This window comes from Bacillus sp. FSL E2-8900 (assembly GCF_037966225.1).
GTDB classification, from domain to species: Bacteria; Bacillota; Bacilli; order Bacillales; family Bacillaceae_G; genus Bacillus_A; species Bacillus_A cereus.
In genome coordinates this window covers 1,186,371-1,301,713 of record NZ_CP150193.1, presented here as the reverse complement: position 1 = coordinate 1,301,713, position 115,343 = coordinate 1,186,371, and the positions used below count along the sequence as shown (strand labels likewise).

The window sequence follows — 115,343 nt, the reverse complement described above, 5'->3', positions numbered from 1 at the left end:
TTGTAAAATAAGCTTGTCCAATTCTTGACTAACTTGAATTGTCTCCCTACTATTTAGCCCACTTGTTAATCCTAGTTGAATCATTTCTTCACGTTTCATATGAATATCACGTGAAAGCTTTTCTAATGTGTACTTCCTTTTTACAGTAAACATCCATATCCCCCTTATTATACTTCCATGCTCTTAACTTCACTTCTCCATTGACTTTTTTAACTACTTAATCATATGCAAATTTGAAGAATCAGAAATTTTAACATTTTCTCCCTGTAATTTACAAATCTTTACCCTCACTTTGAGAATTATTACAAATTATTCTATCTTTGTAAATACATTCGCAATAATAGACATTTTTTTCATCTTGTTTTTTTATAAATGCTACGTAAACCGGTGATTCTTAATTTTCCACCTACTTTTCTTCGACATTTTTTGTTTAATTTATATAAAAAAGCAAAACATAATGATGATTGATAAAGTGAAACTTTAATCAGTGTTTTTTGTTCAGCCCCCACTGATTATTAGTATTCACCAATCGGGTAGGCAGTGAATCTCCCACCTATCCAGCCCAATGTTGAGGTGGGAGTCTTACTCCCCACAAATAGCGGGATAACAATAGAAAGGAAATATTTATATGCGAAAATATACGATTGCATTACTCATCATTGTTTTGTTTTTACCGTCCTTCTTATTTCCTATTCAAGCAAATGCTCATACGAATAAAGTTGCTATTGTCATTGATGATTTCGGAAATAATATGAAGGGGACTAATCAAATGTTATCACTTCCCATTCCACTCACTGTTGCTGTTATGCCTTTTCTTCCTTCCACAAAAGAAGATGCAATAGCTGCCCATAAGAAAGGCCATGAAGTTATTATACATATGCCAATGGAACCTATAAAAGGTAAAAAAGAATGGCTTGGGCCGAAAGCAATTACAACTGATTTAAGCGATGAAGAAATAAACAACCGACTTGAACAAGCGATTCAAGAAGTACCGCATGCAATTGGAATGAACAATCATATGGGGTCAAAAGTAACAGCGGATGAAAGAATTGTTCGCCTTATACTTGCTGCTTGTAAAAAACACGGTTTATTTTACTTAGATAGTAAAACGAATCCTAATAGTGTCGTCCCAAAAATCGGAAAAGAATTAGGAGTTCCTATTATTGAAAACCAACTATTTTTTGATGATGTGTATACAGCAGGACATATTTCAAAACAAGCCCAATTACTCATCAAAAAAATTCAAGAAAAACCTATTATGGTAGCTATCGGGCATGTGGGCCCTCCAGGTGAAATTACATCACGCGTTATTGAAACTTCTATCCCTAAAATTCGTGAGCATGCAGACTTTATTTTCTTATCTGATCTAGCATTATCCCCGCCTCCTGTTTCAAAATAAAGTTCATTACTCACATATAATCAGCCCTAACCAATTGGGCTTTTATGGGCAATCCGTCCCCCCACTTAACTTCTTTACTTGCGCTGAATTTTGAGGCTCGGATTTTACTGCCCACAAATGGCGGGACAAAAAAGTACCTATCTATATATAACAGATAGGTACTTTTTTTAACTTAAATATAATCTACATGACTCACTCTGAATCCTTTTTTCTCTATTTTTCCGATTAATTGCTTTAATCTTGTTTCATCTAACTCATCTGATATATTTACAATAACGCGGCGGATATATTGATCACCGTTATCTAACGTAAATAGGCCACCGATATTATATGCTTTTAACAATGTCCCAAGCTCTTTAATCGTTCCCTTACAATCTTGTGTTGCAATTGTTAATATATAACCACCTGTTCGCATACCAAATGAATCTTCAATAACATCAAATATATTCGAATGCGTTAACATACCGACAAATTCATTATAATCATTTAGCACGGCTAAAAACGGAAGCCGACGAATTACATAAAAAGCTCTGAAGAATGAATCCTTTTCAAAAATAAATGCATTGGAATCATCAAGCATATCCCCTGCACTTACATGCTCTAATCCGCTATTGCATTTTTTTTCTAATAAATCTACTTTATAAATAATCCCCGTGAATTTCTTCTCATCTTCTGCTAATACCGGGATGGCTCGAAATCCCGTTTCGTTCATCATTTGCAGTGCCTCTTCACCAGAATCATTTATCTTGCAAAATGTTACTTGCTGCTTTGGCAGAAAATGATATTTAACTCGCAAAATATGTTCCTCCTTACATGTCAACATGTAATCTATATATAATAAGGAGACCTATATTTTATGAGTGAAATTATTTTTAAAACGCTTTCATTTGTTTATTAACTTGTATCCATATCACATCCATTTTTATATAACAGAGCTCCTTGCACCCTTAATCATTAATAACTTTACATGATAGTTCATTAAATATTCTATACCCTCTAGCCATTTTTTCGCTTCTTCTGGCGTTTTTCCCCACACAATCATGCCGTAATTATGAACAAGAACTACTCCTCCACCTTCAATGAAATTCGGAACATTGCTTTCTAATAAATCAGCGAATTTTTTTTCATCTTCTACAATTGGAATTGTCATTTCTGTTATACCTTCTTTTCCGAAAACACGCTCCACACTGCGTTTATCGAACGTTACTTCTCCTTCTTCCCCATATAACTCTGATATTAAATGACTATCTACAGTCTGCACTTGTAAAATACATCCTGCACTACTTTTTTTATAAATATCCGCATGCATAAATGACTCTGCAGCTGGTTTTTCTTCATTTTCAAATACTGACTCGCACATGCAATTTACGACAATAAAATCTTCTTCCGAAAATAGCCCTTTATCTCTTCCCTCAACATTTACTAAAAATGTTAACGGCTCTTTTGACGTACATAGCGATAAGCTAATTTTGGTACCATAAAACCAATCACGAAGTGCCAATTCAGATTTCACATCTTTTAATTCATTCCATTTCTTCAGAAAAAATAACATTTCGTCACCCCCGGCATAATATTCATATAAGGTTCGAATCCTTTCTATGTAAAAGGAATATTTTTTGATTATTCTAAAAATTTAATTGAATTATCACATGAGAACGCTTTTTTGTCAATATAGTTTCGTGGTTCTTCTTTAAAATAGGCTATTCATATGTCTATACTCCTATCTATTTCCTATTTCATTTTGCACATAAAAAATACGCTATTCTTTAATTAAAGAATAGCGTATTTTCCTCATTTTTTATCCCGCATTAACGGGCAGCCCGATTGGTGAGGGCTACTAATCAGTGGGGAATGAACAAAACCCCCACTGAATAAAGTTTCACTTTATTTCTTTATTGCATTATACAAAAACTGTGCGTATTGTTCACGTGTTACGAAATTATCTCCTAAAAAATTCCCTTCCCCGTCGCCTTTTGATATTTTATTATCCACTAAAGCTTTCACATATCCTTTCGCCCAATGGCCATTTGGTACATCTTTAAAATTCTCTGCACTATTTTCATTTTCTTTTAACTGAAATACTCTTTGTAGTACTACTGACATTTCATATCGAGTTAATACTCCATCCGGACGGAACATACCATTTCCATAGCCTGTCATAATTCCAGCTTGAACCACTGCATCAATAGCCGTTTCATACATATTTCCTTTCGTATCTGTAAATGCCGTTTTTTGTTCTAGATTATTTTCTAATTTTAAATACCTTTGTATTAGAAGTGCTACTTGTCCACGAGTAATGTTATCACCAAATCCAAATTCACCATTTCCATAGCCTATAAATAATTTTTCTTTCGCTAAGTAATTAATTGCTTCTTCTGACCAATGTCCCTTTGGTACATCTTTAAATTCTACCACTTCTGTTTTCTCATCTTCTTTAGATGTATTACCGTCTTTACTTTCTACTACATTTTGAATAACAGATCCTGTAAAGAAGATTCCTGTATCCGCGAATGGATCTTTCACACCAAATTCATATACTTTCTCACCTGGTGTACTCCATTTCACTACACCATTACTATACGTACCATTATCGCTCTTCAGACGGATTTTCGTAGAAATCTCACCATCTTTTTCATATATAGGTACTTTTACTTCTTTATTTACTTCTGTTTCCTCTAAAAATACTTTTTGATTTTGGACATTAATATAAGCCGTCTTACTTAGTTCTATAACTGGTCGGACATCACGGATTTCATTTGCAACAAAACTTAGAAATACTAATTTTTTCAAATTACTAACTGGTGATAAGTCTGAAATATAATTCGCTTCTAAATCAAGCTTTTGTAAGTTTACTAAACTTGATAATGAAGTAATATCTTTTAACTCGTTGTTGGGTAAGTTTAAAATTTTCAACTGTGTCATCTTACTTAGAGGAGTAACATCTGTTATTTCATTTTTCCCTATCCATAGCTCTTGTAATTGATTCAATTGATCAATGCCTGATAAATCTTTCACTTTATTACGTGTTAATACTAAATCTTTTAACGGTAACGTATAAAGCGGTTTAATATCTTCAATTTGATTACCTGCTAAAGTTAAGTATGTTACATTTTTCAAATTGCTTAATGGAGCAACGTTCGTAATTTTATTATTTGCTAAATTCAAGTAATCTAGTTGTTCCATTTTCGCTAATGCTGTTACATCTTCTATTTGGTTGCCTGATAGAAATAAACTTTTTACATTTTTCATTTCAGTTAGTGGTGCAACGTTTGTAATTTTATTATTACTTAAATCAAGGGATTCTAAATTATCCATCTTAACAAGTGGCGTTACATCTGCAAATTCATTACCACGCAAAGCTAAATGATTTAATTGCTTTAAGTTCGCAAAGAACGACGGATCCTTTATCTTCGCATTCGCAACTGTTAAAGATTTTAAATTTGGCATATATTTTAATGCACTATAATCAAGTATCTCATTTGTATTTAAAAACAAATCCTTTACTTGTAATAAATCTTCTTTCGTAATTGGTGTATTTAAATCTTTTCTATTAAATACTTTTTTATTAACAAGCTCTCTTAATTTGTTATCTGTTATCATATTTTGATTATCAACTGGATTATCCGTTTCCGTATTTCCTGAATTAGAGTTATCATCTGGTTTCTCTGTTTCTTTGTTACCTACAGTTGGATCTTTAATTTCAAATTGAACTTGATATTTGTGATCATATCCAATAGCTGGAATAAGTATATGCATTTGCATATTGTGCTTCTTCTCAAACTCGCCAATTTCAAATTGAACTACCTTCGTTCCATTCTTCCTCTTATCTTCTGACAAAACCTTCACATCATGAAATACACCAGGCTGGTTTTTATCTTCTATTCTAAGATATTGAAAATAATCGCTATCTTGCATTGTTACAGTGACAATTTTTTTGCCAGCTGCAATCGTTACTTTAGGATTTTTTATATATTGAGAAACCATAGATGGCTCATCTTTTTGGTCCTTATATATTTTAATCTCAGTATCATACGTGCGATTACTCGCTGCTGCTACCGATTGATTTGCTTCAACTTTTAATGCCGCTAATGCTGGAGTAGAGTACGTAGCAAATGGAATCGCTAATGTTGTCGCTACTACTAGTGCCTTCATATAATTTTTTTTCAAAATAATATCCCCAATCATATATAATTTTCACAATTGATAACATTTATCAATTAATCACAAATAAATGATAATGAATATCATTATCATTGTCAATGAGAATATTACATTAAATTTATATTTTTAAAGATAAAAAAACAAAAAAGCCCTTTATTCAAAGGGCTTTTTTACCTATCGTATGAAGAATTTCACTTTTTTCCTTCTCATTGATGACACCTATTTTTTGCAAAATATTCGCGTACAATACAAGTTTATTATATATTCGTTCTGACATGTTCTCCCTTCTTTCCTTCGACCAACTTTTTTTGTATTGGTAAATTATATGAAAGAGGTGAGAAAATGTGTCCACTTTTTGCATAACTGCAAATCTTTTATTTTACGATTTACAGATAATAAAACTCCCTCCTAAAAATTAGGTGGGAGTTTATGTGCTTTCACTGTATTTAACAAACTGTCCACTGAATATTATGCTTCATAAGTTCTTCTTCAAAGCTATATGGCATTTTTTTATCACAAATTACGTGTTGAATACGCGAAATTGCTGCTATACGATAATTCCCTTTCACGCCTACCTTCGTATGATCACATAAAATATATGTTTTCTCAGCTAATTTCATCATCGCCTCTGACAATTTCGCTTTCTCTAATTCAAAGCTGGAAACTCCAAAACTAGGTAATAACCCATCAATCGAAACAAACGCTTTATGAAAATGGAATTGCTGTATGACTTGCTGAGAAATAGACCCTGATACACGCGAATGCTTTGGAGATACTTTTCCACCTATAAATAAAACTTCACCATGAAACATCTTTTTATTAATAGAAGAAATTAATTGTGTTGCGACTGGAAATGAACTTGTTACAATTGTTAAGTTCTTACGATGAACAAGGTATGGAACCATCTGAAGCGGTGTACTTCCATCATCAATTGCAATGACATCACCATCTTCTACAAATGTCGCTGCTTTATAACCAATTCTTTTCTTCTCTTCTATATGTAGCATTTCTCTTTCTAACATTGGTGCCTCTACTCCAGCGCCTGGAAGTTGAACAGCTCCACCATACACTTTTTTCAGCTTCTTTTCACGATCTAATTCTTCTAAATATCGACGAATCGTTTCTGTTGATACAGCAAATTCTCTCGCTAATTCTGAGACCTTTACTTTCCCTTTAAATTCTACCTTTTCAAGAATGGTTCGCTTTCTTTCTTCTCCTACTACAGACATAGCTTCACCTCATTTATATCTCCCTTATAAACTTCCTTACTTATACAAAGTTATAATTTTCTTTATAAGTAGAAACTTCTTCATGAATATGAATACCGCGCTTTGCTAGCTCATCAAAAATCAATTGTGGATTTTCAAAGGCTTCTTCAGGCGTAACAACACCCACCCTATTTACATTTCCATTTGCAATTAACTCTGTAGCAACCCCAAATGGAATACCGACGTTTCTCGTATACGCTCTTAATTTTTCCCATCCTACAACAGAACCATCAGATAACGGATGTGTATGATATAACACATGTCTTTGCTTCTCATTATTTTTCATACCTATTACTTCTACATGAAGTGCATAACCATAAAGCTCTGTTTCTTGACCTTCTTTCGATTGCAATAAATACTGCGAAATACAATCCATAATTCCTATTTCTTTCCCGTTTATTTCAATCTGATCATTACGCAATATGCCGTAATCATATAAAGCACGTACAAGTTGCATATTTTGCTTTGGCCAAGTTCCTCTCGTCTCTATCAGTTTGACACCTTTATTTTCTAGTGCCTTTGCTAACGTAATCGTTTCAGAATGCGGAATGATATACTGTGTTGCCTTACCATAAGGCGCTGGCAATTCTATTTCTCTCGGACGCGCAAACGGAAGTACTTGCTTAAATTCACCATCTTCATACACTATACGCGATGATAAATGTGGATCATATTCATATGTCGTTGTCTCTGTAATTGAAGCAGAAAAAGCAATCGGACGATACGAACCGTGACTTACACGGACGGACTCTACAGTATCCAGTTGATTTGCTGCATGCATTGCCATCATTTGCGTTACACCTGGCGTCATGCCAAATCCAGGTAAACATGTTTTTTCATTTTGAACAAATATAGCATGCGATTCATTTTCTTCACCAAATCCATTTAAGTTCACACCGTGACAGCCTGCTTCTGCAATACAGCGAGTCGACAATCCGTTTAGCTTTATCGTCGTACCGTCCATTACAATGTCATAACCTTTCATTTTTGCAACCGTATCCTCGTGATTCGTTACATCTACTTTTACAAAATCAACACGAGGATCGTTGAGCCATTCTACTACTTTACGGCCCTCTTCCTCGTTAAAATCGGCTACAGTAATCGTCTCAAAAGATGAAAATTGAACTAAATCCAAAATAGCTTCACGACAAATTTTACCTGCTCCACCTAAGCAAAATACTTTCACCCAATAACAGCTCCTTTAGCCATACAATCAACTAAGCGATTAATATCTTCTTCATGTACATCACCGATATTTCCAATGCGGAACGTATCTACTTTCGAAATTTTCCCAGGGTAAATAACAAATCCATAACGCTTTAATTCGTTATATAACTGTTGAAACTCAAACCCCTCTTTTGGATAAATGAAAGATGTAATAATAGGAGATTGATATTTCTTATCTACTAGTGGCTTAAATCCGATTTCTCCCATTCTATTCACTAGTAGTTTTTGATTGTTGTAATATCGATTGTAACGCGCTCTTACTCCACCTTCTTTTTCTAGCTCAAGTAGCGCTTGATAAAAAGCATGTACAACATGTGTAGGCGAAGTAAAACGCCATTTCCCATTTTGTTTTTCCATCGTTTCCCACTGATCATATAAATCAAGAGATAAAGAGCGTCCTTGCCCTTTACACTTCAATAATTCATCACGTTTTGCGATTACAAATCCGAATCCAGGAACCCCTTGAATACACTTATTTGCACTACTAATTAAAAAATCAATTTGTAAATCAGCAATGTCTATTTCAATCCCGCCGAAACTACTCATCGCATCAACAATTGTAACCTTTCCATACTGTTGTCCTAATTTACATACATCTACAATTGGATTTATAATTCCTGTCGTTGTTTCACAATGAACAACTGCAATATGCGTAATCTCTTTATCTTCTTGCAATAACTTTTCTACTTCTACAATATTAGTAGGTTCCCACTCTTCTGTTTGACTGATCACTACATCAATCTGTAACATCTCTGCCATTTGCACAATTCGCTTACCGTACGCACCATTTGTACAAACGAGAAGCTTCCCATTTGCCGGAATAACAGAACCAATTACTGCTTCAACTGAAAACGTACCGCTTCCTTGCATTAACACTGTTGTATATTTCTCTTCTTCCTTCGTCGCTAACGATACAAGTTTAGCTCTTACTTCTTGCACCATCGTATTATATTCATCATCCCACGTACACCAATCGTATAGCATAACTTCTTTTACTGATTTTGTTGTCGTTAATGGTCCTGGTGTTAATAATAAGTAGTGATTTTCATTCATGATCCCGTGCCCCTTTTATGAAATAATAAGTTCTTGTTTCTCGATATGTTCCATTACGTTTTCGAGCTCCTGCATCGTTTCAATCGTAAAATGAGCCCCATTTTCAACAAACCGATTACGAACTATTTCTATTTTTTCACGAAGCTCTACCGAATCCATACTCTCCACTTCCTCTTCCGTTAAACCAAGCTCACTACTTCCAAGAATTACACCAACTGTCCACATTCCAGCATTTCTACCTTCTTTCATATCTGATACTGTGTCCCCTACTTTTATCATATGGTTCATCGGATACACACCAAGTTCCATTGCATTTTTATAGCACATCCATGGATATGGACGGCCTGCTGGAACATCATCTGGCGTAACAAGAAAATCAGGTTTATATCCTTGTAACACTGCTTCCTTTGCTACAATTTCCATCATTTCTCTCGTATAGCCCGTTGTTGAACCGATTTTAATGCCTCTCTCACGTAAAGAAGCGATTACTTCTTTTACCCCATCAATCGGCGTAGCATAACTTGGTAAAATAGAAAAGAGAATTTCTTCAAACTCTTCATACATCTCATGAATGTCTGCTTCTGTTGGTAATTGACCGAAGACACGCTTCCACTCATCCGCAATACGAGGCATTTCTGTTAGTGCCCTTACATGATCTATTTTTAATAATCCCATTGGCTTACGTGCTTCTTCTGCTGTAATTTCAACGCCGCGTTTATGAAAAATCTTCATGAATACTTCTAGCGGTGCAAAGCATCCGTAATCAACCGTCGTACCTGCCCAATCAAAAATAACTGCTTCAATTTTCATTCTGTCCATCACCCTTCTTACTTATCTTTTTTGCCATTGTGAAGTTCGGTTACGAAGTGCTTTCGTTCCCCATTCATATACAACTCTCACTACAATATTTGTAACAACAATAAGTACACTCATTGCAGCTGCTGGCGCTACATTTCCTGCATCATCCATATTTACGATTGATACGGCAGCTAGTTTAAAATCAGCTGCATATAGGAACACAACTGCCGATACAGTTACCATTGAATTTACGAAGTAGTACATTACCATTTCTAAAATTGCTGGTAAACACATTGGTACTGTTACTCGGAAGAATGTTTTATAAAACGGAATACCCATCGACTGCGAAACAAGCTCAAACTCTCGGTCTAATTTCTTTAAGGCAGTCGTTGCCGTGACAAATGTTACAGAATAAAAATGAATGATATTTACTAGTACTAATACAGCGATTGTTCCGTATAAAGAATGAAACGGATTCGTTACTGATAGTCCAAGAATTTGAATCGTTGGTTGACTAAAGAAAAAGACATATCCTAATCCGAGTACTAAACCTGGTATCGCTAACGGCACTATAGAGAAAAAGTAACCTGTTTTTCTAAAAAATTGTAGCTGGTCTATTTTCTCAATTGCATATGCGAATACAAATGTTAAGATCGCCCCAATAACTGCTGTAACTGCTGAAACAATTACGCTATTTTTAAATGCTTCAAGTCCATCTCCTGTTAAACTTGAAAAATTAAAATGCTCAAATGTAAAACTCATATTATATGGCCATACTTTCACACTTGCAGCAATACCAACTGCAACAAATAATAGAATGATCATAAGGGTAATCACACTACAATATATGAATGAGATTACATCTCTTTTCTTATTAGCTATTATTCTGTATGGTACTGCTTTTGAAGATAAGAAATTCGCCTGCTTTCTTTGCGTAATACGATCAACTACAAATGCGAATATAGCTGGGATTAATAAAATCATTCCGACAGTTGCACCCATCGGCATATTTTGCTGTCCAATTACTTGTTTGTATACGTCAGTAGCAAGCACATTATATTGCCCACCAACAATTTTTGGTGCCCCAAAATCAGTAAAACTAAGTGTAAACACAACAAACATTGCACTAATTAATCCGTACTTTACACTAGGTAAAGTAACCGTGAAAAATTGCTTTGTTTTACTGGCTCCTAACATATTAGAAGCTTCATATAAACGATAATCAGATCCTTGAAAGGCAATTAGCAATATGAGAAAGGCTTGCGGAAATGTATACATAACTTCAGCTATTACAATTCCTACTGGTCCATATAAAGGGATTTGTATACCTTCAAATAAACCAAACATTCCTTTCGTTACTAGCCCTTGATTACCAAATAAATATGTAAGTGCTATACCGTGCATCATCGTTGGTGCAAACAATGGTAATAACGCTACATACTGAAATACACGCTTTCCAAAAACATTCGTACGGGCAATTGCATATGCGTAAACGAATGCGATTGCAACTGAAATAATTGTTGTTGCGCCCGAAATCCATACTGTATTTTGTAAAGACTGAACTAAAGTTGGTGTTGTGAAATATTTACTGAAATTCGATAAACCAACGAAAACTCCATCTTTATTATAAAAAGCTTGTGTAAATAGTTGTAATAGCGGTAATACAAGTATGATAAGGAAAGAAAAAATCATACCGATAATTACGAGCCTTTGGATCCATTCCTCTTTCCCTATACTTCTCTTAATCTTTTTTTTCGTACTTTCTACCTTATAGTTTTCTAACATCTCCATCTATACAATGACCTTCTTTCCATATGACAACATATGATTTTCTGAGAAAGAGATTTGAATCGGCTTTCCTTTTCTAATAGCCGTTGCTTCTACTTCTGATGCTAATATATCCACTACAATTTTCTCATTATAAAGGTGTGTGTTTTCTTCTAAGACTCGCACTTCCGTCCGATATACAGATCCGCGAAATTCCATACTTTCCACAACTGATTTAATACCGTCCTTTTGTACAATTGTTACATGTTCAGGACGAATTGCATGTTCTTCGTTATTTTTCGAAAAGAAATTAATAGAACCAATAAAATCTGCCACAAACGGATTGGCTGGTCTTTGATAAATCTCCTCTGGTGTTCCAATCTGCATAATTTCCGCATGATTCATTACAACAATTTTATCAGCCATCGTTAATGCCTCTTCTTGATCATGCGTTACCATAATCGTCGTTACTCCTATTTTCTCTTGCAAATCACGCATTTCCCTACGTAATTTTTCACGCACTTTTGCATCTAAAGCTGATAACGGCTCATCGAGTAACAAAATATCTGGAGACAGAGCGAGCGCACGTGCAAGTGCTACTCGCTGCTGTTGTCCACCAGACATTTGAGCAGGATATTTATCTTTTACATTCAGCAAATCTACAAGTTTTAACGCATCTAGCGCTTTCTCTTTCACTTCTGCTTTCCCATATTTTTTTGTCTTTAAGCCGTATTCAATATTTTCAAGTGCTGTTAAATTCGGAAATAAAGCATACGATTGGAAAACCATTCCGAAGTTTCTCTTTCCAGGAGGCAATGCTGTAATATCTTTTCCATTCACAGCTATACTGCCAGTCGTTGGTTCCTCTAGTCCCGCTAAAATGCGAAGCAACGTCGTTTTCCCACAGCCACTTGGGCCTAATAAACAAACAAACTCATTTTTTTTCACAGTAAAAGAAATATCTTTTAACGCTGTAAATGCATCAAACTGTTTTTGAATGTGTTGAATTGATAAATATTCGCTCATTTTTCTCTCTCCCACTCACTTACTTTTTCGGTTCTGCTTTTTGGCCAAACTCTTTTTCCCATTTTTCTAAAATTTTGTCACGATTTTCTGCTGCCCATTTAAAGTCATTCTTTTTATATAATTTTTCCGTAACATCTTTCGGGAATCCCTCTGGAAGTTTATAGTCATTTTTAATTGTCGCAAATCCATTTTTCTCAAAGTATAACTTCATTACATCATCAGTAATTGCCCAATCTAAAAATGCTTGCGCTAATTTATCATTTTTCGCATTATCTTTCTTAATAAGTGCGTTCGCTTCTACTTCCCATCCTAATCCTTCTTTCGGCAGTACAACTTCAACTGGTGCACCTTTTTGTTTCTCTTTTAAAGCACTATAAACCATTGATACACCGACTGGATATTCACCTGCTCCTGCTAATTTCGCTGGTTTTGAACCTGAATGCGTATAACTTGCCATATTATCATGAAGTTTCTTCATGTAATCCCAGCCTTTATCTTCACCCATAATTTGTAGCCATGCAGAAACTGTTAAAAATCCTGTTCCAGATGATGCTGGATGTGGCATAACAAGTGTTCCTTTATACTCTGGTTTCGTTAAATCTTCATATGATTCTGGCATCGGTAAATTTTTCTTCTTTAACTCTTCTTTATTTACAGCAATCCCCGTCATAAATGCAGTATTTCCTACCCATTTTTCAGGTTGCTTATCATCTTTAAATTGTGGAAGAACACGATCTGCTCCTTTTGGAGAGTATCCTTTTAACATATCTTTTTTATCTAAAGCTAATAGACTTGATGCCGCAGTTCCCCATACAACATCTGCTTGTGTATTTTTCCCTTCAGCTAGTAATTTCGCAGTAATAACTCCTGTTGAATCACGTACAATGTTCAATTTCACATCAGGATATTTCTTTTTAAAGGAATCAAGATAAATTGGTACAAGCTCTTCTTCAATGGCTGTGTAAACAGTTAATGATCCAGATAATTTGTCATCTTTCACTTTCGCTCCAGCACTTTCTTCTTTCTTTGCACCACACCCCATTAATAACGAAAATACCATTCCAGTCGCTACAGCTTTAAAGATTGTTTTTTTCACTGTTTCTCTCTCCTTTTACAAATCTTATGTACAACTCAAATATAAACAACTAGTGTAAAAGCAGTATTAAACCAACATTAATCTTTTGTTTGTTGTTTGTTTTTGTGTAATACGTTGCTACTTCTATGTTTTTTCGCATTTTTCTGCTAATAGAAAACACTAAATTTACAAATAATTAAAAAAACCTTTATAATCCCACAAAAAAATGAGGCGTTTGTAAAAAACGCCTCATTTTTGTTTCCCTTTTTTTGAATTACGATTAGCATACTTTGCGCTATTTTCTCCTTCATACTCTAATGCAAATTCTGCATCTGGTAAGCTTTCTTTCGGAGTTTTATTATTATTGATTGCCGCATTTTGTTTCACTTTTCTTTTTACCAATACATTCACCTGCTCTCAAGAAATCACTTTCTACTCTATTTTGAAACAACTTAAAATAATTATTACTGGCAAGTGTTAACAAGTACATAAGAGGCGTTCGATGGAAATACTACATATGAAGAAACCATTATAAAAAGGAGCGATGATTTTGAAGAAAAAAGAAAAGATTCAATCACCGATTTTAGACGAAACGCTCCCGCATCAAATGAATTTTCCATCTTTTAAAGGAACAGGAAAAACGATGCAACAACCTTTTGTGAATCAATATGATGTTGTAATTGGAGACAGTAAATATAATTCCGAGAACAGTCCGCTTAACAATTGGAGCGATGAAGTAGATCCTGCCATTATGGCTGGCGATGAGTGGATCCATCCTACAAATGATATTGGCTGGATTTCAGAAGAAAATCAAGAATTGCTAAAAAACGAAGCGGATAATAAAAATGAAGCTTTTATGCATCCACAATTTGGCATTAACGACTAAAAAACCATTCTACCTAACGTAGGTAGAATGGTTTCATACTATCCAATAATAATCCGCTCTTTCGGGTATTTATAGCGAGGTGGTTGTTCCCTTCCACCACTAGCTAAAATAAATGTTAAAATGCCAACGCGTCCGATAAACATAAGCACAATAAGTACAAGTTTCCCAACAGTTGTTAAATCAGGCGTAACACCTGTTGATAGTCCCGTCGTTCCGAAAGCCGAACAAACTTCAACAATTAAGCTCATAAGCGGTACATTTTCCGTAATAGATAAAATGAATAGCGCAGTAGCACATAACAAAATCCCCATCGTCATAACGACAGATGCTTTCAGTACATCCTCTTCATGTAGCTGACGTTTGAAGACTCTAACTGTTCTACCGCCCCTTGCAAAGGTGTATAGTGACAATATACTAACAGCAAATGTTGTTGTACGTATTCCGCCCCCAACCGAACTTGGAGATGCCCCTATAAACATTAATATACTCATAAATAAAAGCGTCGGTTGTGACAATTCACGTATATCCATCGTAGCAAGTCCACCACTTCGCGTCGTCACAGATTGGAATAATGTATAAAAGACAGTTTCATGCCATGACTTTCCTACTAAAAAATGATTTCTCTCCAGTAAAAAAATCATAATTGTACCAACAACAACGAGTGCAAAAAATGTTGTTGTCGTCAATTTTGTAAATAATGAAAAACGGAATAATTGTTGTCTCCTTTTACTAAGGAATTGTTTCACTTCCATTAGCACAGGGAAACCAATCGCTCCCAAAATAATTAGTAACATATGAATCATTTGAACAATATAATCTTTTTTATACGGAATTAATGATTGTCCTGTTAAATCAAATCCGCCGTTCGTAGTCGCACTAACAGCTGCAAAGAAACCGTGAAAATAAGCTTCTTGCCAAGTCGGAAAGTAAAGTAAAAATCTTGTACCTAATAGGATTGCTCCAATAAGTTCTATTGAAATAATTACAATCAAAATAGAACGCATCAATTCTACAAGACCCGATAAATTCCCTTGATTATGGTCTGCCATAATCAGTCTTCTTCTCTGCAAACCAATCTTTTTTCCTGTTATAATCCAAACGAATGTACCTAACGCCATAATTCCTAAGCCGCCCAATTGTAAAATAAGGGCTAAAATAATAATTCCTGCCGTAGTAAATGTATCTGAAATCGTAACAACAGACAGTCCCGTAACACTTACCGCACTAACAGATGTAAAAAGCGCATCTATAAATGTCCATTTCACACCAGGCTTCGTAACAAACGGTAAACTAAGCAATATCACCGATACAACTACCGCTAATAAATAAAACAAAACGATGAGTTGTACAGGACGTAATTTTTGTAAAAACTTTTTTATATCTCTCATTCCATCACTTCGCTACCTTTTTTCTATCGATTAAATAAAGAAAAATCTTTACTTTCTTTATTTGTAAATAACTGCTCAAATAATTTAGCAAAGACCATTCCATATACAGTTCCATTACCTCCATACGGCAATGCGTAAAACAAATTATGTATCTTTTCGTCTTCTTTTAAAATGGGGAGACCATCATGAGTACCACCAAATGCGGCTGCCCAATAGTAGTCTGCCTGTATATTTTTATACTGCGGGAACATCTCTTTTACAATATTAATAAGGATATCACGCTTATGCAATAATTTCGTATCACCAATTGTTTGAATTTGCAGCGCTTCATCTAATCCGCCTACAATAATGCGGTTTCGATACGTTCGAAAATATAAGTAGGGCCGTGCCGTTTCCCAAATTAACGATCGCTCATGCCAGCCTTCAAACTGATCTATTTCATTTGTTACAATTGCATAAGAGGTGTCTACTGTTGTATTTTTTCTTTCTTTCTTTCCAAAAAGCGCTTCATAACCTGTCGCCATAATAATATTCTTTGCTACAATTTGATTTCCTGTTTTCGTGTAACAAATTAAATCATTTTTGCGTTTTTTTATATGTATTTCCTCTGTATGTTCATATATATTAGCTCCCATTTGATTTGCTTTATGCAAAAGACTGTGCGCTAATAAATACGGATTCACCTCGGCATCACCGTGTGTATATAATGCCGCTTGTTTTATGAAAGGATAACGTTTCTTAATATCAGCTTCTGTAAAATATTCAACTGGAAATCCATAATTCTGTAACGTATTATATTCCTCTTGTAAAAATGAGACATCCTCACTTTTACTTGCATAATATAAACTATTTCGCGGAATAAAATGGGGATTAATATCAAGAGTCGGTATAACCTCTTCCATTGTTCTTAGCGCTTCATAACAAAGCTTATATGCTCGTACCCCTTTTTCTTTACCCAATGTATGGATAAGAGAGGTTAACGATTTATCATGAAGAAATTGTAGTAAACCTGTATTAGCAGCTGTGCTACCACATGCAATTACTCTTTTTTCAATAAGTGTAACAATCATGCCAATTTTCGCTAACGAATGCGCTATATGAGCACCGGCTTCGCCACTTCCGACTACGAGCACATCACATATCATATCATTTTCTAACAGTGGATAACAAGGTACAGAAACTGCTGTATTCCAAAACAACTTACCCATCATAAGTTTCATAATTATACTCCTAAAATATAAATTTCTCCTTTCTATGTTTTGTTATTTTTCATAAAAAAATCCAACTAACATAGGCTAGTTGGATTTTTTATTTTTAATTAGAACGCTCTTCAAGCCAATTTCCAATCGTCGGATATGTTTGTTTTACAGCTGTTCCACCGTAAACGATAGACATATGCCCTGTCGGTAAACATACATATTGTTTATCTGTGCTAGAAATATGGTCTAGTAATGCTTCTACTTGACATGGCAAAGCGATATGATCACGTTTCCCGGAAATATTTAAGACATTCGCCTTAATATTTGCAAGATCTACCTTTTGTCCGCGAATAACGAGTTCACCCTTAACCAATTTATTATTTTGATAAAAATCACGAATCCACTGTCTGTATGATTCACCTGGGAACGGAATACCATCACCAACCCACTTTTGAACCAATCTCCAGCTTTCGACGAAGCGTTCATTCTCTGAACGATCTACTAGAGCAACATATGGACCAACAAAGTTCGTAATTGGCTTTAACATTTTGTTTCCGAAATCAATCATTTCTGGCGGAATATTTCCAAATGTATCAACCGCTTTATCTAAATTGAAGTATTTCTCATCTAATAAAGGACCATACAATCCTGTTTCAGAGAAATCAAAAGGACTTGTCATGAAAATTAAATTACGAATTGGCATGTGCGGATGAAGCGCTGCATAAATAGAAGTTAGCGTTCCACCCATGCAATAACCAAGTAAAGAAATCTCGTCCGATTTTGCAGTTCGCATTACTTTTTTTACTGCTTTTGCAATATAATCAAACACGAAATCATCAAATTTCAAATGACTATCTTCTAAACCAAATGTGCCCCAATCAAGCATATATACATCAAAACCACGATCCACTAGATATTCCACTAAACTATTTCCAGGAGTTAAATCCATAATATATGGTTTATTAATAAGAGCATATATTAACAGAATTGGAACTCTTTGTGTTTTTTCTTGTTTTGGAATGTAGCGATAAAGCTTCGTCTTATTCTTCGTCCAAATAACCTCTTTCGGCGTTAATCCGACTTGCGGCTCTGGTTCACGTAATAAAATTTCACTCGCCCTTTTCACTCGCCGGTATGCTTTTCGGTACTCTTCTGGGTATAGCTCTAATTGCTTTTCCCATTCTGTTGCGAATGTAGTCATTTTTCTATCTCCTTTTTGGTCGATTTCCTTCTTAAAAAAAAGAAGTGCATTCCTGCTATGGATATGCACTTTTTTCTTACTTCATTACATATATAATCCGCCGTTAATGTTTAATTGTTGACCTGTGATATACGCACCGTCACGGCATAGGTATACTACACCTTTTGCAATTTCATCAGCTTGACCAAAACGTTTTTTCGGGATTTTTGCAACGATTTTTTGACGTACTTCTTCTGGTACTTCTGCTACCATTTCAGTATCAATAAATCCTGGGCAAATAGCATTTACAGTGACATTTGTTTTTGCAAGTTCTAACGCTAATGATTTTGTAAATCCTAACATCCCCGCTTTTGCTGCTGAGTAGTTTGTTTGGCCAAATCCACCTGCTTGACCAATAATAGAAGAAATGCTAATAATTCTTCCTTCTTCTGCTTCCGTTATGTATGGAAGAACCGCACTTGTCGTATTAAATACGCTGCTTAAATTCACGTCAATTACGCGCTCCCAATCTTCACGATTTAACTTTTTGAATGTACGGTCTCTTGTAATACCAGCATTATTAACAAGAATATCAACTTTACCAAAATGATTCACAGCTTCTTCTACAAGTCGGTTTGCATCTTCTACTTTAGAAACATCCGCTTGCACTGCATAAACGTCATGTCCGTCTTTTCCTAATTCATTTACTAAATTTTCAGCTGCTTCTTTACTGCTATTATAGTTAATAACTACTTTCGCTCCCTCTTGTGCTAATGCTACTGTAATTGCTTTTCCAATTCCTTTTGCTCCACCTGTTACGATTGCTACTTTTCCATTTAATTGAACCATTTCTTTTCCCCCTTAAATGAATTTGTGAACGATTGTTATGAATCATTTTGGTACTCATACTATAGAGTCCATATATAATTATGTTTCGCTGTTTATACGTGAAAAGAGATTCTCCCTCTCTCTTTTATCTGTTATAAACAAGCGCTTTTATCATTTTTTATTTTCTGGTTTATTCGCAGGCTTTACCTCTTCTTTTACAGGTACTTGTAGTTTAGCTAGTACTGCATTTTGCTTTTCTAGCAATTCTAAAATTTGATCTACTTTTGTTTCAAGCGTACGAATATCTTGTTTTACTTTCGTTACATCACGCTTTAATGTAGGAGCTTGCCCTAAAGAATCTACTTTCTCCTCTAGAAACTCCTCAATGTTATCTACTTTATTTTCTAAGTTAATAACAAGCGTAGCCACTCTTGCGATATCCTCTTTCGTCGGCACATTTACTTGTTCTAAATAGTTTTTTGTCGTATCATTTAATGCTTTTTGATAAAACAAATTCAAATCTAGAACGCTGCCCATCCAAGCAGAATATTCTTCTGTTTTAATTGTTTCATTGAGCGCTTTTCCCCAAAATGTTTCGGTTTGTTCATAAGCATTTTTCCATGCTTGTAGTGGATCGAATTTTTGATCAATCACTTTACCTACACTCCCTTTTTCGTTTTTGAAACAATTCAACCTATTCACTATTTTCTAATATTCTGAATAAAACTTCAAGTCTATATTTTATTTTTTTCTATTTTCTAACAAATGTGTTGACTTTAAAAACAGATAGGTGTAAATTGCACTTATAAGCAAAAAATTCCATCTAACTGATTCATGAGGTGATGCACAATCATGCTACAAAATGAACCAGAACAACGCGAAAGTTTGGAGAGCAACCAAGCGAAACAACCAAACTCCATGCCAAAAAACTTCTTAGTTCCCTTCTTACTTCTCTGTCTAAAAGACTGGAGTCTTCATGGTTACAAACTTATTCAAATGCTAATGGATATCGGCTTTTCTTCTGTTGACCAAGGTAATGTTTATAGAACACTACGCAAATTAGAAAAAGAAAACCTTATTTCTTCTACTTGGGATACAAGCGATGGAGGGCCGGCAAAAAGAATTTATTCTTTAACTGAATATGGAGAGCAATATTTAACAACATGTGCGACTTCTTTTGAACATTATCAAAATATGTTGCGAACGTTTTTCACGTTATACACCAATGCATTCTTTCCATTTTCTACTTCTCCAGAAAAGGATGAAACGGATTCTTCATCTTCACCTGGTGGTACAGCAGAGTAATCTGCGTTCACAATATGCAAAAAAACATTTGGGGGTCAAACAATGGAAACTAAACCATACGAATTAGTCGATGCATTTTGGAAAAACTGGTCTCAATCACTGTCCCTTTTCTCTTCAGCTGGGAAGCAATTAGAGCAACTTACTTTAGAAACATTAAAACAACAACAAGACGCTTTGCATAAATTAACATCAGGAGTAGATGAACTAGAAAAAGAACTACAACAACTCACTGCTCAGTTCAATAACCAATATACAGATTACGTGAAACAATTAACTGGAAACTCCTTAAATGATCAAATTAACGAGTGGCAGGACAAATGGAAGGAACTTTCTGCTCATATGCATCAGCTTACTGTTTCTCCTACAAAAACATCATTGTCAATTCTTACCCAAACAAGCGGCCAATTTGAAGAAACAACAAAACAATTTATTGAGCAACAACAATTACAACGTGAAGAGGCTCAAAAACAGTTAGAGGGTTTTTTGGAAGAGTTCAAGTCAAAACAGTTGGAACTCGCAAAAAAGTTCGAGGAAAACTCAAAAAATCTATTTACTTCCATCAAGTAAGAAAAATGTGGGAGCTAACCGCAGCACAAACAAAACTCTTTCTTCCTCCTACTACATCAAGATGGCTAACATTTTTCGATATGGAAAAGAAGGAGGACAAAATGAATCCATTTCAAGAAGCACAAACTGTTCCGGAGCTTCGTTATGATGAGATTCAAGTCGGTGATCAAGCATCCCTTACAAAAACAATTACAGATGAAGATGTTATCAATTTTGCAAAATTGACTGGGGATGTGAATCCTATTCACATTTTAGATTCTTTTGCAAAAACGACAATGTTTAAAGAACGTATTGCTCACGGTATGCTCGTTTCGAGTTTTATTTCTACCATCCTTGGAACGAAACTCCCAGGCAAAAATACGATTTATTTATCCCAAAATGTTTCATTCCGTGCCCCTGTCAAAATCGGTGATACACTTCGCGTTGTGGCAGAGGTTATTAAGAAGCGTGATGATAAAAAAATCATTACGCTGCAAACAAACATATATAATCAATCAGATGATATTGTCGTGGAAGGAACAGCGACAATACTAAAAAAAGAGTAGCAAATTTGCTACTCTTTTTTCTATCCAAGAACTTCTAATCGCACCGATTACTTCCGCGTATGAGTACGTCGTTTCCACATAAAATAACGTTACCAGTTTAGATAAGAACTTAGCTGAACTGGACTACTCATAAGGATGTGTATCAACATGGTAAAAACAAACAAATTATTAGTTCCAGGTGCAGAACAAGCACTTGAACAATTTAAATATGAAATTGCACAAGAATTTGGTGTAAGTTTAGGATCTAATACAGCATCTCGTTCTAACGGTTCAGTTGGCGGTGAAGTAACAAAACGTCTTGTTGCTTTAGCTCAACAACAATTACGTGGATAATAATATAACATATGGCTTAGAGGCAGATATTCTCTGCCTCTTTCTATTTTCAACATACATAATGGTGCTTTTTCACATACTAATCAAAGCAAAACGAAAGGAGCGATATGTGAAATGAAACGGATTAATATTAGCATGAGCCCTCCCCGCGTTCTTACTTTGTCTTTTCTTGTATTATCAGTTGTCGGCACATGTTTATTAAAACTACCCATTGCTACGACAACGTCCATTTCATGGCTCGATGCCTTATTTACAACCGTTTCCGCTTGTACTGTTACTGGGCTTGGTGTTGTAGATACTGGAAAAGTATTTACTTTGTTTGGACAATGTGTCATTTTAACGCTTATACAAGTTGGCGGGCTTGGCATTATGAGCTTTGCTGTCTTAATTGCGATTATGCTCGGAAGAAAAATCGGTCTTCAAAATCGGATTTTACTGCAACAAGCATTAAATCAAACGAATATCGGCGGCATCATCCGTCTTGCCAAAGCATTATTTTTATTCTCTTTTACAGTCGAATGTATCGCTACTATAATTCTTTCTTTTGAATGGGTACCAAAATATGGGGTTATGAAAGGGATCTATTATAGTTTTTTCCATTCAATCTCAGCCTTTAACAATGCTGGCTTTTCTGTGTGGAGCGATAATTTAATGTCCCATTCTCATAGCATTCTTGTCAATCTCGTCATTTCCTCTCTCATCATTTTAGGTGGAATTGGTTTTACAGTAATCGTAGACATAAAAAGAAAGAAAAACTTTAAAAACCTTACACTACATTCAAAACTTATGCTCTCTTCTACTCTAATCGTCAACATTATTGCTACCCTTTTTATTTTTATATTCGAGTTCCATAACTCCCTTTCTATGAGAGGTTTTACCCCATTTGAAGAAGGATTAGCCTCTTATTTCCAAGCAATTTCAACGCGAACTGCCGGGTTTAATACAGTTGATATTTCTACATTGTCAAAACCTTCTCTTCTATTAATGATGCTCCTTATGTTTATTGGTGCTGGTAGCGCTTCAACTGGTGGTGGGATTAAGTTAACAACATTTTTAATCATATTTTTTGGCGTATTTAAATTTTTACAACAACAAGAGGATATTGTCGTATTTAAAAAATCCATTAAAGATACTCTCATTGTCAAATCATTAACCATTACTATTATTTCAATTTCATTTATCTTTTTTGCTATTTTAATTTTGAGTATTACTGAGCGAGTTCCTCTATTGATGAGTGCTTTCGAAGTATTTTCAGCATTTGGGACTGTTGGCCTCAGTATGAATTTAACACCCCACTTAACTATAATCGGAAAAGCTATTATTATCTTTATGATGTTTTTCGGGAAAATGGGTCCTTTAACATTGGCTTTTTCATTTGCTCGTAAAAAGAACCTGAAAATAAAATATCCGAATGAAGATATTTTAACAGGTTGACAACCGTATAAATTATCCATATAATGAGAATACAATAACATATCTCCAAAGGGGAGTAGCGTCCAAGAATATTTCTTGGAAACAAAGTCGTCATTACGTAGAACTTAGTTCTTCCGGCTTTGTTGGCATTTTTTATTACATATGTCTAGCAAGACCTTTGCCTATTAACGGCAGAGGTCTTTTTTGCATTCACTTCCAGATTCTTCCAAAGTTAATAGGCAGGAGTATGGGGAAACTAAATAGTGGGGAAATTCTTCACTTATTTAGAACTTATAGAAATGAGAGGAGAATGTACATGGATGTATCATTATTATTGGAGTATGGTTGGGTATTACTCATCCTAATTGCACTTGAAGGGATTTTAGCGGCTGATAACGCTCTTGTTCTTGCAATTATGGTAAAACATTTACCAGAAGAAAAAAGAAAGAAAGCACTATTTTATGGATTAGCGGGGGCATTTGTTTTCCGATTTGGATCGTTATTTATGATTTCGTTCTTAGTCGATGTATGGCAAGTGCAAGCAATCGGTGCCATCTACCTTATGTTTATCGCTGGTAATCACTTATTTAAAACATATGTTAAAAAGAACACAGATGAAGAAACAGAAGAAAAAGAAGCAAAGAAAAAACAAGAGAACTTTTGGTGGACTGTATTTAAAGTTGAGGTTGCTGATATCGCCTTCGCAGTTGATTCAATTTTAGCTGCTGTTGCACTAGCAATGACTTTACCAAAAACAGGATTAGGTACAATTGGTAGTCTTGATACTGGGCAATTCGTTGTTATCTTTGTAGGTGGACTTATCGGATTAATCATTATGCGATTTGCAGCAACTGCTTTCGTACAAATCTTAAAACGTAAACCAGGACTTGAAACCGCAGCATTCTTAATTGTAGGTTGGGTTGGTGTGAAGCTAGCAGTTTATACATTAGCACACCCTGCATTAAATGTAATTCCACATTCATTCCCAGAATCCACTCCGTGGAAGCTTACATTCTGGATTGTATTAGTCGGAATCGCAGTTGGTGGTTGGTTCTTCTCAAAAGAAGTAGAAGTAAAAGTAGAAAAGAATTTAGACGAAAAAGCGCTGTAATTACAGCGCTTTTTCTTTTTCTTTCTTCCTCCCAATGTCCAGAAAAAATTCCATTATACTACCTTTTGTAAACGTTTTCTTAATGTATGTATGTCCTTTTTGTGAAACATTGCACAAACTTATTGAAAGTGAGAACAATTCCATGTACTTTATTCATATAAGGAGTATTTATAGAAGATTTACTAAAGGAGCGTATTACTCATGCTAGAACAAGGACTAGATTATGTTGTCAAACTGGCTAAAAGCAAAAAGAAAATACTAGATACAAACCCAATGCAATATTTCATTCGTGCTGCACTTGCGGGTATTTATATCGGTTTTATTATTGTACTATGTTTTAAATTAGGTAACTTTTTTCACATTGCAGATTCACCAGCAACTTATTTAGCTGCTTCTATGTTTTTCGGGATTGCTCTCGTACTTATTATATATGGCGGTGCTGAATTGTTTACTGGGAACACAATGTACTTTACTGTAGCAACTTTAAGAAAAGAAACAACGATTTCTGATACACTACGTAACTGGGTTGCTTGTTATGCAGGTAACTTAGCCGGCGCGTTATTCTTTGCCTTACTATTTTACGCAACTGGAATTTTTGAAGCAATTGATCACGGTCACTTAATGAGTAAAGTCGTTGAAGGAAAGATGAACACACCTACAATGCAGTTATTCTTTAAAGCCATTTTATGTAACTGGCTCGTATGTCTTGCTTGTTTCTTACCTTCTCAGGTTAAAGGTGACACAGCAAAAATAATAGTCATGATGCTACTTGTTTTCACATTCTTCTTATCTGGTTACGAACATAGTATTGCAAACTTATCACTCTTTGCTTTATCTTTAGTTTCACCGCATCCTGAGACAATTTCTTTTTCAGGTGCTATTCATAACTTAATTCCTGTTACAATCGGTAACATTATTGGCGGATCAGTATTTGTCGGTATGGTATACCACTACTTAACAAAGAAAACACCTGAAGTTCAACAGGAAGAAACTGAAATCGCAGCAGCTCAACAAGAAGAGATTATTCCTTTACAAGCACATATGAAACATTAAAAACTCCAAAGTTTTACTTTGGAGTTTTTAGCTTCCCACGTATTTAACAACAAGGTGAGGATTAATTTCTCCTTCTTCTTTTCCCTTATCCATTCTCTGTTTCATCTTGTGCATACCGATGACATCATTCGTATGAAGGTGAATTTCATTCACATATAATCCCTCTGTACAAAAAGCTTCTACAAAATCTAGTCCATTTTTTGCTCTCCACCCCATATTAAAATCAAAGGAAAGAATATTCACATCATAATTCCGAACCATTTGCAAGGCACATTCTACCGTAGTTGCGGACACATACCCGAACGGGCAACTTCTTTGATCATCCATATATACGTTCATTTTTGACTCCCTCTCTAATTTGAATATGCGGCCAATACATAACACATTGCCCCAAGACTAATAAAAGGACCAAATGGAATTGGCTTTCCTACTTCTATACGTTTTAATACGATACCAATCCCGAAAAAACAAAGACTAAAACAAGATGCTAAAAATAAAACGATAAAAACTCCCTTCACTCCTACTATAAAACCAAGTAACGAAAGTAGTTTTATATCTCCTCCGCCAAGCCCTTCTGGATATATCTTTTGCATGCAATATAACAAAAGGAATATAACACCACTACCAACTATACTATCTGTCCAAGTAACTAATTGTACAAAAATACTTTCGAGAATGAGTAAAACGGCAAACGAAATTAAAATACAATCAGGAATTAACATATATAAGTAATCTGTAACTGAAATAATAAGAAGTAGCGAAAAAAGGGATAAAATGATAATAAGTTCTCGTTCTATTCCAATCATATACACGGTAAGAAGAAATATACTTCCTGTTATACATTCAAATGCTACATATATAATTGGAATTTTCCTCTTACAATTCGTACAACAGCCTCTTTGTATATAAAATGAAATGATGGGGATTAGTTCTTTTGGCCTTAGCACATATTTGCAATAATAACAATGTGAACGCGGGGTAATAATAGACGCACCTAATGGAACCCTCACCGCAACTAACATAAAAAAAGAACCAAACACCATCCCTGCTAACAGTGCATATAAATAAGTGAACATCCCTTCCTCTCCTTTCCAAAAAAACATAGCAAAAAAAGGAGAGAACTTCTACTTCATATTATCCTTTATTCTACTAAAAAAGCAGGCCATTTTCCGGCCTGCTTTCCCCTCTTTTATACGATGAAATATACTGCTTTTAATGGTCCATGTACTCCGACAACAAGATTCATCTCAATGTCAGCCGAGTTACTTGGCCCTGTAATAAAGTTAATACAAGATGCCGCTGTCTCCCCATTTTCTACGCGTGAGTTCATATCCTGAACTGCTTGTGTAATACGAGGCACAAGTGTTTCACGTGGAATAATAGCAAAATATACAGTCGGTAAAAAGTGTAAAGAACGTCCCTGCCCTTTATGACTTTGTACAACAATTGTACCAGATTCGGCTAATGTATAATCACTAAATGCAATACCAATATTCGCTTTTTCAGCTAAACGCATATTTTCGTCTTTTCTCTCTGGATCCCATACGTTTACTTCAACGTCTCGCTTTGGAAGTTCTTCTTTAAATAAAGATGTTAAACCATATGCATCAAAACGATCATCTGCTGATAATAAAATAGGTCCCCCGCCGTTTTCCATGATTACTTTTTGAAGGTCTTCACCTAAACGGTCATTTGTCGTTTCTACTACAGTTGTATGAATGTTTGTACATTGCTTTTTAAACACTTCTAGTAATTCTTCTTGTGAATAATCTTTTAACGTTTCTATATTCACATTACTTTTCCATACTGGACGCTCTACACCTTCTGTTTTACGTGCGCGCCCAAGTTCTTTTGCAATGTTATCTAGAAAGGCATCACGGTTTTGAATTAATCCTGTCATTATTTATCCCCGCCTTTCTTATGATCTTTATACCAATCACGGAATCGTTCTTTACTTGGAGCTGGGAATTCACGAATATCCGTCCAGTTTTTAAGTGGTCCAACACCTTTTGATACACGATTACCAGATGTAAATGGACTCATTGCCGCTGGTGCCATTTTTGAACCCATTTTATATAAAGCAGCTGAAGAAGCACCCATACTAAACATTTTCATCGCTAGTTTTTCTGCAAGTGGTGCACGACCTTCTTGCTCAACGATGACTTGACGATGTTTTAATAATAAATCATGCAATGGAATTTTTACTGGACAAGCTTCTGTACATGCTCCGCATAAACTAGATGCATAAGGAAGCTCTTTGTAATCATCATATCCACCTAGAAGCGGTGTTAATACCGCACCGATTGGTCCTGAGTAAATCGATCCATATGAATGTCCACCAACGTGACGATATACAGGACATACGTTAACACAAGCAGCGCAACGAATACATTGTAATACGGAACGGAATTCAGATCCAAGAATTTGAGAGCGACCATTATCAACAACCACTAAATGGAATTCTTCAGGTCCATCAACTTCCTCTTCTTGAATTGGTCCTGCTACTGTTACATAACTTGTTAATTTTTGACCTACTGCACTACGACATAGTAAACCAACTAAAACATCTAATTCTTCCATTGTCGGAACCATACGTTCCATACCCATTACCGCAATTTGTGTTTTAGGAATTGACATAACAAGATCTGCATTACCTTCATTCGTTACTAAACAAAGAGATCCAGTATTTGCAACAGCAAAGTTACAACCAGTTACACCAATTTCTGCATCCATAAATTTCTCACGAAGTTGTTTACGAACAAACTTTGTCATTTCATATGGGTCATCAGAATTTTCATAGCCTAGCTTTTCTTTAAATACATCGCGAATTTGCGTTCTATTTTTATGAAGTGCAGGTGCAATAATATGTGAAGGTGGATCGTTATCTACTTGCAAGATATACTCTCCTAAGTCACTCTCTAACACTTCACAGCCAATCTCTTCAAGCGCATGGTTCATACTAATTTCTTCTGTTACCATCGACTTTGATTTTACTACTTTTTTCGCTTGTTTCTTTTTGGCAACGTCTTGAATATACTTTGCAGCTTCCTCTTTCGTCTTCGCAAAGTACACGTGTCCGCCTCTTTTTGATACATTTTCACTTAACTGCATTAAGTAATAATCCAGATTTTCTAACGTATGTTGACGAATTTGTTCACCTAGTTCACGCCACTCTTCCCAGTTTCCTAATTCATCTGCAGCTTTTAAGCGATTCGTATATAAACGCGTTTGTGCAGAAGATACTGCTCCGCGCATAAACGAATCTTGAATTCCATCACCAACGCGATCATTAAATTTTTTCTCACTGATTTTCATAGACATAGCTTATGTTCCCCCTTCATGAGCGACTATTCAGTACCTCAGCAATATGCATTACTTTTACTTCTTTTCCTAAACGCTCAATACGTCCGCCAATGTTTAACAAACACCCACAATCTGCACCGATTAAATAATCTGCACCTGTTTCCATGACACTATCTACTTTTTCGTCTACCATTTGCTCAGAAATTGGAGTCATCTTAACTGAAAACGTTCCCCCAAACCCGCAACAATTTTGCACGTTTGGCAAATCTCTCACAGTTAATCCTTTTACATTTGATAATAAAATTCCTGGTGCTTCTTTTACTCCAAGCATACGCGTCATATGACATGATTTATGAATAGTAGCTATCCCTGGTAAACTTGCACCAACATCTGTAACTTTTAAAACATCTACAATAAACTGTGTAAATTCATAAGTTTTATCAGCAACTTTTTGTGCACGTTTAGCCCACTTTGGATCATCTTTGAAAACATGCGGATACTCATGAAACATTGTCGCACAAGAACCAGATGGCGTAACAATATATTCTGCATCTTCGAAAGTTTCAATCATATGTTTCATCGCTTCTTTTGCTGCTTCTACATGGCCGCTATTATAAGCAGGCTGACCACAACAAACTTGTGCTTCTGGAAATTCAATTTCACAACCTAAACGCTCCAACACTTCAACTGTTGCTTTGCCGACATTTGTTTCAAACATATCGACTAAACAAGTAACAAATAAAGTAACTTTCATAACTATTACTCCCCCTTTTTACAACTTCACCAACAAACATATGGTCATCAGATGACTTAGTAGAGAAGAAATAGGCTCAACCGTGGCCTATCCTCTCCCTCTTCTAAAGAAAACGCTTACTTAATCTTTCTCTATTTTATCAGAAAATTAAATTTTTAAAAGATTAAATTACGAATTTATATCGTTTTTACCTGTGACAATATGTTCTACATTTGTTAAATGATCTAGCATTGCTTGCTGCGCTAATTCTACATCTTGTTTTAACACCGCATCATATATAACTTGATGCTCTTCTATAAGTCGTTCTGATGTCGTTTGTTCACCATATAAAATAATGCGTCTTGATTCACCAATTGTTTCAGCAATCATCTCTGAAACATGATTCATGAGTTCAAGCAAAATGTTATTATGCGAAGACTCTGCAATTCCCATATGAAATTGAAAATCGGCTTTTTCGCCAGCCTTTTCATCTCCAATGCTCTTTGCCATTTCATCTAACCAATGTTTCATATTTTGTAAATTATCTTCCGTACGTTTTGCCGCCGCTACTCGAACTGCCCCCACTTCAAGCACCTTTCGTACTTCTAATAAATTCAAAATAGCTTCTTTCTTCATTAATAATCTATTGTTTAATGATTTCGTTAATGAAGAAGAATCGAAGTTCTTCACATATGTACCTTCTCCTTGTTTCATCTCAATTAAGCCCATCGCTCTTAGCGCACTTAGCGCTTCACGAACAGCAGATCTGCCAACTTGAAACTGCTCAGCTAATTGATGCACAGGGAGTAGTTTGTCACCAGGTTTTAACGTACCATTTTTAATCATTGTTAAAATAGCTTCAGATACTTCTTCGTAAATTTTTTTCGGTTTAATAGATTTGTACTCCAGTTAAATCACCTCAGTATCTTCCAAACAACAATTGAAACGATTTATAAGAACTTTGCATCATAACTATTTTAGACCGAATTGATAAGAAGTACAAATGTTTTGTTCATAAAATAGTCAAATTTTCGATATTTATTACATATTAATTTATATTTTTACGTATAAAGTGAAACTTTAATCAGTGGGGGTTTTGTTCATCGCCCACTGATTATTAGCCCTCACGAATCGGACTTTTACGGGCAGCAGGGCCTCCACCTAACTTCTTTGCTTCCGTTGAATTTTGAGGTGAGGGTCTTACTGCCCGGCGAATATCGGGATAAATATTTTCTTCAATATAAAGAACATGTCCTAAAAATTAGAACATGCTCCCCTCATCCTGTACATTCAGTTTAATAATAACCGTTGTTCCCTTATCTTTTTCACTTTCAATTTTCCACTGTCCACCATGTATATGAACAATTTGTTTCACAATAGCAAGGCCTAAACCTGTTCCACCATGTTGACGACTTCTCGCTTTATCAACTCGGTAAAAGCGTTCTCCAAGATTCTCCAAATGTTCTATATCAATACCAATTCCTGTATCTTTTATTTTTAATTCACAGTAATCATCGATTTGCTCTAAAGTTATAACGATATTTCCTTTTTGATTTGTATACCGTATCGCATTATCTAACACATTATGAAGCACTTGTTGCATACGATCTTCATCAATCATGACAATGACCTCTGGATTTAAATTAGTTGAAATATGAATTTCCTTTTCTATAAACTTAATCTCATACGTATCTAATACGTCTTCAATCAGCTGTGAAAAAACGATAGGTTGCTTCTTTAACGGAAAGTGCTCACCTTCTAATTGTGCTAAGTCTAACAAGTCATGAACGAGACGCTGCATACGACCTGCTTCTTTATGAATTAGCTGCGTTACTTTTTCCTGTTGCGGTCCCTTTGCAACACCATCTAAAATAGCCTCGCTATACCCTTTTATATAACTAAGTGGTGTTCTAAGTTCATGCGAAACATTTGCTAAAAATTCCTTACGCTTTACATCTTCTGTTTCTAATGAATTTGCCATTTTATTAAATGCTTTTCCTAATCGTCCAATTTCATCCTCTGAAGAAACTGTAATCCGCTCCGAAAAATCTCCCGTAGCCAAATGATTTGCAACCCGCTCCATTTGCGAAAGTGGCTTCGTAATTGCAATTATAATTTTCCTTCCAACCCATATCGTAATTAAAATCATAGCAATTGCTAACGGTGCTAAAATAAGACCCATATCATAGATTAAATCTTTTATACTTTTTAAAGGAATATACGAATAGACAATTCCGACTAATTTTTTATTTTCCAATACAGGGATGACAACCCCCATAATATTACGGTCAAAATGTTCTTCATATCCTATTTTTGTCACAGTTTTCCCGTCTAATAGCGTTTGCCTATCTCCTTCACTTATAAGAGAATGATGATGCACATCAAAAGGCAAACATGCGCTTAAATCACGCGGATTAGACACGAAAATAACGTCTGAACTAGATATTTGATCAAACGATCTTACTTTCTCTTCAAAAGTTGATATTCCTTCACTCTTATCATATTGAGCAGCAAGACTTTTTCCTTCCATTACTAACGAAGCTTTTAAATTATCAACGTATAATTTTTCATACGAGTATAAAGATACGAAATAAAGAAAGGACACTGTTACACATACTGCACATACTACTGTAAGCCAAAGTTTTTGTACCATCGTAAACATACGTTACACCTCAAATTTATAGCCTACACCCCAAACAGTTTGAATGTAGTTTCCACTTTCTCCAAGCTTCAAGCGCATCGTTTTCACATGCGTATCTACCGTTCTTGTACTTCCGGCATAATCATATCCCCATACCTTTTCAAGTAATTGCTCCCGGCTAAATACTTGTCCTGTATGTTGGCAAAGAAAATATAATAAATCAAACTCTTTTACAGTAAGAGAAATCGACTCACCATCCGCCTCTATTCGTCTACTTTTTTCATTGATAAGAATTGGTCCAAATTGAATCTCTTCTTGCTGTTCTTGCTTTGTATATCTTCTTAGCACAGCTTCCATACGGGCAACCAATTCACCAGGACTAAACGGTTTTACAATATAGTCATCTGCTCCCATACGTAAGCCGTTCACCCTATTCCACTCTTCACCTTTTGCCGTTAAAAATATAATCGGCACATCTGACGTTTTTCTAATTTCTTTACAAACTGAAAGTCCATCCATTTCTGGCATCATTATATCTAATACAACGAAATCATAATGATCCGTTTCTAGTTTTTTAAGAGCCTCTTTTCCATTCTCAGCTTCTCCCCACTCATATCCAAAGTTATCCAAATACATTCCAACAAGCTGTCTCATATCACTTTCATCATCTACAACTAGCACTCTATATTTATTCATTGTCCTTCCCTTCCCTCTCTATGAGTTGAAACGGTCCTTTTCCGACTTTAATTGTTTGTTTTATTTTCAAATTCTTCATATCTATAACGCACACTTCATCACTATCATAACTGGCTACATACCCTTCTGCTCCGCTCTCAAAAAATGCAAATGGATTCGACCCTACTTCTACAGAAGCTATTTCTTTATATGTTCTAATATCAAACTTTCTAAGTGTATTCGACCCATGACTGAGTGCATATACGTACTTACTATCCCTCGTTATATTCACAGGCATAAATGGAGCGTGTAAAGAACGCACCATTTCTCCACTCTGTAAAGAATACACTAACACTTTCTCATTTACTTGATTTCCATCACCATGTCCGCCAATCCATATTTCTTTCCCATCAGGACTAATCGTCGCTCCTGTTGATGCTGGCGGAATCATAAAGGATTGAATAACTTCTTTTTTCTTCGTATCAATTGTCGTTAGTTTCGTATCATAAAAGTTTAGTACAGATAACCGATTCTGATACTCTACCATCGTTATAGGCCCTTTTCCTGTTGAAACATTTCCTGTCTCTTTCCCATTTATCGTAAAGAACCTTACCTTTTGAACATTTTGATCAGCAGCAAATAATTGTTTTTTATCTGCTGATACGACCACATTTACAATGCCCTTTCCAGTTTTATATTTTCCCACTTGCCTTCCTTCCGCTAGTGAATATACATACATATATTCTAATTGCTTACCGTATACAAGTATTTCATCGCCATTTGGAAGCAGTGTGATTCCGGCCATTGGCTCATTTAGTTCCCATGTCGTAATTAACTTTTTATCTTTTTTATCAATAAAACTAATGCTGCCTTCTTTTATATTCGTAGTTATAATAACATTTTTATCTTTAGCAATTGGTGTATATGAACTTCCTTGACACCCTACTAGTAGAAATAAAAAACAGAGAAGAAAAACATACTTTCTCAAAAGATTCCCTCCATCTTCGGATGATTTCGTTATAATTGTAAAATAACAAATAAATGTGTGGAAAGTGTGAAATTTCCCTTTCTTACTCAATTTACATATATAATGTACAACAAATAGAATTTGAGGTGTGTCAATTATGCTATTTCCTGATTTAGCGAATAAAATTGTACGAGAAGTACGCAGACTAATTACAGAAAATATTATTATCATTAATATAGAAGGCGTTATTATCGCAAGTACAGATACAGAAAGAATTGGTCAATTTCATGAAGGTGCACTCCGCTGTGCCAAACAAAAGAAAACCGTCATCATTACAAAAGAAGATGAAAGGCGATTGCAAGGTGTAAAGGCTGGGATGAATCTTCCTTTATTATTTCATGATGAAGTAATTGGTGTCATTGGAATTACAGGAGAACCTGAAAATATTTCACGCTACGGAGAAATATTGCGTAAGATGACCGAATTATTAATTCATGAAAACTACTTTTTAGAGCAACTAGAACTTGAGCACCGTTCTTATGAAGCTTTTGTCTTTGATTGGCTTCAAAATACAGAGTGGTCTCCAAGTTTTCTTGATCGCGCCAAAACACTTGGCATTGATTTATATAAGAAAAAACAACTTATTTTGTTTTCTATTGGCAAAAATGACACGATGCTCCAGCGTAAAATATGGCAACACATACGTAATATTTTAACAAAAGAGCATCTATTTGTTCGCTGGGGAAATGATCGTTTTATTTTATTTACAGCGATGAGCTCCAAAGAACAAACTTATCAATTTTTAAAACGGTTAAAACAAGACTGCGAAACTTTATTTTCTATTCCTTTATATATAGGGATTGGACAAACAGTTACCCCAAACAATATGAGCATATGTTACGAACAAGCATTACGCGCTCTTTCTGTATCATTGGAGACGAAAAAAATTGTATTTAATGAAGATTTACGTTTAGAAATGTGTTTACAAGATATTTCTGTCGAAACGCGTGAACAATTTCTAGAGCGTACCATCGAAAACTTATTATCATTTCCTGAGCTTATGCAAACTTTACGCTTATTTATCGATTATAACCAATCTTATAAACAGACGGCTAAACAATTACATATACACATTAACACATTACATTACAGGCTAAAAAAGATTGAAGAACATACAGGACTTGATCCAAAACAATTCAAAGACTTAAACGTTTTGTACTTCGCACTTCTCCTATTAGATAATTATACAAAAAAGAATGATAAAACAGATTAATCTTTAGATGATTATACATAGAAAGAATCCCTCGACTTTTTTATCATTATAATGAAAGCACTGTTACCACGTTGTTTATTATAACTAAACACGTTAACAGTTTGAGGGGGATTTCCAATGTTAGACAAACAAATTATTCATTCATTCGTATCTATTGTTGGCGAAGATAATGTAGATACATCCAATATGGGGCGTTTAACTTATAGTTATGATGCCACTCCAAACTTCCAAGCAATGCCTGATGCAGTCATTGCTCCTCGTAATACAAATGAAGTAGCTGAAGTGTTAAAAGTATGTAACACTCACAAAATCCCTGTGTATGTGCGCGGGTCTGGAACAAACCTTTGCGCAGGAACATGTCCACTTGAAGGCGGTATCGTCCTTATTTTCCGCCATATGAACAATATTTTAGAAATTGATGAAGAAAACTTAACAATTACTGTACAAGCTGGTGTCATTACACTTGATATTATTAAAGCGGTAGAAGAAAAAGGTTTATTTTATCCACCAGATCCAAGCTCGATGAAAATTTCTACAATCGGCGGTAATATTAATGAAAACTCAGGTGGATTACGCGGTTTGAAATATGGCGTAACACGTGATTATGTAATGGGGCTTGAACTTGTCTTACCAAATGGCGATATTATTCGCACTGGTGGTAAATTAGCAAAAGATGTAGCTGGTTACGATTTAACTCGTTTATTTATCGGTTCTGAAGGAACACTTGGCGTGGTAACAGAAGCTATATTAAAACTTGTTCCTATGCCTGAAACAAAGAAAACAATGCTTGCACTATATGAAGATATTAATGAAGCTGCACGTGCTGTTTCTTCTATTATTGCAAATAAAATCATTCCAGCAACACTGGAGTTTTTAGACCAACCGACAATTGAAGTAGTAGAAGCGTTTGCACAAATCGGTTTACCTACAGATGTAAAAGCAATTTTATTAATCGAACAAGACGGTCCGCCCGAAGTAGTCAATCGAGATATTGAAAAAATGGCTAACGTTTGTCACTCTATGAATGCGGTTGATGTTCGCGTTGCAAAAGGTGAAACAGAAGCAGATGCGCTTCGTACCGCTCGCCGTAGTGCTCTATCAGCGCTCGCACGATTAAAACCTACTACAATATTAGAAGATGCGACTGTACCACGTTCACAAATCGCTCCGATGGTTGAAGCTATTAATGCCATTGCAAAAAAATATAATATTCCTATTTGTACGTTTGGACATGCTGGTGATGGTAATTTACATCCAACTTGTATGACAGACGCTCGTAATGCAGAAGAGATGCACCGAGCTGAGCAAGCTTTTGCTGAAATATTTGCGAAAGCAATTGAACTTGGTGGCACAATTACTGGTGAACATGGTGTTGGTGCAATGAAAGCTCCATATTTAGAAATGAAATTAGGTAAAGAAGGTATTGCAGCTATGCAAGGAATAAAGCAAGCTTTCGATCCAAATAACATTATGAATCCTGGAAAAATGTTCGCGAAAGACACTCGAAAAAGAGTGGTGGTTGAGCGATGACCACATTAAATAAAGAAAATATTCAAAAAGAATTTAAAGAACGATTAAGTGAAGATGAATTACTAAACTGTATGCGATGCGGTTTTTGTTTACCTACTTGTCCTACCTACATTCAATCCGGATATAAAGAGTCACATTCACCGCGCGGACGTATTGCATTAATGAAAGCAGTCGTTGATGGTTTAATCGAACCAGATGAAGATGTTGAAAATACATTAAACGTTTGTCTTGGTTGCCGTGCTTGTGAGCCTGTTTGTCCATCTGGTGTAAATTATGGACATTTATTAGAAGAAACTCGTGATATTATTAATCAAAATAAAAAATTCTCAGTGCCAGTGAAAGCTGTTCGAAAAGTCGTTTTTGAAGGATTATTCCCCCATCAAAATCGAATGAGAACATTAACTGGACTAATCGGATTTTATCAACGTTCTGGTTTACAAACGCTAACACATAAAACAGGGATTATGAAGTTATTCCCTGAAACCCTTGCAACGATGGATCTCGTTTTACCAAAAGTCCCTAAAATGAAAGCGATGAAAGATCGTCCTTCATTTTTACCTGCAGAAAGTACAAAGAAAAAACAAGTTGCATTCTTTACAGGCTGCTTAATGGATACGATGTTTTTAGAAACAAATAATGCAACGATGAAACTTCTTCAATTAGCTGGTTGTGATATCGTTATTCCGAAAACACAAAGTTGCTGCGGTGCATTGCATGGACATGCTGGTGAAAAGAGTGGAGCAAAAGAATTAGCAAAGCGAAATATAAAAGCATTCGAAAATTTAAACATCGACTATATTATTACGAATGCAGGTGGTTGCGGGGCTTATCTTGTAGACTATGATTATCTTTTAAAGGATGATCCGGATTGGGCTGAACGTGCTAAGCAGTTTGTTTCTAAAATTAAAGATATTACTGCTATACTAGTAGAACTAGACTTCCATAAGCGAACTGACTTACGACTCACGCCGCAGGTTATTACGTATCAAGACTCTTGTCATTTACGCAATGTTATGCGCACATCTTCTGAACCTCGTATGTTACTAGAGGCTATCCAAGGTGCAACATATCGAGAAATGAAAGATGCCGACCGCTGCTGTGGCTCTGCTGGTATTTACAATATTGTTCATTCAGAGTTATCAATGGAATTTCTAGATTACAAAATGGACCGTGTGCATGAAACAGAAGCAGCAACCATTGTTACTGCAAATCCAGGTTGTTTATTACAAATGAAATTGGGCATTGAGCGAGAAGGGCTTTCTCATAAAATGAGAGGAATTCACATTGTGGATTTATTATTAGAAGCAATTGAAACTAACTCGTAATAACTCGTAACATACGTAATAATAGGAAAACGGCTATCTCCTTCGTCTATGTAAAGAGATAGCCGCTTTTTTGTCTGCTACAACATTAAAAATATGTTACTTTATTATAAAAAAGAACAACAGAAACATTACAGTTTTGTAAAAATCAATCCATTATATTCCTCGAAAAATCGTTCAAACCATTGATACAATAGGATTCTTCATTTTCTATTTAGGTAACTTTATCCAAAAATCCCCTCTTAAAACCAAGTATAAAAACACTATAAATTCCTTTTATACTCTATATTTCTCTTATTTTTACCCCCTTCTTCTCTTAGGATAAATTAGGTAATTTTAAAGTCTATGAATTTTTTTCCATCTTTTTTCTCGCAAATTGTATGCTACGATGAATTTGTCAGTCAGACAGGCTGTCAAAAACAAATCGTGTGAAAACAAATTAAAACTTTATATAGGGGGACACACATCATGAAAAAGCGTGTTTTATTATCTGTAGCTGCTGCAACAGCTCTTACTTTAGGAGTATCTTCTCTAGATGCACAAGCTGCAACAGTACAACCATCTAACGTAAAGGTTCAAAATATTCAGCATTCAAAAGTAATGATGAAACAAATGAGCCAACAAGAATTACAAGCATTCTTACAATCTATGGGAGTTGAATCATTAGCACAATGGCAACAAGGAAACTTCCAACCAAACTGCTTCATTCCTGGTCAACAACCTACTGAAAATGTTGTAACTGAGCAACCAACAGCTAAGCCAGAAACTCAAAAGCCAGTTGAGCAAAAACCTGCCGAGCAAAAGCCTGCTGAAGAAGTTCAAAAACCAGAAGCTCAAAAGCCTGCTGAAAACAACAATACTCAAAAACCAGCTGAGCAAAAACCAGCTGAGCAAAAGCCTGCTGAAGAAGCAAAATCTTTAAGCGAGTTTGAACAACGTGTTGTTGAATTAACAAACGCTGAGCGTGCAAAACAAGGCTTACCAGCACTAAAAATCGATACTGAATTAAGCAAAGTAGCACGTATTAAGTCTGAAGATATGCAAAAAAACAACTACTTTGATCATAACAGCCCTACATACGGGTCTCCGTTTGACATGATGAAGAAATTTGGTATTTCTTATACATCTGCAGGTGAAAACATCGCTCAAGGTCAACGTACACCTGAAGAAGTAGTACAAGCTTGGATGAACAGCGCTGGACACCGTGCAAACATCTTAAATAACGGCTTCACTCACATCGGTGTTGGTTATGTAGAAAGCGGCAACTACTGGACACAACAATTTATTACGAAGTAAATAGATTAAAAGAGTCTTCTCATAATGAGAAGACTCTTTTTTAAGTTTCATAGCTTTCTATTATGTATGAATAGAAAATATATAACATAAACAACATAGATCCACAGCTTACTACACTAAGCAATACATAAAATCCCCACTCTAAGTTCAAAAACAATGAAAACAATATGCCACATGCCATCACTTGAAAAATCCGTCTACTCACTAAACAAATTTTTTGTAATTTAATTGGATCTTTTTCTTTTTCTTTGCCTTTTATTTTCTTAAATTCTTTACTCAGCATAAAAAGAAACATACTAATCCCAATCGTTAATCCTGTTTGAAAGGATATCAAATCCCCAAAATTAATAAAGAGGATAAGCGTATGAATAAACAACATAAATAACGTAATTTTCTTTATAAATCCGCCTATAATACCATGCTCTCTTTCATTAAACTTAAATATATTATGTGAAATAATATACAAAAATCCATATGAAAAAATAATAAAACAGGGAATAAATGCTACAACGACTTGTTTACTCATAAACTCGTTTGGCTGACCATTTACATTCCAATGTACTGCCATACGATTTGGTAAATAGGGATAGAGAAATAGAGTAAGTAAAAGACAAGCGAAAAATATTCCCAGTACATACTTATATTTAATCAAGTGATTCTCACCTCTCTTTTCTCTTAACGGCTTCGCTTCTTTTAGAGAAATCCCTGCAAAAATCTACTTTTTTCAAGTTAAAACTTATACTTTACGCATTTTCTTTTTGAAATTCTTTTATTTTATTATTTAACTTTGTAGGAAACGGCACATCAACTTCAATCGCTTCTTTCGTAATTGGATGCAAGAAATTTATCTTCATCGCATGCAATGCTTGACTGGACATATATTTTGTTTGTCCACCATATAATACATCCCCAACTAATGGATTACCATTATGACTCATATGAACACGAATTTGATGTGTTCTACCCGTTTCTAATTGTAACGTTACGAAAGTCGTGTTTTGCTTCTTAAAATACTTTTCTACTTTATAATATGTGATAGCTTGGTCACCTTTTGGAGAAATACGACGCCTTGTAGCATGATGGCGATCCCTTCCGATAGCAGCATCAATCTTTCCTTTTTTCTTCTTTACTTTCCCTTCAACGAGCGCTGCGTACGTTCTTTTAATTTTTCTTTCCATTAATAAGCGATCCATAATTGAACCAGCAATTCTATGCTTAGCAAACACGACACCACCTGTCGTATCTTTATCTAAACGATGAATATGACGCACCTTCGTCTCTAAACCTTGCATTTGAAAATGAAAAGCAACAAGATTTGCAAGCGTCCCGGTTCCACCTTTTTCAGCAGGGTGCGTGTCCATTTGCTCTGGTTTATTTACGATAAGTACGTGATCATCTTCGTATACTACATGTAATTCACCATATTCTGGATCTACACCGTACTCTTCCTCAGCAAACATATGGACTTGTAACTTATCGTTCTCTTTTAAAAGCTCATTCCATCTTCTTTGTTCCCCGTTAACCGTAACACCTTTTTCCATACGAAGCTGATGTAATAGCTTTTTCGGTATTTCCCATTCTACTTTTAATACCGATTCAATACTTATACCATTCCATTTAGCTGGAACGGTAATTTCACACCATTCACCCTTTTTGTTTGTTTCCATACTGTTTATCACCTTATTTCTATTGATTCTCTCATTGTAACGGAAAACACACTTTGATGCACCGTCAAAAATAGAGGACAGTCTTATAATAGACTGCCCCTCAAGCTCTAAGTCTTTTCATTTCTAACAATACTTCTTCAGCTTTTTGTTCATACGATAAATCTTTAAAGAAATCCGCCAACCTTTTATAATCATTGTAAGCATCTAATAAATCGTCCATCTTTTCTATTTTCATCACTTGTTGTTTTTGTTTCATTTTTACTGGATAGCGATAACCTGATACTTCTTGTATTTTGTAATACTCATCCTCTACTTGAACGACCTTTACAAGTTCTTCCTCTTCTGCATCCATCGTATACCCGTCAAATTCTCTAAGTAGTTCATAAATGATATGAGTCCATTCATCTTTTGGATAAAACCCTTTTTCTAACCGATAACCGACAATGCGATACATATGCCCATCGTTCTCGGCAAACTGTACTGTATCATTTAACTTAAACTTAAAATAACGAAACATTGCCTTCACCTACTTATTATGTAATGTTCTTATCACATACTATTTGCAAAATGTAGGCTTTGCTATTCATAAAAAATGCTCATCATATTGATGAGCATTTTTTATGATGCTTTTTCTCTTTTTTTTCGAAATGGTAACCACCAGTTCCAGTCTCCAAATAACTTCATTAAGCTTGGTACGAGCATAAGACGAATAATTGTTGCATCAAGAAATATTGCTAATGCAACGCCAAGACCCATCTGCTTTACTGGTAAAATATCAGTAAATGCGAATGCACCAGTTACAACAATCATTATTAAAGCAGCTGATGTAATAATTCTACTTGTTGAAACGAGCCCTTCTAACGTTGCTTGATCGTTATCTCCTGTTTCTTCATAGAGCTCATGAATACGTGAAATAAGAAATACTTCATAATCCATACTAAGCCCAAATACGAGGCCAAAAATGAAGATTGGTAAGACAAACAGAACCGGACTTGCTTCTAAACCGAAATGACCACCTTCAAATAACCAAACAACAATTCCAATGGTTGCACTTAAACTAAGTATATTCATAACAATTGCCTTAATTGGAATGAGTATAGATCGGAATGCAAATAATAATATAACAAAGGTCGATCCAAATATAACAGACATACCAATTACAACTTTATCTTTAATTTCATCTTCTAATTCTTGTTGAAACGTCGTCATTCCGCCTAGATAATACGTAACATCCGTTTCTTTATAGTTCTTTTTAAAGTCACGTACCCACTGTTTTGCAGTCTCTGTACGTGGTTTTGTTTTCAAAAAGATTTCTATCGTCGTCTTATTCCCTTGCGTGTATGCTTCAAATACAGGAGTTAGTTTCGCTGATTCTGGCGACTGCAACATTCCAACAACTTGATCTGCTTTCATTCCAGTTAACCCGTCGTATAAACTTCTTACTTCATGTACTTTCTTATCATCTTTTAACTTTTGAACGACTTCTTCTATCTTTTGTAGACTTTCTTTTTCTTTCATATCTTTTTTCGTCTCTACAACTAATGTAACATCAGCGTGTGTTTTGACAGTTTCATTAAATGCTTCTTCATACTTTTCATATGCAATCCTTGTATCACTCTTTTCAGGTAAAGCTTCAACACCAGGGAACTGCAAATTAGCTGTACGTAACGGTAATAAGCAAATAACAATAAATGTTGTAACAACAATAATCATTGCAATTGGATGTTTCATCACAAATTGTGCAAATTTACGCCATGCTTTTGCCGGCGTATGTGCTACTTGATTCTTTTTTAATATTCTTTTACCGATTAACGATAATAGTGCTGGAAGAAGTGTGAGTGAGAATAAAATACTCATAATGACAACAATCATTCCGCTAATCGCGACAGATTGAATATAATCTATCTTAAAGAAAAACAAACCGGATAACCCAACAAATACGCATAATCCTGAAAATACAATCGCACGTCCTGCCGTTTGATATGTAATTGCTATCGCTTCTTTTACCGTTCGTTTAGCAACTTCCTCTCGAAAACGGTTCACAAATAATAGCGCAAAATCAATAGATAATGCAAGTCCAATCATCGGTGCAACATTTAACACGAAAATAGATAGTTCTTTATCAACACCGATGAAATACAATATACCCATCGTACTAATAACACTAAGCGCCCCATTCAAAATCGGTAAAATTGATGCCAAAAGACTACCAAACGAAAATAGTAATACAAGAAACGCAATTGGTAATCCAATCATCTCTGCTACTTTTAAATCATTTTGCGTTCTTTCATTAATCTCTTTATTAATTTTCGGAAACCCTGTAGGTGTTACTTTTAATGCTATATTACTTTCTTTCTCAATCTCATCAGCAAATTGTAATGTCTTTTCCATTCGTTCCTTATTTGTTTTCCCGGAAAATAAAATTGTCGCATAGCCGATGTCATCTTGTAGCATTTCTTTATTTTGGATTGGGTGATGGAAAGATTCATAGTTCTCTTTCTCTTGAACATTCTTTACAATTTCATTTATTCGCTTTTTAAATTCCTCATGCGAAGCATCTTTATTTTTCTCAAAAACGAGCAGCAGCGTATCTTGAGACTTCTTAAAATCTTTATCTAAAATTTCTTTCGTTTTTTGATAGTCGCCTTCCGTTTGGAAACCGTCACCACCTAATACTCCCGGTAGCTTTGGAGCAAAAATCCCAAGTGCGATTGCGAGCAACAGTAACGCTACAATTACTGTATAACGAAACTGATACAAAAAGGCTCCTAACTTCCCCCACTTATCAACTTTATGTACATTTGTCTTCACACATTTTCACCTACTTTACATAATTCAATTGTCACTTATACTGTATCACATCTTGATATAAACAAAAAACGTCTGGAAAAACTATAATAATAGTTTTTCCAGACGTTTTTCTATCTCTCTTTATTAAGCCCTAATCTCTCAGTAAGTAAACGATGGTAGTAAATCGCGATAATTAACAAAATACCACCTACGCAGTAACCAGCTAAAATATCAGTTGGGTAATGTACATTTAAAATGACTCTACTTAATCCAATCGATAGAATTACTATACCCATCAAAATCGTTGTGACACATTTCCCAGCTACGCTTTTCAAATTAGCAGCAATGATATAAGTAAGAAATCCAAATGTCATAATCGATAACATTGCATGTCCACTAGGAAAACTATACCCAAGTGCATCTAGCGCTTCATTTAATGACGGACGTTCTCTCTTTACAATCTCTTTTATCCCTTTATTCACAAGATGTGTTATTAAAATTCCCATTGGATATACAATCATCGCAGCATAATAACGCTTCTTCCAAAAAACAAGCAAACTTATAACGAGCGTAGCGACTATCCCAATTGCTGATCCCAATTTTGTAAAGTACGAGAAAAATGTAAGAGAACTTTCCGTTTGTAGCCCTCTTACTAATCCACGGACATATGTATCCATCACTGTAACGCCACCTGCATGTACGCGCCAAGCAACAATACCAAATACAGCAAATAACAAACCGATACACATTACCTCATACTGATGTAACTTCTTCTTCAAACGATTTCCTCCTACTATGAAAAAATGCGATTTCTACTTTAGAAACCGCATTTCCTTGCTTATTTACCTTTTGTTTTTAGCTCTGTCCAGTAACGATCATAGTCTTTTAACTTATCGTCTACATCAACAAGCCATTCTGTACGATCTAACTCTTCTTTCGTTAAGAAAATCATGTGATTATCACGGTATTCTTTACTATGAAGAGGATGAGCTTTTTCATTTGGATTACTGTAACCAATTGACTCGTAGTTTTTCACACTTACTTTTTCATCTAGTAAGTAGTTCATAAATTTCTCAGCAAGCTCTTTATGTTTTGCACCTTTTGGAATTGCTAACGTATCAGCCCAAATTGTGCCGCCTTCTTTTGGTACAACATATTCTACATCTTTATTATCTTTTGCGATAAATGCTGCATCTCCAGACCAAACTGTTCCGATCCAAGCATCTTCTGTAATGAATTTTTGTTTAATGTTATCTGTATCAAATGCTAATAAGTTTGGAAGCAGCTTCTTTAAATCATCTGCTGCTGTCTTTAATTGTGCATCGTCTTTCGTACTGTTTGAGAACCCGTGCTTCTTAAGACCCACTCCTAATACTTCACGAGAATCGTTCAGTAACGTTACATGTCCTTTATATTTCTCATTCCATAAGTCCGCCCAGCTTGTAGGTGCTTCTTTCACATACTTTTTATTGTATGCAATCCCTGTTACACCCCAAGTGTACACTAAAGAATATTTATTCTCTGGATCAAACGCAGGTGTTTTAAAATTAGAAACCATATTTTCGATATTCGGGATATTCTTTTTATCTAACGGCGCTAATAAGTCCATTTTCGCCATTGTTTTAACCATGTAATCCGACGGCTGAATTAAGTCATACTTTGCGCCACCAGCTTGTAATTTCGCAAGCATTTCTTCATTACTTGCGTACTTGTCATAGTTAATTTTCACATTATACTTCTTTTCAAAATCTTTTAGCACTTGCTCATCAAAATTGTCAGCCCAACTATAAATATTTAATTCTTCTTTCTTTTCACCACAACCAGCAAGCACACCAGCAACAAGGCTAAAGCTAATTGCTGCGCCAGCTATTCTTTTCATTAATTTCATCGGTTTATTACCCCCTTGTACTTTCTATATCGTTCGTATTATAAAGGAAGGTGTCCTCCAGAGTTTTCTTCACCATCTGCACCTTTGTTCCGGAAGATTTCAGATAGAACCATTAATCCTACGATAGCAACAATTAAAATTGTAGAAAGAGCATTAATTTCTGGTGATACTCCGCGCTTAACCATACTGTAAATGTATAGTGGCAATGTTGTTGATCCTGGTCCTGATACGAAGAAACTAATTACAAAATCATCAATTGATAATGTGAATGTTAATAATGCTGCCGAAATAACTCCCGGTGCAATTGCTGGGAACGTTACATAACGAAACGTTTGCCAAGGTGTTGCTCCTAGATCATTTGCAGCTTCTTCTAAGTCACGTCCCATACTTGAAAGACGCGCAGCTAAAATAACAACAACAAACGAAATACTAAATGTAATATGTGCAATAATAATCGTTGTTTGTCCAAGTTCCATTCCTAACTGACTGAAAAGAATTAGTAAAGATAATCCCATTAAAATATCAGGAATTAAAATTGGTAAATATACAAGGCCATTAATAGCCCCTTCGAAACGATATTTATAACGATGTAAAGCAATTGCAAAGAATACACCAAGTACCGTTGTCACAATCGTTGTTATAACTGCAATCGTAATACTATTTACAAATGCATCAATAACATCTTGTTTTTGAAATAAATCTGTATACCAATGGAATGTAAAACCTTCCCACTCCGCATTAATGCGAGAGTCGTTGAAAGAATAGACCATTAAAACCATCATTGGAAAATACAAGAATAACAAAATTAACCAAGAATAAGAAACTAAAAACTTCTTCATCTTTGCCTATTCCCCTCCGTTCTCATTATATTTATATACTTTCGTTGCACGATAATATAAGTAAATTAACAGAACAGAGAATAGAACAACGATAATCGATAACGCAGATCCAAACGGCCAGTCACGTGCACCTAAGAATTGATTTTGAATAACGTTTCCGATTAATGCTACTTTCGATCCGCCCATCACGTCTGATACAACAAACATTCCGATAGAAGAAACGAATACTAAAATAGAACCAGTCGCAATTCCTGACATCGTCATCGGCACTGTTATATTCCAAAATGCCTTTATTGGTGTTGCTCCTAAATCATAAGCCGCTTCTAGCTTACGCTTATCCAGCTGCTCAATTGCTGCATACACTGGTAAAATCATAAATGGTAATAAAGAATAGACCATTCCGAGTATTACAGAAGGAGTATTATATAATAAATTTAACGGTTCACTAATAATGCCAAGCTTTAATAACAACGTATTCACAAGACCTTGTGAACGTAAAATAACAATCCATGCGTATGAACGAACAAGAAAGTTAATCCAAAACGGGATCGTTGCCAATAATAAAAGAATAGAGCGGTATTTGCGGTCAACAATTGTAATTGTATACGCAAACGGATAACCAATTAATAAACATATTACTGTTGTAATAACTGCGATCTTAACAGTTTCCCATAACGTTCCTAAGTACAATGGATCAAATACACGGGATATATTCTCCAGCGTAAATTGCATTTCTACTGTCCCGTAAGCTCCGCGCTGCATGAAGGCGAATCCTAATACGAATACGAGCGGGATTAGGAAGAAAATTAACAGCCACGCGACTGTAGGTAGTGCGAGTAATTTCCCTTTTTTCAATTTAAGGTCACCTCGTCCTCTTGCTCCCAGCCTACATATACATTATCTCCAATGCTCCACTGCGCTGCCTCTTCAGCAGTTTGATATGCCATTAGTAATTCTGATGTTTTCTCATCACGTACATAAAGCTTCTCCATATTTCCGACAAACTCAATATCTTCAATATGTCCAAGATGGTATTCTTTTAAAATTGGTTCTTCAACCGAACGTACTTTTACATTTTCAGGGCGAATTGCTACATAGCCTTCCCCGTTCTTCACAATATTATTTTCACCGATGAATGTCGCAACGAATAATGTTTTCGGCTTATTATAAATTTCTTTCGGCGTTCCGATTTGTTCGATATGTCCTTTATTCATAACGACAATACGATCGCTCATGCTCATTGCTTCTTCTTGATCGTGCGTTACGTATATGAACGTAATTCCTAAATTACGTTGTAAGTTTTTCAATTCACGTTGCAAGTCTTTTCGTAACTTAAAGTCAAGCGCTCCAAGTGGCTCATCTAATAGTAATACACGCGGATTATTTACAATCGCTCTTGCAATTGCAACACGCTGCTGTTGTCCACCAGAAAGCTTCGCAGGTTTACGATTACGGAACTCAAGTAACTGCGTTAAACGCATTGCCTCTTCAGCACGCTCTTTCTGCTCTGCTGCTGATACTTTCTGCATTTTCATACCAAAACAAATATTCTTCTCTACTGTCATATGTGGGAATAGTGCGTAATGTTGGAACACTAGGTTCATATGACGCTTATATGGTGGCAAATCGTTAATTCTTTCATCATCTAATAAAAGATTCCCTTTAGTTGGAGTTTCAAATCCTGCGATCATACGAAGTAAAGTCGTTTTCCCGCAGCCACTCGGCCCTAAAATTGTTAAAAACTCTCCCTCTTTAATATCTAAAGAAAGAGGTGGGATAATCACTTGATTTCCAAAATGTTTTTCAACTGCTTCAACTTTAATAATCTTTTTCATTTTCCCGTCCTATCTACCTTAAATTTTAAATTTTTATATTCATGAATAAATATTTATGTTCTATAGACTATTTTTTGTTTCGATCCAAACAAAAATGGTTATTTAACAAGCGTTCGTTTCTATTCTTTATGTAGTATGTTTGATTCATTTTCGCATGATACATAACGTCGAACAGAAAAACCCCTTCCATTGCGAAGGGGCTATTATCATACGGCTACGCCTACTGATAAACACCATCATCATTTTAACAACTTTCGTATGAATTTTAAAGCACTTTTTGTAGAAGAGTAACGAATTTTCATGTCGAATGCTGTAGATTGGGCTAAAATGCTTTTATAATGTGAAAAAGTCCGAAAACTTTCTTTCCCATGATAACCCCCTAATCCACTACTTCCAACACCCCCAAAAGGTAAATATGGCGTGGCAAGATGATAGACAACATCATTAATACAGCCTCCACCATATGAAATATTACTCGTCACTTTCTTTTGTACTTCTTTATCTTCAGAAAATACATATAACGCTAACGACTTCGGATGTTGCTGGATTGTGCCAATTACATCTTCTATGTTGTCGTACTCTATGATTGGTAAAATCGGACCAAAAATTTCATCTTCCATAACAGTATCTTTCCATGTAATATCCGCTAGTACTGTCGGTTCAATATGTAATGTATCTTTCTTATAGTTTCCACCAATTACGACTTGACCATCTTGTAAAAATCCACATAATCGTTCGAAATGGCGCTCACTTACAATACGCACATAATTTTCATTTTGCAAAGGTTCTTTACTATACTGCTCTATAATTTCATGTCGCAGTGCCTCAATTAGCTTTTCTTTCACGGAAGAATGCACATACATATAATCAGGCGCTACACACGTCTGCCCCGCATTTAAAAACTTACCCCAAACAATTCTTCTTGCTGTCATCTCTATCTTTGCATCTTTATGTACAATACAAGGACTTTTCCCGCCAAGTTCTAAAGTGAGCGGCGTCAACTGCTTCGCTGCTGCTTCCATTACAACTTTTCCAACGCCAACACTACCAGTAAAGAAAATATAATCAAACGGTTCCCTCAGCAAAGATGTACTCTCTTCAACGCCACCTTCTACTACCGCTACAAGCTCTTCTGGGAATAATTCATCTAACATTCTCTTAAGCACTTTTGAAACGCTTGGTGTTAACTCTGACGGCTTTAAAACGATTGTATTTCCAGCTGCCAGTGCTCCTACAAGTGGTGCAATTGCTAATTGAAAAGGATAGTTCCACGGTGCAATAATAAGCGTCACACCATACGGTTCTGGCACTACTTTTCCTTTTGATCCAAAATGAGTAAGTGCTGTTCGAACTCGTTTCGGTTTACTCCACGATGAAATATGTTTCAATTGAAAGGAAATTTCTTTTAATACATATCCAACTTCCGTTGTAAACGACTCGTGAACTGACTTATTTAAATCTAATTTCAATGCCTGAAATATTTCTTCTTCAAAATGCTGAATGCCTTCATAAAGCTTCTTCAAATTATTCTTTCGCATTTCGATGCTTCTCGTATGCCCTTTTAAAAAATATTCCTTTTGCCTACTTACAATAGAGGAAATACTCATTCACTCACCTTCTCCCACTATTTTTATCCAATTCTTTCATTATTTATATAGACTTCATATATAACAAATTTCTATTCTTAAGGTTACATTATATATGACTTTTTCAGCTATATAAAATTCATTGCTCACAAAAAAACTACCGAAAGAAAATCTCTCGGTAGTTTTACAGTATTAACGATATAAACGAACAGCACCTGCAGAATTATCATCAGCTTGTCCTACTACTTCAAACTTCAGACCAAGCTTCGGTAAAATACGTCCTGCATCTGGAATCTGTTGATTAATATACGTTTTAGAATCATCAAACTTCGGTACACCTGCTAAACCATCATACGTATACGTTCCACGCGTTGGAGATACGACTTTCCAAGCTGGCGTTTTATCAAATGAGAACGCCGCATCTGCGATTTGGAATCGTGTACTACTTTCCACTGTCGGTTTACCATTTAAAGTTCCTACAATTGCTTCTGGATGAGAATCAACTACACCTAGGAAACCGTGCCCTGGATGTACACCAACCCAGTTATCTGTATAAGCTGAATCTGCATACCATACGACCATACCAGCGTTATATACTGGACCACGTGCAAATTTTAACGCGTTATCTGAACCAGCATAGTTTCTCCACTCAACATAGTAGTTATGGCTTTTCTTCTCTGTTCCGTTAGAAACAGCAAAACCATCTAATTTGAATTGTGGCGTACCTTCTGCGTCATCAGAGAATACTACTTTATCATCTACTGTTAATGAAGCATTATCAAGTAAGAAACCATTTAATGCTAAACCACCATCAGTAATGTAATCAAATGTTAATTTTACTTTCTTACCTTTGAACTGGCTTAAATCATATGATTTGTCAATCCATTTTCCATTTGTCGAATCTGCATTTCCACTATTTGCTTTCTCACCAAGTCTTTCAATTAACGTTTGTTGACCATCTTCCGTTACAGCGTGTACTTCAAGGAAATCATACTCTGCTTCAATTTCATATAATGATTTGAAGTCAAATTTTGCAGTCGTTGCATTTGTTAAATCGAACAGTGGTGTTTCCATCTTCGTATGAAGATCATCACCTTTTGTGCTGTAGTAATACTGTTTTCCGAATGCCGGTTCAATTGTTTTTATATCTTTGTCTGGTAAGTTAACACGAATCATACCTGGACGGTTAGATTTCGTAACACTTTGGTCTAAATATGTTGCTAGGCCGATACCTTTATTTAATTTCTCGTAATCTACTTCTACGATATTTGCCCAGTTACCACCGATTGTTTTTTGGAAAAACTCTTTATTTTGTGGTGATAAGCTCGTTGGTGTTGTACCTGCAATTTTACCAGCCCAGCTTCCGCCACTCATGATAGACCAAGCTTGAATTGGCTCACCAGCACCGCTATATTGTGTATCATACTCATCTGGTAAACCTAAATCATGACCATATTCATGCGCGAATACACCAACTGCTCCATCTTCTGGTTCAATTGTGTAGTCGAACGCTGCCATCTTTCCACCCCAATATGGAACTTTCGCTTGTGTACCTTCAATTGCGAATGGTTTTGGTCCAACTGTCCAGCGATGTGACCAAATTGCATCATCACCTAATTTACCCCCACCTGCTTCTTGTCCAACACCTGCATGAATAATCATTAAGTGATCAATTAAACCATCCGGTTGATTTTTATTTCCATCACCATTTACATCATATTGATCAAATTGATCAAACTCTGATAGATCAAGACCGCTATCTACAGCTGCTTTTAATGCATCTTTTACTAAATCACGTGGGCCTTTTGGTCCTTTATTATCATGACCGCCGCTAGCAGCATCTGCACCGTAATCAGCAGCTTTACCAGGAACTGTTAACCATTTTGTAACTGTTCCGTCCACTGTGTAACTACCACCAGATTGCTCTTCGTAATATTGTTTAAACGTTTCAATTTTACTTCCATCATCTAATGTAAACGGCTCGTTGCCGAATAACATTTTTTCATAATGTTCTTTATTAAAATCGTTAGAATACATATATCCAGGCTCTTTGTCGATATTATTATGTTTAAAGTCAGCGTACTCTACAAGTAAAACGAGTACTTTATCTTTACGAACTTCACCGTTATAGTCTTTTTGTTTCGCTGGAGAAGTTGGTACTTTACCATTTAGACCGCCTTTAACTGGGCCTGTCGCTGCAGGTGTTCCTGTTGCAGGGTTATCTAATTTTTCTTTCGTGTCTGCTTTCGCATCTTTCACTTTCTTTAAAAAATCAGATGCTTCTTTCGTAAGTTGATCCCCATTCGGTACTTCTTTCCCAGGATTTTCACCCTTTTTGTTCTCTACATACTTTTCGACAGCTTTCTTTGTTTCTTTCTCTGAAGCTGACGAATCAATTACCCCACGTTTTTTTAGCGCATCTGCTAAACGTTCTTCCGGAATTAAGTGATCATCAACTGGGCTCGTAGCCGTTTTATTCGCAGGCGTTTCAGCATATGCAGATTGAGTGCCAGCCCCGAATGAAAGGCCTAATACAGCTGTTAAAGCGATTGATGACAAAACTTTGAACGGTTTCTTGTTCATCCCTTATTTCCTCCCCTAATAAATAATATGTATTACAAATTGAATTTTATTAAAAATTCAATATTTTTTCAATATTTAGTCATATTATGTAATATTTTTAATATATTTGTAAAAATTTCATAGTTAGCATACGAATATATCACAATTCAACAATGTTTTCTGAAAATATTGAAAGTTTTTATCGAACAATTTATAATTTCCATAGAGGGAGTTTAATGGGGATTTTATCTTTGTTTCATCTACACAATATTTGATAATTCACTATATAAAACACAAAATCCAATTGCATTATCATGTATTCTGTAGCAGCAATTATGACCGATAATTAGGGAGGAATTACATTTGTACAAAGATAAGACAGACGCACTGGATCAAGAATGGATTGATTTAATACTTGAAGCTCTAGATGCTGGTATCGCCATGCAAGACATCGAGCAATTTTTCCAACGTATGAAGCCATCCAGTCAGGCTCAATAGGTTTGTTCTTTTTAACGAAGTTTATGTTATAATAATGACATCATAAGACAACTACATATTGATAGAAAGGTGCGCAAATATGATTGGAGAACGTATAAAACGCCTTCGTTTACAAAAAGGGATTTCATTAACTGAACTTGCCGAAAAAGCTGGCGTTGCTAAATCTTACATTAGTTCTATAGAACGAAATTTACAAAAAAACCCTTCCATTCAGTTTCTTGAAAAGATCGCAGCAGTTCTACAAATTCCAGTTGATACTTTACTTCATGATGAAACAACAAAGGAAACTAACCTAGACTCCGAATGGACACAACTCGTTAAAGATGCAATGAACTCTGGTGTCTCCAAAGAACAATTTCGTGAATTTCTTGAATTTACAAAGTGGAAGCAAAATAATAAATAGAAAGAAGTGCTTACAAGTAGCACTTCTTTTTCTTTATAAAAAAAGCGGGGGATACCCGCTTTTTTATTATTTTTCTTCCCCAGCTTCTTGGTTAGCATTGAATGTCCATTCTAAATTCAATGTATCACCTTGGAAGATATTTTGATCTTTTCCATTATCTACAAATTCAAATTGTACCCATAGATAATCCTCTGTACCAGCTGCTAATCCACCCTTTTCTCCCCACTCAGGAGCAAAGATGTCTTTAGCTAAAAGATCTGGATCAACTTTTTGTAAGTCTGCTAAAGTTGTTTCGTATACAGGCTCACTTTGTTTATCCCAGTTCCAAAGGAATTTTACTTTAACGTGCTTACCAAAGTCTTCACCAGCATTATCACCTTTTGCATCTTTAACAGTATACTTTGTTGCTAATTTAACATCTTTAATAGTTAACGAACCGCTGTTTTGTAATAAGAACTCTTTCTTAACAGAATCCCCTGGTTTTAAATCTTTAATATCTACAAGCGTCTTAGGGTTTAATGTAAGGTCTAACGTCCCAGCTGCAAATGTATTGTTTGATACTTCTTTATCGCTAAAGAATGCAAATGTTCCTCCACCAATTAAAGCTAACCCCAATGCTGCTGATGCAACTCCCATACCTAATTTCTTTTTCAGACTCACAATCAATTCCCCCTAGCTTTTTTTTATATTTTTATCACTTATTTTTCAATAAGAGATGTAAAGAAAACTATATTAGCTTAGCTAATATGTGTTCTTTTTTAAAAACCTTATGTTCATTATAACGAACAACCCTATATAAACACAACACATATTTATTAATATTTTCAGTTATTTTTATTTCTCAATATTATTTAGACTTTTCAGAAAAAATGATGATAATTTATAACTTTTTTCACACTCAAATCATTTAATACTATAAGAAAAAAGAAAAACAAAGAGGTGAGGGCTAACGTTCCCTCACACTCGTATAAATATTACTAGTCTTGCTTATTCGTTCACACTCTCTTACACCACATTCTTGTTTTCTAGCTGTTTCACTAAAGCAGTTCCTCCGCTTTCTTCTGCTCTTCTAGCTTTTTCTGTTCTTCCGCTTTCTTTTGCTCTTCTACTTTTTTCTGTTCTTCTACTTTCTTCTGTTCTTCTACTTTCTTCTGTTCTTCGGCTTTCTTCTGTTCTTCTACTTTCTTTTGTTCTTCGGCTTTCTTTTGTTCTTCTACTTTCTTCTGTTCCTCTGCTTTCTTTTGTCCTTCCGCTTCAATTGCAACGTTTAATTGTTGCTGAAGAGCCTGAATTTGCTCATCAATAGCTTTCAAGCTAATTTCTTTCTCAATATAGTCACGCTTCTCTTTGATACTGCGAAAGCCTTCATTTACATATATGGACACTTGCTGCATCGACTCATCTTTATTTACCTTTAATTCTTCTTGTATTTGATTGTAAGGAGCTTCTATTTCAGTATATACATTTTGCAGAGCTTCCTTCTCAGCAACAATTTTCTCACGCCCTTGTTGCCATACAGAAATCGCCTGTTTTATTTCTTCGATAGAAGTTGCTTTCGATTTCCCCTTCATCGTTCCATACTCACGCTCAATAAACTGTTTATGTTTCTCAGATTGCTCTTTTAACGTATTAACTGTTTTCGGAAATATAATTGCTGTAGAAAGCGTCGCTTCTACTTTCGTTTCATGAATGAACGCCGCTTCTGTATGCGTCATAATTTGAGATCCTAAATAAAACGTAATAGAACACATACACGGTAATATAAGCATCTTTTTAAAATTACGCGGTCTTTTCAGCATCTTAATCTCTCCCATCGAACATTACGTTCTTTATACAGAACATTATCTATATTATAGTAAAGAACTATTAAAATTGATAGACAAATACTAGAAAAATAGAAAAAGGGCTATCCATGTGATAGCCCTTTTTATTATTATCTTTCTTCACCTGCTGTTTGTTGTGCATCAAACGTCCAATTTAATTGTAACTTATCGCCTTGGAATTGATTTTGATCTTTTCCATTATCAACGAACTCAAATTTCACTTTGAATTTATCAGATTTACCTGCTGAAATACCTTTTTCATCCCAGAACCAAGCCGATAAATCATTATCTACAGCTGTAAGTGTGTCACCTTTTAATTTATCTAAAGTAGTTTGTTTCACAATTGTCTCATGCTTATCTACATTTTTTAAGAATGTTACTTTAATATGTTTACCAAAATCATCTTTATTATCTTTCTTTACATCTTCTACATTATAATCTGTTTTCAGTAGAACCTTTTTAATATCTAAAGAGCCTTTATTTTCTAGTTTAAATTCTTTTTCAATTGTATCCCCAGGCTTTAAATTCGATACGTTAACAACTGTTGATGGATTTAATGCTAAATCCAGTGTTCCAGCCGCAAATGTATTGTTTGACACTTCTTTATCACTGAAAAATGCAAATGTTCCTCCACCAACTAAAGCTGCTCCTAATACTGCTGATGTAATACCCATTCCTAATTTTTTCTTTAAAGTCATGTCCATATCCCCTTAATATATATTTGTTAACTTCCTAAACGGAAAGTATAACCAAACGAACTAGACGGATTGTTCTACTTTTTTATCTTTCTTTTCTCCGTCAATGCTACGAATAGCACCAAAAATAGAAATAGCGGAATAACCAAGCAAAAAGACTCCTGGAATAATAAGAAGTAATGCTGCTCCTGCTTTCGAATTCGCATAATTCAGTAAATAACCAACATATGGAACTGTAATATCTGCATACTTTCCAACTACATTTTCTGCAAGTACTGGCTCTAAATCTGGTCCGTTGTTGTTATCCCCTTTTGTTTCATACATTACTTTTCCATTTGTATCTTTCACACCGATAATACGGTGAGTGATAATTTTTTGATCTTTCTCTTTAAAGGTAATAACATCACCTTTTTGATATTTAGAACCATCTTTGTTTGGTTCTATTGCAATGATTGATCCTGTTAAAAACGTCGGCTCCATTGATCCTGAAAGAACGCTCTTAAATTGATATCCCATCACTGTCGGATCACCACCGCTTGCTTTTGAAGAAATAACTACAAAAGCTAAAAAAACCATCAATGCAAATAAAACAAATGAGATCGCGTTGCTAATTATCTTCCATATTAATTTCATCGTCTCTCTCCCTCTCCGTTGTTTTATATTATTTGAAGTATGCAATATCCATTGTGTTCTTTAACAAGAACACAAGTAAATGATATAACGAACTTTAAGTTATTGCAATAAGAAAATTTACAATTATTAGTTATTTAAGATATATAAAAAAGACTGTGCCAAAATTTTACACAGTCTTTTTATTAGTAATTTATTTACCTTCTGATTTCATTCCTTTTGTATTTCGGCGCAACACTACATATAAAATTGCTCCAAATAATACAATCGCACCTATCCCAACACTTATTACTTTCATATTTGAGTCTTTTACTTCAGGCATAGTTGTATCTTTTTTAGGCATCGCAAAAGTGACATCTTCTGTTGAAAGAACATTTACCGTCGCAATTGTTTGATTATTTTTCGTAATATCAACTGCACCAACTACCTCACCACGATGTATTCCTTTATGATATAAAGATTCTTTATCTAATGAAGCCGCCCGGAAAATAGTTTTCACATTTTTCCCTTCATCTTTCTTAAGCATAAGCTCTGCACTTTGTTCTAACTCAGAATTAACATCTTTATTTAAATATGTTGTTTTTTGATGCCAATTATGTTTATCAAGCACCATTTGCTTCGTAAATTGACCGAAAGAATATTCCGCCATCTGCTTCAAATCTTCATAAATTTCAGGTCTTTGAGAAGCCATTACTACGCTTATAATACGATTTCCATCTTTCTCATTTAATAAAACAAGTGTATTACGCGCTTCATTCGTAAACCCTGTTTTACCGCCAATGCTATATGGATTTTCAAAAAAATTAGATTTATTAAAAATAGACACCGTCTGCCTAGACGTCGTAACTGTCGTTCTTTTCGTATTCATCGCTTGTAAAATTTCAGGATACTTTTGCACACCCTTCGTAATCATAGCCATATCATACGGCGTCGTATAATGGTTCGGATCATGTAATCCATTCGGTGTTACAAAGTGGCTATCTTTCGCCCCTAATTGCTTCGCTTTCTCATTCATCATATTAGCGAAATTCTCAACACTCCCGCCAATCCGCTCCGCAATCGCATACGACACATCATTCGCACTCAGCACCATTAAAATCATAAGCGCAGTATTTCTATTAATTGTCTCTCCAGGTTGAAACTCAATTTGATAATTACTCTTCTCTTGATCTAATGCTAATTGTGAAAATGTAAATTGATCCTCTGGCTTTGTATGCTCCATGAGTAAAATCGCTGTTAACACCTTCGTCGTACTAGCAGGATATGCTCGGTGATATGCGTTTTTATCATACAAAACATCTCCTGTTTTCGCATCAATTGTCGTTGCAAACTGACTAAAAACATTCGGTCCTTCCGCAGGTGGTGGTGCAACTTGTTCTGGATTTACTCCAATATTCGTCTCAGCACGCAATGTTATGGGCGTCAAAAAAAACGAACAAATAACTGTAATAAAAACCAAAATTCCCTTAAAATTTACCATATGACTCTCCCTTTTCCATTTACTCCTTAACAAAATAATAAATCTACCAATCATATGTAATTTGTATTATATTGGAAGAAATTTCACTATTTTTTACTATATCATACTTTTACGATAAAGAACATAAATATACAATAAAAATAAGAAGGAATTACTCTTTCTTATCCTTCTCATCAATCAACGAATCTATTAACTTTTGACTAGCTTCCTCGGGCGTAATCTCATCTGTTATTCCCATAAACGACCAACCTTTAGAATCAACCCACTCAACAAACTCTTGTAAAAATTCATCATGTGTAACATCCACATCAAGAATCGATCCATTAATCGAAATCGTTCTATTTTTAGACACGCGCATCTTGAACGTTTTTCTTACCATTACAACTTTTCTCCCTCTACTTCTGAATATTTATAAAGTGAAACTTTCATCAACCCTCACGAATCGGACTCTTACGGGCATTCCGACCCCAACCTAACTTCTTTACTTTTGCTGAATTTCGAGGTAAGGGATCTTACTGCCCGCAAATAGCGAGATAAAATAATCATGTATCTCTGTTATACATGATTTTCAGTAAATTGTAAAAAGGATATATTGGCCAATTTAAATAGCAAAAATGAAAATCTCTTACCTACGTAAACGTAATACGACATACAATCGCTCATAAATTATTAAATAAATCCATAAAAATATACACTTTAAAACATAATTGAGTAAGCCATTATAGTCTTTTGGAAGATATTATCTAAAATAGTATACTAAACGGATAAAGGATATTTGAATAAAGAAACTGAGGCCCTCTATTTAGCTGGATTCTTAAGTTGTAGACTTAGAGACTGATGCCGGAATTCATATTTAATTTCTATTTCTGTACATCATATCGTAAGAAAGAAGGTAGTACTGTGAAAACAACAGAAAATTTTACTGACAGGGCCGATATATATGCAAAATATCGCCCTAGTTATCCTAATGAATATATTGATTACTTGCTTTCAGCTAACCAACTGAAAGGGAATCGGATTGTGGCTGATATTGGTTCAGGTACGGGGATATTTAGCCACCAGCTGCTTGAAAGTGGTTTACATGTTATTGGAGTTGAGCCAAATGATGATATGAGAAAGATGGCTGAGCAATCGTTAAAACTATATTCTCGTTTTCAATCCATAAAAGCAACTGCTGAAAATACCACTTTAAAAGAAAATAGTGTAGATTTAGTAACGGTTGCCCAAGCATTTCATTGGTTTGATAAAGAGGCTTTCAAAATCGAATGCCAACGAATTTTAAAACAAAAAGCAAATGTTGCACTTGTTTGGAATAGTAGAGATTTAACTAGTCCACTTATTAAAGAGAATGCAGAAATTTGCCAGAAAACCTGTCCAAACTTTAAAGGCTTTAGCGGTGGAATAGATGAAACTCCAGAAGTATTTAACAACTTTTTTAAAGATGGAAAGTATGATTTTAAAGAATATCAAAATGATTTACTTTTTGATTATGAAGGGTTTTTGGGAAGGAATTTATCAGCATCTTATGCTCCGAAAGAAAATGACGAACAGTATAAAAATTTTATTTTTCTCCTATCAGAGCTATTCGAAAAATACAGTAAAGATGGAAAAATTATTCTCCCGAATTTAACACGAAGCTATCTAGGCAATGTATAAACAGCCTGATACACAGAGACTTTGAACGGAATTAAAACAAGCCTAACCCCTTCCTGAATGTAGAAAGAGGTTAGGCTTGTTTTGCATTTTACCACATCAAATTCAAATGACTTTCGTACAATAAAGTAGAATATATTAGAAAACACCTTAAACTGAGGAGGAACTCAATGGCGCATTGTACGTATTGTAAAACGAAATGGAAAGTAAAAGATGTATGGTCAATACTCGTGACATTTGAAAAAGATTGTCCGTATTGTTTTGGGAGGCAATATCTATCAAAGAAAACAGTGAACGCTATGCCAGAACTTATAAGCTTACCTTTACACTTCTTGTTCCCTTTTCTTGTTGATTTGAGTGATGAAGGTCCTTTGGATTGGTATCGGAAATAATATAACCTCTACATCCAAAGACTACTTTCTACTAAATTCGCTTCTCATCATTATCCCTTCATACATTACTCTCATAATCGCTTATACTTTCCCTTTTAAAGATCCCATAGCTCAACAGGAAGAGCGTCCCCTGAACAAATTTTATCAATTATGACTAAAAAATCAGTGATATATGTATACTGTTAAACATAAAAAATTAGCATTGGGTTCCAATTAAATATTAATTGAAACCCAACACTACTTGTATTCTGTAATTCAGAATACAAGTAGTGTTTTTATTATGCATTTTTGCATACAGTATTGTTTTCTCTTGTAAATAGATAATAATGGTATATAATAAAATCAACGTTTTACCAATAAAAGGTAATAAAGAGTAGTGGGATAAGCAAATAACCAAAACGTATTAACAGATTTGCTCTATGTAAATCATGATACATATATGGAATCAAAACTATGAAATTATATGTAGAGGTTAGATTACTACAAGATGAAAGATTCATAGCGAATACACTCGAGGAAAAAAGCGTTCGATTAGATTAATGTTATAAAACTACTTAATGTGATATCTATGGAACGAATTGAGAATATACTTAGGGGGAATTTCAAGTGAAAACATTTAGTAAAGTATTATTAACAGGAGCTTTAGCTTTAGGCGGTTTAACGGTTATGAACATTGAAACACCAAAAGCACATGCTGACGAATGGGATGGTTGTCATTACATTTGTGGTCCTGGTGAAACGGTGAACGGTGTTACAGTTCAGGTACACTCTACACAAGTTACTTTTGGTAACAGCGTAATTGCAAGAATTACAAATGACCGAGCTGAAGAAATTCATTACAATGTCAGCCTTGAAAAGAAATATGGCGATAGATGGGGAGAATTTGAAACCAACTTCCGTTGGCAAAATCAATGGGTCCCAGCTGGAAGCAATGATGAAATTGCAACTTTCACAGGATATGGCGATGATATTTATGAGGATGGAACATATCGTTATAAAGTCGAAATAAAAGGCGCTGACGGTTCTATTGATACAATTTACACAGCAGGAATGACAGTTACAGGACGATAGCTTATGAACAAGCTCCATTATTTATGATTGTATTTTTGAAAATATCATTGATAATTGCGTTGATATTATTATTAAAATAAGCTCTTCGGGGCTTATTTTTTTATACAAAAATTAGAATATAAATATTCGGAAAATTACATCTTTACACCATTAAAGTTCGTTGCTATTATAGGAATACATCAAATGTTACAATACTCAACAAATTGTACAAATCCTCCGATTACACGAATGAAATGAAAATACATTGCTGATGGTAACATTTATAGTTGGGATCCCGTAGCTCAGCAGGGAGAGCGCTACCTTGACAGGGTGGAGGTCGTGAGTTCGAGCCTCTCCGGGGTCATATAAAAAAGAGACACCATATCAACCTTCTACGTGATATAGTGTCTCTTTTTTATCTCATTCAATTACTTCCCACCAAACATCTTCTCCAAAGACTTTGCATTGGCAAACAATACTTCTTTCAAGTTATCGTCAGCAACGATTTTATAGTCGCCATCTTTGTCTTTCTTTAAGTTCAATGTAACTTCGCGAGTTGCCATTGCTGCATCTTTATCCGTTAAGTTTTTGATGATAGTTGAGGTCATTGTTTTTTCGATCGCTTTTTCAGATTGTTCTTTGTCTTCGCTAAATGCGCTAGCGAAGGCCATTGGCATAACTTCTCCCACTGCTTTTGTTACAGCAACGGATAGATCAGCAGATGTAATTTTCACTTTCACTTCTGCTTTGTCATCCTTTTTCGATACTTCTTCTAGCTTTTCAAATTTAAAGTTCTTTGTAATTGCACTTATCATTGCTTTTGCCTCAGCATCATCTGTTTTTTCATTTAGTTTATTAAATTCCTTGTCACTCTCAACAAATGTACGAGCTTTTTCTATATCACCTTTTTGTATCGCTGTTAAAAATTCTTCTGTAGTATCTTTCGGATTTGCACACCCTGCTAAAACACCTGCTGTTAATCCTACTACCATCATTAATAGCAATAATTTCTTTATCTTTTGCACGCTCATTCTCCTCTTATCTTTTCTAGTAAGTCAGCATCATACAATATTATGAAACTGACATTACAAACATTTTTTAGTATAGCATTTATATGATTCGTTTTCTATTAATTCCCAAAAGATAAAGGGCCTTGCAGCATTCCTACAAGGCCCTCTTCTATCAATCTGTATCCGTAGCACAAATGAACCACATTTTCTGTTCCCTACTATCTAACACCATCCAAGTAACATCCCACGCAACATCGTAAAACCAATCTGTCCAAGGGCGATAGCTTTCGAACACTTTAATATCTTCGTATCGATCTTGGAACATATATTGACATACATTGACTGCTAATTGTTTTGCGATAACTGGTCGTTCCTTAAACCCTTCATATGCTCCGCCCCACAAAATTTGCGCAGCAATGCTACCATCAAGCATAACTGCCAGCTGCTCTTTAAAACGAAACTTATATTTGTCTGATGTATGTATTTTTAACTCTTCTAAGTTATTGATTATGTCTAAAGAGTTGAAGATTCTTCTAAAGAAGTGCTCATGTCCATCTTTCGAATGTGGTATTTCTTTAAAAAAATTTTCGTTATGCACTTTAAAACAGCTTATTATTGTTCCACCAATTAAGTTTTGTTCCTTAAACGTGTTTATAAGTTGCTCAACAGATGAGTCATTCGTGTCTATTTTTTCAAACGTTCCCTCTTTCCATCTCATAACGCCCACTACTCTCTATTAAAAATTTGTTTCTTCATTATAAATAGCAAAATAAAAACCAGCAACTTTAAGGTTGCTGGCTTAGCTCTTATTCATATTCGAAAAAACAATAACAACTGCTCCAAACAAATAATGCCCTACTACCATCCACATACTCCAATCAAAAATCATAAACGATAACCAAAGCGATATATTAATAGCAGTAAATAATAAATATAAAATGAAATCTCTCTTTTGCATTGCTCCTCTATTCATCAAAATGTAAACGGCACCGATAGGAGGAAAAGACAAATATTTTTCTTAACGACCACGAATACTAAATTATTGTCTACAAAAGATTCTCCTTTTCATCACAATACCTGCTTCGACATCGGCCTCACTACCCTATATTCATCACTATAAGCTTCCTTTATGATTAAAGGCGGATATTCACTTTTTTCTTTCTCAATCATTGTGAATACTTCTGTTTTCTCTTGTAATGTATTAGATTCTCTATTTTTAGTAGGTTTTTTACTTGTTTTAATCTCCCTTGTTACTTCGCCAAGTTTTCGCCCAACTTCTTCTACTTTGGCAGGTTCATTCGTAACATAATATTCTTGTTCGTCCCATACTAATATAGGTGGCACTTGTTCTCTTTTGTTACATATTATATAAGTAGTACTAGCTACAAGTAGTAGACAAGTTAATAAATAGAAGATAGTTTTTTTATTCATATACTACACTCCTTATCTATCATTTCATTGGATTATATAATATAAGTTATTTATAGTAAATGGATTTAATGGTATTTTTTAGGTTGAATAATATAAAAAAACCTTACCGAAGTAAGGTTCCGTTTTTACATTCTATAGTGACTGACTTATTAAAACAATCATTACAATAATCGCTATAAGCATAACAACTAAACAGGCGATTAATTTATAAAATCCTCGTTTCGTTAACGTCCCGCCTTGAACGTCTTTACGAATAAATAAGAATACGGCTAAAAATAATACAAGCCCAATGCCAAAAGCATACATCATTTGCATATGTTAATCTTCCTTTCTCTCTTCCATCTTAATATCTTTTTGATAAAACAACAAATGAGATAAAAACTGTACTCATTGTAAGTGCCATAAGTATATTTAATAATTCAGTAGCAGATAGTGTAAGTATTTTTAAGTTTAAGCCGATAGAGAAAAGAAGATAATATGCCGTTAACGCAAAAAAGGTTACAAACATTCCTTTATAACGAATAAGTTTCATTCGCTCATCTTTTTCTTTAAATTGCGGGTGCAAGTAGCTTAGACAGAAACTCATAATCATCATCCCAAGCAATGGATACGTTATGGCTGGCGGTGCAGAATGCGTCATTATACCTGTTAATATCATAAATCCACTCATAAATAGAAAAATAATCCCCATAATTACAAAGTACTTTTGTGAATAATTCATCCCTATTCCCCCTCTTCTTTTCCTTCATAAATAAATACATGTTCTATCGTTGTCTGAAATGTTTTCGCTATTTCAAATGCTAGCGGAAGTGATGGATCGTATTTCCCTTTTTCAATTGAGATAATGGTTTGTCTGGAAACTCCAAGTTTCTCAGCCAACTTTTCTTGAGATAATCCAAATTTTTTTCGGTATTCGACCATTTTATTTTCCAAGGAAATTTCTCCCTCCTTCCATATACCGAGTATATATGTAAAGGAAACTTTACGTCAAGTTCCCTTTACATATATTTTGATTATTATTCACGCTATTTATATAGAAGAAACTTTTTTCAATTTCAGCACGTCTATTTTGAAGCGAAACACGGAACACTGTAAATAACTGTTACTATATCTCCTCACTTCTTTTTTTAAAATTTAATATCTCCATATTTGTTTTATCCTTTTAAAATATTTCATTTATTTCTTTATTTCACGAAATACGTTATTTGTTTTACGGTGTTTTTCGTCATATTTATAGAAACTAACTGTTTATGGAGCATTTTTTATGTTTAGCAACTTTTTTTGTAGAAATCCTTCACTTTCCTTTCAATATTTAACACTATCTAAATAAAGTTTACGATAAATTCATAATTTTTTATTTTTTATACTATATTCCGTTATATTGTTGTATAATATCTATGAAAGCGCTTATTATTTCAATATACATAATTCAAACCGATTTTATCGAAACATTCTAACTATTATACCTATATTTAAATGCAACAATTATAGCTATTAGTATAGGCATACCAAATATATCCACCCCATTTTTCTGTAAAATTACTTTATAACATGAAAGATTAACTTGGGTGATAAGTTATTGTGAATGTTTTTTTACAAAACAGATAAGTAATAGTGTTTGGTATTATGTAAATTATTGTAATAACATAAGAGTAAAGAAAACATTTACATTGATTATTGATTCATTACTTATTGAAAAAGAGCAAAATGCACCTTTGTATGGAAAAGGATTATATGCATTGGGAGGTTTAAACAAATGACGAGGAAGAATACAACGACAAACCCTTGGGCCAAGTTCCACGGTCCGAACCTTGGTTATGTTATTGAACAGTATGATCTTTACGTAACTGGAGCAGGTTCTGTTGATCCGGAATTACAAGAGCTTTTTGAAATTTTTGGAGCTCCTTCGTTTCAAGATGATGTCGTAACAGGGGACAACACAGCAACACATTTTTCTCCTCAAAACACAGGTAACATTGAAAAAATTCTTAAAGTCGTTCAACTAGTTGAGCAGATTCGTTCTTTCGGGCACACGTTGGCTCACATCAACCCGATGGAAGATGCTGCAAATGGACAATCTCTTCTTGAGAAAGCAATGAGCGAACTGAGCGATGCTGACTTGAAAGCGATTCCAGCGAAAACAGTATGGCAAGATGCACCAGAAGGTATTCACACTGCACTTGATGTAATTCATAGATTAAAAGACGTTTATACAAAATCTTTAGCTTATGAATTTTCTCATATACAAGATAGTGAAGAACGCGCGTGGTTGCATCAAATGGTGGAATCAAATTCATTGCGTCAACCACTATCAAATAAAAAACGAACTGCTCTTTTAAAACGTTTAACAGCTGTTGAAGGTTTCGAGCAATTCTTGCATAAAACATTCGTTGGGCAAAAACGTTTCTCTATCGAGGGCGTTGATATGCTTGTACCTGTTTTAGATGAAATTGTTCTAGAAGGTGCTAAAAACGGCGTTGAGGATGTCATGATTGGTATGGCTCACCGCGGTCGCCTAAGCGTACTTGCTCACGTATTAGAAAAACCATATAGCCACATGTTTGCTGAGTTCAAACATGCAAAAATAGAAGGCGCAGTGGCTAATTCTGGCTGGACTGGCGATGTGAAATACCACCTAGGTAGAGAACAAGTCGTTAGTAACGAAGAAGTTAGCACTCGCGTGACATTAGCAAATAACCCGAGTCATCTTGAGTTCGTGAATCCTGTAGTAGAAGGTTTCGCACGTGCTGCTCAAGAGAATCGTAAAAAATCTGGTCTTCCAGATCAAGATACTTCAAAATCATTCGTAATTTTAGTTCATGGTGATGCTGCATTCCCTGGTCAAGGTATTGTATCTGAGACACTCAACTTAAGCAGATTGAACGCGTATCAAACAGGTGGAACGATTCATGTTATCGCAAACAATGCAGTTGGTTTTACAACTGATAGCTATGATTCTCGTTCTACGAAATATTCTAGTGACCTTGCAAAAGGTTTCGATATTCCGATTGTTCACGTGAACGCTGATGATCCGGAAGCTTGTCTTGCAGCTGCTAACCTTGCAATTCAATATCGCATGTTGTTCAAAAAAGATTTCTTAATCGATTTAATTGGTTACCGCCGCTACGGTCATAACGAAATGGATGATCCAGCAGTTACGCAACCACAAGTGTACAAAAAAATTAAAAACCATCCAACTGTAAGAGCAATTTATGCAGATCAATTACAAGCTGCTGGTGTTCTAAATGCAGATGAGGTTGAAACAATTACACAGTTTACACAAGAACAATTAAAATCTGACTATGCACAAGTACCACCAGCTGATACGAGCGATGCAACAATTCACGTTAAAGTGCCAGATGTTGTTGCAAAAGGTATTCAGTCAATTGATACTGGTGTTGAGATTGACTCACTTCGTGCAATTAATGAAGGTCTACTATCTTGGCCGGAAGGATTTAACGTATATCCGAAAGTTAAGAAAATTCTTGAGCGCCGTAAAGATGCTCTTGAAGAAAATGGTAAAATCGAATGGGCACTTGCTGAATCGTTAGCATTCGCTTCTATTTTACAAGAAGGTACGCCAATTCGTTTAACTGGTCAAGATTCACAGCGTGGTACATTCGCACACCGTCATATCGTATTACACGATACTGATACAAACGAAACATATTCACCATTGCATCGCTTACCAAACATTAATGCATCGTTCTCTGTTCATAACAGTCCGTTATCAGAGGCTGCTGTTGTTGGTTACGAATATGGTTATAACGTATTCGCTCCAGAAACTCTTGTTATGTGGGAAGCGCAATATGGTGACTTCTCAAATACTGCGCAAGCATTATTTGATCAATATGTTTCAGCTGGAAGAGCAAAATGGGGTCAAAAATCTGGCTTAGTTCTCCTATTACCACACGGTTATGAAGGTCAAGGACCAGAGCACTCTAGTGCACGTCCAGAGCGTTTCTTACAGTTAGCTGCTGAGAATAACTGGACAGTTGCAAACTTAACGAGTGCGGCACAATACTTCCATATCCTGCGTCGTCAAGCATCTATCTTAGGAACAGAAGCTGTTCGACCATTAGTATTGATGACGCCGAAGAGTTTATTACGTCACCCACTTACGCTTTCAACTGCTAGTCAGTTAAGCGAAGGACGTTTCCAACCTGCTTTAGAACAAGAAAACCTTGGCATGAAACCAAATAAAGTAAAACGTCTTGTTTTAAGCACAGGTAAAATGGCGATTGACTTAGCAGCAGAAATCGAGTCTGGTAAACATGAGTACAACTTAGACGAAGTTCATGTCGTTCGTATTGAGCAATTGTACCCATTCCCTGCTGAGAAAGTTCAATCTATTATTAAACGCTTTAAAAACTTAGAAGAAATCATTTGGGTTCAAGAAGAACCTCGTAATATGGGTGCATGGCATTACATGGCTCCAATTCTGTTCGAACTTGCTGGAGATAAAGTGAAAACAGGCTACATTGGACGTCCTGATCGCTCTAGTCCATCTGGCGGCGATCCATTCGCTCACAAAGCTGAGCAAGAACTAATTGTTGCACATGCTTTAGATGTGAAGTATAACTTCCGTCAAGATAAACAAGAAATTGAAGTTTACAGCAACTAAAAAGTAACAATGAAGCTTTCTAGCTTGTTCCTTGGGCAGATATTCTGCCCAAGGCCAGGCTAACAAATGGAGATTACCGAAGACAAAAGAAGAAAAAACACACCGTTAGGCAAATAAGGGGAGGACATTTAAAATGATCGAAATTAAAGTACCTGAGCTTGCAGAATCTATTACTGAAGGAACTATTTCACAATGGCTTATCAACGTAGGCGACAAAGTTGAGAAAGGTGGCAGCGTTGTTGAGCTTGAAACTGATAAAGTCAATGTAGAAATCATTGCAGAAGATTCAGGTATTGTATCGAAGTTACTAGGCGAACCTGGGGATACAGTTGAAGTTGGTGCAACTATCGCAATTTTAGATGCTAATGGAGCACCAGTTGCAGTAAGTACACCTGCACCAGTGGCTGAGCAACCAAAACAAGAAACGACTGAAGCACCGAAAGCTGTGGCACCAAATGCTGAGCAAACTGCAACACTACAAGGGTTACCAAATTCAAACCGTCCTATCGCATCACCAGCTGCTAGAAAAATGGCTCGTGAATTAGGAATCGACTTAAACGACGTACGTAGCACAGACCCACTTGGACGCGTGAGACCACATGATGTACAAGCTCATGCTGCAGCACCAAAAGAAGCACCAGCTGCTCCAAAGAGTCCAGCTCCTGCTCCAGTTGCAAAAACGGAATTCGAAAAACCAGTTGAGCGCGTGAAAATGTCCCGCCGCCGTCAAACAATTGCAAAACGTCTTGTAGAAGTTCAACAAACATCTGCAATGTTAACAACATTTAACGAAGTTGATATGAGTGCGATCATGGAATTACGTAAAGAACGCAAAGATGCTTTCGAGAAAAAACATGATGTACGTCTTGGCTTCATGTCATTCTTCACAAAAGCAGTTGTTGCAGCATTAAAACAATTCCCATTATTAAATGCTGAAATTCAAGGTGACGAGCTTATCATTAAAAAATTCTATGATATCGGTATTGCAGTAGCAGCTCCAGATGGATTAGTTGTTCCAGTTGTACGCGATGCTAACCAATTAAACTTCGCTGAAATCGAAAGCGAAATTCGTGAATTAGGTAAAAAAGCACGCGATAACAAACTTTCATTAAAAGAACTACAAGGTGGTACATTTACAATTACAAACGGTGGTGTATTCGGTTCTCTAATGTCAACACCAATCCTAAATAGCCCTCAAGTTGGTATTTTAGGAATGCATAAAATCCAAGTACGCCCAGTTGCAATTGATAACGAGCGTATGGAAAACCGCCCAATGATGTACATTGCTTTATCTTACGATCACCGTATTGTTGATGGTAAAGAAGCAGTTAGCTTCCTTGTTGCTGTTAAAGATATGCTTGAAGATCCAAAGTCATTATTATTAGAAGGTTGATAGATTAAAAATCTATTAAAGGCTGTAGAATGAATCATTCTACAGCCTTTTTTTATTGTGTTCATACGGGACAAATTTCATGACATAAAGTAATAATGTATGCCTAAACGTAAGGAGGATTAAAATGAATAACCTTCCAATTCATGCAAAACTTAAAGTAAATAAGGATACTTTCTTCCTTCCCGATTCAAACGGGGGTGTCTATTTTCGAAATAACGCCAGTTCATTTCGCATGGACGGTGATGGAATTTATGACTGGATTGAAAAATTAATGCCAATGTTTAACGGAAATTATTCTTTAGCAGAAATAACCGATGGCCTCCCTCTCCCCTATCAAAATCGGGTATTTGAAATTGGAGAGATTTTATATGAAAATGGTTTCGTTCGCGATGCAAATCAAGATGCACCTCATGAATTAAACAGTACATTACTCGACAGATATGCTTCGCAAATTGAATTTTTAGAAGCCGATTCTCATTCAGGTGCTTTAAAATTCGAAACGTACCGCGGAGCAAATGTCCTTGTACTTGGTTCTGGGGATATGCTCACTTCCTTAGTTTCTTCTTTATTAGAATCTGGTTTACCTACATTTCATTACCTCGTTACAGATCGAGATGAAACAAACTATGACAGAATACATGAGCTAATAGAACGTGCATATGAAGTTGATAACAGTGTACTCCTTCAAGAAATCGATACTACAATTGACCGTCCTTTACATGAAGTATTCGAACCTTTTGATTGGATTTTATATGTTTCTCAAAACGGAGACATTGACGGTTTAAAAACAGTTCACACTATTTGTAGAGAAACGAAAAAGAATTTTATACCAGCTATTTGTTTATCAACACTCGGTATAGCTGGACCTGTCGTAATGGAAAACCGTGATGAATGCTGGGAATCCGCATGGCATCGACTACATGAAACGACTTTGCAAAATGAAAATTCATCGGATTCCTTCTCACAAATTACATCTGCCATGTTAGCAAATGTAATCGTTTTTGAATTGTTTAAACATGTCGCGGATGATTCATATCGTGAAAAAGAATCACAATTCTTTTTATTAAACTATGAAACACTTGAAGGAACGTGGCATCCTTTTATAAAACACCCTCTTGCAACTGATGAAAGTTTTACAATTGATACGATAGAAAATCTTTCTGAAAAACTTGAGCATCGGTCGAACCAACATACTTCAACTGATGTATTCCGCTTTTTCGACTCATTAACTTCTAAAGAAGCCGGTATATTCCATGTATGGGATGAACAAGATTCATATCAATTACCGTTATCACAGTGCTATATTCAAGTAGCCACTCCACTATCAGATGGCCCAGCTCCCCTTCTGCCTCTTATGACTTGCAGTGGATTGACTCATAATGAAGCACGCCGAGAAGCCGGTTTAACAGGAATTGAAACATATGTAGCAGAAATCATTCACCGCCTTATTCCTGAACATAACGATATCGGTATCGGTGCTGGAGAAACGATGACAGAAGGATTTTACCGGGCACTACAACAACATTTAAACAATAAACTGTATGAGCGGCAGTCACATACGCTAGAAGAACTTACAACGATTGATTTAACTGATATTCACGATAAACATTGTAGATTTTATTACGATGCTCTTGCTACAATTCATGAAACACCTAAAATTGCAATGAGTGAAGAGATTCTCAGTTTTCCAGTCATTTGGATTGGTATAAATGATAGATGGTACGGTGCATCTAATATTAATATGACGTTAGCGTTACGAAGCGCACTACAACTATCACTGCTACACATTCAAAGTGAAGAGACTCCTTACAGAGCTAATATCTTGCCTGAATCATCTATTATTTTATATGACACGGATTCTTTTAGAGTGGAAATACAAGCGGAAGAAGAAATTCCAAGTGTGCAATCTTTACAGCTTGCCTTACAGCATTTAGAAGAACATAATTTTTATCCCTTCGTGTTTGATTTAGCAATCGAACCATTTTTGAAAGAAAACTTAGACGGTGTGTATGGGGTATTAATTGCAAAGGAGGACGGTCTATGACTCAAAATATATTACTTATAGGGGATGGCCTTCTTGCAGACTATGTACATGATCAATTATGCAAACAATATTCCATCATTCGTCAGCATACCCTTACAGAAGAACTTCCTGAAAATATTCATCTCGCTCTCGTATTACATGACGGATCTCCTTCTACTATTCATCATGACGCTGAGCTAATTTTTCGGTCAAATCATATTCCGTGGTTACGTGGTTTTACTTCATTTGGCGAAGGTATTATCGGTCCTTACATTCATCCTCTTACGCCCGGATGTTCCCATTGTTCTGATGGACGCCGTTTTATCGCTGGCTTTGATCAAAAAGAAATGTGGGAACTACAACGGAAATATGCCTTTAAAGCAGATAATGTAACGAGGCGTGATGTACGTGCCACCCAAAATGGAATGTTACAAATGTGCCATCTTATTTGCGCAGAAACAGAAAAAATATTAACTCATAACCATTCTTCTTTAGAAAATGAACTTATTTTACTAAACTTACAAACATTACAATGTACGCGGCATTCTTTTCTTCCAGATCCTCTCTGTCCTGTATGTAGTAATTTACCTGATGATACTGCGGATGCGGCGGAAGTTTCTTTACAACCGAGTTTAAAAGTAAGCACCGAAACGTATCGCTGCCGTTCCATTCATGAATTAAACACATTTTTAACGCGAGACTATTTAGATTATCGGGTCGGTATGTTGAACGGCAAAATGCAGCATTCATTATTACCATTCGCTGACGTCATTATAAACATGCCATTAATGTTCGGAAATGAAGGTGTTGCAGGCCGAACTCATTCATTTGCAGTGAGTGAAGCAACTGCTATTTTAGAAGGTTTAGAACGATATTGCGGTATGTCGCCTCGCGGGAAAAAGACAAATGTGCATGGTAGTTTTCATGATTTAGAGGAACATGCACTAAATCCCCTCACACTCGGTGTACATGCAAATGAACATTACAATCGTGATAATTTTCCATTTAAGCCGTTTGATCCTGATTATGAGCAAAACTGGGTATGGGGATATTCTTTATCACAAAACAGACCGCTTTTAGTTCCTGAATCAATTGCTTATTATAGCCTCGGTCATCGAGATGCTTTCGTGTATGAAACATCAAATGGATGTGCAATTGGCGGTAGTTTAGAAGAAGCGATTTTTCACGGTATTTTAGAAATTGTAGAGCGTGATGCCTTCTTACTCACTTGGTATGCAGAATTACCTCTTCCCCGCCTTGATCTGAGTTCAGCAAATGATACAGAATTACAATTAATGATCCAGCGGTTACGTACGATTACCGGGTATGAATTACACGCTTTTAATGCGACGATGGAACACGGCATCCCGAGCTTATGGGTAATTGCAAAAAATACGCGTGAAAATGGAATGAACGTTGTTTGTGCGGGAGGCGCTCATTTAGATCCTATTCGAGCCTTAAAAAGCGCCATTCAAGAAATAGCAGGCATGTTACTAATAACAGACGATGAGCTCGAGCACAAAAGAGAATACTACGAAAAGTGCTTACAAGATCCTTATTTCGTTAATAAAATGGAAGACCATAGTATGCTGTACGGATTGAAAGAAACGGAAGAACGTCTTCACTTCCTTTTACGAGAAGATGCACCGGTGCAAACGTTCCAAGAAATAAATGTATCACAATCATTTGATATGGATTTAACATCCGATCTCCACCAACTTTTAAATCGTTTGCATCAATCTGACCTTGAAGTAATCGTTGTAGATCAAACCGTTCCCCTTATAGAAAAGAACGGACTACACTGTGTAAAAGTTATTATTCCAGGTATGTTACCGATGACGTTCGGACACCATCTTACTCGGGTTACAGGACTGGACCGGGTATATACCGTACCGATGACACTTGGATATACAGACGAACCTTTAACAAATGAAAGATTAAATCCACATCCACATCCGTTTCCATAGTAAAGGAGGGATTTCATGCAGCTAGATACTTTTTTACATCATCTCCATTTCTCTATCGATGAAATTATGCCAAATCATGAGGTGGACTGGAAAGACGCACCGCTTCCTTATAAATTATATCGAAATGTACCTACCATCCCGCTCTCCTTAGAAATCCCGTTATCTTTATCGAACTCTTCTACTACACCTACTCTAAATGAGATTGGTCACTACCTTTGGTATTCATTTGGTGTAACACAATTATGTCAGCTAAATAGCGAGAGAAATGTATTACGTAGATCCATTCCTTCAGGCGGTGCCTTATACCCGAATGAATTGTATATCTATTTAAAGATTGACGATTATCCAGACGGCATTTACCATTATGACGCCGCGCATCACCGACTTATTTTACTTCGCGAAGGAAATTTCGATTCTTATTTAGCAGACGCACTCGGTAATCGCTGTAACATACAGGATTGTTTCGGTGCTGCATTCGTATCCACTATGTTTTGGAAAAACTTCTTTAAATACAATAATTTTTCATATCGTCTTCAAGGATTAGATAGCGGGGTCCTCATTGGACAATTGCTAGAATGTGCAAAGCAATTCGGTTATACAAACGGCGTATACTTTCAATTTCTAGACCGTGCACTGAACCATTTACTCGGATTGTCAGAAGGTGAAGAAAGTGTGTATGCCGTTATTCCTTTAAGTACAGAGCCAGAAACTAATTGGTTTCACAATGATTACCGTGAAAATAAAACAGTTACTTCTCATGAGTTGTTGCAACAAATTCCGCCGCTCGCACATGAACATTTCATTCGCTCAAAACATGTAGGTGAATATCCGATGATAACAAAAATAAATGAAGCTTCTATGATCGAATCAACAGCACACTTCCAAACACTACATCATGAAGAGCACTATCAACATAATCCGTACGCTGTACAGCTACCAAAAGTAGAACGGTTATCGTATGATTTCCTACAACTTTGTAAAAAACGATATTCTCCTGATGCGGATTTTATTTTAACGAAATGGGATGCAGCTGAGCTCGCTACTTTACTACAAGAAGCGAGTCTCTCCTTCCCCTATTACAACGACCTTGACGGTAAGTATACAAATGAAAATACACGCGTCTCCGTATACGGATGTTTTTATAACGTGAAAAATATTAAAAACGGGGCTTACGCTTATAACAGTAAAACACATTCCATACAACCAATTCGATATGGAGACCTTCGCTACCCACTTCAGTCTAGTATGACGATGGATAACGTAAACCTTTTTCAAGTACCACTTTGCCTACATGTAGTCGGAAAGAAAGATTATTATACAAATGCATTAGGCTATAGAGGGTACCGTATTCATCAAATGGAAGCAGGTATACTCGTTCATAAACTCGTTTTTGCAGCGACCGCGATGGGGATGGGCGGGCATCCTTTACTTAGTTTTGATACAAATTCATGTGATCAATTGTACGGAATAGATGCTGGGAATGAAACATCTCTTATTCAAGTTCCAGTTGGGGCATATCGGGCGCGGAATTGGTTAAAAGGGGCTTTGCATAATTAAAAGAATTAAATTATAAAAAACAAATAAATGCACCTATATAAAAAGAGAGTTTATATTCAGTATTTTACAGCTGTTAATTAAACAAACGAAGAACCCTCTTGGGACAATTGTTTTTTTCCGTGCTTTGCATTATGGATTCTGCACATACTAGATTAACAAATTGGGCTTTACAATATATATGTATGAATATTTAGTTATTTTAAATATTAGTTGTAAAGACAGGAGAACAATCTTGAACTGGACCCCAATTGTTAGACACATTCTAACAATTGGAGGTATAGTTTTTTATGAATAAATTTACTTCAGAAGACAAAATGAATGGAGTAATACATTATCAAGATGGAAGCGAGAGTATACAAGATATTGCGAAATCATTGAGGGCGAATCACGGAGTGGTTCTCATGTGGATAAAACAATTTGAATATCATGGAATTCAGGCATTTGAAAAAAAGCTATACAATATATTCCACACAGTATAGACTAGACGTATTAAATTATATGTTCAAAAATGGCGCATTCAACTACATTAAAAAGAAGTAGACGCCCTTAAATCGAAGAATCATTAGAAGTTTTAAAAGCTGAATTGAAGCGCTTATATATGGAAAATTCTTATCTAAAAAAATGTAATGCCTTAGTTAAAAACAAGGAATCTATAAACTAAGGAAAGCATTTGCGATGAAGACACTTTTAAAATTAGCAGAACTCCCACGAAGTACGTATTATTACTGGATACAGAATTCTAATTGTCCATATAAAGAGCTAAAAATCTTAATTAAAAACATTTACGATGAACACCAAGGTTGTTATGGATATCGCTGTATTCGCGATGAATTAATGAACCAAGGACACAAAATCAATCATAAAAAAGTGTAACTAATTATGAAGGAGTTAGATTTGAAGAGCCTAGTTCATATGAAGAAATATCGCTCTTATAAAGGAAAAATAGGTAAGATTACGCCAAATATTTTAGAACGTAACTTTAAGGCTGAAAAGCCGAACGAAAAATGGATTACAGATATAACAGAATTTAAATTATTCGGCGAGAATCTCTACTTATCACCGATGTTAGATTTATTTAATGGAGAGATAATCTCTTATACAATTGATTCAAGACCAACCTATTCACTTATATCCAAGATATTAAGAAAGTCTTTTCAACAATTGACAGAAGAAGACGAACGCCTTATTAACTGTGATTAAGGCTGGCATTATCAAATAAAAAAGTATCGTCACTCCCTAAAAGAACGTAAAATTCCTCAAAGTATGTCTCATAAAGGAAGCTGTTACGATAATACAGTTATTGAAAGTTTCTTGGGAGTATAAAATCCGAATTTCTTTATCTAAAAGATTTTGAAAGAATAAAACAATTTAAACCAGAGTTTGAAAAATAAATCGATTATTATAATCACAAACGAATTAAGGAAAATTTAAAAGGCATGAGCCTGGTACAATACCTAACTCATGATCTAAGGGCTTCCTGATGAAATGACCTGTCTAACTTTAAGCGTCAGTTCATCCATATACTTCTGTTTTTAAGCATATTCGTATTTTAAATTCAACCCCCAGATCCTTTTCATCCGTTTATATTGGTGCAAGAGGGGACAGCCAGATAGCAAAGATAAAGATTCAGCTTGAGTATAATCTATTAAGTGGAAAGTTCCTTCATATCCATACAGGTCCAGGTAAACAACATGATCAATCCTACTGTTCTTTGTATGCTTCAACTGTAACAGCAAATGATTTATGTATCCAACATCTAGATTATCTTCATTTGAAAGCTCTTGAACATATACAAGATAAAAAGTTTTATTATATCTCACGTATCAAGTTGAACACATTCATTCAGCCAAAAATTTCTAACCTGTTTTTTTCAAGATAGCATAATAAAGGAATATATGTGTGTGTGGATGTTTTAGTTAACCCTCTTGAGCTTGGGCAAACATGTGAAATATCTAATGCTTATGTAGGAATGACTGATAAGCTCTCAACCCATGCGATTATTCATCGACTAACAAAAGAACAACAAACAATTACAAGATTAAACTACAAGGGAAAGGTATGAAATGTTCTTCTCGTAATAAATGAATTAGCAGTATCAATATATATATGACAAATTAAGATTTTATTTAAAACGTGGAAATCATTCTTTTGTATTCACCATTGTAAAAAGCTAAAACTGGAAAGATTGGAATGTCTTTTGCATGGGTAACTCATTACAATTCTCCTATGTTCTTCTACCATGTTTCACTTCATATAGAAAAATCTATCTCTCATCTTTCTAAATAAAAAGAATAAGAAAATCCAAACGAATAAACGTTTTAGGGTTTTCCTATTCTTTCATACAAGATTTTCATTATGGTTATTACTTACTATTAGATAATGCCTTTGTTTTTTAAATTTACAAACTTTAACCATTACTAATAAATTTTGGTATTAAACCTTATTTATTGTCGTTCGTTAATTCAATAGAAGTATTTTGTGATCCAATCTTCTTTCCTAAAAGTGAAAATACAATTATACCCAGAATTAACATTGCTAAAATAATAATTATTATTATTTTATAATCGATAAACAGGCCTGTAGGGTCTAGTAGATATACTATTAACATTAATAATATTCCAGCCATAACTCCTATTGATAGCCCTACAATTAGATACATCATTACCTGTGTTAAGATAATCTTCCGTATTCCAACTGGCTGAACACCCATAGTTCTTAAAATAGCGAATTCTTTTCGTTTTGAATAAATGTTATTAGCTAAAGAATTAAATACTCCTATTATCGTAGTAAGTACTAAAATACATATGATAATGATAAAGATTGTCCAACGCTGATAGAACATTTCATTCGCTTCCTTAACGGATTCTTCGTAGCTACTAATTTTCACTTCTGGATACTGTTGCTTAATTACTTCCAATTGTTTTAATGTTTGGTCTACATCTCTAGAACTTATAAACAGTTGGTCGAATTTTATATAATCTGGTTTAAACATACTATTATCCCAATCCATGTAAATCTCTGCACCTGAAAGCAATTTATCAGCTATTGCAATAACTTTATATGATCCTTTTAACTCGATTCTTTGTGCTGAATTAGAATATAGTCCTAATTGAATTGTTTCCCCAATCTTCAAATGATTCTCATCCGCAAAATCTTGCGAAATAACTATACTATTCTCATCAAATTTATCTATTAAATTAGGAATTAATTTTTGATCCTGCAGCTCTTTCAAATCCACCAAAGCATAAGGAACACTAACAAAGTTACTTCCTACTTTCAACTCTGCTGCTCCTAAATTACTAATGGAACTAGCGTTTTCAACGGTTGATAATTGACTCACAGCTTTACTTAACTCTTTTGAATCTAATTGAGTATCTCCCCCAAGACGACTGTTGACTATAATAGGCGTTGGAAAATCACGTTTTATTTGATTAGATTGGTTCATTTTAATTGTTTTTACTAAAGATGAACCAAATATAGAAACTATCATTAACGAACTGATTGTTAAAATAATAGCCGTATTTTTTTTCACTTGTGGAATAAGATTTTTGATTGCTACATAAAATTCTTGTCCGAATATTTTTTGTCCATATGGTAATAACCCATTTAAAAACTTTGTTAAATAAATTGGGAAAATTAAAAATCCACCTAACAACATTAATATTGCTGCAATTAACAACAAAACTGCACTGTATTCCCCTCTTGTAGTTATAAATTGACTCGCCAAAATCAAAAATATAGAAACACTTAGTAACAGCTTACTAAAAAAAACTCTTGCTTTTGAATAACTAAAATCTAATTTTTCATTTTCTTCCATGATTTTAATCGGGAGAATTTTCGAACTTTTATAAGCTGGAAAGAGTAAAAACACTTGAATTATTCCAAAACAACACAGACTAATAATAACAGCTATTTTAAAGTTAAATGTATCTAATGTGGCTGAAATACCAAGCCATTTCTCCATCCAATTATACATTAACTTTCTACTAATGAAAGTTAACCAAAATCCAAGAAAAACTCCTATAATATTAATAATACCACTTTGAATTAAAATAATGTTACTCATCTGTTTAGTGGTTGCACCAAGAGAACGCATAATAGCAAACTGATTCTTCATCTTGTAAAAAAGCAACTCAAAATTCGAAATAACTAATAAAGAAATAATAGCCAATACTAAAATAGATAAAATGATAATAAAAATACTTAATGAATTTAGATTACTTTTTATAGAAGGATCTTCTTCAATAATATCAATTCGTAAATCTTTATCATTAGCTTTAATTTGATTAGATAAATTAAATATATTTGTATTATCCGTAGCCTTAATTAGTATAAAAGTTGCTTGTGAATCCAAATTGGACTTTAATTGAATATAATTTTTAACTACCTCATTACTTAATAACACCATATCTGGTACTATTCCTATAGCGGGCAAATCATTAATTATTTCTACTAGCTTAAAAGACTGATTTTCAATTATTAATTTATCACCGACTTTAACCTTTAGTGTTTCTGCAAGACTTTTATTAATAATAACAGATTCTTTATTTAACGAAGTCGAAAAATGATACCGACTTCGCGCTAGTTTATCATTTTCCACGCCAACTGTATAAACCTTTGCTTTGAGGCTATTAAAGTTTAAATGCGTTATTGATACTTTTGAAAGTTGTTTAACTTCCTTGTATGATTTAATTTCATCAACAAATTCTTTAGATATACTCTTATTTTGCTCTGGATTATAACCGACTAGTAAATCCATATCTCCATACATTTTCTTCACTTCGTCTTTAAGTGTATGTTTTGCACTGAACGAGAATAGGACTAGTGTTAGAACTAAAGTTACAGCAATAATTACACTGAGAATAGAGGAGAATATGATAAATTTATTTGCTCGAAAAAGTCGAAAAGAAAGTCCCTGTATTGATTTCATATGTCTTTTCTCTCTGTTATTTTTTTGAATTTTTCTAATATATCATCTAAACTATCATAGTCTCCACATTTATATTCATCAACTATTCTCCCGTCATGGAAAAATAATACACGGTCTGCGTATGTTGCCACGTTGGCATCATGAGTTACAATTAATATACTCTGATTAAATTTCCTTTTCATATCAACTAAAATATGTAAAATCTCAGAAGAAGTATTAAAATCTAAGTTCCCTGTTGGCTCATCTGCTAATACAATAGGTGGTGCTGTAATGATAGCTCTACCTATTGCAACCCTTTGTTGTTGTCCACCTGAAAGCTGTGTGGGTCTATGCTTCTTCCATTTTACTAAACCTAGTAAATTCATTATTTCATTTGATTTTTCTGTTATTTCTCTTTTATTTACGTTTTTTAAAATCAAAGGCAATGAAATATTTTCCTCAACTGAAAGATCCTTCAATAGATTAAACGATTGGAAAATAAAACCAATGTTTTCTTGTCTATATAGAGATGCAGATGGTTCTATAAAAATATCTTTAACATGTTTGCCATTAAGCTTAATTGAACCTAAAGTCGGCTTGTCAAGTGCACCTAAAATATTCAATAACGTACTTTTTCCTGAACCACTTGTACCCATTATGGCAATCATTTCTCCCCTATGTAATTGAAAAGATATGTTGTCCAATGCATTAACTTTGAATCCATCTCCTATATAAGTCTTTGATAAATCTTCAACAGATAAAACTATATTATTATTCATAGTACACCTCTTGGTATATTTTCTAAAACCAACTAAATTTCACCTTTTAATTAATACCTATTTTTTACATAATTTTACATTAGAACCGAACTAATTTCTTTTGATTTTAATAAATCATCTTTATACCACACTGATTGTGATTCATACATTTTATAAAATAAACCCTGGTTATTTATTAACTCTTCAAAAGTACCTTGCTCAACTATTTTCCCTTTATCCATTACGATAATAAGGTCCGAGCGTTTAGTTGGCCCTATTCTATGAGATATAGTTAAAGTCGTTTTGTTTTTCGATAATCTATAGAATGTTTCAAATACCTTTAATTCGCTTATTGGATCTAAGGCCGCTGTAGGTTCATCTAATATTACTAAATCAGACTCTTTCATAAAAGCTCTAGCAAGTGCTACTTTTTGCCATTCTCCCCCTGAAAGTTCAGTACCGTTAGGTAACTCTTTTGTTAAGTACGTATCTAATCCATCAACATAATTTGAAAGTTTACTATCTAGTCCAACTTTCTTTAGAACCTCATATATTTCATTATCATTATACAATTTTGATAAATCACCGAATCCAATGTTTTCTCTTATACTATATTTATACCTCATAAAATCTTGAAAAATTGCTGATGTTTTACTAAGAAAAGAATTAATATCAATTGTATGAACAACATTATTATTAACTTTTAATTCACCTTCTTCTAAATCAAATAGACCAAGTATACAATATGCTAAAGTTGTTTTTCCCGAGCCATTATATCCAACAATTGAAATATTGTCGCCTTTATTTATTTTCAATGATACATTATCTAAAACTTTAGTGCTTGAATTTGGGTAACAAAAAGATGCGTTCTTTAAGGTTATACTTTCTATATTATTAATCTTAATTAAGTGAGAGTTTTCTTTTTTGTTTTCACTATAATTTAAGATAGACAATAATGCATTATTATAGATTGCAGTTTCAAAAATAGTACCAAGATTTCCTCCAATTGTCCCAAACAATCCTTGTACAGTTGTGACTGCTGTAAGTAAAGCTACATATGAACCAATTGATAATTTAGCATCAAAAATTTGATATACTAAGAATACCGATACTCCCATACTAGCTACTTGTAACACAAATGCCGCAAATGATCTAGATTTTAACTCCCATAAAGCCAAACTCATTTTTTTATCCTGTGTATACTTAAATAACACTTTCCATTTATTTAATAGATAGTTACCCAAATTGTATATTTTGATTTCTTTTAAACTTCTTTTATCTGTAAATAAAGTATCTGTAAAATGCATTTCTCTTTCTTTTTCAGAAATATCTTTCTCCATATGATAGCCTTTGATTTTTGACCAAAAAGCGAGAAGAATTCCAGGTAAAGTGGATAAAAATAAAGCAAATGGCAATGACCAATGTATTGTTAGTAGAATCCCAAAAATACCTACTAAAGAAATAATACTACCCACAACATATATTAAATTTTGTATAACTCTAATACCATTGCCACCTATAGCCATATCAGCAAGCTTCATAGAATCGTAAAATACACTATTTTCAAATTCCTTTAAAGGAATTTGAATAAGTTTTTTTGACATTAAAGCTTTTAAAACATAATTTACTGTTATCGATATTTTTGTGAAAATATAATTTTCTATCTCAGTAAAAATTGCTGTAGCATAATTTAAGATAAAGTATATTAAAAGGAAAAGTAGAGCATATTTAAAAGCATTCGAATCCCCATTAATTGTACTAATCCTATCAATCGTTTCTTTATTTACTAATACAATTAATGGGGGACAAATTGAGGATAAAAGTACCAATAAACCAAACAGCAAAAAACTCTTTGGATATTCCTTATATATTAATTTCAAAAAGTAAATTTGTGAACGTACAAAAGCTTTAAACGGTTTTTCTTCTTTCTGAGTAGTTAAAATTTGTTCTTCTTCCATAATACCTTCCCCTTTCATGATTTATACTAAATATTCAATTATAACATTACTAGAAGCATATCCCTTTTTTTTAATTACATTGTTATTATCAGCTTCTATATAAAAAGGGAATCCTTTTATATTTAAATTCACAAATATTTCTTCTTCATTTAAAAAATAAAAATTAGCATCTATATTTTTTTCTTTTACCCCTTTTAAATTCTCTCCCGTATCAGCTAACAGAAATTGGATTTCACTTAATACACTACTATTCATTAACTTTAAAGAATCTATAATTTTATTACAATGATCACAATCCATATCAACAAATAAAATGAGATTTTTCCCTTTTTTTAATACATTATTTAATTTTACTTTGTTTCGATTTACATCCAAAATTTCAAGTTCGGAAATACATTGTCCTATAGGTGGACCAGATTTAACTTTAAATCTATTTTTTAAATGATATACAATAAAAAACTGTAAAATAATATATATGAAAATAATAATTATTAATGAAACTGCAATTTGGCTGTTTATCATCATAACCCCTCCTGTACTTCATTTTCAATTCTCCGAAATTAATAATTTATCAATGGTAGTTCTAATTAGCATGAGAGATATTACCCATAAAAGAATTGTTATAATAATAACTATAAATTCAAAATTATATTTTTGAAATGAAAGCACTGTAATTACATTTGAATTATTAAAAAGTATATTAGGCAACAAACTGAATAAGAGTAAACTCGATTGAATTAAACCGCCAATTCCCATTCTGGATTTCATAAATTTACCAAAACAAAAACATTCTTCATTATTATGTTTAAATATTGCATTAGCATTAATAATTACAAATACACTTATAATTAAAATAGCAACAGTATTGACCCAAAGATCATACATACGTAAAATTAATAAAATTGATATTAATAATTCTAAAAAAGGAAATAGATATCCTAATAATTTTGATATGGTTTTAGGAAAAAAAGTTATTTTATAGATAGCATTGGATGATTCTTTTATAGATATTATTTTTAACAAACTAGAAATAAGTAATAATATCCCTGAACCTGTTGTAAATATTAATGACATTATGGACATATTAAAATCTCCCATTTCAATAGATTTGAATTTTTACCCATTCTCTAGCCTAAGTAACCATCCATATGTAAGTATTATGGATATTAAAAGAGCAATATTTATACTTATGTTCTTTGTTGTAACCATTCCAGGTGCATTGAGAGAAAAACATTGACAATTGTTCTTAAAATTTTTACCGATATTTAATAATAATAAGAAGACATAAAATGATTGTAGAATAATTCCTAAAATCAAAAATGCAAGTGGATTTACAGGTAGGATTAAACAAAGAGACAAAACTTGTTCAATTACTATCAATAACGGAACGATATATAGAAGAAATTTATTATGTATAAACTTATAATCTTCTATCGCCTTATAAAATTGATATGGTTTTTTTAGTTTATTAAAACTACTTTTCAAAAAAATTATACCTAATATAATTTTAAAAATAATAATTAGCTTCATTTTAGATTTCCCTGACTTTCATTATTGTATAAGACGCCTTTAATTATCTTTAAAACTTCCCTAGAGTTCAAACTGTCTTCTAGATCATTAAAATTAAAAATTTCTTTAGATTTTTTTTGTTCATCAACAAAATGTATAGAAGGAATATTTTTCAATTTCAATTTATCTATTAGATTGAAATTAGCATCATCTTCCTTAGAGAAATCAAAAGAAATCAATTCATATGGTATATTTTTAGGCATAATTTTAACTACATCCTTGTAAAAGTAAAAGTCATCTATAATCATGCTTTTTTCGATGCATATAATGTATTTTTCAATGTCTACTGAACCATCCATATGTTCTGTCGATTTTTGGATACTATTCATGAAATATAGATCTTTTTTTAATGTTCTAAAAAAGTATATATATGATATAATTGCTAATAATAATACTAGTAATAAAAGTTTCATTAAAATCTCCTTTAAAATTACATTAGTAAATCATGCCAGTCAGCAGCTGGCATGATTTATAACAATATTGTGTTATTTCAATAGAATATTTATCTTTGACTATTTGAACATTGATTTGATTTTATATATTATTACTAGTATTATTAGCACTCATTTGAACTATCGCTACATTGGTTAGTGAATGTTTGACATCTGAAACAAATATTCACTACTCCTGGACCATAACAAGAATAAGAAACTTTTTTTCTTACTGTTTTATTTTTTTTAGTTCCATCTTTATCGACTAAAAAGTTTTCTGTTCCCCACCCACAGGCACCTTTAATAACACTTTCACTTGTTCCACATTCCACAATTGTTGGTTTTACATAAGTTATCATAATTTAAATTCCTCCATTTTCTTTTCTTACTTGAAATAACACAATAGTCTTATAACTAATTCATTTTATTTTTGATTAAATTTGCGATACCATAATTCTATAGATAAGAGAGTCAAAAAGTCTGATGGCGTGTCAATACCATTCCTCCATTTCCCAAGAGATATTTTCCACTCCTCTGCTGTTGTTAGTTTTAGCTCGCTAACTATACTAGGGTTCTCAATAGCTTTTATAATATTAGACCAATTTTTCTTTAAACTCTTATATGTATAAGCTAAATGTGCAGTTTTATTAAGTCGATCTACTATTGCAGGTGTTAAGTACTCTCTCATGGACTCTCTAAGGATGTATTTAGAGTAATCTGGTTTAATTCTAAGCTCGCCCGGAATTTGATATACAAATTCTACCAATCTTCTATCCAAGAAAGGATGATAGATATCAGCACCTGTCAAGCCACCAATTGTTCTATCCGTATATAAATGAGATTTTGCATTTGTAATTTGAAAATACAACTCTTTTTGATTGTATGTTTTTATTTTTTTGAATTTTCTTTTTATCGACTCATAGTAATCAGATTCATTATTCCCAATAAACTCCTTGGCAATGTCGGGTTTAATCATGTAATTAATCATATTTTTAAAAGCTGATGCATTTGTGTACATTGAATACTCAGTTAAAAACGAAAATGCTTTTTTAAATTGAAATCTATTACAATAGTCCTTAGTAATGTATAAAGTACCTGATAACAAATGATCACCAGCAAACCCCGTTAATATATTATACTGTCCTTTGGCTACTGATTTTTCAATTAAGTTATACGCAAATTCATAATATAAAGAATTAACATTAGGTTCACATCCAATAGGTATTTTGTTAGGGAAATCGTCGAACATTAATCTCTTATCAAAATTTTCATACTCTCCGGTATCTTTATATTTTGTAAGTAGTTCTTCAATATATTCAGTTTCATCACACTCTTTTAATTCGTTAAATACAGCACTTACCGATGAAATTGAGTAAATATTTTCAATTTTCTCTCCACTCTTAGCGAGGGCGTAAATAGATGTTGAATCTAAGCCACCACTCAGCATGATAGAGTTATTGTCTCCTAATACAATTCTACTACGTACAGATTGAGATAATAATTGACGGAAATGTTCAAAATATTCTTCCTCACTAGAATAACTGATTGTACTTTTAACGTCGGATAAATCCCAATACTTCGTTAATTCAACCTTTTTATTTTCTACTACCATATGCTGTCCACTGGGCAACCTATTAACGTTATTAAATGGCGTTATTGGAGTATCAACTATCCCATTTTTCTCGTGAAATTCTTTAAAATAAGAATAATTAATATCTTTTATATTAAAGAAATCTTTCATTAGAAAAATATCACTAGAAAAAACAAATTCATTTTCAAGTTGAATCCAAAATAGTGTTTTCACCCCTAAATGATCCCTTACTGCATACGCTTTATTACTTTTTTCATCAAAAATTACAAATGCAAATTCTCCTACTAAATCCTTAATACTTTCAATTCCTCTTTGGGTATAAATCTCACTAATTAATGCAGCATTATCTTTCTTAGAGTAATATGAAACATCTAAATTATACCGATTCATTATTTCATCACGATTATGTATTCTTATATCTCCAATAACAACTACAGCATTAAACTGAATTTCTTGTATTTCATTAACTCGATTTGTTGCATATGCAAAGTTCACTTTTCCTTTTCTACCTTTTATTTCTTTCACATTTTTCCCATTATATTCTCTATGAATATTCTCTAATATACTAAATTCATCGGAGTATACTTCTGTGTTTTTTATTGAAACTAAAAACCAATTCAACTTATTGTTCCCCCTGAACATATTTATATGAACTTAAAATTACTTTGTACTCGTTAGATTCCTCATCCATTAATAAATCTTGGTTATTTAGCATTAACCATGCATGGGCTTGAAAAGGAAATTTACGAACTCCTATTACCATTTCAACTGGTATGGAATATCTAGAATGCAAAATTCTATAACCAATTAGTGTTTTGTGAATACAATCTGCTTTCCTAGGATACCAAGCACATACAATATTTAACAATGTGAAAAACTCTTCTATTTCAACCACTGAGCTTTCTGAAATTTGGTAACTAGTTTCTTGACTATAATATTTTTTTGAATACCTTTTAAAAGTTTCAGTAAATCCCCGTTTTGATAAACCTAAATCAAAAAGAGCTAGTAGCACATACATAGATACAAACCTATAGTACATTCTAAACTTTTTCATCAATTTCTATTACTCCTACCTTTTCTAGATTATAGATAAACTCTGTTATATCTTTTCTAATAATTCCTTTTTCCCCATCAGAATTTTCAGATATAAAATTTATTACATCATCTACTTGTTTATATTCTTCTATTTTATTCCATATAATAGAGCTAATTGAATCTAGCGAATGAAACGTATTCTCTTTCATATTAATCAGTAAAATCTCTTCATCTTCTTCAAAAACTATTAGATCTTTATTAAGTTTTATGTTCAAAACAAACCTCCTCAAACAACTTAAACCTTATTACATCTATATATTAAACTACAAAAAGTAAATTTTCAACATTTTTTTATTTTTTTTACATATTTTACATTAAAATCATCCCAATTCAATCTACTTATTTATCGACAATATTTATATTTATACTAATTTCATTTTAATAGCATTGAAGTCTCGAAAGGCTATCAATGGGTAAGAACGTTACTCTTTCTTTGCACGAAAGAGTAACAATTCTAATTAAAACCCCCTATCTAAATGATACATTCAATAGACTATAAGATTCCCCATCAGTGAATTATCTATAATTTTCATTATTTTCTCGAATATAACAAATATCGCGTTATTTATTTACTTATTTATTGACTATTAAGAAATTAGTATTTTCTTGACGTTATTACATATTTTTTATTTCGTAGTCTTCAAAACTCCGGTTTCAATATGAGTCGACTGGAATTTATTTGTCATACGGCTACCCACTTTATCCCACGTAATACCTTCACCACCAAAACCAGATTTACCTTTAATTACACTTTCACTTTTCCCACAATCTACAATAGATGGTTTAACAAATTTTTTCATCATAAGAACTCCTCCTAATTTTTTCAATAAATAACGCAATAGTTTTACACCAATCCCAGATATTAAATCTTTAATGATTAGAAATTAATATTATTTTATAAAAATATTACGTTATTTATTAATTAACTATATTTCTTAATTATTCCTTATGTCATTTAATTTTCTATAATATTTTATTAGCCACAATTCAATTGCAAATAACGGCCAAAAGTCATCTCTATTTTGATTACCATTTCTCCATTTTTTCATTTCCTCCTTCCACAAATCTGAGGAAATAAGATTAAGTTTCTCAACAACCAAGGGATTTTCCATTACTTTAAATATACTATCCCAATTCTGTCTCATACTTTTATATATGTAAGCCAGATGAGTTGTCTTATCAAACCTATTAACTATACTTGATGTCAAATGTTTTTCCATAGATTTTCTTAAAATATGCTTTGTATTCTCTTCTGAAAATCTAAGTTCACCAGGGATTTTATAAACATATTCCACTATTCTTCTATCCAAAAAAGGATGATTTATATCCGCACCAGCTATTGCTCCTATTACTCTATCTGTATATAAGTGCGACTTCGCATTAGACATCTGATAGTACAACTCTTTTTGGTGAAAATGTTTAATATTTTTCAATTTTTTTCCTATTTCTTTATAATAGGTAGTACTTTTAACTACGTTATGTTCTTTAAGAATATTAGGCAATAATATATATTGAATGAAATTTTCAAAGGCAGATGTGTTATTAACTATAGAATAATTCGTTACATAGGATAATGCTTTTACGAATTGTCCTTTTCAAAAAAAATCTCGTGCTGTATACAAAGAACCTGTTAAAAGATGATCTCCAGCATACCCACTAAATACATTGGATAATCCATTATCTACTGCTTTTTTTACAGTGTTATATGTAAAATTAAAAGATATAGAATTTACGTTTGGTTCATAAGAAAAAGGTACATTGTCCGGGAAATTTTCAAACAACAATATATTATCACAATTCAAAAATATCTCTTTAGCATGATACTTATTTATCAAATCATAAATATACTCCCTTTCATCACATTCTTTTAATTCATCAAAAACTGCACTGACTCCCTCTACATGGAAAGAATTATCTATTTTTTCTAAATTTTTACCGATAGCATATATCGACGTAGAATCCATTCCTCCACTGAGCATTATAGAGTTCCCCATACCTTTAATTAATCTATCCTCTACCGATTTAAAAAGTAATTGCGAAAACTCTTCCCAATAGTCTGATTCTTCTTTGTGAACTATAGTTTCTGAAATACAAGATAAATCCCAATATTTATGTAGATTAAATGTGTCCTTTGTTGAAATTATGTAGCTACCACTTGGTACCCTATATACATTGTTATAAGGAGTTATTTCAGTATCTACTATCCCATTTCTTTCATGAAACTCCTTAAAGTAATTAAAATTTATATCATTAAGATTAAAAAATTTTTTTAATAAAAAAATGTCACTTGCAAAAATATAACAATTGTTATATTTTATCCAAAATAAAGTTCTTACTCCCATTTGATCTCTTATAGCATAAAATTTTTGCTTCTTTTGATCATATAATATAAATGCAAAATCTCCTACCATATCTTCAACAAATTTGATTCCATTTTTTTTATATAAGTAAACAAGTAATTTTTCATTTTCTATATTTGTATCTAGTCTTTTATCCAAATTGTATTTTTTTATTATTTCTTCTTTATTATGTAATGCAATGTCACCTACTATTAATACATCCTCAAAATTAAACTCATTGACTAAATTCCTTTCATTACTTGCAAAACTAAATTGGTAATTATCAACTTTCACATGAATTTCATTTACTACTTTTTTAAATTCATCAAAAATTTCTTTTTGAATATTATAATCTGCAACATCCACCTTCTCAAATGAAACAGAAATTAAAAACCACTTCATTTCAATCACTTCCCACTAAATCAATTAAAATGCCAGCTAACACATAAAATCTAATTAAATACTACCATTAATCTCAATAGCATCAATGTTCTGTAAATTAAGGACAAACTCTAATATTTCATCCTTAATTACATCTTCTTCTTCATCAAATTCTTCAGAAACAGCATTAATTACCTTTTCTAGGTTTGATAATTCTTCTATTTTATTCCATATAATTGATCCAACATAATCTAAAGTATAAAAATTATTCCTAATCATATTTAATAAAACAATTTCATTGTTTTCTTTGTAAACAATTAATTCCTTATTCATCAAGAGATTCAAACATTATGCCCCCTTAATACAAAATTTTCATCTCATAAACTACATATCAAATAAAATATATAAATTCTAATATACTTATAACATAACAAGTAAAAAAATGTCAAATTATATATTAATATCCTTATAATACTTTAATTACAAATTATATTATAATAATTTCATTGTTTTTTTAAAATATCATTTAATAATGTGCACATAAATATCCAATTTTCTTCTTTTTTATTCTTTAGATACATAATTTTATTATTAAAAATTTGCAGGTCCGATTAAAAGCTAACTTAACTGGTATTTCATGAATCAAATTTACCTTCACCATAAATACGAGAGAATATAATACTTTTATGAGAACAGTAAAAACATGATCGAAGCGGAACAGGACTCGATTCAAAAGCATATACGAATAGCAAATTATTTTTTTCAGAAAAACCAACTAAAAAACAAAAAGAGTTAAACACTAAATGTTTGACATAAAAAATTGAATTGGCTGTAAAAGAACTATTCCTAGTATTAGAATTACCACATTCAATGTTTCAGTTACAAAAAGGAAAATTTTTTAACACTAAATTTAGGAAAAGATTCATCATAAAACACGTATCTGGAGTTCATTTTTTATATAAATTCTATATATAAGTATTATACGTTAAATTAATATCCTGAAGTAATCCAAAACGAAATTTTCATCTCTCCACAGCTATTTATATAAATTTAGCTTATTTTTTAGGGCAATAATTTTCTTCACTTAATAGCAATGCCTACCATAATCTGCTTTTTCTCAGATTGTTATTGGAGCACTTTATTTTCGTCGTTATTTGTCAGAAAATATATATCCTTTTCCCAAAAGTTGATATATATAAAAATTTTCATTGATATGATTTCATTTACGATTTCTCCATCATAAGAAATTTACTCATCATTTCCATTTATAACACCTACTAAAAAAGGCAGACCCTACAATGGGGTGCAGTTTGTTATGACTAAATTTACTTCAGAAGACAAAATGAATGCAGTAATACATTATCAAGATGGAAGTGAGAGTATAAAAGATATTGCGAAATTATTGGGAGCGAATCACGAAGTGGTTCGCATGTGGATAAAACAATTTGAATATCATGGAATCCGGGCCTTTGAAAAAGGCTATACAACATATTCTGCACAGTATAAACTCGTACTAAATTATATATTCGAAAAAGGGGCGTCAATCTATGACTAAGGACAATCAAAAATCAATTAAAGAAACAAATACAAACAGAAGAGTCAGTAGAAGCATTACAAGCTGAATTAGAGCGTTTGCGTATGGAGAATGCTTATTTAAAAAGTTGAATGCCTTAGTTCAAAACAAGGTAAAATCACCAAACAAGATAAGGCGCAAGTAATCTATGAACTAAGGAAAGCATTTCCGGTGAAGGCACTTTTAAAATTAGCAGAACTCCCACGAAGTACATATTACTACTGGATACAGAATTCTAATCGGCCAGATAAAGATGGAGAGCTAAAGATCTTAATTCAAAATATTTACGATGAACACCAAGGTCGTTATGGATATCGCCGTATTCGCGATGAGTTAATGAACCAAGGACACAAAACCAACCATAAAAAAGTTCAACGAATTATGAAAGAGTTAGGTTTAAAGAGTCTAGTTCGTATGAAAAAATATCGCTCGTATAAAGGACAAGTAGGTAAGATAGCGCCAAATATTTTAGAGCGTAATTTTAAAGCGGAAAAACCGAACGAAAAATGGGTTACAGACATAACAGAATTTAAATTATGTGGCGAGAGGCTCTACTTATCATCGATGTTAGATCTATTGAATGGAGAGATAATCGCTTATACAATTGATTCAAGACCAACCTATTCACTTGTATCGAAGATGTTGGAGAAGTCTTTTCAACAATTGGTAAAAGAAGACGCACTCCTTATTCACTCTGATCAAGGCTGGCATTATCAAATGAAGAAGTATCGTCACGCCCTAAAAGAACGCAAGATTACGCAAAGTATGTCTCGTAAAGAGAACTGTTACGATAATGCGATTATTGAAAGTTTCTTTGGTATTATGAAATCTGAATTTCTTTATCTAAAAGATTTTGAAAGCATAGAACATTTTAAACAAGAATTTGAAAAATATATCGATTATTATAATCACCAAAAAATTAAGGCAAAACTAAAAGGCAGCCTAATGAAACGACCTGTCTAACTTTATGGGGTCAGTTCACAAATGTCTGCCTTTTACTACTAGATTAACTTAAAAATACTCTTAATTTGTCTAGCAAATAACCAATTTTTCGTACCGTAGTTATCATTTAAACTATCTAAATTAATAGATTGTCCGTTAGCAAACTTTAATTCTAACGTAGTATTTTTGTCATTTGTTTTTAAGTTACTATTTGTAATGGCATCATACTTTAATTTTTCAATCTCAACATATTCGTCTTTTTCTTGTCCAATCACGACATGGTCTTGAAAGAAGAAAAAGACTTCTACTTTTTTACCGAAACAAAATACATTTTTCGTATAAATTAATGTCGCGTTATCAAGTCCGACACATACTTCTTTCATTTCTTCCACAACGTGTCCAAAGTCTTCTTCATGTCTTGCATTTGATTCAGCAATCCATTCTTCAATTGTTTTCATGTTAATTGCCATACTGCGCCCCCTGGTTCGTTCATTGCTTCGTTTAAAAAATAAATACTATATGAAAATATAAGCGATACGTACTATGTTTTCAAGGGGGAACGGTATATTCAAAATAAAGTGAAACTTTATTTACTCCCTCATTGTAAAAAAATAGCACTTTAAAAAGTGCTATTCTGCTCTCCTTGCCGCTTGCTGAATTGGATCCCAAACGCTGTTATATGGTGGTGCGTAACTTAAGTCGACGTCTTCTAAATCATGAATGCTCATTTTATTGAAAAGCGCCATCGCAATCACATCAATACGTTTATCTACGCCTTCTTCTCCAATTACTTGCCCGCCCAATAATTGTTTCGTATCGGAGCGATATAGTAATTTCAAGTAAAGTGGTTTTGCATTTGGATAATAGCCCGCCATATTTGTAGAATCTACTTTGACCGTTTTATACGGAATGTGTAGCCCTTTCGCTTCTTTTTCATTTAAGCCTGTTCTTGCGAGTGTCAAATCCATAAATTTAATAATGCCTGTGCCTAACGTACCTTTAAAAGCTCTTCGTTTATCAAGCATATTCAGTCCAGCAAGTCGCCCTTGCTTATTGGCTGTCGTTCCGAGCGGGATATGATCATGAATTTCCTTTATAACGTGGTAATGTGTTGCGCAATCACCGGCTGCATATACGTCTTGCACATTCGTTTGCATATATGCATTTACTTCGATTGCTCCTTTATGATTCTTACGTATATTTGTCCCTTCAAGAAAATCAGTATTCGGCTTCACTCCAACCGACACTAAAACAAGATCTGCTTTATACGTACCTTTATCCGTTTCGATTGCTTCTACTCGTTCATTTCCTTTAAATGCTTTTACATTTTCATTCGTTAAAATTTCAATATTGTGTTTATCTGCTTCTTTATGTATATATTCAGCCATATCTGCATCATAAATCGTACCGATATGATCATTTCGCTCAATCATTCTTACTTTCTTACCAAGTTCGACGAATGTTTCTGCCATCTCTAGTCCGATTGCACCACCGCCAATAATCGTTACATCTTCAACTTTATTCGTTTCTAGCGTTTTTAATATACGCTCAGCATCCGGAATTGTTTTTAAAAGATGAACGCCTTGTAATTCCCGTCCTTCCCATTCCGGCATAACAGGACATACCCCGGTCGCAATTAATAATCGATCGTACGAAAATTCAAAGACATCTTTCGTCTTTGTATGCTCTGCGTACACCATTTTCTTTTCCGTATCTACTTTCGTTACTTCATGACGCACTTTCGCATCAATTCCATATTTCTCACGAAACGTCTTCACGTTGCGCGCGATTAACTTTTCAGTTGAAGCGATAGCACCACTAATGACATACGGTAATCCACACTGAGCATACGAATAAATCTCACCTTTTTCTAAAGTTACAACATTTGCATTTTCATCGTTTCTAACAATTTGCATCGCTGCACTCATACCAGCTGCATCTCCGCCAATAATGACATAGTTCACTTTACCACTCCTTCTTTTTTACATACTCTTTACGTTTTCCATATTTTATAGAAATAACACCTACTTCCATTGTAAAGAAAGAGAATTTCATCTTCAAATTTGGTGCACAAACTTATGTATGAATAGGTAACTGTCGTGTCTTATAAACAACATGTTTAATATGCTATAACAGTAACTATTGAAAGTAGGTGAAACATACATGTGCGCTGGTCTTCTCGCTCAGTTTCCAGAGGAACCGAAAGAACCGAAAGCCGCCCTCCCGCTTGAACAAGAATTTACCATTAATGCAACATTATACAGTGCTCGCGCTTGGTTATCAGACAATGACACTTTCTCTCAAACTATTTGGAAAGCTACCCGCTTCGCTTCTGCATCACACGCTCGCAAGGCCATCTTTCCAGTCGGTACTGTTAAAATTGTAAATGTTTCTGATGATACAATAACGGTTACTATATCATCAGAATCAAAAGATGCTCTTAAAATAATCGTCCCTCCACATTCTGAAGCTGCTTTAACGTCTAGTTCTTTATCTGATGTGCAAGCCAGTACATCAGGAGGGGCAAGTAAAGTCACATTTCTCTTTCATATCTTTTTCTCTAGGGAACCTGCTCCAGCCAAATAACGATAGAAAAGGTACAGCAATATACACTGTACCTTTTTCAAGCGCTCTATTCTCTTGATTTGATTAGTTCAATATTATAAGTTTCGATATCTGTTAACTTTCCTGTAAAATAAGGATTTTCTCTATACCAAGGCTGTTTTGCAAAATATGCTTGCATATCTTTCGTTTGAAAAATATGTCCATGCCTTGCATATATTTCATTTCTAGCAATTTTCAACTGCTCTTTCGATAAATATGTTAAATCTGCGCTCGTTAATTTTCGAATATCACTATCAGGAAAGATGAAACCATTATATACATACCCAGTCGCGGGCGTTGGAGTAACATTATAAACAACTGGTTTTTCTGTACTTTTCTTTTGAAATGGAAGATTATAAGACGAAAGTGCCGTTACCGTCTCTACTTTTGTCGTTTCTCGTCCACTTTCTCCATTTCGTTCTAAATAAACCGTCGCACTTCCATCAGTCGCTACAGGCCCCCATGTAATTTCTTCTCCTGCCAGCGCTGTAACCGGTTTTTGATTTACATACAATGTTGCACCAGGCGCGTTCGTTTGAACTGTAATATATTGACCTTGCAACGTTAAATCTATCGTTACGTTATTTTGGCTTTGTTTCATAAGTACAACCTTTTCCTCACGAGATAATTTTACGTAGTCATTTTTATACTCTGATTGAAACACTTGATTTCCCGGAAGAAATGGCCCATATTGCTTCTCAAACTTTTTGTCATCTGTCTTATCAATTTCTTTTCCGTTCATTTTTAACGATACGTCTTTTTCATTTGTAAGCAAAGTTGTATAGTACGTCTTTGCTTTCAATTTATATCGATCAAATATAAAGAAATACTTTCCGTCTTTCGTTAATGAAAAATCAGCTTTTTCTATTCCGTCCCGTTGTTTTTCACCTTGTCTCAAATATTGTTTTAATTCATTCACGTAAGATGGATTTTCTTTTATATATGAAAATAGAGGCGTTACACTCTCTCTCGTTATCATAACCGATGGATCATCTGCCGTAACGATCTCAGCTAATTTCTCTCCGTCCCTCTCTTGTAAAATCGTAATTATTCGGTCTACTTGTGCCACCTGCGTATAATACGACGATCCGTACAAATACAATCCAATAATTGCTATAACAAATAGCGCTAACAGTGTAATGCCAACTTTTGCACCACCGCTCATGTTCTTCTTTACTACAGAACGTCTCCTCTTCGACCCGCAGTTTTGACAAAATTGCAAACCATCTTCAAACTGAACTCCGCACTTTGTACATACATTCATTCAGTCAACCACCTTTTCATTAGAAGCCAGTTATTCCCTGTGTTAAGGCTTGAATTATCGTGCTAATGTAAGACCAAAGTACAATGAACGTTGCAATTCCAATTAAAACATTTGCAATAATAAGTGTGTAAACGAGATCTAATCCGCCATTGTCTAGCTTTAATACGGCTACAGTTATACTAATCCCTATATAAGTTGCAGCTACGGATAATAATATAGGTAAGAAAAAGATTAATAAGAAACTAAAAAGAAAAGAAAGGACTAATATGACAATAGCCGGCGTCGCTATCGTTCCCCATATACCAAATACTTCAAGAAACGAAAAAGATGATTTCATCATCTTGCCACTTACAAAAATAATAAATCCGACAAATAAAGTTAAAATTAATAAAAAGAAAAAGACCGTTATAGATTCTCCAAAAAACGTGGGAGTAGATATATCTGGTGCAAATGTTCTCGTAACTGCTGATGCTGCACTCATCATTCTATAAAAAATACATGCTCCTAAAAAACAAATAAGAACAAGACTTACAATTCCATTTCGCACTTCAATAGCGCCGCTTTTCATAATCGCTGTCGGTGCTTGTAATGCATGTTTAAAAAATTGAAAATAGCCGCTCGCAAACCGTTTCGCTTGCTCTACCGTTTCATTTGGCCGAGCTTCCTTTGCTTGTGCCGCACGTGCTTGTTCCGGCCCTTCTTCTTGGCCACTACTTGCCACTACTTCTTCCGTTAACGAATGTCCACAATTCCCGCAAAACTTTGCCTCCGCTGCATTTTCTGTATGACATGACGGACATTTCATTCTCTTATCCCTCCTTAAGCATATACCATATAGGGTGTTACAAGTTCAATATATGACTTTGGACATAAAACATGACTACAAGAAAAAGATTCTGAAATCCTTCTTCCGAAAGAAAATATATGTGCTAGTAATCTTGAAAAAAAATGCTATTATGAAACAGAATAAATAATATTTTTAACAGATTGGATGACTGGCAATGGAATTGGTAAACTCAATTTTTCAAATACTCCTTACAAGCGTAATCCAATTATTATCTTTAATTGGCGTTATCATTGTAATTGGATTTCTATTAGGCTATTTAGAATCTCTCACACGCATGTATTGGTCGAGAGCTTTCGGAAGAAAAGGATTCCTATTAACGGCTTGGATTGGTGTTCCGATTCACGAACTTGGACATGCCATTATGTGCGTGCTGTTCCGTCATAAGATTGTAGCAACGCAGTTCTTCCCGACAGATACAAGTCAAGGGGCTTTAGGCTACGTACAACATCAATACAATCAAAAAAGTGTGTATCAACGGATTGGGAATTTCTTCATCGGCATTGGGCCTATTATTTCTGGTATTACTGCACTAATCCTTTTAATGCGCTATTTCGTACCAGAATCATATTTTTTATTTAATACAACTCTCGAAAAAACGATTGCTTCTACTTCTATTAATATAGAAATGATCCAAAACATGCTCTTGTCGACGTTTGTATTATTGAAAAGCTTATTTACAATCGGTAATTTATTGAATCCTTCCTTTTGGTTATTTTTATTTATCGCCATTTGCATTTCCGCACATATCGCTTTAAGTAAACCAGACATTAAAGGATCAATAGACGGAGTTATCGTCATGTTTATCGTTTTATTTTTATTCAACATCATAGCGGGACTGTTCCAATACGATAGTAACCAACTAATTAGCAAAGTGATGAAATATAATATGTATCTCATTGCGTTTTCTAGTGTAGCACTGCTTTTCTCTTGTATTTCTACACTTGTAAGTTTTGGGTTTTATAAAATAAGAGGAGGGCGTTCGTTTTGAACGCCCTCTTCTTATTAATTATTCCCCTTATAATCACAATGCTCAACAGGCACACGAGCATGCCCTTCTTCATCGGTACACCATGACTGTGATTGGAATGCAAGAAAGATACCAATCCATTCTTCTTCCTTTTCAAAGTGAATGAGTATTCCTCCGTCTTGCCATATGCCATCATCACCTTGCCATTTTTCTACATTCCCTTGATTCATATGAATATCATGTATACCGTTTCCTGGTTTGAAATGAAAATAGGAATCTGGTGTATTTTCTTCTGGTCCCCATCTTTCACCAAACGCGTAAATAATTGCTTTTTCTTCTATTGCTCGTTTTATATAACGTTCTATTTTTTCATTTAAATCATTATCTGCTCCTGCTTTTTCGGGAGGCAAAGGAATCATTTGATTTGAGTCAAATAGATTTCCTCTTACATAATCTAAAGCTACTTTCGGTTCATTGTTTTTTATTTCTGTAAAACCGAATGGTAATGTCGGTAAAATATGAATCGCCTCTGACCTAATATTGTTACTCGCAAAATATAAAACTTCTGACGGATAACTTTGCGATTTTACGTTAATTGCAATACGATAATCTACTCCTGTCTCGCCCTGTAAATGAACTTGATAATGAGGTGTTTTCCCTTTTCCAATCTTTGATTGTATAACTGTACCTTTTAACACACCGTAGTTTTTTAGGGGCATACATTTCATCTCCTATTCATTTAGTAGCAGCTATTCATATTTAAATCATTATCCATTCATAAAAAAAATCCTCCTATGTTAGGAGGATTTTTAATTTCTCAACATATACCAAACAATAACCTCTACCACTACAAGTAAAACCGCACCAAAGATCATTAACGTCGTCTTCTTTAATAGTTCATTTTCACGGTAAGGGATATTACATAAGTAAGCACCTAATGTAATCCGTGATGGACAAGCGATTGTCGCTACTGATGATGCGGTGTTTTGAAGTGTTGTGACATATTGCCACGGGAGTGCTACGTTTTGTGCAGTTTGCATTTGTAGTTTTATAAACATTGCATTTGATCCTGCGTTACTACCTGTTAAAAATCCACCAATAGCGCCAATAAACGGAGCAACGAAAACGAAAAACGTTCCAAATGTGTCACCAGCTGTCTTTGCGAGTAATGAATGCATGCCTGATGCACCCATTAGTTCTGAAATGGCGATAAACATTGTCGTCGTAATCGCAAAAGGAATCCATTGTTTTATCGTTTGTGAGAGTGATTGTTTCATAATATTAGACGGGATGCGGAAGAAAATAATAGTAAATAAGCAAGTCATACCGAGCCAAAATCCTGGTGAATATAGTAACTCTAGTTTGTAAGAGTATGATTTCAAATCAAGAACCGCATATGATCTAAACAAATCATGTAATGCTGGAACGAGGCGGGAGAGTAAAATACAAACTGTTAGAAATATATAAGGGCTAATAATTTTTATAATGGATATTTCTCTTTCCGTTGCCGCCGCATGTTCTGTTATAAGATTTTGCCCACTTTTTCCTTTTAATTTAATGATAAGAAAGCCAAATGTAATCGTAACGATAGAACTTAATATCCCGGCTAGTTCAACACTTACGTACGCATTAGAAAGATAGATTCCGAGAGAAAATAATAGAAAGAATCCTACTCCTTCTTTCCACTTTTCTATAACCGCTTGCCAGCCGCCAACAACGTGTAAAGAAAGAATAACAAAGTAAGCAAACATCGGAATACTTAATAGCGCTGTATTTGTACCAAGTGTTGTAAGAGGCATATTTATTAGCTGCGAACCGATAATCGTACCAGTTGCCATTGCGCCCCATGAACTAGCTAGTAAGCCGATGAATGAGAGCAGTACAGCTTGAAATGGTTTATATCCTAGTGAAAGAAAAATAGGTGCTGCAACCATGAAGCCGATACCGAATCCACTTACTGATTCAATAAGCGGGCAAATGCCAAAACACATAAGCAGCATTTGTAATAAGCGATCCTGAGTAACTGCTTCTAGAAAACGTGCTACTTGATCGATGTACCCCATTTTGTTCATGAGGTGAAATAAAAAAATACCGAAAAATAAAACGTACCCGACAATAAAACAAATTAACCATCCTTTAATCGTTGCGTGCACAGTTTCACTTATCCCTAATTGAAACGTTGGCGAGAGTAAAACGATTCCAACAGACACAGCATAAGAAATTAACGAGGACCTTAATGACGTTTGTTTAAATAAAAATAAACAAATGAAAATCATCATAATTGGGATAAGTGCCAACAATATGGCCATGTTATCATCTCATTTCTTTTAAAATACAATTTTTAACTATTATATAACAGATGCTATAATTTTCAATTGTTTTTACAACAGATTCAAAAAAGGAACCAAACGGCTCCTTTTCATTCACTCCCATTTTCTATTATCCTGAAAAACTGTCTGCTTTCCGACTATTTCTTTCAACACAACAAACACAATGTAAGTACATATTGCTTGCAATATAATATTCCAAAATTTCATTAATGTAAATGAATGAATCCGTAGAAATAATTCGTTTAATAATACAATCGAAACGATACTAAATAATTCTATACTAATCGAAAATAGACATATTTCTAAAATAGACTGTTCTTGAATGCGATTTAAGTTAGAAAAGATGAATACATACCCTAAAAATAGAGCTATTAACTCTATTTTCGTCATGCTAATAAGCCAAGCGTATAATGGTACAGTTAAAAATAGATATAGTAATTTACGTCTTAGCATGCCTTCTCCTCCTCTGAATTATATGTATTTTCTGTATATTTTAACATTTATTACGCAAAACAAAAAGAAGAGACTACGCCTCTTCTTTTTGTTTTGTTGCATATATTAATTCACATATTTCTTCTCGCTTTTCATTTTCTAAAAGCTCAATGACCTTACTTCCAACGACAACTCCGTCGCATATTGTAACCATTTCTTCTACGTGTTCTTTTGTTGAGATGCCGAATCCAGCGACTACTGGTAAGTTGACGTGTGATTTTACTTTTTCTAAGTAACTATGAATCTCCTCTTTAAAGTTTTGACGTACTCCCGTTACGCCCGCTACTGTAACAGCATAAACGAACCCTTCTGATTCACTCGTAATTTTTTCAATTCTTTCAATAGGACTCGTTACGGTAACGAGTGGAATGAGCGCAATGTTTACCTCTCGAAGTAACGACGCAATAATATTTTGTTCTTCATACGGTAAGTCTGGAACGATGATGCCGTCTACACCTGCTTCTATACAGTTCTCAATGAATCTCTCTTTTCCGAATGCAAGTACTGGATTTAAATATGTCATGAGTACAAACGGAATTTGCACTTCTTTCCTTACCTCTATTAATGCTTGAAAAATACCTTTTACTGTTACGCCGCTATCTAGCGCTCGTTTCCCTGCTCTTTGAATCGTTGGACCGTCTGCGACTGGATCCGAAAAAGGAATGCCGATTTCAACGATGCTCGCTCCTGCTTCATCAAGAAAACGAATTCTTTCTTTTAATTTTTCAAAGCCGCCATCTCCGCCCATTACGTACGGAATAAATGCTTTCTTTCCATTTTCAAACGCTGCTTTAATTTTTTCTACTCCCATTTTTTACACCTCTTCCATATAACGTTTTATACTCTCTACATCTTTATCACCGCGGCCAGATAAACAAATGACAAGCCCTTCATCTTTCTTCATTTGCGGCGCTAATTTTAATGCGTATGCGACAGCATGCGAGCTTTCTAACGCCGGGATAATGCCTTCTTTTTTCGTTAATAATTGAAATGCTTCTAATGCTTCTTCGTCTGTTATCGAATGATAAGAAACGCGGCCAATATCTTTTAGCAAGCTATGTTCTGGACCAACACCTGGATAATCAAGTCCTGCTGAAATAGAGTGTGCTTCTTGAATTTGTCCTTCTTCGTTTTGCAGAAGATACATCATTGATCCGTGGAGAACACCAACGCTTCCTTTCGTTAAAGTTGCTGCATGCTTTTCTGTATGAACGCCTTTTCCAGCTGCTTCTACGCCGTAAAGAGCAACTTCTCCATCATGTACGAACGGATAAAACATCCCCATCGCATTACTGCCACCGCCAATACAAGCAACGACTGCTTCTGGTAACTTTCCTTCTAACGTCTCATATTGTTTTTTCGTTTCATTTCCAATTACACTTTGGAAATCACGGACAATTTGCGGGAATGGATGTGGTCCGAGAACAGATCCCATAATGTAGTGCGTATCATGCACATGTGAAACCCAGTAACGAAGCGCCTCGTTTACCGCATCTTTTAATGTACCGCTACCTGCCGCTACACTTTCTACTTTCGCTCCGAGTAATTCCATTCGGAACACATTTAATTTTTGACGTCTTACATCTTCTTCTCCCATAAAAATGACGCATTCTAATCCGAGAAGAGCACATACAGTAGCTGTTGCAACTCCGTGTTGTCCAGCTCCTGTTTCAGCGACAACTTTTTTCTTGCCCATTCGCACTGCAAGTAGTGCCTGACCGATTGTATTGTTAATTTTATGAGCTCCTGTATGGTTCAAATCTTCACGTTTTAAATAAATTTTTGCCCCACCGCAATACTTCGTCATATTTTCAGCATAATATAGCGGTGTTTCTCTTCCGACGTACGTTTTTAAATAATGATTTAATTCCTTTTGAAATGCTTCATCTTGCATCGCTTCTTTATATGCTTCTTCTAGTTCTAGTACAGATTGCATTAACGTTTCTGGAACGTATCGTCCTCCGTATATACCGTAATGTCCTTTTTCATCTGGATATGCGTAGTTCATTTGGAACACTCCTTTGCTTTTATAATAAATTGTTTTATTTTCTCTACATCTTTCTTTCCTTCTGTCTCTACTCCGCTGCTCACATCGACCATATAAGGCCGAACAGTTCGAATTGCTTCTTCTATATTAAGAGCGTTTAATCCACCAGCTAATATCGTTTTCTTTCGCAATTCTTTTGGCATATGCCCAAGTAGTTCCCATGAAAATGTCTTTCCATTTCCTCCATGAAACTTTTCTTTCGGGCTATCAAATAATATATAATCCGTTTCATACCTTTGAGCGTTTTTCATATCACTCTCTGAAGTTACTCCTAGCGACTTTATAGACGGAATATTCAATCTTCTAATTTGATGATTGTCTTCATCCCCATGTAGTTGTACATGTGTTAACCCACACTCATCTGCAATTTTCCGGATCACTTCTACTGATTCATTTACGAAAACACCAATTTTTAACACGTTGGCTGGAAGCTCCTGAATGATTTCTTTCGCTCTCTTTGGAGTGATTTTCCGTTTACTTTCTGCAAAAACAAATCCGAGTGCATCTGCGCCGTATTCGCACGCACTTTTCGCTGTTTCCACATCAGTGATGCCGCAAATTTTCACTTTCATATATTCACCTTACAATCTTCAAAAAAACTACTAATAGAAGATGATGTCATAAGCGCCTCTCCAACTAATACACCTTTGGCCCCAGCTCTTTTAACACGAATAATATCTTCTTTTGAATGAATGCCACTTTCACTAATCCAAAGTAGTTTCTCCTCATTCAATCTTTTTCCAAGCTTTTCAGTTTGGCTTAAATCTACTTCGAACGTTTTTAAATTACGATTATTAATGCCAATAACGTGCGGATTTAATACAATCGCAGTTTCTAATTCCTGTTCATCATGAACTTCAACAATCGCTTCCAATCCTTTTTCTAACACGTAGCTATACAACTCTTTTAACTTCTCTTTCGTTAACGCTGCTACAATTAGTAAAATAATATCTGCTCCCGCTTCATATGCTCTATCAATTTGAATCTTATCGATTATGAAATCTTTACATAAAAGCGGAATGTTACTTTCTTCTCTTGCTGTTTGTAAATCGTGAAACGACCCTTTAAAAAATTGACCATCTGTTAAAACAGATACTGTTCCTGCACCACATTTCTCATATGTTCCCACTTGTTTTCGTACGTCAACGTGTAAATTGATATCTCCTTTTGATGGTGATGCTCGCTTTACTTCTGCAATGACAGTAAACTGCTGTAACGCTTCTACAAGTGAATGTGTCTTTCTTTTTGTTTTTACTGGTGTATATATTTCATACAACTCCGCAACTTCCTTTTTCTTCTGTTCTACAATTTCATCTAAAATCGTCCCCACTTTAGTTCACCCTTTCTAATTTTTCATTGCTTGCTGCAATTAATAAGTTTAATTTGGTTAATGCTTTTCCAGAGTCAATGCTATGTGCCGCGAGTTTAATTCCTTCTTCAATCGTTTCCGTTTTTCCATTTGCGAAAAGAGCTAGACCTGCATTTAATAAAACTGTATCACGATAAACACTCTTTTCTCCGCTCAATACTTCAAGCGTAATCTTTGCATTTTCTTTTGAATTCCCCCCTCTAATTTCTTCATTTTTCACTCTTGAAAAACCATACTTTTCTGGATCAATACTCATTTCTACTATTTCATTATCTTTTAAAAGGACTACGTGATTTTCCCCTTGTAATGACGCTTCATCTAAAAAACCACTTCCATTTACGACAAGCGCTTGTTTCCGGCCTAACTTTTGTAATACTTCTGCAACTGGTAATAACATATCTCGTTTATAAATACCGACAAATTGTGTTTCTAAATTCACTGGATTTGTTAAAGGACCAATTAAATTAAAGATCGTCGGCACGTTTAACTCTTTTCTTATTTTCATAATGCGCCTTAGTGCTGGATGCATCACTGGTGCAAATAAAAATGCAATGCCCACATGCTCTAGTAAATAATCAATTTCGTTTGGCGTACTACTAATATTTACACCTAGTTCTTCTAATAAGTCTGCACTTCCTGTTTTACTAGAAACAGCACGATTACCATGTTTTGCAACCTTTACACCTGCTCCTGCCAGTACGAATGCTGATGTTGTGCTAATATTAAACGTTTGAGCACCGTCACCACCCGTCCCGCAATTGTCCATTGCTCCTTGTATATGGTTCGAAAACGGCAATGCCTTTTCGCGAAGAGCTCGAACGAGACCGTATATTTCTTCTGCAGTTTCACCTTTCGCTTTCAGTAAGACTAAGAAAGCTGCAATTTCACTTTCTAATATGTTTTCACTTAATAAAAGTAGTCCTGCTTTATACATTTCCTCTTCTGTTAAATGTTGACCCTCCACTAATTTACGAAGATAGTTATTCATACTCTTTCCTCCTCTTTTATTTCTGTTAAAAAGGCACGTATTAACTTTCCGCCTTCTTCTGTTGCGATTGATTCCGGATGAAACTGTAATCCGAAGAGCGGATAATAATTGTGACGGACTGCCATTATCTCTCCGTCGTCCATCGCTGTTGCTAATATGTCAAAACACTCTGGCAAGCTCGTTTGCTCTGCAACAAGGGAATGATAGCGCATTGCCGTTAGCGGCTGTGTAGCGTATGAAAAGATTGACGTTCCGTTATGTTTCACACGCGATGTTTTTCCATGTTTAATACATTCTGCTCTAACAATGTCTCCTCCAAATGCAGCTATGATCGCTTGGTGGCCAAGACAAATCCCTAATATGGGAACGTTCTTATAAAAATGACGGATGACGTCGATACAAATGCCAGCATCCTCTGGTTTTCCTGGTCCTGGTGAAAGTACAATTCCTCTTGGATTCACCTCTTCTAACTGTTCTATCGTTATTTCATCATTTCTTACAACTACAATTTCTTCTTCATGTTCGCCTAACAGTTGATACAAGTTATATGTGAACGAATCGTAATTATCGATAAGTACAATCATTTCATTACCTCCAAAAGCGCTCTCGCTTTATTTAATGTTTCTTCATATTCAGCTACTGGATCTGAATCGTAAACGACTCCTGCTCCTGCCTGAACATATGCTTTTTCATCCTTTACGACCATCGTTCGAATGGCGAGCGCCATATCAAGATTTCCTGAAAAACTAACGTATCCAACTGCACCAGCGTATACATTTCTTTTTTCATTCTCTAGTTCATTTATAATTTCCATCGCTCTAATTTTCGGAGCTCCAGAAACCGTCCCTGCTGGTAAGCAATACGCTAACGCATCAAATCCGCCCATTTGTTTTTGCAATGTTCCGTAAACTTCGGATACAATGTGCATAACGTGAGAATATTTTTCTACTTTCATATATTTATCTATCGTAACCGAGCCGATTTCACTCACTCTACCAATATCGTTTCGCCCAAGATCTACAAGCATCATATGCTCTGCTCGCTCTTTCTCATTGCCTAACAGTTCTTTTGCGATTTCCTCATCTTCCCTCTTCGTTTTCCCCCTCGGCCTTGTACCAGCAATTGGATTCGTCATCACTTTATCCTCCCTTACTGATAGTAAACTTTCCGGCGAGGAACCGAGTACAACATAATCTTGAAAATCGATATAGAACATATATGGTGATGGATTTGCAATTCGAAGTTTTCGATATAACGCGAATGGATCACCAATACATTCACTTTGTAAACGCTGTGACAGTACAACTTGGAATATGTCTCCCGCTCTTATATATTCTTTCGCCATTTCTACCATCTCATAAAACTCTTTTTCCGTTATAGAAGAAGTGAATGATAATGGGGATTGTATTGCATTTACTTCAGCTTCTTCTCCTTGTAGCACTTCCTCTTTGTATACTCGTAGCCTTTCGTATACTTCTTCATAATCTGCTGAATCATCTTGCCTGCATACATATACAAACGACAACTTTTGGCGTAAATGATCGTAAACGATAAACTCACGATATAGTAAAAGGTGTACTTCCGGAATATTTAATGGGTCGTGTAAATCCGCTCCAATGTTTTCATACTGCCGAATGACGTCATATCCAATATAACCAACTGCTCCCCCGCAAAATGGAAATGGACTCTCTACTTGAGCTGACCCGATCACTTCTTCTAACACTTGAAGTACGTTACTTTGCAACTTTTCTGACCGGCCGTAAATCGTTCGTTCCACTTCCGTACCAACGCTTTTCACTTCTCCATAAGGATTACATCCTAAGTAAGAATAACGCCCTTTATCTTGATGAAGCTGTGAACTTTCTAATAAGAATTTCTTCTTCCCTTTCATACGTCTATATAAAGAAATTGGCGTAATGCTATCTCCTTCTTCTTCAGTGATTACTAAAAATGTCTTTCTCTCTCTTTTTTGTTTTATAAATTCTTCTTTCGTCATCATGTCCTTCACCTCGCCCTGAAAAATAAAAAAGTCCTCTACATATCGAAAATATGTAGAGGACGATAAATATACCGCGGTACCACCTCGTGTTGGATGCAAAAGCATCCCGCTTTGTTCAGGTACAAAATTTATACCTTATCCTTGTAACGGCGGAACCCGGGTTGCCTACTGAAAATAATTGTTCAGCATACCTCTCGTAAGCCCATTCCGTATATGGCACCGTACCGGGCTCCCACCTATTCCCGGCTCTCTGTAACGTCTCCAATATACGTACTCTTCTTACTTAAACGATTTCATTTATTTCATTTTTTATACACAAAAAGGGAGTACTCATCCTATAGAAAGGACGGGTACTCCCGTGGTGCCACCTTAATTCGTTACAAATGTAACGCACTTTACCGTATCAAAAACAATACGTGTCTCTTGTATCGATGAGATCATGTCGCCAAAGCCTACTTCTTTCGTTTCGGTTTGGAAGCTCCGAAGCCCATTCCACATCAATTCCATACTGATTCGCACCAACCATCAGCTCTCTGACATGTTCATCATGTGTACTCTTCTTCATCAACGCTTGCATTTTTTTAAGTTGCACTCATTATAGACCTGACTTTTTTCACAAGTCAATACTTTTTTAAAAATTTTATTTTTCTTTCCTTTCAATATTATATTGACAAAACAACCTCTTTTTATGTAAATATAATAAATACTCTATTAAAAATAAGGTTTTTTGTATGAATATTATATATTAAAAAAGTAAAATGACATCAAAAAACGCTTACATTTCTGAAAATTCATATTTCTATATGGATTTTTCAGAATAATCATGATAGATTATAAATATGCATAACGCATCAAAAGACATGACAAAAGGAAGGGGAACTACATGAGTACGCAGATGTTAACTTTAACTTCGATCTCTATCTACATGCTCGGGATGTTAGTCATTGGCTATTTCGCCTATAAACGAACGTCCAACTTAACAGATTATATGCTTGGCGGGCGTACACTAGGCCCCGCAGTAACAGCATTAAGTGCTGGAGCATCCGATATGAGTGGTTGGCTTTTAATGGGGTTACCCGGTGCAATGTTTAGCGTTGGATTAAGTAGTAGTTGGATTGCGATCGGCCTAACACTAGGCGCATACGCAAACTGGCTTTATGTCGCTCCTCGCTTACGTACCTACTCAGAAATTGCAAATAACTCTATTACTATCCCAGAATTTTTGGAACACCGTTTCCACGACAAATCTCATATGCTACGTTTAGTATCTGGACTTGTTATTATGATTTTCTTTACTTTCTATGTAGCTTCAGGATTAGTTTCAGGCGCTGTATTATTTGAAAATTCATTTGGCATGAACTATCATGTTGGATTATTCATTGTAGCTGGCGTTGTTGTCGCTTACACATTATTTGGTGGTTTCTTAGCAGTAAGTTGGACAGACTTCGTGCAAGGAATCATTATGGTAGTTGCTCTTATTCTTGTTCCTATCGTAACAATTATGAATTCGAACGGACTTGGACCTGCATTTGATACAATTCGATCTGTAGATCCAACACGTCTAGATATTTTTAAAGGTGCCTCTACTTTAGGAATGATTTCTCTATTCGCATGGGGCCTTGGTTATGTCGGACAACCTCATATTATCGTACGCTTTATGGCAATTTCTTCTGTAAAAGAACTTAAAAGCGCACGAAGAATTGGTATGAGCTGGATGATTTTCTCTGTTGTTGGAGCTATGTTTACTGGTCTTATTGGTATTGCTTACTATTCACAACAAGAGTTAACATTATCTAACCCAGAAACAATTTTCCTTGAACTTGGGAAAATTTTATTCCACCCACTTATTACTGGATTTTTATTAGCCGCTATTTTAGCAGCAATTATGAGTACAATCTCATCTCAGTTACTCGTTACTTCTAGTGCCGTAACGGAAGACTTATATCGTACATTCTTCAAACGTTCTGCATCTGATAAAGAACTTGTATTTGTCGGTCGTATGGCTGTACTTGTTATTGCATTAGTTGGGTGCGCTTTAGCGTTTAAACAAAATGATACGATTTTAGCTCTTGTTGGATACGCTTGGGCTGGTTTTGGTTCTTCATTCGGACCTGCTATTTTATTAAGCTTATATTGGAAACGTATGACGAAATGGGGCGCGCTTGCTGGTATGATTTCTGGTGCCGCTACTGTTATTATCTGGACTCAATTCAAATTCTTAAAAGATTTCTTATATGAAATGATTCCAGGTTTCGCTATTAGTTTACTAGCCATCGTAATTGTTAGTTTACTAACACAACCTTCAAAAGAAGTTGAAGAGCAATTTGAGGATTTCGAAAAACAACATCGTCATAATTTATAAAAAAATCTCTGCTGTTATCGTAACAGCAGAGATTTTTTTACAGTTCGACAATCTTCTTATCAAATTTAACAAATTCTTTATGTTTCGTTAAATTTAACATAACACTACTCCTTTATAGTATGAATATCAGCACTTATACAGAAAGGGGACTCCAACATGTTAGCAGCTTTCCAGCAACAACAAACACGAAAATTTTCACCTATCACAAATACTTCTGCATCTTGTTTAAACATGCAACCTAACCCGCCTAAAATTTCAATTGCTCCTTCTGTTATTTCAGTCATCGGTGTTCATATGGAAAAACATAAATTAAAAATAAAAACGGGACAAAACATTGTGTTAGCAGCTTCCATTTTGCCAATACAAGCAACGAATAAAGAGCTTATTTGGTCAAATATGAATTCTGATATCATCACCATATATCCAAAAGGTGACACCGTGACGATTACTGGAAAAAGTGCAGGTAAAGCAGTCGTAATTGTCACAACTGCTGAAGGCAAATTCCGTGACCTATGTGTCATTCACGTACAACCTTATATGACAAACCCAAAGTAAAAGAGTGGCTTCGTAGCCACTCTTTTACTTTGTTTCAATATTTGAGTTTTTACTTTTTACAAAGTTAATAAATTGTTCTTTATTTCTTGGAGAAATAATTTCTGTTTTTATGTGTATCGTAAACAATTTCAAGTCAGTCAAATGATAATGCATGAGTTGCTATTGGATTTTTCGTATTTGAAATTTGTTTTATATCTCGTATAAATATACGTTTTGTAATGAGACCCGATCTAATCGTAATTGTTTCTTTCCCGGCAATATATTTTGCCAAAAATCAACTCCAACTAAACAACATTGCTAATGGAATTGTAAAAAGCAAAAGAAAATATTCTCTCCCTACAAAAATTGGATATAACCATGTATCTTTTTTGATGGAAATTCGATTTCCATCCCCCTTCTATGCCCATATTCCTATAAAACAAAAAGAGAAGTATCACAACTTCTCTTTTCTCCCCTAACACTATAATTCCTGTGTATACACCGGCTCGTTTACGACATTTTTTGCTGTTCGCTTTTGTTGCTGTAGTAAGAAAACCGATACACCAAACAATACGAGCATGCTACCGATAATTTGCATTGCATTTAATTTTTCTCCAAGTAAGAAGAACGCAAGTATAGATGCTCCAACAGGTTCTCCTAAAATACTCATTGAAATTGTCGTTGCATTTACATAATTTAATAGCCAGTTATTAATTACATGTGACACTGTCGGCACAACCGCAAGTAAAAGAAAAACAGTCCAATCCCACTTCGTATAACCTGTAAAGGGTACTTGTAATATGACATTATAAATCCCCATAAAAAGACCTGCGAACGCAAAGACTGTAAAGCTATAAATCCAGTGCGATACTTTCTTCACTGTCGTTTGCCCGATAAATAAATAACCGACAACCGCTATTACACTTAGAAAGGATAATATGTCACCATAAATTGCTTGCTTACTTAAACCTAAATCTCCCCAACCAATGCACATTACTCCTAAAATAGCAATTCCCATCGTTGCAATGGCTGAATATGTTGTTCTTTCTTTAAATAGAAAAAAACCTCCAACTAAAGATACGATTGGTTGAAGTGCCAAAATAATTGTTGAACTAGCAACTGTTGTATGCTTTAAAGATTCAAACCATAAAAGAAAATGAAGTGCTAAAAAGAAACCAGATCCAATTAAAAAGCCCCAATCTTTCATTTGAATCCTATTAAATTCCTCTCTTTTTTTCCATACGATAGGCAGCATAATAAGTACGATAATCCATAAGCGGTACATACTTAATATTGAAGATGGTGCTGAGGACATCTTTACAAAAACTGCTGCAAAGGAAATGGCAATTATAGAAATAGCCAATGGTAGTGCGATTGATTTTTCTTGTTTCAAATCCTGTCTCCCCTCTCACCTGTCAAAAATCCCACTTCATTATATCCGTTTTCTTTCGTAACTTAAATACTAATTTTTTAGATTCTTCGTACCATTATGGTAAAATAGAAATTAAGGCACCAATTAGTGAATATTTCTTTCCTTTTCACTACAAGCGTCGCTCTTACAATCGTTACAGTAAATTTTTATTTAGGGGGATCTACATGAGTCAAACAATAGGGAGAATTGAAGAAATTTCATTTTATAGCGCATCACTTCAAGAAGATGTTACACTTCTCGTTTATTTACCAGTAAATTACACACCACTGCACAAACATACAGTTGTAATTGCACAAGATGGTAGAGATTATTTTCAGCTTGGTAAAGCGCACCGTGTAATTGAGCGCCTTCGTGAAACCGAAGAAATTGACCGTACAATTATTGTCGGTATTCCATATAAAAATGTACATGATCGTAAAGAAAAATATTTCCCAAATGAAATAAAAAATGTTGCATATATTCGTTTCCTTGCTCATGAACTTGCACCATATATTGATGAAAATTATCCAACGTACCAAATGGGAAAAGGTCGTGTTTTAATTGGTGATTCTCTTGGCGGAACAGTTTCCTTTATGACTGCACTTATGTATCCGCATACATTCGGTAAAGTCGTTATGCAATCACCATTTGTGGATGAGACAGTGATGAACTTAGCAAAAGAATTCAAAGATCCACAGGCGTTAGAACTGTATCACGTCATCGGTACAGAAGAAACGGCTGTAAAGCGTACTGATGGACAAGTATCTGATTTCGTAGGGCCGAACCGTGAGTTAAATACGCTTCTTACAGATAGAAACTTCATCACGCATTACGAGGAATTTGAAGGCAATCATACTTGGAAATATTGGCAGACTGATTTACCGAAAGCCTTCTCTCATATTCTATCAATGAAATAATAGAGAGCAGTATTCAGAATAATTTGATATAATAGATAAAGAGATTTATTTATCTCAAAATCTAACTAGACTTACAAAGGGAGGAATTGGAACATGAAATTAGGCATTGTAATTTTTCCATCTAAAATGATTCAAGATAAAGCGAACGGATTGCGTAAACGTTATGACCCGCACTACGCATTAGTTCCGCCACATATTACATTGAAAACACCCTTTGAGGCGCAAGATGAACAATTAGAGTCGATTGTAAACGAGTTACATACAATCGCAAGTAAAACGAACCCTTTCACCCTTCATGTTGGGAAAGTTGGTTCATTCGCACCTGTTAATAACGTCCTTTACTTTAAAGTAGAAAAAACACCTGAACTTACTTTCTTAAATGAAGAAATGCATGGCGGGTTATTCACGCAAGAACGCGAATATGCTTTCGTACCTCATTTAACAATCGGACAAGGCTTATCAGACGCAGAGCATGCTGATGTATTGGGCCGACTACGTATGAAAGATTTCTATTATGAACAACCAATTGATCGTTTCCATCTTCTATATCAATTAGAAAATGGAACATGGACTGTACACGAAACATTCCGTCTTGGAAAGGGGAACAACTAATTTGCACGCACAGATTGTACAAACGGACGAACAACTAAGAGATGCATTCTCTGTACGTAAACAAGTGTTTGTAAATGAACAACGTGTCTCTGCTGAAGAAGAGTACGATGAGTTTGAAGAAACTTCAACACACGTTGTTATATATGACAATGATGTTCCAGTTGGTGCTGGACGTTTTCGCATCCTTGATGGTATAGGAAAAATGGAACGCATTTGCGTGCTAAATTCCCATCGCAAAAAAGGGATTGGAAAAATTGTTATGGATTCGCTTGAAGCGTATGCAAAAGAAAATTCGCTACCAAAATTGAAACTTCACGCTCAAACACATGCTGAAGATTTCTATAAAAAACTTGGATATGTAACAAGTTCTGATGTATTTATGGAAGCAAATATCCCGCACGTCGTAATGATAAAAGAATTGTAATTTGAAAGCAGGAGGTGACCCCTCCTGTTTTTTTACATTGCTATTTTCTTTTTCTTCCGCTAAAGTTAAATGTTGATGCTATAGTTTTGAAGGTGAACATATGACACAAGAAAAATTTTCACAAAAATCGTTAACACACGCTGATATTCCGCGTGCGACATATCATATTCCGAAAACATCTACCCATTTAATTATGGAAGAAGATGTAGATGCGGCTTATTTCCGCGCTCTTGAACAACAAAATGTTTTTTTAAACGAAAAACAATTAGAAGCCGTGCGCACAACAGAAGGTCCTGTTCTTACACTAGCTGGTGCCGGAAGCGGGAAAACATCTGTTTTAACAACTCGCGTTGGTTATTTAGTAAATGTAAAACAAGTTCATCCACGAAATATTTTATTACTTACATTTACACAAAAAGCAGCTGAAGAAATACGAAGTCGTGTTGCGAAGTTACCAGGCATGAATCATGCAGCAAGTAGCTACGTAGTTGCTGGTACATTCCACTCTGTTTTCTTAAAATTGCTTCGTAGCCAAGGGTATAATCAGCAAATTTTAGCAAATGAAAAACATAAACAAATTATGATAAAGAAAATCTTAAAAGAATTGCGTTTAAAAGACGATTATGATGCGGAAACGATGCTCGCGATGATTTCACTTGAGAAAAACAAATTAAATCGTCCGAAAGATGTAAAAGCGAAAACACCAGTCGAACAAGAATTTAAAGAAGTATACGAACGTTTTGAAGAGGTAAAACAAAGATACAATTATATTGATTTCGATGACATCTTATTGGAAACATATTATATGTTAGAAAATAATGCTCCTTTACTAACTCAATTACAACAACGGTTTCACTACATTGAAGTAGATGAGTTTCAAGATACATCGTATGCACAATATGAAATCGTAAAATTGTTAGCCACGCCAAGAAATAATTTATTTATCGCAGGTGATGACGACCAGGCGATATACGGCTGGCGAGGAGCAAGTCACCAAATTATTTTATCTTTTCCCAAAGAATTTGATAACACAACAATCATTGCACTAAATACGAATTATCGATCCAATCCCTTTATCGTCGGGCTTGGAAATGAAGTTATAAAATTAAATCAAGAACGTTTTGATAAAGAGCTATACTCTGTTCGTGAGGAAGGTGTACAACCTTTTTATGCAAGACCTGCTACGACTCTTGACGAAGCAAATCAAATTTTGCAGCTTATTCAAGAAAAAGTAGAGAGTGGTGAACGTAACTTTAAAGATTTTTGTTTACTGTATCGCACACATTCTGTAAGTCGTTCGTTACTTGATCAGCTTACCATTCATAAAATCCCGTTTATTAAACACGGGGCGAGCCAATCATTTTATGAACATTCTTTAATCAAGCCTGTATTAGATCATTTAAGACTCGTGATTGAGCCGTTTCGACTAGAATCACTTTCAAACATATTGCCGACGATGTATATCGGACGTGATGATTGTATTTCATTTATTGAACGTGAACAATGGAAATA

111 protein-coding genes, 1 tRNA gene, 5 pseudogenes, 1 riboswitch and 2 other annotated features (2 of these 120 cut by a window edge) are annotated in these 115,343 nt (G+C 34.6%); of the genes and pseudogenes, 36 read left to right on the top strand and 81 right to left on the bottom strand.

What is annotated here, in order from left to right:
• Window positions 1-153: the 5' portion of an aspartyl-phosphate phosphatase Spo0E family protein gene (locus NST90_RS06695; protein WP_000495536.1), read on the bottom strand. Its footprint begins 129 nt before the window's first position; only the first 153 of its 282 coding nucleotides appear in the window; its start codon is at window positions 151-153; the stop codon falls past the left edge of the window.
• Between the two features lie 475 nt (window positions 154-628).
• Here NST90_RS06695 and NST90_RS06690 point away from each other — a divergent pair, with 475 nt between their 5' ends.
• Window positions 629-1,399, top strand: a complete 771-nt coding sequence (locus NST90_RS06690) for a divergent polysaccharide deacetylase family protein (RefSeq protein ID WP_001234119.1) — start codon at window positions 629-631, stop codon at window positions 1,397-1,399.
• 172 nt (window positions 1,400-1,571) lie between these two features.
• Here NST90_RS06690 and cbpA read toward each other — a convergent pair whose 3' ends face one another.
• The 11 genes from cbpA to NST90_RS06635 form a co-directional block, all read right to left on the bottom strand.
• Window positions 1,572-2,195 (bottom strand): cyclic di-AMP binding protein CbpA, encoded by a 624-nt coding sequence (gene cbpA / locus NST90_RS06685; RefSeq protein ID WP_001264208.1) that lies wholly within the window; start codon window positions 2,193-2,195, stop codon window positions 1,572-1,574.
• A 126-nt stretch (window positions 2,196-2,321) separates the two neighbouring features.
• Window positions 2,322-2,951, bottom strand: coding sequence for a class II aldolase/adducin family protein (locus NST90_RS06680; RefSeq protein ID WP_000896006.1), 630 nt, complete (start codon window positions 2,949-2,951; stop codon window positions 2,322-2,324).
• A gap of 332 nt (window positions 2,952-3,283) precedes the next feature.
• Complete coding sequence (locus NST90_RS06675; RefSeq protein WP_076876339.1) at window positions 3,284-5,584, bottom strand: NEAT domain-containing leucine-rich repeat protein; 2,301 nt, start codon at window positions 5,582-5,584, stop codon at window positions 3,284-3,286.
• Between the two features lie 422 nt (window positions 5,585-6,006).
• A complete protein-coding gene (locus NST90_RS06670) occupies window positions 6,007-6,789 on the bottom strand; it encodes a DeoR/GlpR family DNA-binding transcription regulator (RefSeq protein ID WP_000117668.1) in 783 nt (260 codons plus the stop codon).
• Between the two features lie 40 nt (window positions 6,790-6,829).
• On the bottom strand, window positions 6,830-8,014 hold the full coding sequence (locus NST90_RS06665) for a saccharopine dehydrogenase C-terminal domain-containing protein (protein WP_000862165.1): 1,185 nt from the start codon (window positions 8,012-8,014) through the stop codon (window positions 6,830-6,832).
• Window positions 8,011-9,108, bottom strand: coding sequence for a 2-aminoethylphosphonate--pyruvate transaminase (phnW, locus tag NST90_RS06660; protein WP_001004775.1), 1,098 nt, complete (start codon window positions 9,106-9,108; stop codon window positions 8,011-8,013). The genes NST90_RS06665 and phnW overlap by 4 nt, the downstream gene beginning before the upstream one ends.
• A 15-nt stretch (window positions 9,109-9,123) precedes the next feature.
• Complete coding sequence (phnX, locus tag NST90_RS06655; protein ID WP_006917745.1) at window positions 9,124-9,918, bottom strand: phosphonoacetaldehyde hydrolase; 795 nt, start codon at window positions 9,916-9,918, stop codon at window positions 9,124-9,126.
• 21 nt (window positions 9,919-9,939) lie between these two features.
• Complete coding sequence (locus tag NST90_RS06650) at window positions 9,940-11,697, bottom strand: putative 2-aminoethylphosphonate ABC transporter permease subunit (RefSeq protein WP_006917744.1); 1,758 nt, start codon at window positions 11,695-11,697, stop codon at window positions 9,940-9,942.
• Entirely contained in the window at window positions 11,698-12,699 is a 1,002-nt protein-coding gene (locus NST90_RS06645; protein WP_000006189.1) for a putative 2-aminoethylphosphonate ABC transporter ATP-binding protein, read from the bottom strand.
• A gap of 19 nt (window positions 12,700-12,718) precedes the next feature.
• The gene (locus tag NST90_RS06640; RefSeq protein WP_000750893.1) at window positions 12,719-13,795 is read right to left on the bottom strand and encodes a putative 2-aminoethylphosphonate ABC transporter substrate-binding protein; all 1,077 of its coding nucleotides are present in this window, start codon (window positions 13,793-13,795) and stop codon (window positions 12,719-12,721) included.
• 228 nt (window positions 13,796-14,023) lie between these two features.
• Complete coding sequence (locus tag NST90_RS06635) at window positions 14,024-14,176, bottom strand: hypothetical protein (RefSeq protein ID WP_000240799.1); 153 nt, start codon at window positions 14,174-14,176, stop codon at window positions 14,024-14,026.
• Between the two features lie 148 nt (window positions 14,177-14,324).
• Between NST90_RS06635 and NST90_RS06630 the strand changes: the two genes are divergently transcribed.
• A complete protein-coding gene (locus NST90_RS06630; protein WP_000726024.1) occupies window positions 14,325-14,660 on the top strand; it encodes a DUF3905 domain-containing protein in 336 nt (111 codons plus the stop codon).
• A 38-nt stretch (window positions 14,661-14,698) separates the two neighbouring features.
• Here NST90_RS06630 and NST90_RS06625 read toward each other — a convergent pair whose 3' ends face one another.
• The 5 genes from NST90_RS06625 to phaR form a co-directional block, all read right to left on the bottom strand.
• Window positions 14,699-16,048, bottom strand: coding sequence for a TrkH family potassium uptake protein (locus NST90_RS06625; RefSeq protein WP_001204711.1), 1,350 nt, complete (start codon window positions 16,046-16,048; stop codon window positions 14,699-14,701).
• A 23-nt stretch (window positions 16,049-16,071) separates the two neighbouring features.
• On the bottom strand, window positions 16,072-17,268 hold the full coding sequence (locus tag NST90_RS06620; RefSeq protein WP_283748223.1) for an FAD-dependent oxidoreductase: 1,197 nt from the start codon (window positions 17,266-17,268) through the stop codon (window positions 16,072-16,074).
• 94 nt (window positions 17,269-17,362) lie between these two features.
• Window positions 17,363-18,448: a class III poly(R)-hydroxyalkanoic acid synthase subunit PhaC gene (gene phaC / locus NST90_RS06615; RefSeq protein WP_000206336.1), complete on the bottom strand. Its 1,086-nt coding sequence runs from the start codon at window positions 18,446-18,448 to the stop codon at window positions 17,363-17,365.
• Window positions 18,449-18,532: 84 nt separating this feature from the next.
• Window positions 18,533-19,276 (bottom strand): acetoacetyl-CoA reductase, encoded by a 744-nt coding sequence (locus NST90_RS06610; RefSeq protein ID WP_000250407.1) that lies wholly within the window; start codon window positions 19,274-19,276, stop codon window positions 18,533-18,535.
• A gap of 150 nt (window positions 19,277-19,426) precedes the next feature.
• A complete protein-coding gene (gene phaR / locus NST90_RS06605) occupies window positions 19,427-19,909 on the bottom strand; it encodes a polyhydroxyalkanoic acid synthase subunit PhaR (protein ID WP_000566942.1) in 483 nt (160 codons plus the stop codon).
• Window positions 19,910-20,107: 198 nt separating this feature from the next.
• On the opposite strand from phaR, the gene phaQ reads away from it, so the two are divergent.
• The 7 genes from phaQ (at window position 20,108) to NST90_RS06570 (ending at window position 25,582) form a co-directional block, all read left to right on the top strand.
• Window positions 20,108-20,560 (top strand): poly-beta-hydroxybutyrate-responsive repressor, encoded by a 453-nt coding sequence (phaQ, locus tag NST90_RS06600; RefSeq protein ID WP_000939956.1) that lies wholly within the window; start codon window positions 20,108-20,110, stop codon window positions 20,558-20,560.
• A gap of 42 nt (window positions 20,561-20,602) precedes the next feature.
• Entirely contained in the window at window positions 20,603-21,127 is a 525-nt protein-coding gene (gene phaP / locus NST90_RS06595) for a polyhydroxyalkanoic acid inclusion protein PhaP (RefSeq protein WP_000448594.1), read from the top strand.
• 101 nt (window positions 21,128-21,228) lie between these two features.
• Complete coding sequence (locus tag NST90_RS06590; protein ID WP_001067916.1) at window positions 21,229-21,672, top strand: MaoC family dehydratase; 444 nt, start codon at window positions 21,229-21,231, stop codon at window positions 21,670-21,672.
• A 147-nt stretch (window positions 21,673-21,819) separates the two neighbouring features.
• The gene (locus tag NST90_RS06585; protein WP_000241212.1) at window positions 21,820-22,005 is read left to right on the top strand and encodes an alpha/beta-type small acid-soluble spore protein; all 186 of its coding nucleotides are present in this window, start codon (window positions 21,820-21,822) and stop codon (window positions 22,003-22,005) included.
• Window positions 22,006-22,119: 114 nt separating this feature from the next.
• Window positions 22,120-23,439, top strand: coding sequence for a TrkH family potassium uptake protein (locus NST90_RS06580; protein WP_000822361.1), 1,320 nt, complete (start codon window positions 22,120-22,122; stop codon window positions 23,437-23,439).
• 38 nt (window positions 23,440-23,477) lie between these two features.
• Window positions 23,478-23,652, top strand: a riboswitch (yybP-ykoY riboswitch).
• Window positions 23,653-23,734: 82 nt separating this feature from the next.
• On the top strand, window positions 23,735-24,529 hold the full coding sequence (locus tag NST90_RS06575; RefSeq protein ID WP_000383326.1) for a TerC family protein: 795 nt from the start codon (window positions 23,735-23,737) through the stop codon (window positions 24,527-24,529).
• 201 nt (window positions 24,530-24,730) lie between these two features.
• The gene (locus tag NST90_RS06570; RefSeq protein ID WP_000893026.1) at window positions 24,731-25,582 is read left to right on the top strand and encodes a formate/nitrite transporter family protein; all 852 of its coding nucleotides are present in this window, start codon (window positions 24,731-24,733) and stop codon (window positions 25,580-25,582) included.
• 27 nt (window positions 25,583-25,609) lie between these two features.
• On the opposite strand, the gene NST90_RS06565 is transcribed toward NST90_RS06570, so the two are convergent.
• The 9 genes from NST90_RS06565 to NST90_RS06525 form a co-directional block, all read right to left on the bottom strand.
• On the bottom strand, window positions 25,610-25,921 hold the full coding sequence (locus NST90_RS06565; RefSeq protein ID WP_098770253.1) for a cyclic-phosphate processing receiver domain-containing protein: 312 nt from the start codon (window positions 25,919-25,921) through the stop codon (window positions 25,610-25,612).
• 14 nt (window positions 25,922-25,935) lie between these two features.
• The gene (locus tag NST90_RS06560) at window positions 25,936-26,658 is read right to left on the bottom strand and encodes an A24 family peptidase (protein WP_000495725.1); all 723 of its coding nucleotides are present in this window, start codon (window positions 26,656-26,658) and stop codon (window positions 25,936-25,938) included.
• Window positions 26,659-26,771: 113 nt separating this feature from the next.
• Window positions 26,772-27,482 (bottom strand): lactate utilization protein C, encoded by a 711-nt coding sequence (locus tag NST90_RS06555; RefSeq protein ID WP_000147187.1) that lies wholly within the window; start codon window positions 27,480-27,482, stop codon window positions 26,772-26,774.
• A complete protein-coding gene (locus NST90_RS06550; protein ID WP_000061930.1) occupies window positions 27,482-28,903 on the bottom strand; it encodes a LutB/LldF family L-lactate oxidation iron-sulfur protein in 1,422 nt (473 codons plus the stop codon). Before NST90_RS06550 ends, NST90_RS06555 begins: the two co-directional genes overlap by 1 nt.
• Before the next feature lie 16 nt (window positions 28,904-28,919).
• The gene (locus NST90_RS06545) at window positions 28,920-29,639 is read right to left on the bottom strand and encodes a (Fe-S)-binding protein (RefSeq protein WP_000869148.1); all 720 of its coding nucleotides are present in this window, start codon (window positions 29,637-29,639) and stop codon (window positions 28,920-28,922) included.
• 168 nt (window positions 29,640-29,807) lie between these two features.
• Complete coding sequence (locus NST90_RS06540) at window positions 29,808-30,497, bottom strand: FadR/GntR family transcriptional regulator (RefSeq protein WP_283748267.1); 690 nt, start codon at window positions 30,495-30,497, stop codon at window positions 29,808-29,810.
• A gap of 382 nt (window positions 30,498-30,879) precedes the next feature.
• Window positions 30,880-32,280 (bottom strand): ATP-binding protein, encoded by a 1,401-nt coding sequence (locus tag NST90_RS06535; RefSeq protein WP_044306956.1) that lies wholly within the window; start codon window positions 32,278-32,280, stop codon window positions 30,880-30,882.
• A 3-nt stretch (window positions 32,281-32,283) separates the two neighbouring features.
• Window positions 32,284-32,955 carry a response regulator transcription factor gene (locus tag NST90_RS06530; RefSeq protein ID WP_001046397.1) on the bottom strand — a complete coding sequence of 224 codons (672 nt, stop codon included), beginning with the start codon at window positions 32,953-32,955 and terminating at the stop codon, window positions 32,284-32,286.
• Window positions 32,948-33,922 (bottom strand): hypothetical protein, encoded by a 975-nt coding sequence (locus NST90_RS06525; RefSeq protein WP_001234152.1) that lies wholly within the window; start codon window positions 33,920-33,922, stop codon window positions 32,948-32,950. The genes NST90_RS06530 and NST90_RS06525 overlap by 8 nt, the downstream gene beginning before the upstream one ends.
• Before the next feature lie 127 nt (window positions 33,923-34,049).
• Between NST90_RS06525 and NST90_RS06520 the strand changes: the two genes are divergently transcribed.
• From NST90_RS06520 to NST90_RS06505, 4 genes are all read left to right on the top strand, one after another.
• Window positions 34,050-35,174: a sugar diacid recognition domain-containing protein gene (locus NST90_RS06520; RefSeq protein ID WP_116344942.1), complete on the top strand. Its 1,125-nt coding sequence runs from the start codon at window positions 34,050-34,052 to the stop codon at window positions 35,172-35,174.
• Window positions 35,175-35,291: 117 nt separating this feature from the next.
• Window positions 35,292-36,704 carry a glycolate oxidase subunit GlcD gene (glcD, locus tag NST90_RS06515; protein WP_061113680.1) on the top strand — a complete coding sequence of 471 codons (1,413 nt, stop codon included), beginning with the start codon at window positions 35,292-35,294 and terminating at the stop codon, window positions 36,702-36,704.
• Window positions 36,701-38,029 carry a (Fe-S)-binding protein gene (locus NST90_RS06510; protein ID WP_000209655.1) on the top strand — a complete coding sequence of 443 codons (1,329 nt, stop codon included), beginning with the start codon at window positions 36,701-36,703 and terminating at the stop codon, window positions 38,027-38,029. Before glcD ends, NST90_RS06510 begins: the two co-directional genes overlap by 4 nt.
• A 465-nt stretch (window positions 38,030-38,494) precedes the next feature.
• A complete protein-coding gene (locus tag NST90_RS06505; RefSeq protein WP_000747596.1) occupies window positions 38,495-39,322 on the top strand; it encodes a CAP domain-containing protein in 828 nt (275 codons plus the stop codon).
• 40 nt (window positions 39,323-39,362) lie between these two features.
• On the opposite strand, the gene NST90_RS06500 is transcribed toward NST90_RS06505, so the two are convergent.
• The 11 genes from NST90_RS06500 to inhA1 form a co-directional block, all read right to left on the bottom strand.
• A complete protein-coding gene (locus NST90_RS06500; protein WP_000599003.1) occupies window positions 39,363-39,974 on the bottom strand; it encodes a DUF1648 domain-containing protein in 612 nt (203 codons plus the stop codon).
• Window positions 39,975-40,065: 91 nt separating this feature from the next.
• Window positions 40,066-40,989 carry an RluA family pseudouridine synthase gene (locus NST90_RS06495; protein WP_088867695.1) on the bottom strand — a complete coding sequence of 308 codons (924 nt, stop codon included), beginning with the start codon at window positions 40,987-40,989 and terminating at the stop codon, window positions 40,066-40,068.
• 100 nt (window positions 40,990-41,089) lie between these two features.
• Complete coding sequence (locus NST90_RS06490) at window positions 41,090-41,506, bottom strand: hypothetical protein (protein ID WP_000490301.1); 417 nt, start codon at window positions 41,504-41,506, stop codon at window positions 41,090-41,092.
• Between the two features lie 101 nt (window positions 41,507-41,607).
• Complete coding sequence (locus NST90_RS06485) at window positions 41,608-43,800, bottom strand: MMPL family transporter (RefSeq protein ID WP_000856409.1); 2,193 nt, start codon at window positions 43,798-43,800, stop codon at window positions 41,608-41,610.
• A 110-nt stretch (window positions 43,801-43,910) separates the two neighbouring features.
• Window positions 43,911-44,558, bottom strand: coding sequence for a phosphatase PAP2 family protein (locus NST90_RS06480; RefSeq protein WP_000727792.1), 648 nt, complete (start codon window positions 44,556-44,558; stop codon window positions 43,911-43,913).
• A gap of 59 nt (window positions 44,559-44,617) precedes the next feature.
• Window positions 44,618-45,667 (bottom strand): spermidine/putrescine ABC transporter substrate-binding protein PotD, encoded by a 1,050-nt coding sequence (gene potD, locus NST90_RS06475; protein ID WP_000772485.1) that lies wholly within the window; start codon window positions 45,665-45,667, stop codon window positions 44,618-44,620.
• Window positions 45,668-45,705: 38 nt separating this feature from the next.
• Window positions 45,706-46,506 carry a spermidine/putrescine ABC transporter permease PotC gene (potC, locus tag NST90_RS06470; RefSeq protein WP_000714192.1) on the bottom strand — a complete coding sequence of 267 codons (801 nt, stop codon included), beginning with the start codon at window positions 46,504-46,506 and terminating at the stop codon, window positions 45,706-45,708.
• Between the two features lie 6 nt (window positions 46,507-46,512).
• Window positions 46,513-47,361, bottom strand: coding sequence for a spermidine/putrescine ABC transporter permease PotB (gene potB / locus NST90_RS06465; RefSeq protein ID WP_000715500.1), 849 nt, complete (start codon window positions 47,359-47,361; stop codon window positions 46,513-46,515).
• The gene (gene potA, locus NST90_RS06460) at window positions 47,358-48,341 is read right to left on the bottom strand and encodes a spermidine/putrescine ABC transporter ATP-binding protein PotA (protein WP_000720333.1); all 984 of its coding nucleotides are present in this window, start codon (window positions 48,339-48,341) and stop codon (window positions 47,358-47,360) included. The genes potB and potA overlap by 4 nt, the downstream gene beginning before the upstream one ends.
• Before the next feature lie 239 nt (window positions 48,342-48,580).
• Complete coding sequence (locus tag NST90_RS06455; protein ID WP_283748224.1) at window positions 48,581-49,948, bottom strand: aldehyde dehydrogenase; 1,368 nt, start codon at window positions 49,946-49,948, stop codon at window positions 48,581-48,583.
• Between the two features lie 171 nt (window positions 49,949-50,119).
• Complete coding sequence (gene inhA1 / locus NST90_RS06450; protein WP_001035937.1) at window positions 50,120-52,510, bottom strand: M6 family metalloprotease immune inhibitor InhA1; 2,391 nt, start codon at window positions 52,508-52,510, stop codon at window positions 50,120-50,122.
• Window positions 52,511-52,852: 342 nt separating this feature from the next.
• On the opposite strand from inhA1, the gene NST90_RS06445 reads away from it, so the two are divergent.
• Together NST90_RS06445 and NST90_RS06440 are read left to right on the top strand one after the other, a co-directional pair.
• Window positions 52,853-52,987 carry an anti-repressor SinI family protein gene (locus NST90_RS06445; protein WP_000276219.1) on the top strand — a complete coding sequence of 45 codons (135 nt, stop codon included), beginning with the start codon at window positions 52,853-52,855 and terminating at the stop codon, window positions 52,985-52,987.
• A 79-nt stretch (window positions 52,988-53,066) separates the two neighbouring features.
• Window positions 53,067-53,390, top strand: a complete 324-nt coding sequence (locus NST90_RS06440; RefSeq protein WP_000578884.1) for a helix-turn-helix domain-containing protein — start codon at window positions 53,067-53,069, stop codon at window positions 53,388-53,390.
• Between the two features lie 66 nt (window positions 53,391-53,456).
• Here the strand turns inward: NST90_RS06440 and calY are convergent, their stop codons facing one another.
• From calY to NST90_RS06410, 6 genes are all read right to left on the bottom strand, one after another.
• Window positions 53,457-54,050: a biofilm matrix protein CalY gene (gene calY, locus NST90_RS06435; protein ID WP_000053714.1), complete on the bottom strand. Its 594-nt coding sequence runs from the start codon at window positions 54,048-54,050 to the stop codon at window positions 53,457-53,459.
• 377 nt (window positions 54,051-54,427) lie between these two features.
• Complete coding sequence (locus tag NST90_RS06430) at window positions 54,428-55,204, bottom strand: DUF4047 domain-containing protein (protein ID WP_080466832.1); 777 nt, start codon at window positions 55,202-55,204, stop codon at window positions 54,428-54,430.
• Window positions 55,205-55,323: 119 nt separating this feature from the next.
• Window positions 55,324-55,911, bottom strand: a complete 588-nt coding sequence (locus NST90_RS06425; RefSeq protein ID WP_000172852.1) for a CalY family protein — start codon at window positions 55,909-55,911, stop codon at window positions 55,324-55,326.
• A gap of 60 nt (window positions 55,912-55,971) precedes the next feature.
• Window positions 55,972-56,541 (bottom strand): signal peptidase I, encoded by a 570-nt coding sequence (locus NST90_RS06420; protein WP_000767792.1) that lies wholly within the window; start codon window positions 56,539-56,541, stop codon window positions 55,972-55,974.
• Between the two features lie 190 nt (window positions 56,542-56,731).
• Window positions 56,732-58,018 (bottom strand): D-alanyl-D-alanine carboxypeptidase family protein, encoded by a 1,287-nt coding sequence (locus tag NST90_RS06415; RefSeq protein ID WP_071732549.1) that lies wholly within the window; start codon window positions 58,016-58,018, stop codon window positions 56,732-56,734.
• 151 nt (window positions 58,019-58,169) lie between these two features.
• Window positions 58,170-58,397 (bottom strand): hypothetical protein, encoded by a 228-nt coding sequence (locus NST90_RS06410; RefSeq protein ID WP_000251856.1) that lies wholly within the window; start codon window positions 58,395-58,397, stop codon window positions 58,170-58,172.
• 521 nt (window positions 58,398-58,918) lie between these two features.
• Between NST90_RS06410 and NST90_RS06405 the strand changes: the two genes are divergently transcribed.
• The 4 genes from NST90_RS06405 (at window position 58,919) to NST90_RS06390 (ending at window position 61,477) form a co-directional block, all read left to right on the top strand.
• Window positions 58,919-59,674, top strand: coding sequence for a class I SAM-dependent methyltransferase (locus NST90_RS06405; protein ID WP_000858661.1), 756 nt, complete (start codon window positions 58,919-58,921; stop codon window positions 59,672-59,674).
• A 167-nt stretch (window positions 59,675-59,841) separates the two neighbouring features.
• Window positions 59,842-60,063 (top strand): hypothetical protein, encoded by a 222-nt coding sequence (locus tag NST90_RS06400; RefSeq protein ID WP_000929654.1) that lies wholly within the window; start codon window positions 59,842-59,844, stop codon window positions 60,061-60,063.
• 606 nt (window positions 60,064-60,669) lie between these two features.
• Window positions 60,670-61,134 carry a hypothetical protein gene (locus NST90_RS06395; protein ID WP_000847516.1) on the top strand — a complete coding sequence of 155 codons (465 nt, stop codon included), beginning with the start codon at window positions 60,670-60,672 and terminating at the stop codon, window positions 61,132-61,134.
• Between the two features lie 270 nt (window positions 61,135-61,404).
• Window positions 61,405-61,477 (top strand) — tRNA-Val (locus NST90_RS06390).
• A gap of 64 nt (window positions 61,478-61,541) precedes the next feature.
• Here the strand turns inward: NST90_RS06390 and NST90_RS06385 are convergent.
• The 7 genes from NST90_RS06385 to NST90_RS06355 all read right to left on the bottom strand — a co-directional run bounded on the left by NST90_RS06385 (window position 61,542) and on the right by NST90_RS06355 (window position 64,487).
• Entirely contained in the window at window positions 61,542-62,138 is a 597-nt protein-coding gene (locus NST90_RS06385) for a hypothetical protein (protein WP_046392475.1), read from the bottom strand.
• A gap of 157 nt (window positions 62,139-62,295) precedes the next feature.
• Window positions 62,296-62,841, bottom strand: a complete 546-nt coding sequence (locus NST90_RS06380) for a hypothetical protein (RefSeq protein ID WP_001267333.1) — start codon at window positions 62,839-62,841, stop codon at window positions 62,296-62,298.
• 81 nt (window positions 62,842-62,922) lie between these two features.
• A complete protein-coding gene (locus tag NST90_RS06375) occupies window positions 62,923-63,081 on the bottom strand; it encodes a hypothetical protein (RefSeq protein ID WP_001171895.1) in 159 nt (52 codons plus the stop codon).
• 110 nt (window positions 63,082-63,191) lie between these two features.
• Complete coding sequence (locus NST90_RS06370; RefSeq protein ID WP_046392474.1) at window positions 63,192-63,554, bottom strand: hypothetical protein; 363 nt, start codon at window positions 63,552-63,554, stop codon at window positions 63,192-63,194.
• Window positions 63,555-63,686: 132 nt separating this feature from the next.
• Window positions 63,687-63,869, bottom strand: a complete 183-nt coding sequence (locus NST90_RS06365) for a DUF3976 domain-containing protein (protein ID WP_001178291.1) — start codon at window positions 63,867-63,869, stop codon at window positions 63,687-63,689.
• 28 nt (window positions 63,870-63,897) lie between these two features.
• Window positions 63,898-64,275 (bottom strand): hypothetical protein, encoded by a 378-nt coding sequence (locus NST90_RS06360; protein WP_001109902.1) that lies wholly within the window; start codon window positions 64,273-64,275, stop codon window positions 63,898-63,900.
• 2 nt (window positions 64,276-64,277) lie between these two features.
• Window positions 64,278-64,487, bottom strand: a complete 210-nt coding sequence (locus NST90_RS06355) for a helix-turn-helix transcriptional regulator (RefSeq protein ID WP_000428506.1) — start codon at window positions 64,485-64,487, stop codon at window positions 64,278-64,280.
• Between the two features lie 823 nt (window positions 64,488-65,310).
• Here NST90_RS06355 and odhA point away from each other — a divergent pair.
• The 8 genes and pseudogenes from odhA to NST90_RS06315 form a co-directional block, all read left to right on the top strand.
• Entirely contained in the window at window positions 65,311-68,178 is a 2,868-nt protein-coding gene (gene odhA, locus NST90_RS06350) for a 2-oxoglutarate dehydrogenase E1 component (protein ID WP_000197161.1), read from the top strand.
• A gap of 133 nt (window positions 68,179-68,311) precedes the next feature.
• Window positions 68,312-69,571: a 2-oxoglutarate dehydrogenase complex dihydrolipoyllysine-residue succinyltransferase gene (gene odhB / locus NST90_RS06345; protein ID WP_283748225.1), complete on the top strand. Its 1,260-nt coding sequence runs from the start codon at window positions 68,312-68,314 to the stop codon at window positions 69,569-69,571.
• 124 nt (window positions 69,572-69,695) lie between these two features.
• On the top strand, window positions 69,696-71,615 hold the full coding sequence (locus NST90_RS06340) for a putative thiazole-containing bacteriocin maturation protein (RefSeq protein WP_025709881.1): 1,920 nt from the start codon (window positions 69,696-69,698) through the stop codon (window positions 71,613-71,615).
• The gene (locus NST90_RS06335; protein WP_069604603.1) at window positions 71,612-73,561 is read left to right on the top strand and encodes a TOMM precursor leader peptide-binding protein; all 1,950 of its coding nucleotides are present in this window, start codon (window positions 71,612-71,614) and stop codon (window positions 73,559-73,561) included. Before NST90_RS06340 ends, NST90_RS06335 begins: the two co-directional genes overlap by 4 nt.
• Before the next feature lie 15 nt (window positions 73,562-73,576).
• The gene (locus tag NST90_RS06330; RefSeq protein WP_283748226.1) at window positions 73,577-75,118 is read left to right on the top strand and encodes a SagB family peptide dehydrogenase; all 1,542 of its coding nucleotides are present in this window, start codon (window positions 73,577-73,579) and stop codon (window positions 75,116-75,118) included.
• Between the two features lie 52 nt (window positions 75,119-75,170).
• Window positions 75,171-75,350 (top strand): annotated as a pseudogene (locus NST90_RS06325) (SAM-dependent methyltransferase); the annotation flags it as partial.
• Window positions 75,351-75,405: 55 nt separating this feature from the next.
• A pseudogene (locus NST90_RS06320) lies at window positions 75,406-76,599 on the top strand (IS3 family transposase).
• Between the two features lie 35 nt (window positions 76,600-76,634).
• A pseudogene (locus NST90_RS06315) lies at window positions 76,635-77,324 on the top strand (transposase); the annotation flags it as partial.
• A gap of 234 nt (window positions 77,325-77,558) precedes the next feature.
• Here NST90_RS06315 and NST90_RS06310 read toward each other — a convergent pair.
• The 15 genes from NST90_RS06310 to NST90_RS06240 all read right to left on the bottom strand — a co-directional run bounded on the left by NST90_RS06310 (window position 77,559) and on the right by NST90_RS06240 (window position 90,494).
• A complete protein-coding gene (locus NST90_RS06310; protein WP_044795478.1) occupies window positions 77,559-80,048 on the bottom strand; it encodes an ABC transporter permease in 2,490 nt (829 codons plus the stop codon).
• Window positions 80,045-80,806, bottom strand: coding sequence for an ABC transporter ATP-binding protein (locus tag NST90_RS06305; RefSeq protein WP_044795479.1), 762 nt, complete (start codon window positions 80,804-80,806; stop codon window positions 80,045-80,047). Before NST90_RS06305 ends, NST90_RS06310 begins: the two co-directional genes overlap by 4 nt.
• 74 nt (window positions 80,807-80,880) lie before the next feature.
• Complete coding sequence (locus NST90_RS06300; protein ID WP_000390766.1) at window positions 80,881-82,743, bottom strand: ABC transporter ATP-binding protein; 1,863 nt, start codon at window positions 82,741-82,743, stop codon at window positions 80,881-80,883.
• Window positions 82,744-82,764: 21 nt separating this feature from the next.
• A complete protein-coding gene (locus NST90_RS06295; RefSeq protein WP_339201215.1) occupies window positions 82,765-83,268 on the bottom strand; it encodes a hypothetical protein in 504 nt (167 codons plus the stop codon).
• 21 nt (window positions 83,269-83,289) lie between these two features.
• Complete coding sequence (locus NST90_RS06290) at window positions 83,290-83,826, bottom strand: MauE/DoxX family redox-associated membrane protein (RefSeq protein WP_000026200.1); 537 nt, start codon at window positions 83,824-83,826, stop codon at window positions 83,290-83,292.
• Window positions 83,827-83,859: 33 nt separating this feature from the next.
• Window positions 83,860-84,273 carry a MauE/DoxX family redox-associated membrane protein gene (locus NST90_RS06285; protein ID WP_017762660.1) on the bottom strand — a complete coding sequence of 138 codons (414 nt, stop codon included), beginning with the start codon at window positions 84,271-84,273 and terminating at the stop codon, window positions 83,860-83,862.
• Entirely contained in the window at window positions 84,270-84,725 is a 456-nt protein-coding gene (locus tag NST90_RS06280) for a hypothetical protein (protein ID WP_000771478.1), read from the bottom strand. Before NST90_RS06280 ends, NST90_RS06285 begins: the two co-directional genes overlap by 4 nt.
• Before the next feature lie 143 nt (window positions 84,726-84,868).
• The gene (locus tag NST90_RS06275; protein ID WP_000634206.1) at window positions 84,869-85,102 is read right to left on the bottom strand and encodes a hypothetical protein; all 234 of its coding nucleotides are present in this window, start codon (window positions 85,100-85,102) and stop codon (window positions 84,869-84,871) included.
• A gap of 65 nt (window positions 85,103-85,167) precedes the next feature.
• On the bottom strand, window positions 85,168-86,955 hold the full coding sequence (locus tag NST90_RS06270) for an asparagine synthase-related protein (protein WP_283748227.1): 1,788 nt from the start codon (window positions 86,953-86,955) through the stop codon (window positions 85,168-85,170).
• 1 nt (window position 86,956) lies between these two features.
• Window positions 86,957-87,388, bottom strand: coding sequence for a lasso peptide biosynthesis B2 protein (locus tag NST90_RS06265; protein WP_044795483.1), 432 nt, complete (start codon window positions 87,386-87,388; stop codon window positions 86,957-86,959).
• Complete coding sequence (locus tag NST90_RS06260; protein ID WP_044795484.1) at window positions 87,375-87,644, bottom strand: PqqD family protein; 270 nt, start codon at window positions 87,642-87,644, stop codon at window positions 87,375-87,377. The genes NST90_RS06265 and NST90_RS06260 overlap by 14 nt, the downstream gene beginning before the upstream one ends.
• A gap of 411 nt (window positions 87,645-88,055) precedes the next feature.
• Window positions 88,056-88,232: a hypothetical protein gene (locus NST90_RS06255; RefSeq protein WP_187294091.1), complete on the bottom strand. Its 177-nt coding sequence runs from the start codon at window positions 88,230-88,232 to the stop codon at window positions 88,056-88,058.
• A gap of 132 nt (window positions 88,233-88,364) precedes the next feature.
• Entirely contained in the window at window positions 88,365-88,862 is a 498-nt protein-coding gene (locus tag NST90_RS06250) for an asparagine synthase-related protein (RefSeq protein WP_283748228.1), read from the bottom strand.
• A gap of 162 nt (window positions 88,863-89,024) precedes the next feature.
• Window positions 89,025-90,170, bottom strand: coding sequence for an asparagine synthase-related protein (locus NST90_RS06245; RefSeq protein WP_283748229.1), 1,146 nt, complete (start codon window positions 90,168-90,170; stop codon window positions 89,025-89,027).
• A gap of 54 nt (window positions 90,171-90,224) precedes the next feature.
• A complete protein-coding gene (locus NST90_RS06240) occupies window positions 90,225-90,494 on the bottom strand; it encodes a PqqD family protein (protein ID WP_283748230.1) in 270 nt (89 codons plus the stop codon).
• A 970-nt stretch (window positions 90,495-91,464) separates the two neighbouring features.
• Between NST90_RS06240 and NST90_RS06235 the strand changes: the two are divergent.
• A pseudogene (locus NST90_RS06235) lies at window positions 91,465-92,685 on the top strand (IS3 family transposase).
• Window positions 92,686-92,723: 38 nt separating this feature from the next.
• Here NST90_RS06235 and NST90_RS06230 read toward each other — a convergent pair.
• Together NST90_RS06230 and NST90_RS06225 are read right to left on the bottom strand one after the other, a co-directional pair.
• Complete coding sequence (locus tag NST90_RS06230) at window positions 92,724-93,134, bottom strand: DUF3908 family protein (protein WP_000996782.1); 411 nt, start codon at window positions 93,132-93,134, stop codon at window positions 92,724-92,726.
• 159 nt (window positions 93,135-93,293) lie between these two features.
• Window positions 93,294-94,628: a CoA-disulfide reductase gene (locus NST90_RS06225; protein WP_283748231.1), complete on the bottom strand. Its 1,335-nt coding sequence runs from the start codon at window positions 94,626-94,628 to the stop codon at window positions 93,294-93,296.
• 199 nt (window positions 94,629-94,827) lie between these two features.
• Here NST90_RS06225 and NST90_RS06220 point away from each other — a divergent pair, with 199 nt between their 5' ends.
• A complete protein-coding gene (locus NST90_RS06220; RefSeq protein WP_000332393.1) occupies window positions 94,828-95,250 on the top strand; it encodes a hypothetical protein in 423 nt (140 codons plus the stop codon).
• A gap of 46 nt (window positions 95,251-95,296) precedes the next feature.
• Here NST90_RS06220 and NST90_RS06215 read toward each other — a convergent pair whose 3' ends face one another.
• Together NST90_RS06215 and NST90_RS06210 are read right to left on the bottom strand one after the other, a co-directional pair.
• Window positions 95,297-96,532, bottom strand: a complete 1,236-nt coding sequence (locus tag NST90_RS06215; protein WP_283748232.1) for a YARHG domain-containing protein — start codon at window positions 96,530-96,532, stop codon at window positions 95,297-95,299.
• Between the two features lie 19 nt (window positions 96,533-96,551).
• Window positions 96,552-97,337 (bottom strand): zinc ribbon domain-containing protein, encoded by a 786-nt coding sequence (locus NST90_RS06210; protein WP_000650087.1) that lies wholly within the window; start codon window positions 97,335-97,337, stop codon window positions 96,552-96,554.
• Between the two features lie 196 nt (window positions 97,338-97,533).
• On the opposite strand from NST90_RS06210, the gene NST90_RS06205 reads away from it, so the two are divergent.
• A complete protein-coding gene (locus NST90_RS06205; protein ID WP_025709877.1) occupies window positions 97,534-98,367 on the top strand; it encodes a hypothetical protein in 834 nt (277 codons plus the stop codon).
• Between the two features lie 14 nt (window positions 98,368-98,381).
• On the opposite strand, the gene NST90_RS06200 is transcribed toward NST90_RS06205, so the two are convergent.
• From NST90_RS06200 to trpE, 10 genes are all read right to left on the bottom strand, one after another.
• On the bottom strand, window positions 98,382-99,065 hold the full coding sequence (locus NST90_RS06200) for a YukJ family protein (RefSeq protein WP_025709876.1): 684 nt from the start codon (window positions 99,063-99,065) through the stop codon (window positions 98,382-98,384).
• A 90-nt stretch (window positions 99,066-99,155) separates the two neighbouring features.
• A complete protein-coding gene (locus tag NST90_RS06195) occupies window positions 99,156-100,655 on the bottom strand; it encodes an L-lactate permease (RefSeq protein WP_000996258.1) in 1,500 nt (499 codons plus the stop codon).
• Window positions 100,656-100,769: 114 nt separating this feature from the next.
• Entirely contained in the window at window positions 100,770-101,129 is a 360-nt protein-coding gene (locus NST90_RS06190) for a DUF4029 domain-containing protein (RefSeq protein ID WP_283748233.1), read from the bottom strand.
• Window positions 101,130-101,202: 73 nt separating this feature from the next.
• Window positions 101,203-101,979: a tryptophan synthase subunit alpha gene (gene trpA, locus NST90_RS06185; RefSeq protein WP_000537816.1), complete on the bottom strand. Its 777-nt coding sequence runs from the start codon at window positions 101,977-101,979 to the stop codon at window positions 101,203-101,205.
• Between the two features lie 3 nt (window positions 101,980-101,982).
• Window positions 101,983-103,176, bottom strand: a complete 1,194-nt coding sequence (gene trpB / locus NST90_RS06180; protein ID WP_001105040.1) for a tryptophan synthase subunit beta — start codon at window positions 103,174-103,176, stop codon at window positions 101,983-101,985.
• The gene (locus NST90_RS06175; RefSeq protein WP_000865147.1) at window positions 103,173-103,787 is read right to left on the bottom strand and encodes a phosphoribosylanthranilate isomerase; all 615 of its coding nucleotides are present in this window, start codon (window positions 103,785-103,787) and stop codon (window positions 103,173-103,175) included. The genes trpB and NST90_RS06175 overlap by 4 nt, the downstream gene beginning before the upstream one ends.
• A complete protein-coding gene (trpC, locus tag NST90_RS06170; protein ID WP_000536676.1) occupies window positions 103,784-104,545 on the bottom strand; it encodes an indole-3-glycerol phosphate synthase TrpC in 762 nt (253 codons plus the stop codon). The genes NST90_RS06175 and trpC overlap by 4 nt, the downstream gene beginning before the upstream one ends.
• Window position 104,546: 1 nt before the next feature.
• Window positions 104,547-105,572, bottom strand: coding sequence for an anthranilate phosphoribosyltransferase (gene trpD / locus NST90_RS06165; protein WP_001067365.1), 1,026 nt, complete (start codon window positions 105,570-105,572; stop codon window positions 104,547-104,549).
• A complete protein-coding gene (locus tag NST90_RS06160) occupies window positions 105,569-106,156 on the bottom strand; it encodes an aminodeoxychorismate/anthranilate synthase component II (protein ID WP_000636322.1) in 588 nt (195 codons plus the stop codon). Before NST90_RS06160 ends, trpD begins: the two co-directional genes overlap by 4 nt.
• Window positions 106,153-107,571 (bottom strand): anthranilate synthase component I, encoded by a 1,419-nt coding sequence (gene trpE / locus NST90_RS06155; RefSeq protein WP_016122110.1) that lies wholly within the window; start codon window positions 107,569-107,571, stop codon window positions 106,153-106,155. The genes NST90_RS06160 and trpE overlap by 4 nt, the downstream gene beginning before the upstream one ends.
• A 52-nt stretch (window positions 107,572-107,623) precedes the next feature.
• Window positions 107,624-107,868: a binding site (T-box leader), on the bottom strand.
• Between the two features lie 42 nt (window positions 107,869-107,910).
• Window positions 107,911-108,148 (bottom strand) — a binding site (T-box leader).
• 306 nt (window positions 108,149-108,454) lie between these two features.
• On the opposite strand from trpE, the gene putP reads away from it, so the two are divergent.
• Complete coding sequence (gene putP / locus NST90_RS06150; RefSeq protein WP_000107210.1) at window positions 108,455-109,933, top strand: sodium/proline symporter PutP; 1,479 nt, start codon at window positions 108,455-108,457, stop codon at window positions 109,931-109,933.
• A 156-nt stretch (window positions 109,934-110,089) separates the two neighbouring features.
• A complete protein-coding gene (locus tag NST90_RS06145; protein WP_000878730.1) occupies window positions 110,090-110,488 on the top strand; it encodes an Ig-like domain-containing protein in 399 nt (132 codons plus the stop codon).
• A gap of 24 nt (window positions 110,489-110,512) precedes the next feature.
• Here NST90_RS06145 and NST90_RS06140 read toward each other — a convergent pair.
• Both NST90_RS06140 and NST90_RS06135 read right to left on the bottom strand, forming a co-directional pair.
• Window positions 110,513-110,837 (bottom strand): annotated as a pseudogene (locus NST90_RS06140) (PH domain-containing protein); the annotation flags it as partial.
• Between the two features lie 111 nt (window positions 110,838-110,948).
• Entirely contained in the window at window positions 110,949-111,860 is a 912-nt protein-coding gene (locus NST90_RS06135) for a DMT family transporter (protein WP_000806939.1), read from the bottom strand.
• Between the two features lie 203 nt (window positions 111,861-112,063).
• On the opposite strand from NST90_RS06135, the gene NST90_RS06130 reads away from it, so the two are divergent.
• The 4 genes from NST90_RS06130 to NST90_RS06115 all read left to right on the top strand — a co-directional run.
• Window positions 112,064-112,795: an alpha/beta hydrolase-fold protein gene (locus NST90_RS06130; RefSeq protein WP_025709872.1), complete on the top strand. Its 732-nt coding sequence runs from the start codon at window positions 112,064-112,066 to the stop codon at window positions 112,793-112,795.
• 93 nt (window positions 112,796-112,888) lie between these two features.
• Window positions 112,889-113,407: a YjcG family protein gene (locus tag NST90_RS06125; protein ID WP_000765862.1), complete on the top strand. Its 519-nt coding sequence runs from the start codon at window positions 112,889-112,891 to the stop codon at window positions 113,405-113,407.
• 1 nt (window position 113,408) lies between these two features.
• Window positions 113,409-113,831 carry a GNAT family N-acetyltransferase gene (locus tag NST90_RS06120; protein ID WP_000543295.1) on the top strand — a complete coding sequence of 141 codons (423 nt, stop codon included), beginning with the start codon at window positions 113,409-113,411 and terminating at the stop codon, window positions 113,829-113,831.
• A 100-nt stretch (window positions 113,832-113,931) separates the two neighbouring features.
• Window positions 113,932-115,343 carry the 5' portion of an ATP-dependent helicase gene (locus tag NST90_RS06115; RefSeq protein ID WP_000191204.1) on the top strand. Its footprint extends 655 nt past the window's final position, so the window shows 1,412 of its 2,067 coding nt (coding positions 1-1,412); the start codon lies at window positions 113,932-113,934; its stop codon lies beyond the right edge, outside the window.

Coding starts and splice junctions, on each gene's coding strand:
- NST90_RS06690 (WP_001234119.1), top strand. CDS start 629: ATGCGAAAATATACGATTGCATTACTCATCATTGTTTTGTTTTTACCG.
- NST90_RS06680 (WP_000896006.1), bottom strand. CDS start 2,951: ATGTTATTTTTTCTGAAGAAATGGAATGAATTAAAAGATGTGAAATCT.
- NST90_RS06675 (WP_076876339.1), bottom strand. CDS start 5,584: ATGATTGGGGATATTATTTTGAAAAAAAATTATATGAAGGCACTAGTA.
- NST90_RS06670 (WP_000117668.1), bottom strand. CDS start 6,789: ATGTCTGTAGTAGGAGAAGAAAGAAAGCGAACCATTCTTGAAAAGGTA.
- phnW (WP_001004775.1), bottom strand. CDS start 9,108: ATGAATGAAAATCACTACTTATTATTAACACCAGGACCATTAACGACA.
- phnX (WP_006917745.1), bottom strand. CDS start 9,918: ATGAAAATTGAAGCAGTTATTTTTGATTGGGCAGGTACGACGGTTGAT.
- NST90_RS06650 (WP_006917744.1), bottom strand. CDS start 11,697: ATGGAGATGTTAGAAAACTATAAGGTAGAAAGTACGAAAAAAAAGATT.
- NST90_RS06645 (WP_000006189.1), bottom strand. CDS start 12,699: ATGAGCGAATATTTATCAATTCAACACATTCAAAAACAGTTTGATGCA.
- NST90_RS06625 (WP_001204711.1), bottom strand. CDS start 16,048: ATGAGAGATATAAAAAAGTTTTTACAAAAATTACGTCCTGTACAACTC.
- NST90_RS06620 (WP_283748223.1), bottom strand. CDS start 17,268: ATGAAACTTATGATGGGTAAGTTGTTTTGGAATACAGCAGTTTCTGTA.
- phaC (WP_000206336.1), bottom strand. CDS start 18,448: ATGACTACATTCGCAACAGAATGGGAAAAGCAATTAGAGCTATACCCA.
- NST90_RS06610 (WP_000250407.1), bottom strand. CDS start 19,276: ATGGTTCAATTAAATGGAAAAGTAGCAATCGTAACAGGTGGAGCAAAA.
- phaQ (WP_000939956.1), top strand. CDS start 20,108: ATGCTACAAAATGAACCAGAACAACGCGAAAGTTTGGAGAGCAACCAA.
- phaP (WP_000448594.1), top strand. CDS start 20,603: ATGGAAACTAAACCATACGAATTAGTCGATGCATTTTGGAAAAACTGG.
- NST90_RS06590 (WP_001067916.1), top strand. CDS start 21,229: ATGAATCCATTTCAAGAAGCACAAACTGTTCCGGAGCTTCGTTATGAT.
- NST90_RS06585 (WP_000241212.1), top strand. CDS start 21,820: ATGGTAAAAACAAACAAATTATTAGTTCCAGGTGCAGAACAAGCACTT.
- NST90_RS06580 (WP_000822361.1), top strand. CDS start 22,120: ATGAAACGGATTAATATTAGCATGAGCCCTCCCCGCGTTCTTACTTTG.
- NST90_RS06575 (WP_000383326.1), top strand. CDS start 23,735: ATGGATGTATCATTATTATTGGAGTATGGTTGGGTATTACTCATCCTA.
- NST90_RS06570 (WP_000893026.1), top strand. CDS start 24,731: ATGCTAGAACAAGGACTAGATTATGTTGTCAAACTGGCTAAAAGCAAA.
- NST90_RS06565 (WP_098770253.1), bottom strand. CDS start 25,921: ATGAACGTATATATGGATGATCAAAGAAGTTGCCCGTTCGGGTATGTG.
- NST90_RS06560 (WP_000495725.1), bottom strand. CDS start 26,658: ATGTTCACTTATTTATATGCACTGTTAGCAGGGATGGTGTTTGGTTCT.
- NST90_RS06555 (WP_000147187.1), bottom strand. CDS start 27,482: ATGACAGGATTAATTCAAAACCGTGATGCCTTTCTAGATAACATTGCA.
- NST90_RS06550 (WP_000061930.1), bottom strand. CDS start 28,903: ATGTCTATGAAAATCAGTGAGAAAAAATTTAATGATCGCGTTGGTGAT.
- NST90_RS06545 (WP_000869148.1), bottom strand. CDS start 29,639: ATGAAAGTTACTTTATTTGTTACTTGTTTAGTCGATATGTTTGAAACA.
- NST90_RS06535 (WP_044306956.1), bottom strand. CDS start 32,280: ATGTTTACGATGGTACAAAAACTTTGGCTTACAGTAGTATGTGCAGTA.
- NST90_RS06530 (WP_001046397.1), bottom strand. CDS start 32,955: ATGAATAAATATAGAGTGCTAGTTGTAGATGATGAAAGTGATATGAGA.
- glcD (WP_061113680.1), top strand. CDS start 35,292: ATGTTAGACAAACAAATTATTCATTCATTCGTATCTATTGTTGGCGAA.
- NST90_RS06510 (WP_000209655.1), top strand. CDS start 36,701: ATGACCACATTAAATAAAGAAAATATTCAAAAAGAATTTAAAGAACGA.
- NST90_RS06505 (WP_000747596.1), top strand. CDS start 38,495: ATGAAAAAGCGTGTTTTATTATCTGTAGCTGCTGCAACAGCTCTTACT.
- NST90_RS06495 (WP_088867695.1), bottom strand. CDS start 40,989: ATGGAAACAAACAAAAAGGGTGAATGGTGTGAAATTACCGTTCCAGCT.
- NST90_RS06490 (WP_000490301.1), bottom strand. CDS start 41,506: ATGTTTCGTTATTTTAAGTTTAAGTTAAATGATACAGTACAGTTTGCC.
- potD (WP_000772485.1), bottom strand. CDS start 45,667: ATGAAATTAATGAAAAGAATAGCTGGCGCAGCAATTAGCTTTAGCCTT.
- potC (WP_000714192.1), bottom strand. CDS start 46,506: ATGAAGAAGTTTTTAGTTTCTTATTCTTGGTTAATTTTGTTATTCTTG.
- potA (WP_000720333.1), bottom strand. CDS start 48,341: ATGAAAAAGATTATTAAAGTTGAAGCAGTTGAAAAACATTTTGGAAAT.
- NST90_RS06455 (WP_283748224.1), bottom strand. CDS start 49,948: ATGAGTATTTCCTCTATTGTAAGTAGGCAAAAGGAATATTTTTTAAAA.
- inhA1 (WP_001035937.1), bottom strand. CDS start 52,510: ATGAACAAGAAACCGTTCAAAGTTTTGTCATCAATCGCTTTAACAGCT.
- NST90_RS06440 (WP_000578884.1), top strand. CDS start 53,067: ATGATTGGAGAACGTATAAAACGCCTTCGTTTACAAAAAGGGATTTCA.
- NST90_RS06430 (WP_080466832.1), bottom strand. CDS start 55,204: ATGGGAGAGATTAAGATGCTGAAAAGACCGCGTAATTTTAAAAAGATG.
- NST90_RS06425 (WP_000172852.1), bottom strand. CDS start 55,911: ATGACTTTAAAGAAAAAATTAGGAATGGGTATTACATCAGCAGTATTA.
- NST90_RS06420 (WP_000767792.1), bottom strand. CDS start 56,541: ATGAAATTAATATGGAAGATAATTAGCAACGCGATCTCATTTGTTTTA.
- NST90_RS06415 (WP_071732549.1), bottom strand. CDS start 58,018: ATGGTAAATTTTAAGGGAATTTTGGTTTTTATTACAGTTATTTGTTCG.
- NST90_RS06410 (WP_000251856.1), bottom strand. CDS start 58,397: ATGGTAAGAAAAACGTTCAAGATGCGCGTGTCTAAAAATAGAACGATT.
- NST90_RS06400 (WP_000929654.1), top strand. CDS start 59,842: ATGGCGCATTGTACGTATTGTAAAACGAAATGGAAAGTAAAAGATGTA.
- NST90_RS06380 (WP_001267333.1), bottom strand. CDS start 62,841: ATGAGATGGAAAGAGGGAACGTTTGAAAAAATAGACACGAATGACTCA.
- NST90_RS06375 (WP_001171895.1), bottom strand. CDS start 63,081: ATGCAAAAGAGAGATTTCATTTTATATTTATTATTTACTGCTATTAAT.
- NST90_RS06370 (WP_046392474.1), bottom strand. CDS start 63,554: ATGAATAAAAAAACTATCTTCTATTTATTAACTTGTCTACTACTTGTA.
- NST90_RS06365 (WP_001178291.1), bottom strand. CDS start 63,869: ATGCAAATGATGTATGCTTTTGGCATTGGGCTTGTATTATTTTTAGCC.
- NST90_RS06360 (WP_001109902.1), bottom strand. CDS start 64,275: ATGAATTATTCACAAAAGTACTTTGTAATTATGGGGATTATTTTTCTA.
- odhA (WP_000197161.1), top strand. CDS start 65,311: ATGACGAGGAAGAATACAACGACAAACCCTTGGGCCAAGTTCCACGGT.
- odhB (WP_283748225.1), top strand. CDS start 68,312: ATGATCGAAATTAAAGTACCTGAGCTTGCAGAATCTATTACTGAAGGA.
- NST90_RS06340 (WP_025709881.1), top strand. CDS start 69,696: ATGAATAACCTTCCAATTCATGCAAAACTTAAAGTAAATAAGGATACT.
- NST90_RS06335 (WP_069604603.1), top strand. CDS start 71,612: ATGACTCAAAATATATTACTTATAGGGGATGGCCTTCTTGCAGACTAT.
- NST90_RS06330 (WP_283748226.1), top strand. CDS start 73,577: ATGCAGCTAGATACTTTTTTACATCATCTCCATTTCTCTATCGATGAA.
- NST90_RS06310 (WP_044795478.1), bottom strand. CDS start 80,048: ATGAAATCAATACAGGGACTTTCTTTTCGACTTTTTCGAGCAAATAAA.
- NST90_RS06305 (WP_044795479.1), bottom strand. CDS start 80,806: ATGAATAATAATATAGTTTTATCTGTTGAAGATTTATCAAAGACTTAT.
- NST90_RS06300 (WP_000390766.1), bottom strand. CDS start 82,743: ATGGAAGAAGAACAAATTTTAACTACTCAGAAAGAAGAAAAACCGTTT.
- NST90_RS06295 (WP_339201215.1), bottom strand. CDS start 83,268: ATGATGATAAACAGCCAAATTGCAGTTTCATTAATAATTATTATTTTC.
- NST90_RS06290 (WP_000026200.1), bottom strand. CDS start 83,826: ATGTCCATAATGTCATTAATATTTACAACAGGTTCAGGGATATTATTA.
- NST90_RS06285 (WP_017762660.1), bottom strand. CDS start 84,273: ATGAAGCTAATTATTATTTTTAAAATTATATTAGGTATAATTTTTTTG.
- NST90_RS06280 (WP_000771478.1), bottom strand. CDS start 84,725: ATGAAACTTTTATTACTAGTATTATTATTAGCAATTATATCATATATA.
- NST90_RS06275 (WP_000634206.1), bottom strand. CDS start 85,102: ATGATAACTTATGTAAAACCAACAATTGTGGAATGTGGAACAAGTGAA.
- NST90_RS06265 (WP_044795483.1), bottom strand. CDS start 87,388: ATGAAAAAGTTTAGAATGTACTATAGGTTTGTATCTATGTATGTGCTA.
- NST90_RS06255 (WP_187294091.1), bottom strand. CDS start 88,232: ATGATGAAAAAATTTGTTAAACCATCTATTGTAGATTGTGGGAAAAGT.
- NST90_RS06245 (WP_283748229.1), bottom strand. CDS start 90,170: ATGAAGTGGTTTTTAATTTCTGTTTCATTTGAGAAGGTGGATGTTGCA.
- NST90_RS06230 (WP_000996782.1), bottom strand. CDS start 93,134: ATGGCAATTAACATGAAAACAATTGAAGAATGGATTGCTGAATCAAAT.
- NST90_RS06220 (WP_000332393.1), top strand. CDS start 94,828: ATGTGCGCTGGTCTTCTCGCTCAGTTTCCAGAGGAACCGAAAGAACCG.
- NST90_RS06215 (WP_283748232.1), bottom strand. CDS start 96,532: ATGAATGTATGTACAAAGTGCGGAGTTCAGTTTGAAGATGGTTTGCAA.
- NST90_RS06210 (WP_000650087.1), bottom strand. CDS start 97,337: ATGAAATGTCCGTCATGTCATACAGAAAATGCAGCGGAGGCAAAGTTT.
- NST90_RS06205 (WP_025709877.1), top strand. CDS start 97,534: ATGGAATTGGTAAACTCAATTTTTCAAATACTCCTTACAAGCGTAATC.
- NST90_RS06200 (WP_025709876.1), bottom strand. CDS start 99,065: ATGCCCCTAAAAAACTACGGTGTGTTAAAAGGTACAGTTATACAATCA.
- NST90_RS06195 (WP_000996258.1), bottom strand. CDS start 100,655: ATGGCCATATTGTTGGCACTTATCCCAATTATGATGATTTTCATTTGT.
- NST90_RS06190 (WP_283748233.1), bottom strand. CDS start 101,129: ATGCTAAGACGTAAATTACTATATCTATTTTTAACTGTACCATTATAC.
- trpA (WP_000537816.1), bottom strand. CDS start 101,979: ATGGGAGTAGAAAAAATTAAAGCAGCGTTTGAAAATGGAAAGAAAGCA.
- trpB (WP_001105040.1), bottom strand. CDS start 103,176: ATGAACTACGCATATCCAGATGAAAAAGGACATTACGGTATATACGGA.
- NST90_RS06175 (WP_000865147.1), bottom strand. CDS start 103,787: ATGAAAGTGAAAATTTGCGGCATCACTGATGTGGAAACAGCGAAAAGT.
- trpD (WP_001067365.1), bottom strand. CDS start 105,572: ATGAATAACTATCTTCGTAAATTAGTGGAGGGTCAACATTTAACAGAA.
- NST90_RS06160 (WP_000636322.1), bottom strand. CDS start 106,156: ATGATTGTACTTATCGATAATTACGATTCGTTCACATATAACTTGTAT.
- trpE (WP_016122110.1), bottom strand. CDS start 107,571: ATGATGACGAAAGAAGAATTTATAAAACAAAAAAGAGAGAGAAAGACA.
- putP (WP_000107210.1), top strand. CDS start 108,455: ATGAGTACGCAGATGTTAACTTTAACTTCGATCTCTATCTACATGCTC.
- NST90_RS06145 (WP_000878730.1), top strand. CDS start 110,090: ATGTTAGCAGCTTTCCAGCAACAACAAACACGAAAATTTTCACCTATC.
- NST90_RS06130 (WP_025709872.1), top strand. CDS start 112,064: ATGAGTCAAACAATAGGGAGAATTGAAGAAATTTCATTTTATAGCGCA.
- NST90_RS06125 (WP_000765862.1), top strand. CDS start 112,889: ATGAAATTAGGCATTGTAATTTTTCCATCTAAAATGATTCAAGATAAA.